Genomic DNA, 111,484 nt, shown 5'->3' with positions numbered 1-111,484 from the left:
GGCAGATGCTCGAACTTGTCCTCGATCGCATATTCCGTATCGACGACGCGCTGGCCTTGTTTGGCCCGGCGCAGCGCCTCCGGCAGGCGGTGGTAGGTCTGCGGGCCGATGACGACGTCGACGGCGGGTGCGCGGCGCAGGATTTCCTCGCCTTCGGCCTGGGCGACACAGCCGGCAACGCCGATCATCATCTCCCGTCCATCAGCTGCCTTCTTCTTTTTCATCTCGCGCAGCCGTCCGAGCGCCGAATAGACTTTTTCGGCTGCCTTCTCGCGGATATGGCAGGTGTTGAGCAGAACGAGGTCCGCCTCTTCCATATCTTCCGTCGGCTCATAACCGTCGCTGGCGAGCGCGTCGCTCATGCGCATGGAATCGTAGACGTTCATCTGGCAACCATAGGTCTTTATGAAGACCTTGCGGTTGTTGCTGCCATCGCGGGGTGTCGATTCCGGGGCCTGGAGAAGGGCGCTGTCCTGTGTCATGGCGCGCTATTTAGTGGTTTTTGCCGCCAGAGAAAATCAAAATCTTGCTTCAGGAGATTTCCCGCCCGCGCAGGCGGCTGTTCAGGAGGTTGCGGATGCGCGAGGCGATCGTCGCGCTCACCTCCTTGCGGCTGGTATCGGCGCGGTAATCCACCGCCTCGCCGAAGGAAACCTCGGCATCGATGGCGCCGCAGCGAACGATGTCGATGAGATGCGGCAGCAGCTCGATATCACCCGGCCAGGCGGCGAGCGGCCGATGATAACGCCCCATGGCGATGCCGTGGACCCTGGTATAGGCAACCGCGACCGGCTGCACCACGACCGTCCCCGTCGGCGAATAAGGCACGGCCATCGCGGCGGCGCCGAACAGCGAGGACTTTACCTCCAGCAGCCGGTTGCCGTCCGAGGTCGTGCCCTCGGGAAAGAGCACGACGATCTCACCGTCGGCCATGCGCCCGGCGATCTCGTTTGCCTGATGACCGGTCTTGCGCCGTTCCTCGCGCACCACGAAGACGCTCTTCTGCAGCTTGGCGAGCGTGCCGAAGATCGGCCAGTCGCGCACCTCGATCTTGGCGATGAAGACGACGTCGGCAACGGCCGACAGCACCATGATGTCAAGCCAGGAGGAATGGTTGGAACAGAGCATCAGCGGCCGGCGGTCTTCCAGCTTGCCGCTCACGCGGACGCGAATGCCGAGACAATAGCAGACGACACGGTGCCAGACGCGCGGAAGCCGGCGCCGCAGCCGCCAGTCGAACCGCAGCGCCAGGATCTGCAGCGGCATGAGCATGAGGCTGACGGCAAGGATGACGACCGCGGCGAAGGCGATGCGCAGCCATGCGATCAAATGCTGGTCTCCCGGGCTGCCATCGCTTCAGAGATCTTCTTTTTTCAGCGGAACGCCGTAGAGCTCCAGCCGGTGGTCGACCAGCCGGAAGCCGTGCTCGCGGGCGATGCGCTCCTGCAGCGCCTCGATCTCCGGCGAGCGGAATTCGATGACCGTGCCGGTCTTCAGGTCGATGAGGTGGTCGTGATGCTCTTCCGGCACCGTTTCGTAGCGCGAGCGCCCGTCGCGGAAGTCATGCCGGGCGATAATGCCGGCATCCTCGAACAGTTTCACGGTGCGATAGACGGTCGAGATCGAGATCTTCGCATCGACCTTCACCGAGCGGCGGTAGAGTTCTTCGACGTCGGGATGGTCTTCCGACTCTTCCAGGATGCGCGCGATCACCCGGCGCTGCTCGGTCATGCGCATGCCGCGTTCGGTGCAAAGCTCCTCAAGGGTCTTGGCTACATCGGTCATCGCCCGCCTATAGAGATATTCATGTTTCGACAACGCCGCACGGCATTTGCGCCGGCCTGCATGTCATCTCGCTGCCAGGGAACTACCGAAGAACGCGCTTCATGACAAGCGCCGTGGAGAGGGCGCCGTTTTCTTGTCTGTAGTAACCCTGGCGTTCGCCGACCTTTTCGAAGCCGAGCTTGCGGTAGAGGCCAAGTGCTGCCGTATTGCCGTTGTCGACCTCGAGAAACATGCTCTCGCCGCCGCGCGCGCGTGCTTCCCGCATCGCCGCCTGCATCAGCCGCCAGCCCAGTCCGGCGCGAGCGACCTTCGCCTGCACGGCAATCGTCAGGATCTCCGCCTCGCCGGCAACATGGCGGGCGAGGATGAACCCCGGAAGCGGCTTTTTCAGGATGGCATTGGTCTGGCGCGCAACGAAGCCGAACACGGTGTCCTGCATCAGCAGGCCGTGAAATTCACCGTCGCCCCAGGGGCGGGCAAACCGCTCGCCGTGCAGGAGGGCGACATCGCGGCAATCCTCACGCTCCATGGCGATGATCTCGAATTCCGGTTTCAGCGTCAGATAGGATTCCAGCATCGTCATACTCGTCGCGCAATCGCATACCCGGCCTGCGGCTTGGCATCGGGTCCGCGCAGATAGAGGGGTTTCGGCTTTCCGGCATCGGGGGAGGCGGCAGCGCCCAGGCGCGCCACCACAGAGATCGGGAACCTGTTGGTGTGATCGCCGAGGGCGTCGGCCTTGAGGAGGGGCGTCGCCGAACCGGTGATCTCGCCGTCGAAGCCGGCGGCAAAAGCCTGCGCTTCAGCAATGCTGACCGCCCTTGGCGCGTCGAGGGACGAACCGTCGGCTGCGAAGGACTGGAGGTAGATTTCGTCCCGCTTGGCATCCATCGCCGCCAGCACGGCGCGATGAGGCGTCTTGTCGCGCTGGGCTGATGCCATGACTTCGAGCGTGGTGATGCCGACGGCGGGAACATTGAGGGAGAGCGCAAAACCGCGGGCTGCGGCAACGCCGACGCGGATGCCGGTAAAGGAGCCGGGACCGATGGTGACGGCAAGGCGGTCGATATGAGAAAGCGCCAGTCCCGCCTGGTTCAGCGCGCGATCGACGATACCAATCAGATGTTCAGCATGCCCCTTGCCGATCATGTCCGATGCCTCCCCCAGCACCGTATCCCTGCCGCTGTCATAGACGGCGGCAGCGCAGTCCACACCCGCCGTGTCGAGCGCCAGAATGATCATGCCATCAATTTCCGAATAAACCAGTGTCGCCTATCGATAAATCCGTTCGGCCGAACCTGAGATGAACGGCCGGACGAATTCAAGATTTTTAAGCGGCAATCACTTCCTGCACTTCCGGAACGAAATGGCGCAGCAGGTTCTGCACGCCGTGCTTCAGCGTTGCCGTCGAAGACGGGCAGCCGGCGCAGGAACCCTTCATGTTGAGATAGACCTTGCCGTCCTTGAAGCCGCGGAAGGTGATGTCGCCGCCGTCCTGGGCAACGGCCGGGCGCACGCGGGTCTCCAGAAGCTCCTTGATGGTCAGCACGATCGATTCATCGCCTTCATCGAAGAATTCGTCGCCGGCATCGGCGTCTTCGGAAAGGATGGAGGCATCGCCCATGACCGGCTTGCCGGACATGAAGTGCTCCATGATCGAGCCTAATATAGCCGGCTTAAGATGCTGCCAGTCGGCATTGTCCTTGGAGACGGAAATGAAATCATAGCCGAAATAGACGCCGGTGACGCCTGATATTTCGAACAGGCGGGCGGCGAGCGGCGAGGCTTGAGCCTCCTCAGTGCTGCGGAATTCGGCCGTGCCGTTTTCCATCACAACCTTGCCCGGCAGGAACTTCTGCGTGGCGGGATTCGGCGTGGCTTCGGTCTGAATGAACATCTGGTTCTCCATGCGGCCGGCCCATGGTCTCGGCCGTCTTTAGAATTCTTCAAAAGAAGATAAGCCGATTGACGGCTCTAATCAAGAGACTTGTACTCAAGAAATGCTGGAACAGGATGATTTCAGGCCCGGTCGGCCTGGAACTAGAATCCTGTTCTAACTTAACGGGTTAGAGCATGGTGTCGTCCGAAAACCGCTCGCATGTTTCGTTAGCAGAGAGCGTCGATTTCCTCGTTGGTCAGCGTATCCGGCAGCACGGTGACCGGGATCGGAAACGCCGCCGCGCGGCCGGCGACCGAGGAGACCAGCGGCCCTGGACCTTCCTTTGCAGAACCGGCAGCCAAAACCAGGATCGCCACATCGCGGTCTTCCTCGATCACGGCGTTGATCTGTTCGGCAGCACCGCCCTCGCGGATGACGACCTCAGGCTCGATGCCGATCGTCTCGCGCACGATCTGGGCGATCTTGGCAACCACCGCCTCGGCCTCTTCACGCGCTTCGGCCCGCATGATCTCTTCGACGCCGAGCCATTGCTGGAAATCCCCATCGGGGATCACGTAGAGCAGCACCAGCCCGCCATTGGAATTCTTCGCGCGCCGGCCGGCATAATGAACGGCGCGCTGGCATTCCGGTGTGCCGTCGATTACCGCCATGAATTTGCGGCGGTGACCTTCGAGCCGTGAGAGTCGCTTCGATACCATGGCGCGGACTCTGACACCCGAAGCGGAAAATTTGCAAGTCCAGTTTTTCCGCTTCCCCCCGCGACAGGGAGAAGGGGGATCACTCTCAATAGAGGAAGCCGATGACGTCGCGGACCTGGCGCATCGTCACCTCGGCGCGCGCCCTTGCACGCTCGCCACCCTTGCGCAGGATCGCGTCGATATGGCTGGTATCGTCCATCAGCCGACGCATCTCGCCGGTGATCGGCGCGAGTACGTTGATCGCCAAATCGACCAGCGCCGGCTTGAAGACGGAGAATTGCTGGCCGCCGAATTCGGCAAGCACGTCCGCCTTCGACTTGTCGGCGAGTGCGGCATAGATCGCCACCAGATTGTCGGCTTCCGGACGGCCCTGCAGCCCGTCGATCTCGCTCGGCAAGCCGTCCGGATCGGTCTTGGCTTTGCGGATCTTCTTCGATATCGCGTCCTCGTCGTCCATCAGGTTGATGCGCGAGAGGTCGGAAGGGTCCGACTTCGACATTTTCTTGGTGCCGTCGCGCAGCGACATGACACGCGGCGCCGGTCCGCCGATCAGCGGCTCGACCATCGGGAAATAGGCATGCACCGGCTCGTTGCCGACGGTGATGTCGACGCCGTACCCGGTCCTGCTGATATGCTCGGCATAGTCGAGGTTGAACTTCATCGCGATGTCGCGGGCGAGCTCCAGATGCTGTTTCTGGTCCTCACCAACAGGCACATGGGTGGCGCGATAGACGAGAATGTCGGCGGCCATCAGGCTCGGATAGGCGTAAAGGCCGAGCGAGGCCTGTTCGCGGTCCTTGCCGGCCTTATCCTTGAACTGCGTCATGCGATTCATCCAGCCCATGCGGGCTACGCAATTGAAGATCCAGGCGAGTTCGGCATGCTGCGGCACGGCCGACTGATTGAAGACGATATGCTTTTCCGGATCGATGCCGGCGGCGATGAAGGCAGCCGCGATCGAGCGCGTCTGGCTCGGCATGTCCTCGTGCACGAGCTGGGCGGTGAGCGCATGCATGTCGACGACGCAATAGATGCAGTCGTTGCCTTCCTGCAGCGCCACGAACCGCCGGATCGCGCCGAGATAATTGCCGAGATGCAGATTGCCGGTCGGCTGTACGCCGGAGAATACGAGTTTCTTGAATTCGTTCATGTCGTCCTCAATAGGCTGGTGGAGGGCCCACGCTGTCATGGTTTAAATTGCTGCAGAATGCAGCAGGGCTTTTCGCCCATATTGCTAACGCCGCGGCTTATGCACGCGCAACCGGTCGCAATCAAGGGGTTCAGGCGGCAGTGTGCTGGATCAGATCGAAAGTGTTGCCGTAGGGATCCGCAAAGACGGCCACCGTGCCGTAAACCTCGTGACGCGGCTCTTCCAGAAAGCGTATGCCGGCCGCCAGCATGGCGGCATGGTCGCGGGCGAAATCGTCGGTCTTCAGAAAGAAGCCGACACGCCCGCCGGTCTGATTGCCGATGGCCGCGCGCTGCGTCTCGTCTGCCGCCTGCGCCAGCAGAAAAGCGGCGCCGTCCCCACCCCTCGGCTTCACCACCACCCAGCGCTTGCCCTCCGGCTGCGGCTCGTCCTGAAGGCAGTCGAAACCGAGGCCGTCGCAATAGAAGGCCTTGGCGCGGTCGTAGTCGTCGACGACGAGAGTGACGAGGAAAAGAGATTGGATCATCATGTGTTGCCTCGCGTTTGAGATGTTTATTCCAATTTTGAGCGGCGATATCCCGGGTTTTAAGCCGAATTGATCAACCGTCTTACTTATATTGGAGTATAAAATTTCACAAAAAAGCTTTTTTTGAACTGAAAATCCGCCGCGTGGCACCGGCGCCGATGGGGTTGCTGCGATAGCCGATCGGAGGGACCATGCAGAACGCAACTTTGCTCGCCATGGCAGGCCTTTTCGCCCTACAATCAGCAACCGGTGCCGTCGGTCAAGACATGAAAAGGCATGCCGTTCATCTTCCAAAACATCAGGCACGCCTCGCCTACACGGTCCAGACCGTCAGCGTTCGTGCCGGCTGCTTTCCCGAGCGCCTGCGAGCGGTCCTGTCGTATATTGCTGCGAAGACCGGCCGCCGCCCGGTGATAACCTCGGGCCACAGGCCGCATCCCCGCCGCCACGGGTCCCTGCACGGGACATGTCTGGCGGCTGATTTCAGGATGCCTGGCCTGTCGGAGCGCACGATCATTGCTGTCGCAAGAAGCGCGCCGGGCATAGGCGGCATCGGCAGCTATTGCAACGGCATCATTCATGTCGACGTCGGACCGCAGCGACGATGGGTGGATTGCTAGAGGATCCATCCGGCCGCCTCTTCCCGTTCCGGTTTATCCTATCCATTGCAGCCATCACGATGTCGGCCAATTGAACAGGTGAGGCTCGTAGCGCGGGCCAACGCAATGGGAGGCGTCGACACAACGAAACTCCCCTCACCAACAAAATCTAAGACTTAGCCTTCGGCTAAGATCTTGATTTTGTATCCTCTCCCACAGGGGGAGAGGTATTTCCAGGCGAGCGCCGCGTTTCCCCTCTCCCCTTGTGGGAGAGGAAGCAATTTCAACATCTTAGCTTCAGCTAAGTGTTAGAAATTGCAGGTGAGGGGGGCATACCCTATCGTCGAGCGCGATGCAGGGAGGGACGCGATGCGCCACATACCGCCGCCGATCAATCGAAGCCGTGCCAAGGCGATGCGGAAGGATTCGACGCCCTCGGAAAATACGTTGTGGCAGGTCATTCGAGATCGGAAACTCGAAGGTTTCAAGTTCAGACGACAGGTGCCTCTGGGGCGCTACATTCTCGACTTTGTTTGCTTCGAAGCTAAGATCATTATCGAAGTCGACGGCTCGCAGCATGCGGAGAACGCAGCCGACACAGTTCGCGACGATCATTTCAAGGCCGAAGGCTTCCGTATCCTTCGCTTTTGGAACGATGAAGTCGAAAACAGCCTCGATTTCGTCTGCGCTTCCATCCTGACGCAACTTCGAAATCGAGGCGAATAAGCTCACCCTTCCGTCTTCGCCGGCTTGCGGTTGAGATTGCGTCGGATCATGCCGAGATTTGCCCCGCCGACCAGGAAAGCGGCGGCGAAATAGATCAGCATGGCGATCGCAATCAGCAGCCCGAGGGTGCCGATCTTGGTGATAAGCGGCGCGCCGGAAGCAAGCCACGGCGCCCAGTGCTGCTTGAGGAAGACAATCGCAGTGCCCATCACGGCCGCAGCGACGATCAGCAGGGCGGTACGCTTTGCCAGCGCCCATTCCCATGTCAGGTGGCCACGGCGCAAAAGCGTGATGAACAGCAGCACGGTGCTGATCCAGCCGGCGGTGGCTTCGGCAACCGCGATGCCGGGCGCGCCCATATAGGGGAAGAGGGTCAGCGCGGTGGCGCAGTTGGTGGCAACCGCGATGGCCGAAAAGCGCATCGGCGTCTTGGTGTCCTCGCGGGCGTAGAAGCCGGGCTGCAGCGCCTTGATCAGCACGAAGGCGGGCAGGCCGATGCCGTAAATCGCCAGGATCGAGCCGACGACGGCGGTGTTTTCCTGATGGAAGGCGCCGCGCTCATAGAGTACGCGGATGATCTCGTCGGACAGGATCCAGAGCGCGAAGGCAGCGGGGATCGTCAGAAACAGCACGAATTCGATCGAGCGGTTCTGCAGGTTTCCGGCCTCGCGCAGGTTGCCACCCTTCAGCGCCCGGGCCAGTTCCGGCAGAAGCACCACGCCGACGGCGACGCCGACGACGCCGAGCGGCAGCTGATAGATGCGGTCGGCATATTGCAGCGCTGCGATCGCGCCGTCGCGGGACGACGCAATCGCCTGGCCGATCAGCTGGTTGATCTGGGTGATGCCGCCCGTCACCGCAGCCGGCACCGCCAGGATCAGCAGCCGCTTGACATTCGGCGTCATCTTCGGGAAACGGAAGCCGATGCTCATGCCGGCCGCAAGCACGCCGAAATAGACGACGGCGAGCTGCAGAACGCCGGCGGCAAGAACGCCCCAGGAGAGATACCAGGCCGTCGCCAGCGGATCGGCGCCGGTATAAAGCGCATAAAACAGCGCCCCGATCATCACCACGTTGAGGAAGACCGGCGCGATGGCGGCGGCAAAGAAATGATGCAGCGAATTCAGCATGCCGCTCATCATTGCCGTCAGCGACATGCACATCAGATAGGGAAACATCACCGCCGCCATGCGGATGGTGATCGAGAGCTTGTCGGGGTCGTCGGCAAAACCCGGCGCGATGACGAAGCGCACCAACAGCGGCATGGCAAGCTCCATCACGATGGTGATGAGGAGCAGCACCGAAAACAACACGCCGAAGACTTCTTCCGAAAAGCGCTTGGCGCCGTCCGTGCCGTTCGCCTCGATCTCCTTGGCAAAGAGCGGCACGAAGGCGGCGTTGAAGGCACCCTCGGCAAACAGCCGGCGGAACAGGTTCGGAAAGCGGAAGGCGGCGTAGAAGACGTCGGCCATCGGCCCGGTGCCGAGCGCGGCGGCCATCAGCGTTTCGCGGGCGAAGCCGAAGATGCGGCTCCCGAGGGTGGCGCCGCCGACGGTCGCGAATTTCTTGACGAGGCTCATGCGTTTGGGCTCATGCGTGTTGGCTCATACGGGGGAACCGGCTTTCTTGTCGGTGGAGGGCGATGTCCGGGCTGTGGCGGCGGGCGCGATGATGCCGGAGGGCATGCGCTCGCGCAACTCGTCCTCCTCCTCGGCCATGACGGCCTTCATCCGGGCGGTGATGTTGGCGCGCTTGCTGTCGCCGGATATTTTCTGGCCGACCAGATCGGTGACGTAGAAGGTGTCGATCACCTTCTCGCCGAAAGTGGTGATGCGGGCCGACTGGATGTCGAGCGACAGATCGGACAGCACGGCGGTGATCTCCGACAGCAGTCCCGGCCGGTCGAGGCATTCGACTTCGATGACGGTGAACTTGTTCGACAGGCTGTTGGTGATGTTGACCGACGGCGGAATGACGAAAGCCTTGCTTTTCTTGCGGTTGCGCGCGCGCGTGGCGATGACCTCGGGCAGCCGCTTGCGGCCGGACAGCACGTCCTCGATCATCCGTCCGATCGTCGCCGCACGCCGCAGCTCGTCGGCATCGTCGGTAAATTCGCGGCTGACATGGATCGTGTCGAGCGCCCGCCCGTCCGATGTGGTGAAGATCTGGGCGTCGACGATGTTGGCGCCGGCCGCGGCACAAGCGCCGGCAATGACGGCGAGCAACCGCGGATGGTCGGGCGACAGCACGGTGATCTCGGTGATCGCGTGGAAACTGTCGGTGCGCACCGTGGTCGCGAGCGCTTGGCCCGCCTTATCGGCTTGGCGGATGAAGTGGGCGTGGCGGATCTGGTCTTCCAGCGGCACCGAGAGCAGATAGGGCTGGTAGTGCAGCTTGGTATAGGTATTACGGTCCTTCTGGCTCCAGTCGGCCAGCGCTGAATGCAGCGCCTCGGCGGCGGCATTGGCCCGCTCCTTGCGGGAGACCTCCGAAAAGCCGCCGGCGAGCAGCAGCTCGGTTTCATAATAGAGCGTGCGCAGCAGCTGGCCCTTCCAGCCGTTCCACACACCCGGGCCGACAGCGCGGATATCGCAGATCGTCAGGATCAAGAGCATCTTCAGCCGGTCGAGCGACTGCACGCGATCGGCGAAATCGGTGATCGTCTTGCGGTCGGTGAGGTCGCGGGTCTGTGCCACCATCGACATGGTCAGATGTTCCTCGATCAGCCAGACGACGATCTCGGTCTGCTTTTGCGACAGGCCGAAGCGGGCGCAGAGCTTGCGGGCGACGCGGGCGCCGGCGATCGAATGATCCTCCTGCCGGCCCTTGGCGATGTCGTGGAGGAGAACGGCGACGTACAACGCTTCGCGATCCTCGATGCCGGGCATCAGCTTGTTGGCGAGCGGATGCAGATCCTCGGCGCGTCCCTTGTCGATCTCGGAGAGAATGTCGACGGTGCGGATCAGATGTTCGTCGACCGTATAGTGATGATACATGTTGAACTGCATCATCGCGACGATTTTGCCGAATTCCGGAATGAAACGGCCGAGCACGCCGGCCTCGTTCATCCGTCGCAGGATGAGCGCCGGATCACGCTTCGACGTCAGGATCGACATGAACAGGCGGTTCGCCTCATCATTTTCCCGCAGGCTGGTGTCGATCAAGGCGAGTGAACGGGTGACGCGTTTCAGCGCGTCCGGATGGAATTCCAGCCCGTTGATGTCGGCGACATGGAAGAGCCGGATGATGTTGACCGGATCGCGCTTGAAGACCTCGGGGTCGGCGAGCGCGATACGGCCGCGGTCTTCGACGAATTCGACGCTGCCGGCGATCTTGCGATTGCGATGGGTGAAGCGGCTGATGACGCCGGTAAGGCCCGGGATCGACTTCGCCTGCTGGTCTTCAAGCGCAGCGCAAAGGATGCGCGTGAGATCGCCGACATCCTTGGCGACAAGGAAATAGTGTTTCATGAAGCGCTCGACGGCCGAAAGGCCCGGGCGCGTATGATAGCCGAAGGCTTCGGCGATCTCGCGCTGAATGTCGAAGGACAGGCGCTCCTCGGCCTTGCCGGTCAGGAAGTGCAAATGGCAGCGCACCGCCCAGAGAAAATCGTCGGCTTTTTCAAGCAGGCGGTATTCGTGCTTGGACAGCACGCCGAGTTTGACCAGCTCCGCCTGGTCGCGCACGTGATAATAATATTTCGAGATCCAGAACAGCGTGTGCAGGTCGCGAAGCCCGCCTTTGCCTTCCTTGACGTTCGGTTCGACGAGATAACGCGTGTCGCCCGCTTTGCGGTGGCGTTCGTCGCGCTCGGCAAGCTTGGCGGCGATGAATTCGGGACCGGTGCCGGTGACGATTTCCTTGTCGAAGCGGGTCTCGAGCTCGGTTCCCAGCCGCTGCAGGCCGCAGATGCAGCGCATCTCCAGGATGGCGGTGCGGATCGTCATGTCGGACTTGGAAAGCGCGATGCACTCCTCCACCGTGCGGGTGGCATGGCCGACCTTGAAGCCCATGTCCCAAAGCACGTAGAGCATGAATTCGACCGCCTTGTGCGTCTCTTCCGCCGGCCTCGGCAAGAAGAGAAAGAGCAGGTCGATATCCGAGCCGGGCGCCAGCGTGTCGCGGCCGTAGCCACCGACGGCGGTCACCGCGAACTTATTTTTCTGATGCGGAAAGATATGGGCGGTGGCGAAATTGTAGAGGACGGTGATGATCTGGTCCTGCAGCCAGGAAATCCGGTAGGCGCAATTCAGCCCGCCGCCGTCGGCCATGAGTGCCTCGCGCGCCTTCTGCCGGCCCTCCGTGCTCGCCTTCTTCAGCACCGCCAGAAGATCGGCGCGCAGGATGTCGGGTCGGTTGCGGTTGGCCTCGGCAACGGCGTCACACTGCTTCTGCAAGAGCTCGATGTCGAGGATGTTGGAGAAATCGAGGTCGCGCATCGCTGTCGCCGGGGCGGTTTCCTGTTCATGCCGGACTGCCGGTTCACGGCCTGCCGCTTGTTTCGTCTGCATGCGCTATAGCCCCTTTGCCCGGCGATTGACACGGGCTTTGATAGTGCAAGAACCTTTAAATTTGGCGAAATGGTGTTGGTTCGCGTCAAGAGGCGAGGTCGCTTTGACGCAAGGCGCCGGTTTTCCTCAGCCGGCAGCCCGCGCATTCAGCAGATGCAGCACCTGCCGTGTCTCGCGCATGATCTCCTCAAGCGCCTGCCTGTCGCATTCGCGATAGCCGGCCTTGGCGATCGACGTTCCGAGCTCCGAGATTACAGCGCAGCAGCGGGTGATTTTCAGCATGCCGATCGGCGACGTCCAGCCGCGCGCGTTGCGGTCCTTATCGGCGCGCCGCATCGTGTCGAGCATGGAGCAGATCAGCGAGAGGCGCTCGGTTTCGCGAACCAGTTTTTCCATGAACATGGCGCGCTCCTATTTCAGCTTCTTCTTGAGATCGTAAAGCGCATCCATTGCCTCGCGCGGCGTCATGTCGTCAAGGCTCATCGTCTTCAACGCCTCCTCTACCTTGGAGGCCCCACGGGCCGTTTCCTCGCGGCGCACCGCCACCTGGAAAAGCGGCAGGTCGTCGATCAGTTGGCTCGCCGGGTTCTTGCGGTCGGCATCTTCCAGACGGGTCAGCACGTCGCGGGCCCGCGCCACGACGGAGGCCGGAAGCCCGGCAAGCCGCGCGACCTGGATGCCGTAGGAGCGGTCCGCCGCACCCGGCCCGACCTCGTGCAGGAAGATGACGTCGCCGTCCCATTCCTTGACGCGCATCGTCGCGTTCGATAGCCGGCCAAGCTTTTCCGAAAGCACGGTCAGCTCATGGAAATGCGTGGCGAACAGCCCGCGGCAGCGGTTGGCCTCATGCAGGTGCTCAACGGCGGCCCAGGCGATCGACAGACCGTCGAACGTGGCGGTGCCGCGGCCGATCTCGTCGAGGATGACGAGGGAACGGTCACTCGCCTGGTTGAGGATCGCCGCCGTTTCCACCATCTCGACCATGAAGGTCGAGCGCCCGCGCGCCAGATCGTCGGAGGCGCCGACGCGCGAGAAAAGCCGGTCGACGATGCCGATATGGGCCGATGTCGCCGGCACGAAGGAGCCCATCTGCGCCAGGATTGATATCAGCGCGTTCTGGCGCAGGAAGGTCGACTTGCCGCCCATATTAGGGCCGGTCAGCAGCCAGATCGCCCCGTCCCGGTCGCCGGTCTTGGGCGAGAGATCGCAATGATTGGCGACGAAGGGGCCGCCCGCCTGCCGCCGTAGCGCCTGCTCGACGACCGGATGGCGCCCGCCCTCGATGGCAAACATCTTCGAGCCGTCGACCTGCGGGCGGCAATAGGCCTGCTCCTCGGCGAGAAGCGCCAAGCCTGCGGCGACGTCGATGACGGCAAGCGCCCGGGCGCCCGATTTGATCGCCTCGGCTTCCGCAACGACGGCCGCCGTCATCCTGTCGAAGGCTTCGAGCTCGATCGTCAGCGCCCGGTCGGCGGCATTGGCGATGCGGCTTTCGAGATCGGCAAGTTCGGTCGTTGTGAAGCGCATCGCGTTCGCCATCGTCTGGCGGTGGATGAAGCGGGCCTTCGCCTCCGCCGTCTCCGTCATCGGCGAGGCATTGCCGGCGGTGACTTCGATGAAATAACCGAGGACGTTGTTGTGCTTGATCTTCAGCGACCGGATGCCGGTCTCCTCGGCATATTGCAATTGCAGGCCGGCAATGACGCGACGCGACTGGTCGCGCAGTGCCCGGACCTCGTCGAGCTCGGCACTGGCGCCGTCGCGAAGAAAACCGCCATCGCGTTTCAACAGCGGCAATTCGTCGGCGAGGGTCTCGGCAAGCAGCTTTTCCAGGGCCGCGGGAAGGGCCTGCAGCTCGGACAGAGCCTGGCCGAGTTCTTCGGGCAGCATCGCCTTGCCGAGCATCGCCGCAACTCCGCCCGCCGCGTCGAGCCCCTGGCGGATCGCCGAGAGATCGCGCGGGCCGCCGCGGTCGAGCGCCAGGCGAGACAGCGCACGCGGCATGTCGGGAACATGTTTCAGCGTGTCGCGCAGATTGCCGCAGAGCAAGGGTTCGTCGATCAGGAAGCCGATCGAATCGAGCCGCGCGTTGATGCGGGCGGGGTCGGTCAGCGGCGACATCAGCCGCTCGGCGAGAAGCCTGGCGCCGCCGCCGGTGACGGTGCGGTCGATCGCCTTCAAGAGCGAACCGTTGCGATCGCCGGACAGCGTGCGGGCAAGCTCGAGATTGGCGCGGGTGGCGGGATCGATGAACAGCGTCGAAGCCGCACTTTCCCGTTCGGGCTTTCCAAGCGGCGGCCGCTCGGCGATCTGCGTCTTCTCGACATAGGCGACGGCGGCAGCGGCGGCCGCCAGCTCGGCGCGCGAGAAGGTGCCGAAGCCGTCGAGCGTCGCGACGCCGAAATACCGCGCGATCCGGCCTTCGGCGCTGGCGCTGTCGAAGAGCACGGAAGGTTGCGGCACCGCTGTGCGGCCGAGCACGTCGAAGACCGGCTTGAGTTCGGGATCGTGGAAGATGGTGTCGGGCAGGATAAGTTCGCGCGGATCGATGCGCAGGATATCGGCAAGCAGGCGCGAGCCTTCGGTCTCGGCAAGCCGGAAGACGCCGGTGGAAATATCGATCCAGGCAAGCGCCAGCAAGGCCTCGCCGCTGGCGCGAATGCGGGTCAGCGCCATCAGATAGTTGGATTCCGAGGGCGAAAGCAGCTTTTCCTCGGTGATCGTGCCGGGAGTGACGAGGCGGACGACGTCGCGCCTGACGACGGATTTCGCGCCGCGTTTCTTCGCTTCCGCGGGATCCTCGATCTGCTCGCAGACGGCGACGCGGAAGCCGAGCGAAATCAGCTTCTGCAGATAGTCGTCGGCCGCATGCACCGGAACGCCGCACATCGGGATATCCTGGCCCATGTGCTGGCCGCGCTTGGTCAGCGTGATGCCGAGCGCGCGTGAGGCTTCCAGCGCATCCTCGAAGAACAGCTCGTAGAAGTCGCCCATCCGATAGAACAGCAGCGAACCGGGATTGTTCGCCTTGATCTCGATAAATTGCTCCATCATCGGCGTCGCCGAGGCACGGCTTTCCGCCGTGGCAAGCTCGGCCGCCGAAAAGGCTTCATTCCCTGTGTCTATTCGTGCGTTCACGGAGGTGGAGTTTTTCCCAAAAAAACAGGTGCCAACCCTATCCGCGCGCCGCTATAGATGACAACAGCATTTGAGGAAGAGCAAAGCGTCGCCCACAGGACGTTGGAGGATTTATGCCCGATATCGATAAGAAGGACCGGCTGGTAACGTCTGTTACCGACCAGGAGGCGCTCGATTTTCACGCAATGGGCCGGCCCGGCAAGCTGGAGATCAACGCGACCAAGCCGATGGCGACGCAGCGCGACCTTTCGCTTGCCTATTCGCCGGGTGTTGCCGTGCCCGTGAAGGCAATCGCCGCCGATCCGCAGACGGCTTACGATTACACGGCGCGCGGAAATATGGTTGCGGTCATTTCCAACGGCACGGCAATCCTCGGTCTCGGCAATCTCGGCGCGCTGGCTTCGAAGCCCGTCATGGAAGGCAAGGCGGTGCTCTTCAAGCGCTTCGCCGACGTCGATTCCATCGACCTCGAGATCGATACGGAAAATGTCGACGAGTTCATCAACTGCGTGCGCTTCCTCGGTCCTTCCTTCGGCGGCATCAACCTCGAGGATATCAAGGCGCCGGATTGTTTCGTCATCGAAAGCCGGCTGCGCGAGCTGATGGACATTCCCGTCTTCCATGACGACCAGCATGGAACGGCGATCATTGCCGCTGCCGGCCTGATCAACGCGCTGGAGCTGACCGGCCGCGACCTGAAGACGACGAAGCTCGTCTGCAACGGTGCCGGTGCTGCGGCGATCGCCTGCGTCGAACTCATCAAGGCAATGGGTTTTGCGCCTGAGAACGTCATCCTCTGCGATACCAAGGGCGTCATCTACCAGGGCCGCACCGAGGGCATGAACCAGTGGAAATCGGCGCATGCGGCAAAGACCGACGCGCGCACGCTGGAAGAGGCGATGAAAGGCGCGGATGTCATTCTCGGCCTGTCGCAGAAAGGTGCGTTTTCGGCCAAGATGATCCGCTCGATGGCGGAGCGGCCGATCATCTTCGCCATGGCCAACCCCGATCCCGAGATCACGCCGGAAGAGGTGGCTCGCATTCGCGACGACGCCATCATGGCGACCGGCCGCTCGGACTATCCGAACCAAGTCAACAACGTCCTCGGCTTTCCCTATATCTTCCGCGGTGCTCTCGATGTCCGCGCCTCGACAATCAACGATGCGATGAAGATCGCCGCCGTCAACGCGCTGGCAAACCTTGCCCGCGAGGATGTGCCGGATGACGTGGTTGCCGCCTATCAGGGCAACCGGCCGCGTTTCGGCTCGCAATACATCATCCCCGTTCCCTTCGATCCGCGCCTGATCTCGGCGATCCCGGTCGCGGTCGCGCAAGCCGCGATCGAAAGCGGCGTCGCCCGCAAGGTCATCACCGACATGGAGGGTTATGCCCGCGAGCTTTCGGCGCGTCGCGATCCGATCGCCTCGACGCTTGCCAGCCTTTACGAGCGCGTCCGCCGCCGCCCGAAGCGAATCGTCTTTGCCGAGGCCGAGGAAGAACAGGTCCTGCGTGCGGCGATGTCCTACGCCAACCAGCAGCTCGGCACCGCCATCCTGCTCGGCCGCGAGGACTTGATCCGGGCGACGGCGGAACGCGCCGGCATCGATCTCAACCGGCCGGGCCTCGAAATCGTCAATGCCCGGCTTTCGACCCGGGTCGAGGCCTATATCGACTATCTCTATGCCCGGCTGCAGCGGCAGGGTTATCTCCACCGCGACGCCCAGCGGCTGATCCATAACGACCGCAACCACTTCGCCGCCACCATGGTGGCGCTCGGCGACGCCGACGGCATGGTGACGGGCATCACCCGAAACTATTCGACGGCGCTCGAAGATGTGCGCCGCTGTATTGACGAGAAGCCAGGCCACCGCGTCATCGGCGTGTCGCTGGCGCTTTGCCGCGGCCGCACGGTCTTCGTTGCCGATACCGCGGTGCACGACATGCCGACGGCCGTAGAGCTTGCCGATATCGCCGAAGAGGCCGCAGGTCTGGCGCGGCGGATGGGCTATCCGCCGCGTGTCGCCATGCTTGCCTATTCCACCTTCGGCCACCCCTCGGGTGAACGCTCCGAGCGGGTGCGCGAGGCGGTGAAGATCCTCGACAAGCGCCGCGTCGATTTCGAATATGACGGCGAGATGGCGGCGGACGTCGCCCTGAACCGCAAGGTGATGGAGCAATATCCCTTCTGCCGCCTCTCCGGGCCGGCCAACGTCCTCGTCATGCCGGCTTTCCACTCGGCCTCGATCTCGACCAAGATGCTGCAGGAGCTCGGCGGTTCCACCGTGATCGGCCCGATCCTCGTCGGCCTCGACAAGCCGGTGCAGATCACCTCGATGGGCGCCAAGGACAGCGACATCGTCAATATGGCGGCGATCGCCGCCTACGGGGGTTCGTAAACTCGCTTGCGCATGTGAGGCGCCTATTGGTGCCCGGCCGACAGCGCGTCGGCTGGGCGCTTATCCGGCTTAAAATGGCGCCGAAGGGTGAGGGCATCATGCTCTAGCCGTTGCCGGCCGATCGTGCCCAGCCTCGAGCGCAGCTCCTGAAGATGAGATCATGTTGAGAAACAAGCTTGTCGTTTTGGCCATCGTGGTCGCCAGCTCTTTCGCTTATACGAAATTGATGGCCAGGGTCGGCTCAGGCTCGCCGCCTCCAGATGCGCCATTTGAACAACGGGCCGACCTCATTCGCGTTTACAAATCCGAACGTCGCATGGTCCTTCTCAGAGGCGATGCTCCCATCTCTACATACCGGATTTCTCTCGGCACGGCTGCCGATGCGGGGCCCAAGCAACGAGAAGGTGACGAGAAAACACCTGAAGGGCGTTATGAAATAGACTGGCGAAATCCAAAGTCGATGGACTATCTGAGCCTGCACATTTCCTATCCAAACACGGATGATCGGCGCAACGCTGAAGCCGGAGGCTTTCCAGCCGGGGGCGATATCATGATCCACGGGCTTCCCAATGGCTGGGGCCTATTCGGAAACGTCCATCACCTTTGGGATTGGACGGATGGGTGTGTTGCCGTAACCAACGCGGAGATGCGCGATATCTGGGCCCGCGTCCCCACTCATACCCCGATAGAGATCGTGCCCTGAAGCATTGCCGGCGCCCGGAAAGGCTCTAGGAAAGGTTCTAGCTCGCGAAGCGGCCGGCGTCGGCGCCGTAATAATTCAGGTAACGGTCCGAAATGCTGGTGATCGGCAGCACGATCAGCACGTCGGTCGTGTTGAAGGCATGATCGACGACCGCGCTGGAGCCCACCATCGCACCGAGGCGCAGATAGCCCTTGATCAGCGGCGGCAGGGCCATCAGCGCTCGCTTCGGGTTGATGGCCTCGACCGGCATCAGGTCCATGTTGCGGGCCAGATGCGGCAGGGCGCCCACGGCCCATTCGTTCTTCGCCAGCACATTGTGATGGAGGAAGGACAGCGCCAGCGCGTGGCTTTCGAGATAGACGCCGGGGAAAGAGGCGCAGCCGAACATGGCGCTGACGCCATGCTTCAGCGCATAGGCCCAGTTCCCCTGCCACAGCAGCTCGACGGTGCGCTTGGTGCGGTATTCCGGCAGCACGCAGGAGCGGCCGAGCTCCATGAAGCGCTTGTCCAGATGTTTGGCGATGAGGCCGTCGATTTCGAATTCGGAAGCCGAGTAAAAACCGCCATTGGCGATGGCGACATCTTGACGCAACAGCCTGTAGGTGCCGACGATCTGGTCTTCCGGGTCGCCCTCGATCGAGCGGTCGAGAACGAGAAGATGATCGCAGACGGCGTCATAGGCATCGACGTCGCGCTGGCGGCGCATGGCATCCAGCGGCAGCTGCGCCTTCATTTCGTCAACGAAGACGCGGTAGCGCACGGCCTGGGCGGCATCGATCTCGCGTGCCGTGCGGGCAAGGCGGGTCTCCAGATTGCCGATGCGGCCGAGGATATCGCCGTCCTTCTGTACAGCCGTCGAGGGCCGTGCGGGCTCCGCGGTGGTGTCACGATTCAGGATGTCGATGGCGGACATGACGATTCTCCCGTTGCCGGCTTATCGACGCCATAAAACACTTCTCTGCGACAGGAAAGTGACATTTTGAATTTCCAGGCGCAAGAAGCGTGCCGGTTTTTGAGGCGCTCACCGCGCCTCTGCCCGGCGGGCGGAAAGGGCGGCAACCGCCTGAACTTCGGTCAGCAGCCGCACCGGATCGACCGGCTTTACCATGACGCGGTTGGCGCCGTTGAGCAAGACCTGGCGGCGCGATTCGTCGCTCTTGTCGGCGGTCAGCACGATCACCGGCACCGAGGCAAGATCGAGCCGCCGTTCATGGCCGCGCAGGCGTCCCAGCATTTCGATGCCGTTACCACCAGGCATCGAGAGGTCGCTGATGATGATATCGGGCCGGGCATTCGCCTCGCAGAGCGCGTAGTCGAGCAGCGCCTCGAAATCTTCGACATGGCGCACCTTATGCCCGCCCTTTTCCAGGACGACGCGCACCAGCATGGCATTGATCGGGTCGTCCTCGCCGAGCAGGATGCTGAGCCCGCTGGCGGCAACAAATGTCTCCGCCACCGAAAGGCCGAAGCCCGGCTGGTTGTCGTTCAGCGCGTCGCGTTTCTCCATGCCGCGCATGCGCCCGCGCAGCACGTCGATCAGCGACTGCTCGCGCAACGGGCGAATGAGCCAGGCGTCGAAAAGGTCGAGCGGATGGGCGCTACGCTCTTCCGGATTGACGAGCAGCACCTTGCGCAGGCCAAGCGCGGCGATTTCGGCGCGATCGGCAAGATGGGCGGAAAATTCCGCCGACATCCGGTGGTCGATGATGATATCGGTCGGCCGCCGTCCGCCCTTTGCCAAGCCGAGCAGCGTTGTCCGCGCCGTCTCGCCGTCGCCGACGAGATGGCAGAGGCCGCCGAGCGTGGTGATCGTCTCGGCAATGGCTGTGCGCGCCGCACCGGCTGGGGCCAGCAGCACGACACTGTTGCCGGCAAGCAGCGTGTTTCGCCGGTCGGGGCGCTCATTGCCGATATCGACAGGGAAGCGGATGGTAAATTCGCTGCCTTTGCCCTTTTCGCTGGCAACCGTCAGCGCGCCGTTAAATTCGCGCATGATGCGGGCCGAGATGGCAAGGCCGAGCCCGGTCCCGCTGCTCTTGTCGGCAACACTCCCGCCCTGCTCGAACTCGCCGAAGACGCGCGCCTGCTCCTCCGTCGTCATGCCGGGACCGCTATCGGTGACGGTGATCAAAATATCGCCGGGGTCGAGCGATACGCGGATGAAGACGCCGCCGACCTGGGTGAATTTCACCGCATTGCCGATGACGTTGAAGAGGACCTGACGCAGCCGCGCCGGGTCGAAGTTCATATTTTCGGGCACGTCGGACGACACTGTGGCGCCGATCTCGATACCCTTTTCATGCGCCCGGTGGGCGAGCATCTCGACGACGCTTTCCAGAAGCTTGCGCAACGATTCCGAGCGCGGGTGCAGCGCGAAACGGCCGACCTCGATGGTGGAGAAGTCGAGCAGGTCCTCGACGAGTTGCGTCAGCGCATGGCCGGACTGGCGGATGTTCGCGAGATAGTTCTGCTGTTCCTGCGTCAGCCGCGTCTCAGCGATCAGATGCGTCATGCCGAGGATGCCGGAAAGCGGCGTGCGCACCTCGTGGCTGACAGTGGCAAGCAACCTCGATTTGGCGGCGCTGTTATATTCGGCTTTTTGCCGGGCCTCTTCGCGACCCTGCGCGATGAGCCGCTCGTCGGTCACGTCGCGTGCAACGCTCTGCAACAGCAGGCGGCCATTTGCCGGGTCGCGGGTGACGACGTCGCGCCAGAGGAAGATGCGCTGGCCCTCCGGTGTCGAGATCTCGACATCGTAGCAGTGCGGTATCGGGCCGGGGCGGAAGGCAAGCCCGATCTCCTCGCAGGTTTTTCCTTCCGGACGCAGCCGCCCGCTCAGGCGGCGAAAAGTATCGTTGGCGGAGATGATGCACCGGTCCATGGTCCGGCTGACCGTGATGTCGCCGAGCACGTCGTGCACGTCGGCAAACAGCTTTGCGCCAGCGTTCCAATCCTGCAGGGATTTGCCGGGGCCCTGCCCGGCCTTGCGCGGCCGAACCATCAGCAGGGCATAACCGGCAATGACGGCAAGGCCAAGAACGACAAGGCCGCCCGAAAGAAGCAACGGATCGCCGGCATGGGCAAGCAGCATTAGGATCGTTGCGGCAAGAAGGCCGGCGCCGCCCAGCCAGTAGAACAGCAGCCGCCTTGTCGGTGCGGTTCCCCTCTGACGATCATCGGCTCCCTGAGGTGTCGATGCGCCGGGTCGTGAGGAAGGGGCCTCCATCCGCTTCTCATGCGGCTTGGCGGCGGGTCCACCGAAGGCGGCGGACAATCTTTCCTGCAACTGTCCCAGGTTCTGCATGCTATCTGGATAACATGAGGCCCGTTCCGAATGCCTTCAGGATTTCGATAAGATTTTAGCGGCCGGCCTTTTTTGGCAGCAGCAGCTCGTCGAGAATGACGCAACCGGCGCCGGTGGTGATGAAACTGTCGGCGAGATTGAAGACCGCGAAGGACCAGCTCTCGGTGTAGAAAAGAATGTAATCGATCACATGTCCATAGGCGAAGCGGTCGACGAGGTTGCCGATCGCGCCTGCGATGATCAGCGCATAACCGAGATGAGCGATCCAGCGGTCCTTCGCCGTGCGGTGCCACAGCCAGATGACGAAGGCGACGATGACGAGCCGCATGCCGACGATGAACCAGCCGTCCATGCCAGACAGCATCGAAAAGGCGACGCCGAGATTGTAGGTGCGGTAGAGCGCCAGCATTGGAATAACCGGCACCGCCTCCTGCAGCGGCAGGTAATGATCAACGGTGATCTTGACGACCTGGTCGATGAGAACGGCGACGACGATGAAGAAGAGGATCGGTGCCGGCCGCGAAAACAGCGCGGGGTGTGCATGCGTCTGTTCGGTCATTTGCCCTCGGCAAGTGAGAGGAGATGGCGGCGCGCCTCGAAAAGCATGACGGCGGTAGCGACGGCGAGGTTCAGCGAATCGGCGCGGCCCTGCTGCGGAATGCGGGCAAGCGCGTCGGCCTCCCTGGCCAGCTGCTCGGGCAGGCCGGATTGTTCGTTGCCCATCAACAGCACGACCGGCTTTTTCCGGTAGTCGATCGTCCGGTAATCGACCGCGCCGGCAAGATGCGTCGCGACGACGGAAACGCCGGCCGATTTCCGCCAGGCGATGAATTCCTCCGGTGTCGCCCGCGCGACCGGAACAGCAAAGACCGAGCCCATGGTGGCCCGCACGGTTTCGAGCGAAAAAGGGTCGGTCGTTTCTCCCAGAAGTATGATGCCGGAAGCGCCGGCCGCATCGGCCGTGCGGATGATGGTGCCGAGATTGCCGGGGTCACGCACCCGGTCGAGCGCCACCCATGTCTCGCCCTCCCTTGGCCGGATACCCTTGAGCGGTGTCCAGCGCTGCTCGAAGATGCCGACGACCATTTGCGGATTGTCGCGGCGGGTGATCGAGGCGATCACTTTTTCGCTGACTTCGAGCACCAGCCCGCCCGAGGCGACGGTCCTTGCCGCCATCTGCTCGACCAGCGGCTTGCCTTTGGCGGCCTTGGCATAGACCAGCGTGCGGATCGCCCAGCCGAGTTCGATCGCATCGATGACGAGCTTCAGCCCTTCGGCGAGGAAAGTGCCGCTTTCCTCGCGCGACTTCTTGTTCGTCAGCGCCTTGATGTCCTTGATGATCGGATTGGCAAGCGAGGTGACTTCCTTCACCTGCCCGACCCTGCGCGGCCCCTGATCGTGGAAGTCCTTGCTCATTTCGGCACCCAGCGGGAAAAGAGGGAGGTGGAAAGCGCGCGGCCCTGCGTCCTCCCGTCGGTGCCGGCTTCGCGAATCACCAGCTCGCCGGATTCGACCACGCCGCCGGCGCCGCGCATCGTCTCGCGCATCAACTCGTGGATCGAATAGAAGCTGGCGCGGATCGAATAGGCCGTCAGCACCAGGCCCACTGCCTTTGGCGACAGGATCTCGCGGCAGACATCGAGCATCAATGGCAGATGCTCGAAGAGGTGCCAGACTTCGCCATTGGGGCCGCGGCCGAATTTCGGCGGGTCGGTGAGAATGATATCGTACTGGCTGCCGCGGCGTTCTTCGCGCAGAATGAATTTCATCGCATCCTCGCAGATCCAGCGGATCGGCAGTTTCTCCATGCGCCCGAGCGCCTGGTTTTCCCTTGCCCAGCCGATCGCCTTCTTCGAGGCGTCGACATGGGTGACCTCGGCGCCGGCTGCGGCGGCGACAAGCGAGGCGACGCCGGTATAACCGAAGAGATTCAGCACCTTCAGCGGCCGGCCGGCCTTTTCGGCCTGCTCCTTCATCCAGCTCCAGTGGACGATCTGCTCGGGAAAGACTCCGACATGACGGAAGGAGGTGAAGCGACCGAGGAAATCGACGCCGAGCAGATTGAGCGGCCAGGTCTCGCCGAGCGCCTCTTTCGGGAAGCGCCAGCGGCCGGTGCCTTCCTCGTCGGTGTCGCCGGTGAAGACGGCATCGACCTTTTCCCAGACTTGGGGCGCCAGCGAAGGCCGCCACAGCGCTTGGGCCTCGGGGCGGATGATGCGGTAGGGGCCGTATTGCTCGAGCTTTTCGCCATTGCCGCTGTCGATCAGGTGGAAGTCGCCGGCCCCGAGCGATTCGAGGATAACGGGCACGCGCTCAGCCGGACGCTCGCCGCTGCGTGTCATCAGCGGACGCACGACGGCGGCGGGCAAGGCAGCCTCGCGCGCCGCCTCGCGGGTTGCCGCGGGCCGCGCGACCGGCTTTGGCGGCCGGCGTGACTGATCGTCCCTGCGGCTTTCACCGGAAGGACCCGATGTTTTCTTCTGGCCCGGCCGGCCTTCTCTTTGTTTCAACGTGCTCTTCCGCATCTCTGTCGGGGTGGCTTATCGGCTTTGCGTCCGCTACGGCGCCGTGCGTCTTTTGAGACGCGCAAAGGACGCTGCAGCACTTGAATTATGCAGTAGCGCAGAAAACCGTGCCGGATCAACTGCGCAGCCGACCTGGCCCGGGCAAACGACAGGGTCACTCGGCGCGGCGCCTATTTCAAGCCCTCGAAGGTCTGTGTGCGAAGCCAGCTTTCCGCCGCATAGAGAGCTGCGACATGCATCGATTGCATGATGATGGCGCCGGACTGCAGGTCGCCCAGGATGGCAGCGAGATCCGCAAACAGCAGGTCGACCTTCTCGCCGGGGTCGAATGCCGGTTCGCCGACCTTGCTCAGGCCGAGCGCCAGCCAGCTCGTCACCACATTGCTGTGGTTGGCGGCATTCGGATAGGAGGTGAGCAGCTTGACGAAGGTGGAGGCTTCATAGCCGGTCTCTTCCCGCAGCTCGCGCCGTGCCGCCGCCATTGCCGCATCGCCGGTCTTGCTATCGCCGGGTTCGACGCCGCCGGCGACGAGACCGGCCACGATCTCGCCGCGGCCGTGCCGGTATTCCCGCGTCAGCAGCACGCGCCCGTCGGGCATCAGCGGAATGACGTTGATCCAGTCAGGATAATCGAGCACATGGAATGGCGCGATGACGGTTCCATCGGCAGTGACGCAATCGTCGCTCCGGACCCGGATCCAGCGATCTTCATAGGTGACGCGGCTTGCCGTCACGCTCCACGGCTTCAGTTCGTCGTTCATCGGCCCATCCCCTATGTGTGTCAAATATGTGCCAGGTCGGAGCCCGGCAGATAACATTCCGTCCCGCCTTGGCAAAGCGCTTTCCCGCTGGGATAAGATGAACCGATCGGAGATGGGGCTATCGAATGGATTTCACCGGCGAAGAACGCATCGCCGCGCCGCGGGACGTCGTCTGGGCAGCGCTCAACGATCCCGAGATCATGCGCGGTTGCATCCCAGGTTGTCAGAGCATCGAGCGGCTGTCGCCGAGCGCTTTCGAGGCGACGATCAAGGTCAAGTTCAGCCTGCTGTCTGCCACCTTTCATGGGCTGCTGACGCTTTCCCATGTGGATGCGCCGAAGAGCTACACGTTGTCGGCCGAAGGCAAAGGCGGTCTTGCCGGCTTCGCCAGGGGCAGCGCCGATGTCGTGCTCGAGGAAAGGGGTGCCGAGACCATACTGCAGTACCGGTCGAAGGCCGAACTCGGTGGCAGGCTCGCCCAGCTCGGTGCCCGCCTGCTCGATTCGACCTCGCAGAAGCTCGCCGAAGGGTTCTTTTCGGATTTCAATGCCGCTGTCGTCGCGAAGATGGCGGCCGGTTAGGCTTGGCGCGGGCTGAGGGTTTGTTTAAATCGACGTCATGACGTGGACCATCAGGCCGCCGCGGGCGGAAGATCAGGAAATGCTCGCGGAGATTTATCTTTCCGTGCGCCGCGAAACATTCGTCTGGGTCGACCCCGGCAAGTTCTACCGCGAGGATTTCGCCGCCCATACGAACGGCGAGACGGTCTTCGTCTGCGCGCATGAAAGCGGCAGCGTCGCCGGCTTCCTGTCGCTCTGGCCGGAGGACGATTTCATCCACATGCTCTATATCAGCCCTGAATTCCAGGGGCAGGGCGCTGGCACGGCGCTGCTGCACGCCCTGCCGGAATGGCCGCAACACCGGTACAGGCTGAAATACCTGGTGAAGAACCGGCGGGCAAAGGCGTTCTACCTTTCCCACGGGTTCCAGGTGACCGGCAACGGCGCCTCGCCGGAGGGTGACTATGAGGAATTGAGTTTTTTTCCGGTTTGAGACGCCGCCAAAACTGGCCGTCGACATGCCATCCGGCTTTACCGCGCCGGCAGCTGCCCGGCGATTTCCTCGGCACGGTTTTTGTGGCGGTCGGCCTCGCCTTGCCAGCGAATGGCTTCCTTGGCCTCGGTGCGGGCGCGTTTGCGGTGTTTGCCCTGGCTGAACCAGGTGGCGGCCGCACCGATCAGCATGCCTGTGATCAGCGCGATGAACAGGAAGACGAAGAAGGGCGCGGAAACTGCAAGCACTTGGTCTTCGGGCCGGAACGGATTGAAGGCGAGCGTGACGCTCTGCCGGTTGGCGACGCAAAAGACGATGAGGATGACGCCGAGCGGCAGCAGAATCAACAGGTTGACGATCTTCTTGGCCATTTGAGGTCTCCACGCGGCAGATTGCGCCGGTCTTTTTGCAGGGCGCGTTTCGTCCTTACAGCGCCGCGCGTCTTTGCGAGAGGCGTAAAATACGATGCGTTGCCAGAATAGGAAAACGGCCCTCGAGTTCAAGTGCGGTTTCGCCGCAGGCGATAAGCGCGTCGCAATCTTTCAGATTTGCTCCGCACGCTTTAGGTCTTTCTGTCGATGCATGTCGTTATCGCAAATCCGCTGCACACTTTTGCGCGACATGCTTGAGCAACTGCTCAATCCTCTTCGTCGGCCTGGCCGGGGTTGAGCCGCTCGCGCAGCTCCTTGCCGGTCTTGAAGAAGGGAACCCACTTCTCCTCGACGAAGACGGTATCGCCGGTCCGCGGGTTGCGGCCGGAGCGGGAAGGGCGGTTCTTGACCGAAAAGGCGCCAAAGCCGCGCAATTCGACACGGTTGCCCGCAGCCAGTGCATCCGTGATCTCGTCGAGAACCGCGTTGACGATATTCTCGACGTCGCGATGATAGAGATGCGGGTTGCGTGCCGCAACAATCTGCACCAATTCGGACTTGATCACATTCGCCCCCTTAAATTATTGATTTCTTATCAATCGTGGCCAACCTGCCAAACTGAAAGCAGCCCGTCAAGAAGCAACTTTGGGGGCAGGATTCCATTGATATCTTGGGTTTTGATGACATCATCATAACCGAAGATCGTAATCAACCGCGAAACAGCCCCAGCGAGCAGAAAGGGCGTATTGCTCTTCTTGTCCCAGTCCACCATCGGCAGTTCGCTGTCGACGCCGCGCGACTTCAGATAGGCGCGGATCTCAGCCTCGCCGCCGATTGCATCGACGAGTTTCACCTTCAGCGCCTGGCGGCCGGTATAGATCGTGCCGTCGGCCAGTTTCAGCACCTCGTCGCGCGGCAGCTTGCGCCGGTCGGCAACCAGGTCTACGAACCAGTTATAGCTGTCGACCACCATGCTGCGGATCATCGCCTTGGCCTCTTCGCTCGCCTCGTGGAAGGGCGAGGGCTCGGCCTTCAGCGGCGAAGACTTGATCTCCTGCAGCGAGACGCCGATCTTGTCGAGCAGCGGCTGGATCTGCGGATACTGGAAGATGACGCCGATCGAGCCGGTGATCGAGCTGTCGCCGGCAATGATCGTATCGCCGGCGGTGGCGATCATGTATCCGGCGGAGGCGGCAAGCGTGCGCACGTCGGAGACGACAGGCTTCTTGGCCGATATCGCACGGATCGCCTTGAAGATTTTTTCGCCGCCATAGGTCGTGCCGCCGGGCGAGGAGATCGAAATCACCGCCGCCTTCACCTGGTCGCTGGTCTCGACCTTCTTCAGCCGCTCCAGAAGCTCGTCGTCATCGACGATCAGCCCGGATATCGTCACATGGGCGATATGCGGGCGCTGCGTCCCGGCATCGCCGAAGGCAAAGTGGTAGAAGGCGAAACCAAGTGCCACGATGAGGGCCACCGCGAAGAGGCGCCAGAAGCCGAGCTTGCGGCGCAGCCGCCGGCGATCCGCGATGATCGAACTGTCCATGGAAACCTCCAGCGCTGGCACCGGCTTCGGCATGCCGCCGATCAATCCGGTGAAATAGGGTGGCAGCGGCCCGTACGAATGCCACTTTTGAATGTTTTTCCGTCGTGTTGCTTGTTGCAGAAAAAATTCCATATTGGCAAGCCAATGTAATAATGCGAAACGAACTGTGATTGGCGGCCCGCTTTGTTATTGAGGCGCGGCGATCACCGCACATGGACGAGGCCTATGCTCGATACCCTGAAGAACAACGGACATGCCGCCTATTCAGGGTCCGGCAGGAGCGCCTATGGCGACGCGTTGTTCCATTCCGCCCGCGTGCGGCGGCTGAAGATATTGCTGCCGGTGGCGGCCCTCACCATCGCGGCGAGCCTCACGGCGGTGGCGTTGGTCAGCATCTATCTGCCCGAGAATGTCAAGATGGAAGGCGCCAAGATCGAGAACGGCAAGGTCGTGATGGAAAAGCCGGCGATATCAGGACGCAATTCCGACGGCATCAACTATTCGATGCTGGCCGAAAGGGCGCTGCAGGATATCCGCAATCCCAATCTCATCACGCTCGAGACGATCAAGGCCGCCGTGCCGATGAATGACGGCCTGATCGCCCGCGTCGTCGCCTCGACTGCCGATTACAACCGCGCCACCGACAACCTGCATATGACGGCCCCCTTCACTCTGGTGCTGAGCAGCGGCCTCAATGCGAATTTCCAGTCCGCGCAACTCGACATCAAGGGCGGCAACATGCGGAGCGACGACCCCGTCACCATCACCAAGGACAATGCCTCCATTGTTGCGAAGACGCTTCAGATAACCGATAAGGGGCGGGTGATCACATTCGAGGGGAATGTTCGAATGAATGTCGATCCATCCACCATCCATAAACAGGGCACTTAACCAGCCGGGTCATCCATGACAAAAGATTGTCGCATTTCCACTTGCAAGACAGGCATGGCATTCATTGCCGGCACATTTGCCCTTATTCTGACGGCCTCGGGCGCGGGTGCGCAGTCGACCACGATGTCGGGCATGAAGCTTTCCAACGACCAGCCGATCCAGATCGAAAGCGACAAGCTTGAGATCCATGACCAGGAACACACCGCCCTCTTCACCGGCAAGGTCAAGGTCGTCCAGGGCACGACGACGATGCAGTCCGGCAAGATGACCGTCTATTACAAGGACAAGGCGGCAAAGCCGGCTGCTGACGGCGCGCAACCCGCCGCCCAGCCGGAGCAGTCGGCCTCGCTTGCATCGGGAAGTGCTGATATCGACAAGATCCTGGTGACGGACAAGGTCCTCTTGACCTCTGGCACGCAGACGGCGACCGCCGATGACGGCAATTTCGACATGGCCTCGCAGACATTCATCCTCACGGCAGATGAGGGGAACAAGGTTATTCTGTCGGACGGGCCGAACGTCTTCACCGGCTGCAAACTGACGGTTCACATGCAGACTGGCCAGGCGGAGCTTGAAAGCTGCGGCGGGCGTGTCCAGATTCAGCTCGATCCGAAATCGAAGCCGAATACACCGCAGCAGAAGCAGAACTGAGAAGCCGGCCTCCCACGTGAAATTATCATCGCTATCCACCATGTTCGGCAAGCCCGGGCCACAAGCTGCGGGTGCTGCCGACAAGAGCCGCTATCAGGGAACGCTGATCGCACGCGGTCTGACGAAGACCTATGCGACGCGGCGCGTCGTCAACGGCGTTTCGCTGGTGGTGCGCCGTGGCGAGGCCGTTGGCCTGCTCGGCCCGAACGGCGCCGGCAAGACCACCTGTTTTTATATGATCACCGGCCTTGTGCCGGTGGATGAAGGCACGATCGAGATCGACGGCAACGACGTCACGACCATGCCGATGTACCGCCGGTCGCGCCTTGGCGTCGGTTACCTGCCGCAGGAAGCCTCGATCTTCCGCGGGCTGACGGTGGAAGAGAATATCCGCGCTGTCCTCGAAGTGCATGTGAAGGACAAGGCCGAGCGCGAGCTGAAGCTGAACGAGCTGCTGGAGGAATTCCATATCCAGAAGCTGCGCAAGAGTGCCGCCGTCGCCCTTTCCGGCGGTGAGCGCCGCCGCCTCGAAATCGCGCGTGCGCTTGCGACCGACCCGACCTTCATGCTGCTCGACGAGCCCTTCGCCGGCGTCGACCCGATCTCGGTGGCCGACATCCAGAACCTCGTTCACCACCTGACGGCGCGCGGCATCGGCGTTCTCATCACCGACCACAATGTGCGCGAGACGCTGGGTCTCATCGACCGCGCCTACATCATCCATGCCGGTGAGGTGCTGACCCATGGCCGGGCGAACGACATCGTCAACAATCCGGAAGTGCGCCGGCTCTACCTCGGTGACAATTTCAGCCTCTGATGCCGGGCCGCGCGCAGAAATTCACCTTGTCGGCATAGTTCCGCTTGACCAAATCCAATAAAAAAGCAATTTTTGGGCCAACTTGGATTTCCGTGGCCTGAAGCCTTGATCGGACGCGGATTCCCGGAGGAATTGAGGGGAGTTTCGCGTCCGTCATGGCACTGTCCGCCAATCTTTTCCTGCGCCAGACCCAGTCCCTGGTGATGACACCGCAACTGATGCAATCCATCCAGTTGCTGCAGATGACGCATTTTGAACTCACCCAGTTCATCGCCCAGGAAGTCGAGAAGAACCCGCTGCTCGAATTTCCGTCGAATGACGGCGAGGGGGGCGGCGAACGAGGTGAGGCCGAAGATAGCGAGTATGCTCATCAGCCGGAGGATGCCGGGTCGGATGACGGTTACGACAACCGGACCGAGGCGCTTTCCAGCGACTGGTATGACAATGGCGGCAGCGCCAGCACAAGCCGGCTGAACGACGAACTCGACGCCAATTACACCAATGTCTTTCCTGATGACGGTGCCCCGCAGCGCCTCGATGCGCCGGAGCTCGTCAGCCAGTGGAAATCGATGCCGGGCAGCGGCGAGGGCGCCGATTACGATCTCGATGATTTCGTCGCCGGCCAGGTGTCGCTGCGTGATCATCTCGCCCAACAGATCCCTTTCGTCCTGCCTGACATGGCCGACCGGCTGATCGCGCAGAATTTCGTCGACCAGCTCGACGACTGCGGTTATCTGCAGGCCGATATCGTCGAGGCGGGCGAGAGGCTGGGCACGAGTCCCACACAGGCCGAGCGCGTGCTCGCCACCCTCCAGAGCCTTGATCCGCCGGGTGTTTTCGCCCGCAGCCTCGCCGAATGCCTGGCGATCCAGCTCAGGCAGAAGGACCGATATGACCCTGCCATGCAGGCTCTGGTCGAAAACCTCGAACTCCTGGCGCGGCGCGATTTCGCCACGTTGAAGCGGCTCTGCGGCGTCGACGAGGAAGATCTTCTCGACATGCTCGGCGAGATCCGCCAGCTCAATCCCAAGCCCGGCAGCGGTTTCGAGGCGGGTGTTTCCGAAGCGATCATGCCGGATGTGGTCGTCAGAGCCTCCTCTGATGGCGGCTGGCTGGTCGAGCTCAATCCGGATACGCTGCCGCGCGTGCTGGTCAACCAATCCTATTTTTCCCGCGTGACCCGCAATGGCGAGGATCATGCCTTCCTCTCCGATTGCCTGCAGAGCGCCAACTGGCTGACGCGCAGCCTCGACCAGCGGGCAAAAACCATCATGAAGGTGGCAAGTGAAATCGTCCGCCAGCAGGATGCCTTCCTGCTGCATGGCGTCGACTACCTGCGCCCGCTGAACCTGAAAACGGTCGCCGAGGCGATCAAGATGCATGAATCCACCGTCAGCCGCGTTACATCGAACAAATATATGCTGACGCCGCGCGGCCTCTTCGAACTCAAATATTTCTTCACCGTCTCGATCAGCGCCGTCGCGGGCGGTGACAGCCATTCGGCCGAGGCCGTGCGTCACAAGATCCGTGCGCTGATCCTGCAGGAGAGCCCGGAGGCGGTGCTTTCCGATGACGATATCGTCGAGATGCTGAAGAAGGGCGGCGTCGATCTTGCCCGCCGCACGGTTGCGAAATACCGGGAAGCGATGAACATCGCCTCTTCGGTGCAACGCCGCCGCGAGAAGCGGGCGCTCGCCAAGGTCGCCGGCTTCTAATGCCGTCATGCTTCGACCTGGATCGAAGCATCCCGCCCGCAAATCCCGTTATTCCTCTCCGGTGCCCTGCGTCTTTTCGGACGCGCAACGGCGCTGTAACCGTTTGAATTTTCTTGAACGAAGATCGAAATGCCGACGATGACGCCGCAAAATCCGAACCTTGCCAGAGAGCTTTTCCTGCTGCTGGTGCTGGCGACCCTCTGGGGTTCCTCCTATAGCTTCATCAAGATCGGCGTCGAGACTATCCCGCCGATAACGCTGATCGCCGCCCGCACGCTGATTGCCGGCGGCATTCTGCTTGCCGTGCTGCGCCGCCGGCGTGTCCGCCTGCCGCGCGATGGTGCGACCTGGCGCCGGTTTTTCGTTCAGGCCTGTCTGAACAGCGTCGTCCCCTTCACGCTGATCGCCTGGGCAGAACAGTCCGTCGATGCCGGATTGGCGGTGATCCTGAATTCGGCAACGCCGATCTTCACCTTCCTGCTGACCGTGCTGATCACCGGCCATGAGCAGGTGACGCTGCGAAGGCTTTTCGGCGTCATCGCCGGGCTTGTCGGCATCTGCCTCGTCATCGGCGTCGAAGCGCTCGACGGTCTCGGCGATAGCCTGATGGCGCAGCTTGCCATCATCCTGGCGACCATCTGTTATGCAGGTGCCGCGATTTTCAGCAAGAACTTCAAGGGGCTCGATCCCGCAGTGCCGGCGGCCGGCTCGTTGATTTCAGGCGCGGTCATTCTCCTGCCTGTGAGCCTCGTCGCCGATCGGCCATGGGAGCTCAATCCGTCGGCGGCATCGATGCTGGCGCTGCTTGCCCTCTCCGCCTTTTCGACGGCCCTTGCCTTCACGATCTATTTCCGTCTCGTCCAGACGCTGGGTTCGGTCGGAACCACCTCGCAAGCCTATCTCAGAGTGCCGATCGGTGTTGCGATCGGCATCGTTTTCCTCGGCGAAAGGCTGAGCCAGACGGCCTGGATCGGACTCGTCTGCGTGATATCAGGTGTCGCAGCCATGACGATCCCCGCGAGGACGAGCGCAACGCAAGCGCGAGGCGCATAAAGTGGATGGGGTGGCAATCGGCGGCATAACTTGCCAAGCAAGGTATCGACTACACGTTACCCGGGCGTCGGCGATGGTGATTCTCCGCCCTATTGACTTTTCGGTAGCCTCTGGCTAGAAGCCCGCCGCAATCGATGCCGCGAACGGCATCTGGAGTTATCCCCAGCATCAGAAGGGTACCAAGGACCCGCGGGCCTAAGCCGATCTTGCTTGAGATTGTGCGAAGTGCTTGGATGAACCTGAGGCTTGGCGTAAACTGATACCCGCAAACGACCATAAGAAGGGAAACTCCATGAGTGTGCGTGTATCCGGGAAACATATGGAAATTGGTGAATCCTTCCGTCAAAAGATCGAGGACCAAATTGGTATGGCCATCACGAAATACTTCGACGGGGGATATTCCGGCCAGGTGACCGTGGAAAAGGCGAGTTCTCGTTATTCGGCGGACTGCAAGCTGCATCTCGACAGCGGGGTGGTACTGCATGCGGCCGGCGAGGCGACCGACCCGCAGCTGGCTTTCGACGCCGCCTCCCAGCGGATCGAAAAACGGCTGCGGCGTTACAAGCGCAAGCTGAAGGACCATCACGCCGGAAACCATCTGAATGGTTTTGCAGAGGTCTCCTACACGGTTATGGATTCCGTTCCTGATCACGATGATGAAATCGCCGACGATTTCGCTCCGGCGATCGTCGCTGAAAGTACCAAGCAGCTGAAGACCATGTCGGTCGCCACCGCCGTGATGGCGCTCGACATGACCGACGAGCCGCTTCTCCTGTTCCGCAGCCCCGGCAAGGAACATCTGAACATCGTTTACCGTCGGCACGACGGAAATATTGGCTGGATCGATTCAGCCAGTATCAAAGGCTGAGATCGGCGTGGTGAGCGGCGGTGTTGCCGCCGCTCCTTGCATTTGATCCCGGCGACAGAAGGAAAAAGAAATGGCATTGGCAGATTTGCTCCATCAGGATGCGATCATTCCCGCCCTCAGAGTAAATTCCAAGAAACAGTTGCTTCAGGAACTGGCCGCAAGAGCCGCCAGGATCACCGGGCTTTCCGAACGGGAGATCTTCGACGTTATCCTGCAGCGCGAACGCCTGGGCTCGACCGGCGTCGGCAACGGCATCGCCATTCCCCACGGCAAGCTGGGAAACATCCATTCGATCGTCGGTATCTTCGCCCGGCTGGAGCAGCCGGTCGATTTCGAGGCGCTGGATGACCAGCCGGTCGATCTCGTGTTCCTGCTGCTTGCGCCGGAGGGCGCGGGTGCCGATCATCTCAAGGCTCTGTCGCGGATCGCCCGCGTGCTGCGCGATCACGATCTGGTCGCCAAGCTGCGCGCCACCGATTCCTCCCAGGCGATCTATGCCTTCCTCAACGAAGAGCAGGCGTCGAACGCTGCCTGACGCACGCCGCGCGATAACGCATCTATTCTCGAATGTAAAAAGCGCCTGATCTCTCAGGCGCTTTTTACATTACGGGGTTGGACGATCAGAACTCTTCCCAGCTGTCTTGCGCCACGGCCGCGGACCCGCGCGACGGAACAACGGAGCGACGGACCGCCGGGGAGCGAGGCGAAGGGGCCGCGGCTGCCGGCGCCCGCATCTTTTGTGCGACCGAGGCAAGCGCTGCGGCGTTCCTCGAACCTGAGACATTGAAGCGGGTGGCGAGCTGCTTCAGCGTCTGTGCCTCGTCGTTGAGTGCGACGCTCGCAGCAGTCGCTTCCTCCACCATCGCCGCGTTCTGCTGCGTTACCTGGTCCATCTGGTTCATGGCCTGGTTGATTTCCTTCAAGCCGACAGCCTGTTCGCTGGCCGATGCCGAGATCTGCCGGATGAGGTCGTTGATGCCCATCACCTGTTCGGCGATCTTGTGCAGCGTGCCGCCGGCGCGCCCGACGAGATCGACGCCTTCCTTGACCTGGACGGCCGAGGTGTTTATCAGCGTCTTGATTTCCTTGGCGGCATTGGCCGAACGCTGCGCGAGTTCACGCACCTCCTGGGCGACGACGGCAAAACCCTTGCCGGCTTCCCCGGCACGCGCCGCCTCGACACCCGCATTCAGAGCGAGCAGGTTGGTCTGGAAGGCGATCTCGTCGATGACGCCGATGATCCGCGAAACCTCCGTCGAAGATTGTTCGATCCCTCGCATCGAGGCAATCGCCTTCTGCACCACTTCGCCGGACTTTTCCGCATCCTGGCAGGCGAGGTTGACGTTGTCGGCTGCCGTACGCGCATTCTCGGCGCTGGAATCGACCTGCGCGGTGAGCTCGTTGAGCGCCGCCGCCGTCTCCTCCAGGCTTGCTGCCTGCTGCTCGGTGCGCTTGGCGAGGTCGGAAGCGCTGTTACTGATTTCGCCGGTGCCGGAGCCGATGTTGGCGACGCTGAGGTTCATCGTGTTGATTGTCTCTTCGAGGCTCGCAAGGGCGGCGTTGAAATCCTGTTTCAGCTTGCCGTATTCGCCGGGGAATTCGTCGGTGATGCGGTGACTGAGATTGCCCTGCGACAGCGCGGAAAGGCCGGCGCCAACGATCGAGACGATATGGCGCTGCAGCGACACCGATTCCTGGCGTTCCGATTCCGAGCGGCTGCGCTCGGTCTCGGCGGCCTGCCGCTGGTCGGCGGCCTCGTCTTCGAGGCGGCGGCTGTCGGCGAGCGTGAAGCGGAAGCCTTCCAGCGCCTTGGCGACCGAACCGACTTCGTCGCTGCGATCTTGGGCGGCGATTGGTTCGCCATATTGGCCGTCGCTCAGTGCCTTGACGCTGGCGACGAGGCCGCCGAGCGGCCGCTGCACGAAAGAGCGGACCGCGAAATAGAGCGCCAGCATGACGGCGCCAAGCACGATCAGCCCGTTGATGATCATGACGTAGGTCTGGTCTCGCACCGGCGCGTTGATTGCCGTGTGCGGCACGTCGACGAGCACGACCCAGGTGGCGTTGACGCCGGGGACCGCGAACGGATAGACGACACGATCGAAGGGATCGAGGCCGTCATAGGTGAGATCCCTGACGAGACCGGGCTGCTTGCTCGACAGCGCCGTCTTGACGATGTCGGCGCCCTCGCCGTCATATTCCTTGGTCATCAGGTCGGGGATCGGCGCGACGATCCAGTTGCCGGCCTGCGACAGCAGCGTGACGCGGCCCGAACCGAAAGGATGCAGCGCCTGCAGCTTGTCGGTCAGCGACTTCAGCGAAATATCGACACCGCCGACGCCGATCATCTTGCCGCCAGACATGACCGGATAGGCAATCGAGGTCAGCAGCGTCGGCACGTCCGTTCCCTCGGCCATATAGGGCGTGGTGATCGCGCCCTTGCCGCTGTCGGCGGCGAGCTTCCACCATGCGGCGGTATAATCATTGTCGAAGGTCGAATATTGGATGCCGCCGTCCTTGGTCTTCGACCAGTAGGGCGTGAAGGCGCCGTTCTTGTTGGTGCCTTCGTCATTATTGTTGGCGATCTCGGTGGTCTTGCCGTCAAGCGCACCGAGCTGCTCGCAGAACCAGCTGCCGAAGGCGAAGGCGTTCTGCTCGAGATTGGCTTTCAGAACGTTGATCATGCCCTTGCGGTCGAGCGATTTGCCTTCATGGCCGCGGCCGATGACGCCCGACATGGTGCGCGCGGCGCTGGCGAGTTCGCCGACATTGGCGGCGATTTCATTGGCGATCGATTTTGCCTCGAGGTTGGCCTGATCCATCGTCAGCGTCTGGACGCGATCCCGGGTCTGGCCGATGAGGAAAAAGTTCGAAACGATGAGAACAAGCGCGATGGCGATACCGGTGATGACGATGAGTTTCGCGGCAAGCGATTTCATGCGAAAAATGAACATGGGGTCCTCGGGCAAGGGTGCGCCGAACGGGCATTCTCCGGCGCAGGAGCGAAGGCTCGCCCGATCATGGGGCAGCCGCCTACAGCGCCGTGCGTCTTTTCGAGACGCGCAAAGGACGCTGTAGCACTTTGAATGGCTGCATAATTTTATCCTTAAATCGATTCCGATTTAAGGAATTATGCAGTCGACAGCTGGATTCCAAAAGCGCAGGGAACCGGCGGCCATGAGGAACATCGCCGGAAATCTCTTAAATTTGAATGAAACTCGATCGATCGAGACAAGGAAAATCGCCGGAACGCCCTGAATTACAGGGAGTTTTGCCGGCGGTTTCGCAAAGAGACGCCCCTATATCCTGTCTGCGACTTCCTCGCTCAAGGGGATCGAAGGTTGCGCCCCGGCCTTGAGGCAGGCGAGCGAACCGGCAACCGCCGCACGGCGCAGCGCCGAGACAAAATCGAGGCCGTCGTCGAGGCTGGCGGCGAAATAGCCGCAGAACGTGTCTCCCGCGCCGACCGTATCGACAGGTTCGATCTTGAGACCCTGCGCTCGTGAAATCGCCCGGTCGCGGATGGCGATGACCCCGTCGGCACCGAGCGTCACGATCAGCGTCTGGCCCGTCTCCGCATGCAGGCGCGCAAGGGCTGCCTCGCGTGCTTCGGCGTCCATGCCCTCCTGTCCGGCAAGCCGCTCGAACTCGGTCTCGTTGGCGATGACGATATCGGCAAGCCGGCCGAGACGCGGCGCATCGGGGATCAGCGGCGCGAGGTTGAGAATGCTGGTGACGCCCCTGGCGCGGGCGGCCGACAGCGCACGTTCGACGGCAGCAGCTGGCACTTCGAGCTGCAGCATCAGGATATCGCCTTCGTTCATGCGGCCGATCGCCGTCTCTGCATCGGCAGGCGTGACCTGGCCATTGGCGCCGGGAACGACGGCAATCATGTTCTCGCCGTCGCCGCCGACAAGGATCAGCGCCGTGCCTGTCGGACCGTCGACATGGTTGATGAGGGAAAGGTCGGTGCCTGCATCATCGAGCAGGGCCAGCGCCTCCGCAGCGAAAGCATCCTTGCCGACGGCGCCGGCCATATGCACGTAGCGGCCGGCGCGCCGCGCTGCCAGCGCCTGGTTGGCGCCCTTGCCGCCGGCGGCCGTCGCAAAGCCGTTGCCGGCCACCGTCTCGCCGGGCTTCGGCAGACGCTCGGTCGTGGCGATGAGATCCATGTTGATGGACCCGAAAACTGTGATCATGAAATGTGTCCCGTCTTCTAGAGCATGATGCCGAAAAGTGTGATCGGTTTTCGGCCGACATCATGCTCCTACTGTTTCATGCGGCCGAGACACTGCCCGAACCGGTCACTCCTCGTCAACCACCCGGAGCTTCAGAAGACCGGTGCGGCTTTCTACCGATTTGGCCGCGGCCTCGCCGTCGCGGGCGGGGGGTGCATCGCCGCCGCCCGCCTCAAATTCCAGCGCTTCGATCCTGGCGCCGCGTTTGGTCAGCTTGTCGGCCGACGTGACCACCATGTCGATATCCTTCTGCGCCATGGCGAAATGGCCCTGCAGCTTGCGCACCCGCTCGTCGAGGCGGCTGAGATCGTCCATCAGGATCGCCACCTCGCCCTGGATCAGATGCGCCTGCGCCCGCATGCGCTGATCCTTGAGCACGGCCTGGATAACCTGGATCGACAGCATCAGCAGCGACGGCGAGACGATGACGATGCGGGCGCGGTGCGCCTTCTGCACCACCGGCTCGAAGTGCTCGTGGATCTCGGCGAAGATCGATTCGGACGGCACGAAGAGAAAGGCCGTATCCTGGGTTTCGCCCTGGATTAGATATTTCTCGGAAATGTCTCGGATATGGATTTCCATATCGCGGCGGAACTGCTGGCCGGCGATCTTGCCGGCCTCGGGGCTGCCGGCATCGCGGATCGCGTTCCAGGCTTCGAGCGGAAATTTCGCGTCGATCACCAGCGGCGGCGCGCCGTTCGGCATACGGATCGTGCAGTCCGGCCGTGAACCGTTGGACAGCGTCTGCTGGAAGGCGTAGGCGCCCATCGGCAGACCGTCGGCAACAATCGTTTCCATCCTGGACTGGCCGAAGGCGCCGCGCGTCTGCTTGTTGGACAGAATGGCCTGCAGTCCGACGACATCCTTGGCGAGCGTCTGGATATTGTTCTGCGCGGCATCGATGACCGCCAGCCGCTCCTGCAGCCGTTGCAGGTTCTCATGCGTCGATTTCGTCTGCTCGGTGATCGTCGAGCTCATGCGCTGCGACATGCCGTCGAGGCGTTGGCTGATCGTCTGGTTGAGTTCGCTCTGCCGCGCGCCGAAGACCTCGGTCATCGCCGCGATGCGGCCCTGCATCTCCGCCTGGATCTTCAAAAGCTCGGCCATCCGCGCTTCGTTTTCCTCGGCACGAAACCTCGCTTCCTCCGCCTGCTCGCGGCGAAGGCTGGCGCCGCGCAGCAGAAGCACGATCACCAGCAGGGCGAGGGCGGCGAGAACGCCGCCGGCAAGCGCCAGCATGGCCGGACTGATTGAGGCAAGGGAAAGGGCGAGCGATTCGGAATGGATGGTCATACGGCAAGCATAACAGAAGAAACGGCGATATATAGATCAAAACGTGAACGGAATGGACGGCGTGCAATATCCTCGCACGCTATCGCTCTTCTCGCTCGGCGAGAAGAAATCGCCGTCCGATTTAACGATTGCTCAACCATATTGGCCAAAACCTGCGGCGCAGAAATTCCGTCCCGCGCCGCGCCAAGTACAGAGACCTCCATGACCGCCCAGCAGACCGACAATGCCCTCAGGCAGCGCCTCGATTTCATCGAACTGGATGAGGCGGCGCGCAAGTCGATGCGGGATCTGCGCCCTGTGATATCAGAGCTGATCGGCGGCGCCCTCGACAAATTCTACGCCAAGATCGCCAAGACCCCTGCTGTCGCCGGCTTCTTCGCCGATAAGAATCACGTCGGCCATGCCAAGAAGCGCCAGCAGGATCATTGGGCCAATCTTGCCGGCGGCGCGTTCGATGAGAGCTATGTCAACGGCGTGACCGCAGTCGGCCGCACCCACGCCCGCATCGGGCTGGAGCCGCGCTGGTATATCGGCGGTTACGCCATCGTCATGTCCGAGCTCGTCAAAGGCATCATGGAGAAGCAGTGGCCGTCGATCTTTGCGCGCCGAGAGGGCAAGGCATTGGCCGAGAAGCTGTCGGCCGTCATCAAATCAGGCATGCTCGACATGGATTATTCCATCTCGGTCTATCTGGAAACGCTCGAAGCCAAGCGTCGCGCCTTGGAAGAAGAGCGCGCCCAGGCCGAATCCGACCAGGCGATCGCGCTGGAGCAGCTGCGCCGCGGTCTGGAAGCGCTGTCGAAAGGCGATCTTGAAGCCACCCTGCCGTCCGACCTGCCGGGCAATTTCAGGCAGATGGCCGAGGATTACAACCGCGCCGTCAGGGCGCTAAGCCAGTCCTTCGCCTCCGTACGCGAGACCTCGGGCCATATCATGAGCGGCGCCGACGTTATATCCAATGCGACCAACGATCTGGCGCTACGAACCGCCCAGCAGGCGGCAGGCGTCGAGGAGAGCTCGGCCGCCCTGCAGCAGCTGTCTGTCAGCGTCGGCCAGACGGCCGCCAATGCCGAGAACGCTTCGGCCGCCGTGCGCGAGACGCAAGAGAAGGCGAAGAACTCCGGCGAACTCGTCACCAGCGCCGTCTCGGCGATGGCCGGCATCGAGAAATCCTCGACCGGGATCTCCAAGATCATCGGCGTCATCGATGAGATCGCCTTCCAGACCAACCTGCTGGCGCTGAACGCTGGTGTCGAGGCGGCTCGCGCCGGCGATGCCGGCAAGGGTTTTGCCGTTGTCGCCCAGGAAGTCCGCCAACTCGCCCAGCGGACCGCGGAAGCCGCCAAGGAGATCAAGAACCTGATCTCGCAGAGCTCGACCCAAGTCAACGAGGGCGTCGGCATCGTCTCCAGCACCGGTGAGGCGCTCAGCGATATGATCAGCCGCATCGATATCATCAACCGTTTCGTCGCCGATATCGCCGCGGCTGCCCGCGATCAGGCGACCGGCGTCAACGAGGTCAGCCTCGCCGTCCGCAACATGGGTGTGATCACCCAGCAGAATTCGGACATGGTCGAGCACTCCTCGGCAGAAACCCGCCGGCTCAAGGATGAGGTGGAGAGCCTGATTGAGCTGCTGCGGCGCTTCCGCGCCCGGCCGGAGGGACGTTCCGCCGGTGCTGCTCGACGGGCTGCCTGAGGCCAATATGGCAAAATTCCAGGCGGGGATGCAAAAAAGCGTATTCCCCGCCTGCCGGATAATTCCATAGTCGGAAAAGATGGGTTATGGGAACGCCATGACCATCAAGCCACTCATCATTCTTCCCGATCCCGTTCTCCGCCAGCTGTCCAAGCCGATCGAGCGGGTGGATGCCGACCTGCAGCGTCTTGCCGACGATATGCTGGAAACCATGTACGACGCACCGGGCATCGGCCTTGCCGCCATCCAGATCGGCGTGCCGCGCCGCATGCTCGTCATCGACATCGCGCGCGAGGGCGAGGAAAAGCAGCCGCAGGTCTTCATCAATCCGGAGATCCTGACATCCTCCGACGAGCGCTCCGTCTATGAGGAAGGCTGCCTTTCGATTCCAGACTATTATGCCGAGGTCGAACGCCCGGCCACCGTCTCGGTCAAGTATCTCGACCGCAACGGCAAGGAACAGACCGTGGAAGCCGACGGCCTGCTCGCCACCTGCCTGCAGCACGAGATCGACCACCTGAACGGTGTGCTCTTCATCGATCACATCTCGCGGCTGAAGCGGGAGATGGTGATCAAGAAATTCACCAAGGCAGCGAAGTCCAAGGCGCTCTGACGCTGCGTTGAAAATTTGCCAGCGAGGCACTATGATATCACTGATATCATGACGGAGGTGCCGAATGGGTGATTTTCTGATCAGAAATATTTCCGAGGCAATGAAGCGAGACATTGCGGAATCGGCGCAGCGGAGCGGAAACAGCCTTTCTGACGAGGCCAAGGAGCTTTTGCGGGAAGCGCTGAAAAGAAAAACCGAAGCAAAGCCAGAGACTTCGTCGGCCTATGAAGCGATACGCGCCGCTTTCGTCGGCGAAAACGCGGTAGACGATGAATTCGCTGCAATCATGGACGAAATCGAGGCGGCGCGGAAAAACGATTTCGGCCGGCCGTTCGAGGATTTCGAATGATCGTTCTCGATACGAATGTGATTTCCGAGTTCGCCAGGCCATTGCCGAATGAAAACGTGAAGGCCTGGATACTGCGGCAGGATGGTTCGAGAATCTGGCTTTGCACGGTTGGCTTGATGGAGCAGATTTACGGAGCCGAAAGGGTTTTCTTGAAGACAGGATCGGACCGCTTCTCTCGCGCGATCGAGAATTTGGTGAAAGGCCAGTTTCGCGATCGTATCGCCGGCTGGGATTTGGAAACGGCCATGGCAACCGGTCGCTTGCGGGAGAAACGCGAGAACATGGGGCGGCCGATTTCGGTCCAGGATGCCATGATTGCCGCCATCTGCCTTGCAAACGGCGCGACGCTTGCGACCCGCAACACCCGAGATTTCGAGGGGCTTGATCTCAAGCTCGTAAATCCGTTTGAAGACGGTTGATCCTCAATTGGCGAGATAAAATGTCTCTTCGCATCATTTTCATGGGAACCCCGGAGTTCTCGGTTCCGACCCTGCGCCTGCTCGTCGATGCCGGCCACAGGATCGTTGCGGTCTATACGCAGCCGCCGCGGCCGGGCGGCCGGCGCGGGCTCGATCTGCAGAAATCGCCGGTGCACCAGGCGGCCGAACTGCTCGGCCTGCCGGTCTTCACCCCGGTCAATTTCAAGGACCCCGAGGAGCGCGAGAGGTTTCGTGCTTTCAATGCCGATGTGGGCGTCGTCGTTGCCTACGGGCTGCTGCTGCCGGAAGCGATTTTGAACGGGACAAGGGATGGCTGTTACAACGGTCATGCCTCGCTGTTGCCGCGCTGGCGCGGTGCGGCACCGATCCAGCGGGCGATCATGGCCGGCGACGCAAAGACCGGCATGATGGTGATGAAGATGGACAAGGGTCTGGATACCGGCGCCGTCGCACTCACCCGCGAGGTCGAGATCGGCCCGAACATGACCGCTGGCGAGCTGCACGACCGGCTGATGCTGGTCGGCGCTAAGGCGATGGCGGAAGCTATGGTGAAACTCGAGATGAACGACCTGCCGCTGACGCCGCAGCCGGATGAGGGCGTGCTTTACGCCGCCAAGATCGACAGGGCCGAGACCCGCATCGATTTCGCCCGCGATGCGCGGGATGTGCACAATCACATCCGCGGCCTCGCGCCGTTTCCGGGGGCCTGGTTCGAGCTGGAGATCGGCGGTAAGTCGGAACGGGTAAAGGTGCTGGGGTCCGAACTGGCTGAAGGTCAGGGTGCAGCCGGGCAACTGCTGACGGACGATCTCGTGGTTGCCTGCGCTTCGGGTGCTGTGCGGCTGACCAGGTTGCAGAAGGCCGGCGGCAAGCCGCTGGCGACGGCCGACTTCCTCAGGGGCACGCCGCTTGCGGCGGGCACGAGGCTTAGCTGATGCCGCGTTTCCGCATGACCGTCGAATATGACGGCGGCCCCTATGTCGGCTGGCAGCGGCAGGAGAACGGCCCCTCGGTGCAGGGCGCGATCGAGGCGGCGGTGCTGTCGCTGACCGGCGAGACGGTCTCGGCGCGCGGCGCGGGACGCACCGATTCCGGCGTCCACGCCATGGGGCAGGTGATCCATGCCGATCTTTCGAAGGACTGGTCGCCCTACCAGCTGCAGAATGCCTTGAACGCGCATCTGAGGATTGCCGGCGAGCGTGTCTCCATTCTCGACGTCGAGGTGGCTCCCGAATTCTTTGATGCGCGCTTTTCGGCGCTACGGCGCCATTACCTCTATCGCATCGTCAGTCGCCGGGCGCCGCTGGCGCTTCAAGCCGGCAAGGCCTGGTGGGTGCCGAAGGTGCTCGATCACGAGGTCATGCACGCCGCCGCCCAGCGGCTGGTCGGTCGGCACGATTTTTCCACCTTCCGCGCCGCCCATTGCCAGGCAAACAGCCCGGTGCGAACGCTCGACCGGCTGGATGTGACGCGTAACGGCGAGCTGATCGAGATCCGCGCCACGGCGCAGAGTTTCCTCCACAATCAGATCCGTTCCTTCGCCGGCACGCTGAAGCTTGCTGGCGAAGGCAAATGGACGCCTGATGATGTCGAGGCAGCGCTTAAGGCGCGCGACCGCAAGGCCTGCGGCCCGGTGGCGCCGCCGGACGGGCTCTATTTCATGCAGGTGGATTATCCCGACGTCATCCCCGACCGCCGGAGGCCGGTCACCGTTAATGATGACGGTGCCGATGAAAGCGATAATCTGTCGGAGGCTTGATCAGGCAGGATAGATGCCGAGGAAGTGCTGCAGATATTCCGAAAGGATCATCGATGGCACGAGCAGCACCAGTGTCATCGCGCCGACCATCAGCGCATGACCGTGACAGATCATCCGGAGAATGCGCGCCAGGACGAAGACCTGCGCCAGCATGAAGGCGAGCAGCAGCAGCGAGACGAGGCCCACGGAGCCGGGCAGGAAGAACACCAGTGCCAGCAGCAGCCCGTTGATATAGGAGAGCGGCACGCCGAGCCAATTGACGCTGACGACGACCGGGGCGAAACGCTCGCCCATGCGAAAAGTAAGCAGCAGCAGCCCGGCAAAGACCAGCGGCACGAACCAGTTGGCGACCTCGACGAGGCCGAGCCTGAAATAGAAGGCAAAATCGACATCGGCTTCCGGCGGCATAGAGCGCAGGAAGGCCTGCCGCCACCAGAGCCAGGAAATGCCCATCGGCGGCAGGCACCAGGCCATCGCCCAGAACGAGCGGTTGACGCCGCGCTCGGACATGTCGAGGTAGCGGAAGCCGCGCGAATCCAGCCGGATCAGCAGCCAGAGGCCGGCCAGGTAATACTGAACCTCTCTAAAGCCCGGCATTGGCGAACCAGTGAGCGATGAAGGTTTCGTAGATCGCCGTCAGCGTCTCCAGATCGGCGACAGCGACGCGCTCGTCGACCATGTGCATCGTCTGGCCGACGAGGCCGAACTCGACGACCGGGCAGTAATCCTTGATGAAGCGCGCATCCGATGTGCCGCCGGTGGTCGAAAGCCGCGGCGATTGGCCGGAAATGCTTTCGACGGCTGAAGACAGCGAGGCGATCAGCGCATTGTTGCGCGTCAGGAAGACATGGCTCGGCCGGTCGGCCCAGACGATATCATAGGCCACGGGTTCGCGGCCCGGCCGCAAGGCGCCATCCCGGGCGGCGGCGTCAAGACGGCGCAGGATTTCGGCACGCAGCGTTTCGACGGTCCAGCTGTCGTTGAAGCGGATGTTGAAGCTCGCCGAGGCCTTGGCCGGAATGACGTTGGTCGCCGGATTGCCGACATCGACCGTGGTCACTTCCAGGTTCGACGGCTGGAAATCGTCGGTGCCGCCGTCGAACGGCGGGTCCATCAGCGCGTGAGTCAGCTGCAGCATGCCGCGCACTGGATTGTCGGCGAGATGCGGATAGGCGGCATGGCCCTGCACGCCGTGAACGGTGATCCTGCCCGACAGCGAGCCGCGCCGGCCGATCTTGATCATGTCGCCGAGCCTGTCCGGATTTGTGGGTTCGCCGACCAGGCAGGCATCCCAGCGCTCGCCGCGTTCGGCCGCCCATTGCAGCAGCTTGATCGTACCGTTGATCGCTGGACCTTCCTCGTCGCCGGTAATCAGGAAGGAAATCGAGCCCTTGGGCGGCCCGTTTTTCTCGACATGGCGGGCGACGGCGGCGACAAAACAGGCGATGCCGCCCTTCATGTCGACGGCGCCGCGGCCGAAAAGCTCGCCCTTGGAAATCTCGGCGGCAAACGGCGGATGCGTCCAGGCGGCTTCGTCGCCGACTGGCACGACATCGGTATGGCCGGCAAACATCAGATGCGGGCCGTCCTTGCCGAGACGGGCGTAGAGGTTTTCGATCTCCGGTGTTCCCTCTTCGCTCGCCTTCACCCTGTCGACCGCAAAGCCGAGCGGCGCAAGCATCGCCTCCAGCGCCGTGAGCGCGCCGCCTTCGGCGGGCGTCACGGAGGGGCAACGAATCAGCGTCTGAAGATTGGCGACGGGGTCGGTAGCGGTCATAGCGGTCGAACTATCCGGCGGGAATGGCAAAGACATGGCAAGGCGGGGCCGCCTCGCGTAAAAAGACGCCGTCTGTTTACCGGATCAATGTCCTGGTGTCATCAATCTCTGAGCAACTCGTTGATGCCGGTCTTCGAGCGGGTTTTTTCATCGACGCGCTTGACGATGACGGCGCAGTAGAGATGCGGCGCTGGCTGGCCGTTGCCCATCGTTGCATTGCCCGACGGCATCGAGCCGGCGACGACGACGGAATAAGGCGGCACTTCGCCGTAGCTCACCTCGCCGGTGGCGCGGTCGACGATCTTGGTCGACTTGCCGATGAAGACGCCCATGCCGAGCACCGAGCCTTCGCGGATGATGCAGCCTTCGACCACCTCGGAACGGGCACCGATGAAGCAATTGTCCTCGATGATCGTCGGGCCGGCCTGCATCGGTTCCAGCACGCCGCCAATGCCGACGCCGCCGGAGAGATGCACGTGCTTGCCGATCTGCGCGCACGAGCCGACCGTTGCCCAGGTATCGACCATCGTGCCTTCGCCGACATAGGCGCCGAGATTGACGAAGGAGGGCATCAGGATGGCGTTCGGGGCGATATAGGCCGAGCGGCGCACGACGCAGTTCGGCACGGCGCGGAAGCCGGCGGCGCGGAAGTGGTTCTCGCCCCAGTTTTCGAATTTCGAAGGAACCTTGTCCCACCAGGTGGAATTGCCCGAGCCGCCCTTGACCACATCCATGTCGTTGAGGCGGAAGGAGAGCAGCACGGCCTTCTTCAGCCACTGATTGACCGTCCAGGCGCCGTCGGAGCTGCGTTCGGCGACACGGGCCTTGCCGGCATCGAGCAGATCGAGGGCTGATTCGACCGCATCGCGAACCTCGCCCTTCGTCGACGTGTTCACATTGTCGCGATTGTCGAAGGCGGCTTCGATGATCTTTTCGAGGGATGCGAGGTCGGTGGCGCTCATGAGAATTCCTTAAACTTCGATCTTTATCGTGGAGACGGGGTGTCTCCGGAATTGCGGTTGGCGGGGTTTACCCTGCTCTACAGCATGAAGCCCTAGAACGGAAAGATTTTTCCGACAAGATGATACCTGGATTCAAGACGTTATAGCGACATATCCGGTTTCGAAGCCGGCAATACTGAAAGGCATTTCGACATGGCGAAGGGACGAAACGGCGGTTCGCGGCGCAAGGATGGCGTATGGGACCCGCTGAAGAGCAGTTCGACCGACAGGCAGCGCGCCGAAGCCGTGCCGAAGACGCCGCAGACGCTGTCGCCTGCCTACCGCCTTGCCTATGTCGACGAGGATTTCCTCTGCCGCGAGGAATTGCGGCCGATCCGCCTGCAGCTGGAGTTGTTGAAGACGGAGATGATGCTGACCGAGCGCGGCATCAAGTCGACCGTCGTCATGTTCGGCGGCGCCCGCATTCCCGCCCCCGGCCAGAGCGCCTGGGCAGCCCGCAACGATATCCAGCGCGTCAACCTGGAGGCGGCCTCCGTCTATTATGACGAGGCGCGCAAATTCGCCCGGCTCTGCTCGAAATATTCGGCCACCTTGAATTTCCAAGAATATGTCATCGTCACCGGCGGCGGCCCCGGGGTAATGGAAGCGGGCAATCGCGGCGCGGCCGACGAGGGCGCACCTTCGATCGGCCTCAACATCGTACTGCCGCACGAGCAGGCGCCGAACGCCTATGTGACGCCGGAACTCAGCTTCAACTTCCACTATTTCGCCATCCGCAAGATGCACTTCATGGTGCGCGCCAAGGCGATCGCGGTCTTTCCCGGCGGCTTCGGCACGCTTGACGAATTCTTCGAATGCCTGACGCTGATCCAGACCGGCCGCATGGAGCGCCTGCCGTTGATCCTGTTCGGGGAGGCGTTCTGGCGGAGCATCATCAATTTCGAAGCATTGGCCGAATTCGGCACGATCGCGCCGGACGACGTAAAGCTGATCAGCTTCGTCGATACGGCAGAAGCGGCATGGAAGATCGTGCAGGATTTCTACGAACACCGCGAGTAAGGGCTCAAGCGCGGTTCGGCCGAACGACACGCATTCACAATTCCCCCCGCTCCTTTCTGCCGGAGCGGGAATGGAGCGGGAGGAACGGTTCGTCCGGCCCTACAGAAGCGGCCGGTCCGGCATGTCGTCGATCGAGATGACGCCGTCCTTGTTGCGGTCCATTCGCGCAAACAGCTTGTCGAAGGCGGCTTCGGCTTCCTGTTTGGAGATCTGGCCGTTCTGGTCGGTGTCGATCCGTTGCATCATCAGCGAGGCGCGCATGAAGTTGCCGCCATGGCGCATCCAGCGATGTCCGTCAGGACCGTCGTGGCCGTCGTGCGGCGGCCGTCCCTGGTCATTGTTGTCGGCGGTTTCAGGTGCCGTGGGTGCGGCGTTCGCATCCTTGTTTTCGCCGGCCTCCTGCTTGCGCTGATCTCTCATCGCTTGCATCTGCGTTTTCCGGTACTCACGGATTTCGCCCGGTGTCAGCGAACCGTCCTTGTTGGTGTCGATCGCAGCGAAGATCTTGTCGACGCCGGCGGTCGCCTCGTCCTTGGAGATCTGTCCGTCCTTGTTCGTGTCGAACTGCTTCAGCATGCGGACATAGGTGATTTCGCGGAAGGCAGCTCCCGGACCGGGCCGGCCCATGCCGGCATGCTGGCGCGGTCCGTCACCCGGTGCGGCAAAGCCTGCCCCGGCGGCGGCGCCGAAGATGAGGGTGGAGGAAAGCGCTGCCAATATCAGCTTGTTGCGGTACATCGTGTTTGCCTTTCGTAAGGTGTCCCCTCACGAAAGAAGATATGGCAGCAGGCTCGCAAGACCCAGTTAAACATCGGTAAGCTAAGTGAAAACTTGGTAATGCTTCAGCCGATAATCCCGCGGAGAAAAGCGGCGAGATCGTCGGTGACGAAATCGATATGATCCTCCTCGCCGCTAGTCTTCTCCCACCATTCGACGACCGTCTCTTCCAGATTGCGCGGCACCAGCAGCACGGTCTGCATGCCGAGCGCCTTCGGCACCGTCAGGTTGCGCGGCAGATCCTCGAACATCGCCGCCTTGGCGGTTTCGACCCGCTTCAGCGCCGTGAACTTGTCGTAGGTCGCCTGCGCCGGCTTCGGCACGTAGTCGGCAGCGACGATATCGAAGATGTCGTCGAAATGCTCGAGGATGCCGAGCGCCTCCGCCGTCATTTCGGCATGCTTGACGCTGCCATTGGTGAAGATGAACTTGCGTCCCGGCAGCGCCTTGATCGCCTCGCCGAGTTCCGGCTGTGGCGTCAGCGCCGTATAGTCGATCGCATGCGCCTTTTCGAGAAAGTCGTTCGGGTCGATGCCGTGATGGATCATCAGGCCCTGCAGGGTCGTACCATGCTCGAGGTAATATTGCTTCTGCAGCTTGCGCGCCTCTTCCCGCTCCATCTGCAAGAGTGCCGCAACATAGGCGGTCATGTTCTTGTCGATCTGCGCGAAGAGATTGACATGATGCGGATAGAGCGTGTTGTCGAGGTCGAAGACCCAGTCTGTGACGTGCTGGAAATCGGTTTTATTAGGCGTGCGGTCGATCTTGGTCATGGCGGTCTTATGGCACGGCTTATCCGGCAAGGAAATCGGCAACAAAGAATAGACGCCCGATTTTCGGCGGACGGCGCAGGCACGGAATGCTAGAAAGCGGTCATGCTTTTCGAACGCCCCGATGACGATACGCTCTATGATGCCCTGATCGCGCGCAGCGCCGATTATGAAGGGCAGGCCTATGTCTGCGTGAAGACGACCGGCATCTTCTGCCGTCTGACCTGCCCGGCGCGCAAGCCGAAGCGGGAAAATACGCTCTTCTTCGACACGATCGCCGCCTGCATGCATTCGGGATTCCGCCCGTGCCAGCGCTGCAGGCCGCTGGAGCAGCCGGGCAGGGAGCCGATCGTCGACGAACTGCTTGCCGCATTCGACCGCGAGCCGCAGCTGCGCTGGACCGAGGATGAGCTCGTGCGCCGGGGCCACGATCCCTCGACCGTGCGCCGCGCCTTCAAACGCGGACTCGGTATGACCTTCCACGATATCGTCCGCTATATCAGGCTGGGCGAAGCGGCCCGGCAACTGGCCGATGGCGCGCGCGTCATCGATGCCCAGCTTGAGGCGGGATATGACTCTCCAAGCGGTTTCCGGACGGCCTTTCAGCGACTCGTCGGCAAGGCGCCGGCGCTGTCGCAGAACCGCGAACTACTCTCTGCCGACTGGTTCGACACCCCGCTCGGGCCGATGGTGGCCGTTGCCGACAAGACGCATCTGCATCTTCTCGAATTCCACGACCGCAAGGCGCTGCCGACCGAGCTCGAGGCGCTGCAGAAGCGCGTCCGCTCCTCGGTCGCGATCGGCCGCACGCCGGCGATCGACCAGATCGAGGCGGAGATCCGGGATTATTTCGAAGGGCGGCTGATAGTCTTCAAGACGCCGTTGGCACTCTGCGGCACGCCCTTCGAAAAACATGTCTGGGCAAAGCTCATGGAGATTCCCGCCGGCCAGACGCGCGCCTATGGCGATCTTGCAAGGGCGATGGAAAGGCCGGAGGTCGTGCGTGCCGTCGGCCGCGCCAACGGCGCCAACCAGCTTGCCATCATCGTGCCCTGCCATCGCATCCTCGGCGCGGATGGTTCGTTGACCGGCTATGGCGGCGGGCTCTGGCGCAAGCAATGGCTGCTGCGGCATGAAGAGAAGATCAGAGCACAAGCACCTAACATGGAGGAGACGGCATGAACCAGATTGAAAAGGCCAAGGCATTCGGCGCATTGCACCGCAAGGGCGACCCGGTTGTTCTCTACAATATCTGGGATGCCGGCACGGCAAAGGCCGTCGCCGATGCCGGCGCCAGGGCGCTTGCCACGGGAAGCTGGTCGGTCGCCGCTGCCCATGGTTATGCCGACGGTGAGAAGCTGCCGATGTCGGTGCTGGTCGAGACGGCGAAATCCATCACCGCTGTCGTCGATCTGCCGCTTTCGGTCGATTTCGAAGGCGCCTATTCGGCCGAGCCTGAGGGAGCGGCGGCCAACGTCGCCAAGCTGGTGGAGGTCGGCGCTGTCGGCATCAATTTCGAGGATCAGGTGATCGGCGGTGGCGGGCTTTATCCGGCCGAGAGGCAGGTGGCCCGCATCCGCGCCATTCGCGCCATGGCCGAAGGCAAGGGCATTCCCTTCTTCATCAACGCTCGCACCGATCTCTTCCTGGCCGAGAGCGATCTTTCCAAACATGCCGGTCTGGTGGACGAGGCGATCGAGCGCGGCAAGGCCTATGCGGCGGCCGGCGGCAGCGGCTTCTTCGTTCCTGGCTTGATCGATCCCGCCTTGATCGAGAAGATCTGCGCGGCATCGCCGCTGCCCGTCAACATCATGATGCGAACAGGCGCCCCCGATGTGAAGGCGCTGGCAAAGCTCGGCGTCGGCCGCGTCAGTTATGGTCCGGGACCTTACCGGTCGATGATGGAAAAGCTGAAGCAGGAGGCGGCGGCGATCTATAGCCTGCTCTGACGTCGAAAGTCCGAGGGCCGCAGATCCAAAGCATGTCGCGCAAAAGTGTGCAGCGGTTTTGCGACAACGGCACGCGAAAAACAAAGAGCTAAAGCGCGACGAGCGAATCCGAAAGATCGCGATGCGCTTTAATGCGAAAGGCTGCGGCCCCGGAATGAAATCCCGCTCCGCTCAGCAACGGAAGCGCAGATTCCGCCGGCTGAGCTGGCTGACCGAGGTGCAGCCCATCAGCTTCATGCCGCGCTCGATCTCGGTGCGCATCGTCTCAAGCGCCCGTTCGACGCCGGGCTGTCCGGCAGCGGCAAGCGGGAAGAGATAGTAGCGCCCGAGCCCGACAGCCTTCGCCCCCAGCGACAGCGCTTTAAGAACATGCGTTCCCCGCTGCACACCGCCATCCATCATCACGTCGATCCGGTCGCCCACGGCGTCGACGATCTCGGCCAGCTGGTCGAATGCGCTGCGCGAGCCGTCGAGCTGGCGCCCGCCATGGTTGGAAAGCACGATGCCGCTGCAGCCGATCTCGGCCGCGCGCTTGGCGTCTTCGACCGACATGATGCCCTTAAGGCAGAATGGCCCACCCCACTCGCGCACCATCTCCGCCACGTCGTCCCACGACATCGAAGGGTCCAGCATCTCGGTGAAGTATCGGCTGATCGACAACGTGCCGCCATCCATCTTGACGTGGTTTTCGAGCTGCGGCAGCCGGAAGCGCTCGTGCGTCAACCAGTCGATTGCCCAGGAAGGCTTGATCGCGAACTGGGTCATGCCGGCAAGATTGAGCTTGAAGGGAATGGCAAAGCCCGTGCGCTTGTCGCGCTCGCGGTTGCCGCCGGTGATGCTGTCGACCGTCAGCATCATCGCCTGCACGCCGGCATTTTTCGCTCGCGCCATCATCTCGCGGTTGAGGCCGCGGTCCTTGTGGAAATAGAACTGATAGACCTGCGGCCCGCTGCTGATCCGTCTCGCTTCCTCCAGGCTGATCGTGCCGAGCGAGGAGACGCCGAACATCGTGCCGTGTTTTGCCGCCGCCGCCGCGACCGCCCGCTCCCCCTGGTGGTGAAAAAGCCGCTGCAACGCCGTCGGCGAGCAATAGACCGGCATTGCGAGCTTCTGCCCCATGACGGTCACCGACATGTCGACCTCGGCCACGCCGCGCAAAACGTTGGGCACCAGATCGCAAGCCTCGAAGGCCGCCGTATTGCGCCGGTACGTCACCTCGTCATCGGCGCCGCCGTCGATATAGTCGAATATCGGCCCGGGAAGACGCCGTTTGGCCATGCGCCGGAAATCGTGAAAATTATAGCAATCTGTCAGGCGCATTTCTTTCCTCGATATCCTGTTCCCGTGTGAGAAAGATCCGCCCTTGGTGGTGAAGGGCGCAGCCTCGATCAGGGAACGATCAGCGTTCCGACGCCGTGCTCGGTGAAGATCTCGAGCAGCACGGAATGGGCAGTCTTGCCGTTCAGGATGACGACACCCTGCACGCCGGCCTTGATCGCATCGATGCAGGTCTCGACCTTGGGGATCATGCCGCCCGAAATCGTGCCGTCGGCGATCAGCGCATGGGCTTCGGCGACGGAAAGCTCCTTGAGGAGCTGGCCGTTCTTGTCGAGCACGCCCGGCACATCGGTCAGGAACAGCAGCCGGGTGGCGTTCAGCGCGCCGGCAATGGCGCCGGCAAAGGTATCGGCATTGATATTGTAGGTGGCGCCGTCGCGGCCAGGCGCCACGGGCGCGATGACCGGGATCATCTCGGAACGGGCGAGCAGATCGAGCAGCGTCCGGTCGACCTCGACCACTTCGCCGACGAAGCCGAGATCGAGCACGCGCTCGATGTTCGAATCCGGATCCTTCACTGTCTTGCGCGCCTTTTCGGCGAAGACCATGTTGCCGTCCTTGCCGCAAAGACCGATCGCCCATTCGCCGGTCTGATTGATGAGGGCGACGATTTCCTTGTTGATCGAGCCGGCGAGCACCATTTCGACGATCTCGACCGTCTTCTGGTCGGTGACGCGAAGCCCGCCCTCGAATTTCGATTCGATGCCCATCTTGCTCAGCATGGCGCCGATCTGCGGGCCGCCGCCATGAACGACGATCGGGTTGACGCCCGATTGCTTCAAGAGCGCGATGTCGCTGGCAAAGGCCTTGCCGAGCTCGGGATTGCCCATGGCGTGGCCGCCATATTTCACGACAATCGTCTTGTTCTCGTAACGCTGCATGAAAGGCAGTGCCTTGGCCAGAAGCCGCGCCTGCATTTCGCTTTCGGTTTCGTTCATGGGAACCCCGCGGAATTGTTCGCGGCCTTTTATCGCAAGTTTCTGACAGAGGGAATAATCCAGCGGGCAATAGTTTTTCGTATCTGTCGCGGAGCCGGACGCCGTTACCGTCTGGCACATGCAAGCTTGAGATGAGGAACGGCATGCAAGGCGATGAGATTGCAGACCTGATCGGCCGCGTCGCACTCGGCGATCGCAGGGCCTTCGTTGCCCTTTACAACCAGAGTGGGCCGAAACTTTTCTCGATCTGCCTGCGTATCTTGAAGGATCGCACGGAAGCCGAAGAGGTCCTGCAGGAAATCTATATCAGCATCTGGCAGCGCGCTCGCGGCTTCTCCGTCGCTTCGGGTTCGTCCTCGGCGTGGCTGGCTGCGATTGCCCGCAACCGGTCGATCGATGCGCTGCGGGCGCGCAAGCCCGTCGCCGACGAATTGGATACGGTCTATGATCTCGCCGATGCCGGACCAGACCCGGAAAGACAGACCATGACAAAGGATGAAGGAAGGCGGATTGACACCTGCATGGAAGAGTTGGAAGCTGATCGTGCGGTCGCGGTGAAACGGGCTTATGTCGAAGGGCTGAGCTATCAGGAACTGGCCGATCAGTTTGGTGTCCCGCTGAACACGATGCGGACCTGGCTCAGGCGCAGCCTCTTGAAACTGAGAGAGTGCATGGAACGATGACATCGCCCGACAAAAGCAAGGGAGACCGCTCCCGCGACGAGGTTCTCGCCGGCGAATATGTGCTTGGCGTCCTGTCGTTGCAGGATCGCCGGGTGGTCGAAGAGCGGATGCGCCACGACCGGCCTTTCGCTGCGATCGTCAGCCGCTGGGAAACCAACCTCTCCGCCTTCAACGACGAGTATGAAGGTGTCGTTCCGAACCGCGAAACCTTCAAGCAGATCGAGGCGCGGCTTTTCGGCGATGGCCAAAAGCCCGCATCCTTTTCGCAAGGGCTTTGGAATTCCGCCGTTTTCTGGCGCTCGCTGAGCTTCGCCTGCGCCGTCGTCGCCCTCAGCGCCGTCATCTTCGCCTCCGGCGTGGTGCCGCAGCCGCAGGGGCCGCCACCGCTGGTGGCCTCGCTTTCGGGCCAGAACAGCACCATCAATCTTCTCGCCTCCTACGAGCTGCAGAGCGGCCGGCTGAAGATCGTGCCGGTCGCGGCCGGCAAGCCGAAGGAGAAGTCGCTGGAACTCTGGCTGGTGCCGGGCAGCGGCCTGCCGAAATCGCTCGGCGTTTTCCAGCCGGGCGAAAGCGGCGAAGTCGTCATTCCCGCCGATCTGCGCAACCAGGTCGCCGATGGCGCAACACTTGCCGTCAGCCTCGAACCCTTCGGCGGCTCGCCGACCGGCCAGGCGACCGGCCCGGTGATCGCAAGCGGGCCCCTGCGCCGACCATAATCTGCGCCGGCCATAAATCATTCTCCTGCCTGAAACTCTTCCGCACAGCCCTCCGTAGTTCGAAATGTCCGGACGACGCTCAGGCATAAAGCCCGCGGATGGTGTCCGGTGAGGAGAAAATCATGATCAAGTCCATATTGCGCGGCTTCGCGCTCGCCGCTGCCATGTCCGCTGTCGCCTTTGCCGCCGCGAAAAACCCGGTGGTTGGCGGTGCTGCCATGTTCGATAGCAAGAACATCATCGAGAACGCCGTGAATTCAAAGGATCACACGACGTTGGTCGCGGCCGTCAAGGCCGCCGGCCTGGTCGGCACGCTCGAGGGCAAGGGTCCTTTCACCGTCTTTGCCCCGACCAACGAAGCTTTCGCCGCGCTGCCGAAAGGCACCGTCGATACGCTGCTGAAGCCGGAAAACAAGGCGACGCTGGCCAAGGTTCTGACCTGCCACGTCGTTGCCGCCGATGCGATGGCCAAGACCGTTGCCAAGATGATCAAGGATGACGGCGGCGAGCACGACATCAAGACCGTCGGCGGCTGTGTGCTGAAAGCCAAGGAAAGCATGGGTAAGATCACGCTGACCGACGAAAACGGCGGTGTCTCCCATGTGACGATCGCCGACGTCAAACAATCGAACGGCGTTATCCACGTCGTCGACAAGGTGCTGCTGCCGAAGATGTAAGCCCGCTGGTATCGGCAGACGCATTGGGGCGCTCCTTGGGGGCGCCCCAAAACAGATTGATGAGGTGGCTAGCGCATAACCCCGAATATCGGAATCGATTTTCGGAAAGGATTCCGCGCGGATACAGCGTCCTTAGCGCATCTGAAAAGAGGCCGCCTCAGCTCTCGGGAAGACGAGGCTGACACTCATGCCGGTGTCAGGGGACGAGGTGACTTCAACCTCGGCGCGGGCATTCTGTTTCAGCGACTGTACGATCATCGCGCTGAGCTTCCCGGGCTGCGGCCAGGTCACATCCTGGGGAAGACCGACCCCGTTATCAGCAACGGTAATCCTGCAGCCGGTATCGCTGACGACACAGCGAAGCGTGATCTCGCCGCCATCGCGCCCCACGAAAGCATGCTTCAGCGTATTGGTGAGGAGTTCATTGATGACGAGGCCGGCCGGCATGGCGACATCGACGGAGACTGGCCAGGTATCGACCTTCATGTCCAGCCGGATCCCTTCCACGGCATGGGCCGCCATCACAGAAGCGGCAATCTGGCTCACATAGGTGCCAAGATCGATCGTGGCGCCCTTCTCTTCGTCCGACAGCGAGCGATAGAGCAGAGCCAAGGCTTCAATCCGCCCGGCAAGCCGCGCAAACCTTTCGCTTTCCTCATTCTGTTGAGCATTGCGCGCCTCCATTCGGATGAGCGCCGTGATCATCTGAAGATTGTTCTTCACGCGATGCTGAAGTTCCCGCAGAAGGACATCTTTCTCCGTCAGCAGTTCGCCGAAGCTCTCAGCGGCCGTCGTCTCATTGCGGGCAGCAAAAGCCACCAAACGGAAAAGTGGGGTGTCATCATCGTCAACGATGGTATTCGACCAGACATCGACAATGACGGTGCTCTCGGGTTCGGCCACCAGCGAGAAGGCACCGATATACTCCTCCGCAGAAGTCACGGCGGCGGTGAGCGGCACCTCTCCGGAGACGGCGGTGGAGCTCAATTCAATTTCCGGCCAGGGTTTTCCCTGGACCTCGGTTGCCTCCAGCGCCGTCAGCCGTTCGAATTCGAGGTTGACGTAAATCAGCGGTTCATTGCCACTGAGTTCGGAGACAGCCACCGCGAATGGGACATGATCGAGAAAGTGCCGAAACCGGCTATCATCAAGGGCTTCGGCAAGGTGAGGCAGGCTGCCCACACCTTCGGGCGAAAGGGGCTGGTCTTTGCTATCGGTCATCAAATATTACTCGTGGACACGGCTGCTCCCGACACGGCAGGAGAATTAAGCGTTGGCTTAAAAACTGCGGGGACGCAAGCGTTGATCGGCGGCGCGTCCATCGACTGCCGGCCAAAGGGTGATTTAAGTCCGGTCGTAGGTAAATGACGTCAGCAGCGTCGTGACGAAATTGCTCGCCCTTTCCTTGACCAGCACTTCCGTCCATTCATCCGTCCCGCGCAGCCGCAAATCCGTGTAAATACTGTCGACGGCCGCTTCTTCGATACGCTTGATATGCGTCTTGAACGAAGCCTCGCCGCCGCCGTGATACATGTCTCTGATCACCATGCGCAGAATTTCCTGAATGGCGATCTGCCAGGCCGTATTGATCGACTGAAGTTCCTGCGGAGTCTCTGCCATTGATGAATTCCTTGATGCGATGCGAGTGAATGTCAGCACGCTTCGGGTCGTCCTTCAGCGCACGATCTGCAAGCCCATCGTTTCAGGCGCGGTCTAAATTTCGAGCCTTGTCAATCGGCTTGTGATCTCAGCAGGCCCTGGCGCGTTTTGCGATGAGGGCAGAGGTGGCCGACACCCGGTTACTCTGTTCCCTCGCAAGCCGGGCCTCCCGAAGCCGCAACGTCTTTGCCTGCTGCGATTGGGCGTCGGATTCGAGCTCCTCGGCCGCCTGGTTCTTCGCGAAAAACTGGGTCTGGACGCTGCCGAAGGCAATCTCCGCCCGCTGGCGAGATTTGCTGTATGTTTCTGTCATGTTGGCTCCGATACTCGTGGGCTCGACGCGCGAGCGAAAACAAAAAGGCCAGGCAAATCGCCTGGCCTTGGATTGATAACGTGCTTCCGGCAGTGCCAGTACATCCGTGGTCAAAGGAAAGCAGATACCGAATTAAGCGTTCTGGAGATTGCAAGCGGACATCTTGCCCGACTTGTTGTCACGCTCGAGGTCGAAGCCGATCTTCTGGCCTTCGACGAGTTCGCGCATTCCGGCGCGCTCGACGGCGGAGATGTGAACGAAGGCGTCAGCGCCGCCGTTGTCAGGCTGAATGAAGCCGAAGCCTTTGGTGGAATTGAACCATTTAACTGTGCCGGTGGTCATGATGATGAACCCTTTCATAGCAAATTGAAGAACCGCAACGCCGAGGCGATGCGGATGGTGATAGCGATTTTTGAAAGGGAGTTCGTTCAGAGCGCGGTGCCAATCGCGCGATAACCAAGCCAGCAAGCAAAATTCGATGACCGCTATCTAGCTCATCAAAGCTGCGTCGTCAACCGTTAGTTTTCAGGCCCTGCTATGTTCAACTGCGGGATGCCGCGGCGACCTTTACACCAAATGACTTCGCGTCCGGGTGCTCAGGCCTTCTATTTCCAGCGGGCGATGCCGACGGTTTCGGCGATCGCCTGGCGCAATTCGTCCAGCCCATCGCCCTTTTCAGACGAAGTGGACAGCACGCCGGGATAGGCGGCCGGGCGCTTGCGGATCTTTTCCGCCGTTTCGGCAATGAGCTTCGGTACACCAGCCGCCTTGATCTTGTCGGTCTTGGTCAGCACGATCTGGTAGGAGACGGCTGCCTTGTCGAGCAGATCAAGCACGTCATCGTCGTTCTTCTTGATACCGTGGCGGCTGTCGATCAGCACATAGACGCGCTTCAGCGTTGCGCGGCCACGCAAATAATCGAAGACGAGCTTGGTCCACTTGTCGACCTGTTCCTTCGGTGCTTGCGCATAACCATAGCCCGGCATGTCGACGATCGCTGTCGGCGGCAGGTCTTGGCCTTCGCCGGAATAACCGTCCGGAACGAAATAGTTCAGTTCCTGCGTACGCCCCGGCGTGTTCGAGGTGCGTGCCAGGCCCTTCTGGCCGACCAGCGCATTGATCAGCGACGACTTTCCGACATTCGAGCGACCGGCGAAGGCCACTTCCAGCGGCCCTTCCGGCGGCAGGAAATTCAGGGACGGTACGCCGCGGATGAAGATCCATGGGTGGCCGAAGAGCGGCTTTTCGATGTCGGACATGCAGGCTCGGCAATCTCTGGGTTGGGTCTTTTACCGGGCTTCATGGTTTTGCGGGCGGATGTCAAGCTTTTCAGGCGCCTACGCGGCATGCCTTGTCTCCTTCGTCCGCCGCCCGGAAATGAAAAGCCCCGCCGGAGCGGGGCTCTGCAAGCATCATTTCGACTGCGCCGTTTTTCGTCGGAACAGACCCTTCAGATTGTCGAAGAGTTCGACCTTGACGCCGTGGCGCTTCATGATCACCGACTGCTGGATCACCGAGAGCGTGTTGTTCCAGGCCCAGTAGATGACGAGACCGGCCGGGAAACTTGCCAGCATGAACATGAACACCAGCGGCATCCAGGTGAAGATCATCGCCTGCGTCGGATCGGGCGGCGTCGGGTTCATGCGCATCTGCAGGAACATCGTGATGCCCATGATCAGCGGCCAGACGCCGAGATGCAGAATGGTCGGCGCTTCGAAGGGCAGCAGGCCGAACAGGTTGACGATCGTCGTCGGATCGGGCGCCGAAAGGTCCTTGATCCAGCCGAAGAAGGGCGCATGCCGCATTTCGATGGTGATGTAGATCACCTTGTAGAGCGAGAAGAAGATCGGGATCTGCAACGCCACCGGCCAGCAGCCGGCGATCGGATTGATCTTCTCTTCCTTGTAGAGCTGCATCGTCGCCTGCTGCAGCCCCATGCGGTCGTCGGCGAATTTTGCCTTCAACTCCTCCATCTTCGGCTGCATGCGCTTCATGTTCGCCATCGAAGCGTATTGCTTGCTGGCGAGCGGGAAGAACAGAGCCTTGACGACGATGGTCGTGCACAGGATCGCCACACCGAAATTGCCGAAGTAGCGGAAGAAGAAGTCCATCAGCTTGAACATCGGCTTGGTGATGAAATAGAACCAGCCCCAGTCGATCAGCCGGTCGAACTTCGGAATCGAGTAGCTGGCCTCATAACCGTCGATGACGGGCACTTCCTTGGCGCCGGCGAAGACGAGATTCTTGAGTTCGATCGATTGGCCCGGCGCAACGGTGAAGGCATCTTCCTTATAGTCGGCCTGATAGCGCGGCTGACCGTCGGCAAAATGCGAGAAGCTTGCCTCATAGGGAGCACTCTGCGGTGGAATGATCGTCGCCGCCCAGTATTTGTCGGTGATGCCGAGCCAGCCGCCGGTGGATTTGGCCGGCTTGACGGCTTCTTTTTCGGCGGCGGTATATTTGGTTTCGACGAGGCCGTCATCGCCGATGACGCCGATGAAGCCTTCATGCAGCACGTAGACGGAGGGCGTCGTCGGCTTGTTGTAACGCGTGACACGGCCGTAGGAATTGAGCGAGGCAGGAGCCTGGCCGGCATTCGCGATCTTGTCGGCGACGGTGAACATGTAGCGTTCGTCGACGGAGATGGTGCGGGTGAACGTCAGGCCCTTGTCATTGGTATAGGAAAGCGTCACCGGCGTCTTTTCGGTGAGCTTGGCGCCTTCCGGTGCGGTCCAGAGCGTCGAGGGACCCGGAACGCTGCCCGTCGCGTCGCTGCCGATATAGCCGAGTTCGGTGAAATAGCCGTCCTTGGTTTCGGCCGGGCTGAACAGCGTGATGATCGGGCTCGAGTCGTCGACGGTCTCGTGGTAGCCCTTGAGCTTCAGGTCGTCGAGGCGGGCGCCGGCAAGGTTGATCGAGCCGGAGAGGGCAGCAGTGTCGATGACCACGCGCGGGGTCTTTGCCAGCGCCTGCTCGAGCGTCGCTGTTGCGGCCGCCTGGTTGGAAGGTGCCGCACCGCTCGGCTGGGCCGGCGTCTGGCCGCCCGCTGCCGGCTGCTGCACCTGCTCGGTCTGTTGCTGCGCCTTCTGGGCTTCCTGCGTCTTGCGCTGGGCCTCGATGCGCGGATTCATATAGAGAAACTGCCAGCCGAGGACGATCAGCACCGAGAGAGCGATCGCAATGAAGTAATTGCGGTTGTTTTCCATCATACGTTCCTGGGGCGTCCGTCTCCGGAGCGCCGGTGTTTCGGCCTGGTTTCCACGCGGGATTTCAGTTCCGCGGCCAATTCCTGGAAGGACGCGTCAAGCACGTCCCTGCGCGCGACAACCACATAGTCGTGTCCGGGCTGCATTGCAAACCCCGCATGAAGCCGCACCGCCTCTTTCAGGCGGCGGCGCATGCGGTTCCGTTCGACCGCGTTGCCATGTTTTTTGGTTACTGTAAAACCGACGCGTGCCTGGCTGTCGGGTTCCTTCCGGTCGAGGACTTCGAGAAGGAAGAGGCCGCCCCGGCGTTTTTCGCCCTCGCGCGCGGCAAGAAACTGCGGGCGGCTCTTCAGCCGCCCGACAGTGTGTTTCGTCTCACTGGTCGTCAATTCGCCCGCCATCTCTTACCGGGCAACCCGGCCTTACGCCGACAGACGGTTGCGGCCCTGCGCGCGGCGGGCTGCGATGACCTTGCGGCCACCCTTCGTGGACATGCGCGCACGGAAACCGTGGCGACGCTTGCGAACAAGCTTGGATGGTTGGTAGGTACGCTTCATTTATTTTAAACACCGCGGAGTGCGGCCCTTCTTGAATTTGCATAATGCAAGGAGCGTTGTTTTTCGAACGGGCTGACCATGAAAGGCTTGAGTGACCGAACGTGCGCGGGCTTATAAGGACGAAGCCCGCAAAAGTCAATTATGCCCGGATCATTTCACTCTGCACTGCCGCCTCCAAAGTAAGTTCGCACTTTGGTGTTAAGAAATTAGGCATGCTCCGAGTGGTTGTAGTTTTCCGCCGCGGCAGGTCGATTGCCCCTGTTTTCAGGCGCTTACGCCTTCCGGCCGCATTCGGCATGGATCATTTCCGAAGCCACAATCGTAAATAATAGAAATCTAACTTTAATTAATTTCGCCGATATTCAATGCATCGACTGGGAATTTGCTTTCCAGGCAGTGGCGTAGCTAGGAGCATTGCATTGAAGATCCGGGGCAAAATTAATCTGCTGGTTTGCGTGATGGGCGCGGTCGCACTTCTGATCGGCGCAACGGCATTGTCCGCCATGCACGAATACAGTCGCAACCTGACGGCTTATGAGCAGGCCGCCGCCCGCGCCTATGCCGGCGAACGGCTCAACCGTTTCGTCACGGCTGTGGTCATGGAGGCGCGCGGCATCTATGCCGCCAAAACGATCAAGGACACGCCGAACTTCGCCAAGGGCCTGATGGCCGACCTCGACGAGATCGACAAGGTCATTTCGGGTTGGGCGCCGCTCGTTCCCGAGAGCGAGAAGGCCGATTTTGCCAAGCTTGTCGCCCGCGCTGCGGAATTCCGCACCTTCCGCACGGAAACCGTCCGCCTCGGCACGGACGTCGGCCCCGAAGCCGCCGGCCTACAAGGCAACAATGACGCCAACCGCGCCAACCGCAAGGCGTTCCAGGCGGAAATCGATGCCGTCGTCGCCACCGACAAGGCAGCACTGGAAACCGTCAATGCCGAGATCGAGAGCTTCCGCTCCTGGGTGCTGATGCTCGTGCTCGCCATCACCGGCATCGGCATCGCGGTCGGCATCGGCATGGGCTTCTATATCGGCACCAGCCATCTCAGCCGCCCGATCAAGCGCGTTACCCATGCGATCAAGGAAGTCGCCGATGGCAATTTCGACGCCGAGGTTCCCTTCGCCGGCCGTCCGGACGAAATCGGCGAGATGGCCGCAGCGGTTGCGGTCTTCAAGGCAAACGGCCTCGCCGTCAAGCGCCTGAACGCCCAGGAGGCGGCGATGCGCGCCAAGAGCGACGACCTGCAGTCGAGCATGTCGGTCGTCGTGGCCGCGGCTGCAGCCGGCGACTTCGGCCACCGCATCAGCAAGGACTACGAGGACGACAACCTCAACCAGTTCGCCGGCAACATCAACACACTGCTGTCGAGCGTCGATGCCGGCATCGGCGAGACCCGCCGCGTCATCGCAAGCCTTGCCGAAGGCGACCTCACCCAGACGATGAGCGGCAACTTCCAGGGCGCCTTCGCCGAGCTGCAGCAGAACGTCAACAATACCTTCGTCACCCTGCAGGCGACGATGCGCGAAGTGCGCCAGACGACGGAGGCGATGAACGGCAACACCGCCGAGCTGCGCAACGCCAGCGACGACCTGTCGAAGCGCACCGAGCAGCAGGCAGCCGCCCTCGAACAGACCTCGGCAGCCCTCGACGAAATCACCGCCGTCGTCCAGAATTCCACCGAGCGGGCGCATGAAGCCACCATCATGGTGTCCGAAGCCAAGGAGAATGCCGGCCGCTCCGGCGTCGTTGTGGGCAATGCCGTCGAGGCGATGGGCCGCATCGAGCAGGCGTCGCGCGAAATCAGCCAGATCATCAACGTCATCGATGAGATCGCCTTCCAGACCAACCTCTTGGCGCTGAATGCCGGCGTCGAGGCGGCCCGCGCCGGCGAGGCCGGAAAGGGTTTTGCGGTGGTCGCCCAGGAAGTGCGCGAACTCGCCCAGCGCTCGGCAAAGGCCGCCAAGGACATCAAGGCGCTGATCACCAAATCGGGCAACGAGGTGCAGGTCGGCGTCAAGCTGGTGCAGGCGACCGGCGAGGCGCTGGCGGAAATCGGCACCCGCGTTATTGCCATCAACGACCATATCCATTCGATCGCGACGGCTGCGACCGAGCAGTCGACCGGCCTCAAGGAAGTCAATACCGCCGTCAATCAGATGGACCAGGTGACACAGCAGAATGCGGCGATGGTGGAAGAAACCTCCGCCGCCACCCACAGGCTTTCAGCCGAAGCCGGTGGACTGGTGCGCCTCATTGCCCGCTTCAAACTGTCGGATGATGCGCCGGCACCAGTGGCGCTAGTCCGCAACGAGCCGCAAAGGCCGGTTGCCTCGCCCGCCCGCCGCGCGATCGCCAAGGTCGCCCGCGCCTTCGGCGGTAATGCGGCCGCAGCCGAGCAGAGCTGGGAAGAGTTCTAAGCTTTACTGATCACGCGCCTTTTAACGCCGCCTCCGGGCGGCGTTAGTTTTTCTGCCCGATCGGCAAAGACCCCGCCCCAAACCCCTCCCCACAAGGGGGAGGGGCTTAACCTGTCGCGCTGGCGCTTCCCACTTCGTCGTTTCATCCGCGGAAAGGCTGACATTTGCTGCGCGGGCGCCGCAATTAGTCCCTCCCCCTTGTGGGGAGGGTTGGGGAGGGCTTTCCTCCTCTCGGGCGGCATTTTCTTGTGACGAGGTGACGCTGCTCGCAAAGATTTGAAAGCGCAGCATCTTGGTCTAATATAGAGCTCAGCGGTAAGGGCGGCTGAAATGCTGCCGATCGGGCGAGACGAGAATGCCGATAAGAGACCAGGGCGACAATCCTTCGGCGGAAAACCCGGCGGCCGGCGAGGCCGCAAGGGCGCGGTGCCCGTCTGCCGGCCTGTTCGGCGGTCTCTCCGGCAAGCTGCTCTGGCTCACCATCGTCTTCATCATGCTCGCCGAAATCCTGATCTTCTTTCCCTCGGTCGCCAGCATGCGGTTGCGCTGGCTGCAGGACAGGCTGAACACGGCCGCTGCCGCCGCCATCGTCATCGATGGGCTGCAGCCGGTCGAGTTGCCGCGCGCGCTGCAGAAGGAGACGCTGGAGGCGACCGGCACCAAGGCGATTGTGCTGCGCAAGGACGGCACCTCGCGGCTGCTGGCGACGACCGATATGCCGACCTCAGTCGACGAAGCCTACGATCTGACCGACGTGCCGGCGCTAACGGCGATACGCGATGCGCTCGACACGCTGGTCTTCGGCGGCAACAGGATGATCCGCGTCTATGGCCCCGTCGGCGACACCAACACCGGCGTCGAGGTGGTGATGAAGGACCGGCCGCTGCGCAGGGCGATGTTCGTCTATTCCCGCAATGTCCTGTTGTTGTCGGTGCTGATCTCGCTGTTCACGGCAACACTGATCTTCTTTGCGATCAACCGCATCCTCATCGGCCCGATCCGCCGGCTGACCGGCAGCATGCAGCAATTCTCCTCCGATCCGGACAACCCGGCCCATATCTATATCGGTGACGGCGGCCGTGACGAACTGGCCGTCGCCGGCCGCAACCTCACCTCGATGCAGATGGAGCTGCAAAAGACGCTGAAGCAGCAGAAGAACCTTGCCGCTCTCGGCCTCGCCGTCTCCAAGATCAATCACGACATGCGCAATATCCTGGCCTCCGCGCAGCTGATGTCGGACCGGCTGGTCGATGTCGATGATCCGATGGTCAAGAGCTTCGCTCCGAAGCTGCTGCGCACCATCGACCGCGCCGTCGGTTATACCACCGAGGTGCTGTCCTACGGCAAGGCGAGCGAATCCGCGCCGCGCCGTCGCCATATCCTGCTTCTGGAGCTCACCCAGGAGGTCAAGGATATACTGGCGATCGATCCGCAGAGCGGCATCGAATTCGTCGAGCAGATCAGCGCCGACCTCAAGGTCGATGCCGATGGCGAACAGCTGTTCCGCGTCATCCACAATCTCTGCCGCAACGCGCTGCAGGCGCTGACCGCGCCGAGCGAGGGTGCGCCTGGCGCCTTGAAGCGCATCACCGTCGCCGCCCAGCGCGTCGGCAGCGTCGTCAGCATCACGGTCGATGATACCGGTCCGGGCATGCCGCTGAAAGCGCGCCAAAACCTCTTTGCCGCCTTCCGCGGCTCCGCCCGTTCCGGCGGCACCGGCCTCGGCCTCACCATCGCCCGCGAGCTGGTGCTCGCCCATGGCGGCACGATCGCCCTGGTGGAAAAACCGACGGTTGGGACGCAGTTCCGCATCGAGATCCCCGATCGTCCGGTTTCGCTGGAGGATTATCGCAGCCGGACGCATATCGAGAAGTGACGTGATTTCTGAAGGCGCCGCTGCTGGCAGACAAAGACGCGATTTTTTCAGAAATGCTCTTGCATTGTCCCGAAGGACGTTTTAGAGGATCGCCACGCAAGCGGCACCGCCGCATTTTGCACGCACCCGTAGCTCAGCTGGATAGAGCACCAGACTACGAATCTGGGGGTCAGGAGTTCGAATCTCTTCGGGTGCGCCATTTCTCTTTTGTCACGACAAATCTGCGTTAACGCCTCGAACGGCAAGGTCAAAGCCGTCGTCCAGCCGAACGTCAACTTGAATTAGCTTGGCAGGCGGTTGCAGGGTATGGCAGAATAAACCCATGAAAAATACCGTTGAGATTGCAGAAGACCTCAGCCGCCGGATCGATATGTTGGCCGAGCGTTCGACGTTGACGCGCGGGCAAATCATCGAGGATGCTCTGGCCCATGGCCGTTCTCTGGCTTGGCAGGAAAAGTGGATTGCGGGCGTTCAGGCCGGGATCGAGGACGCCGACACAGACGGATTTGCAACCGATGAGGAAATCGCGGCCGTTCTCAATAAATACAATCCGGCGTGACAAAACGTGCGCATCGTCTGGACGAGACGTTATCTTCGAGAACTTGCTGCTATAGGCGATTACATCGGGGAGCGTAATCCGCGCGTGGCTTCCCGTGTGGTGAATGACATTCACACAAAGACTGGCAAACTCCTGTCTGCAAATCCGTTTATTGGCCGTTTGGGGGAGATCAAAGGCACCCGCGAACTCGTCATTCCGCAAACGCCCTTCATCGTGGCTTACCGTGTTCGCGAAGAACATGTCGAAATCCTCTTTGTTCAACATGGCGCGCGCGAATGGCCGGATGACGTCTGATTTTTAAAGCGCCGTCCTAGCCCCGCACATAAAGGCGACGAAAAACACATGAGCAAAGCTCATATTGGCGATCTTTTCCTTTTTAGCTATGCAGGTGATCTCGTATTGAGCAGAAGCGATCCGCCTTCGCAGGCGGTACCGTTCGTGCGCGAAGGGGTCAAATACACTCTGCTTGTTCCGCAAAGGACAAGGCCTATCGGTTGGCGATCTTCCCCCTCGATTACAAAGACCGCCGCCGCGCAGTTAATCCCGCCGATAGCGGGCCTCGAAAATTTTCCTCCCTCTAGCGCAATACTTGCTGGAATAAATGAGCAGAACCAGCTCACCTTGTACTTCGATCAGCCGGGCAATGCAGACATGTTTGGACGGCATTGGGTCGATACCTTTGCCATTGAGGTGATCGGCCTCGACAGTTCGGATGGCCGTACGGCGGTTGCTACCACAATGATGTCGGAGCTTTTCCGATGGTTGAGAGTGGCAACAGATCAATGGTGGGCTGGCCGCGCATCAATGATATCGGCACCCAATTCTCTAACCCGGTTGGATGCGTCGGCTCCAGGACGGATATCTGGAACCGTGACAAGTTCATCGGCCCGTGATCACTCCTCCACTCTCTCACGCATGCATATTAGGCCTGTCTCACCTCAGCGCATCTAGCTTCATTCCTTCATCGGGATTCCGGCTTCGATCGCAGCGTCGATGAACGCCTGTCGCGCCTCTTCCCGGTTCCGTTTTCCCGCCATGACGTCGGCGCAAACCGCACAAGCCTTATCCAAGGCAGGCCCCTCTTCGGTCGGCCAGTCTTCGACCAGCGCCCATGTCGCGGCCTGGGTCGTCTGGATCACCACCCACTGATCCGGCCCTTCAAGGGCGAGCGTTACCGGCTTCTTCCAAATGGTTTGCATGATCTCAGGACCTCCGCTGCGTACTCTCTGCCGCTGCAGCCTGCACACATAGGGCGATTCATCCGGCGTGGCGAGGTGCAGCATGAACGAGATGCCTTTCTCGATCAGCGAGCTGCTGGGATGTGCTTTTCGAAAATAGCTTCGTGCCGCTGTTTCGCGCGCTTATGCTGCGCCTCTCAGAATTCCTGAACGAATTCACGTGCCAGCAAGGTTTTGCCGGGCAAGGTGTCTCCCTGGCGGGCAACGATTGAGACCTTTCCGGGTCCGGCCATACCGGGTTCTGGCTGCAGATCTGCCGGGAGCTCGCACGAATAGCCCTTGCTACCCCAAGCTTAGTCTCTCAGCTCCACTCTTCTCTTCCGTCTGGCCGTGCTGGTGAGCAGGATGAGCGGCATCGGGCGCGGAGACGGAGATATCGCAGCGCCGCTTCGAAGGCAGGAACGTCATGATCGCAGTCTATATCGATGAAATCATCATGTTTTGCGCCGGCCTGTGGATGACATCCGTCGGCTTTGGTTATCTGCCATATCCAGGCAAGCCGGCCAGCCGGCCGCCCCTGCTTCGCCACTTCAAGTGGATGGGTCCCATGCTGCTCGCGATCGCCATTATTCTGGCGGCCGCCTCCTAGAGCCGCGTGCCCATGCTGGGGTGAAGCAATGACCAATATCTTGGCCTGCCCCTCGTGCGGATTGGACAAAACGGAATCGATCGTTCATCGCGGTTCCTACATTCTCCGCTGCGCCGCCTGCGGCGAAACGATTGTCGCCACACCATTGATGGCGATGCTGGATTCGGATCACCAGTGTTCGGCCTTTATCGATCCGGGTCCCGGTAAAAGCCCTCCGCCAGAGGCGCTCGTCGCGCGTGGACCGTTCCGGCGATTGCAACGGCGATCAGCGATGCGGCGAGAGACGGAACTATGATACATCTGATCCCTGAAGCGAAGGGTTGAAGTCCCGCGTCGTTCACCCAAGGCCTCTGAAATTGAAGGGTTGTAGGGCGCCTTCCGGCTGCCGGGCCGCGGGCTTATTGGCTGATGAAGAGAATGGCTAGTGCCGCCGCTGCGATAATCGTTTTGCGCGAAGCTGCTCCAGGTTTTCAAGATTGAGATCGGGAGATCAAGGTTAAGCACTTCTCGTCGGCCGCTCCAGTCTCTGCCCCACGGCAACGAAGCGAAAAGCTATTGCGCGTCCGGATAGTCTCTCAAATAGTCTTCCCGTTCTTCCTTCCCGAACAGGGCTGAGTAATAGCCGCTGCAAACCAGATATGAGCACTCATCCGGGTTGCCCGTTTGCCATCCCGGCTGGCAGAGTACGACGTTGTGGAATTTGGCGTTGCAAAGTCCGTGGTTTGCTAAGAGCCGCGGATCGTTTCCGAAATAGGCGCTTATGGCTTTCTCGCGAGTCCATGCAGGCACGACTTTCCAATCAGCGTCGCCGCCCTCATCGGTCACGTTGGCGATCGCACAGAACGACCAGTTAGATATCACGATGGTCTGATCGCAGGAAAAAGCCTGAACGGCGCTTCCCAGCAAAATCGAAATCAATGCCAACAATCGCCTGATGCAAACGACCACGTTCTTCTCACCCATACCGCTTATTCGCATCGCGCTTCTACCCCCGAGATTCATTGCAGCGATCCTAGCAGAAGGGACTGGATAATAGAAGATCATAACTAAGAATATTTTCCTAGTTCATGGATCGTTCTTGCGCTAGGTTTGCCGCAATTGCAACCACGGACTGTTAGATGTTGAGCAAATTTTTTCTCAGAGATGAGGTGATGGTGTGGACGAGCTTTGGCCGTGCGCTGCATGAACGGAGTTCCCGCAACAGGCTCGGGAAGGCGGGCGGATACCGACCGACAGCACGGGCCAGGGGCTGATGGCGGAATTCAACCCTCGCGACAAAAGCCGAACCAGTCAGGGAAAGACGCGGGCGATGGTGCGCAAGCATACCGCTCCCCCGAGCGCGGCAGATGACGGCAGTCTTCGCTGGCAATGGTTCACCATTCAGTTGCTGGAATCTGCGGCCTTCACGACATTGAGCGCGAACGCCTGCCGCGCCTTCTTCCGCATCGTCATCGAGCACACGTCGCACGCCGCCTTGGAAAACGGCAAGCTGATCGTGACCCATCCTCAGTTCGTGTCCTACGGCGTGACCGGCGAATATGTGGCCGATGCGATCGATGAGCTCGAATATAAGGGGCTGATAAAAGTTCGCCGCGGCCGGGCAGGCAGCGGTGTCGCGCATCCCAACCGGTTCACGCTGACCTTTGTCGGTGACCATGAGGGTGCGCCACCGACCGACGAGTGGAAATGGTGCACGGCGGAAAGGTGCCGCAAATGGTCCGAGACCGACCGCAAGCTTGCCGCCGACAAACGCGGGCGCGTCGGCAGGAAGAAAAAAACCCCACTTCGGAATCCCGAAATCCCCCCGCTTCGGGATTCCGAAATCCGCCGGGTTTCGTGACCTGTGCAGGTGAGGAAACGTTGAATGAATTCAACGCCCCAACCAATTTCGGGATTCCGAAGTGCTATATAGATCTTGGTGGGGTGTTCCTAACGAAGACATTTCGCCACGATCAGGAACTCCGTCTCCCAACCCCCGGTTCGAAATTGGCGGGCAAGCCGTCTGCCTAGTTTCGCGCAACCTTCCTGATGTATCCGCAGGTCTGATGATCTTTGAGGCGCTTCAGCCGGAGGAATGCATGACGGTGCGAATTTTTCGGGCTCTGGCTGCCCTGGCGATGATGACAGCGCTTGCCGGCTGCATCGACCATGCCAATGATCCCGTGCTCCTCGCGGTCGGCGTGCCGGTCAATCCGCCCGCTGTAGCGCACGGTCTTTGCATGACCGACGGCAACGCCATGTATGACGAGGCGAGAAAGCAGTATCAGCTGCGCGCCCAGCTGACCGGATATGCCGGGGCCGATGAGCTGGAGGCCGAAACGATAGCGCGCGCCGCCGCCCATCGCCAATATGTCGCCTGCCTCTCCGGCCAGGGTTACCGGACGTTATACGCGAATTGAGAACAGAGAATTCAAGTTTCCTCACAAGCGCCGTTTGAGCCCTCTTCCTGATCGCGGCTTTTCACGTTTTTGGCCGATTCAGTCACGCCGGATCGCCTGCAATCACGACTGTTGGAAGTTGCGTGCGGCAAGGGAACTCTGCGCGCCAAGAAAGCATTTTCCTGACGTAGATCCAGTAAGGAGGGTTTATCATGAAAATGCTCAGTCTTGCTCCATCCACCGTCGCGCTTGGTCTCCTTCTTGGCCTCGCGCCGATCGTTTCCGTGCGGGCGGCGACCGTGCAGACCGTTCCGACACCGATCGTCTCGGACGTGAAAATGGTGCAAAATAAAGAACATGCCGGTACATGGCGTGGCTATCAAGGTTTTCGCACGGAGCGTCCCGGCACCCGCCGCCATTCCGATGGCTACTGGTATCCGCTTGCCGCCTTCGGCGCCGAGGCCGGCACCACGGGCTCCGTCCGCCAGCCGGTGAACAGGCCCGCACGCCCGGGAATGTGCAACCCCAAGTTTTCCGGATCGATCGGTCCTGGCAGCATGCCGTGTGATAACGGCTATTGAGCCGGCAAATGAAGGAGGCGGCGTCGAGCCGCCTCTTTCTCGATCGGGCCGCCGCTCACATGTCCGTGACCTCTGCTTTGGCACCGTAGTATGTGACAGATCGCCTTCCTAACTCCGGGGCGTAAATTCCCTGAATCCTCCCAAGGAGACGATGATGACCACGACTTTCAAGAACGGCCTGGTGGCTGCTGCCTTCGGCGCAATCCTCGGCCTCTCGGCCTTCCAGGCCACGGCAGCTCCCCTCCAGTCGAGCGCGACGGAGCAGGGTGCAGCCAAGCGCCCGGTCGTGCGCCAAGAAACCAAGGTTGAACACGACAGGCGCACGACCGGTTCGATCGGCGAGCGCGCCTCGGAAACCACGGGCTCGACACACTATATGATGAACCCGAAGAAGCCGCTCAACATGGATTGCAAGCTCGGCTTCAACCCGACCAGCAGCTCCAGCTGCAATTACTGACGAGGCGCTCGGCCGTTCGCCATCGAGCGGCCCCGTCTGAGCTGAAGGGCGGCCTCCGAGCCGCCCTCAGTTTGTTGGCAGACATCGCTCTCCCCTCGGCACCATCCTCGGCCTTGCCAGCCGGATACGGCATGTCCTTCCCCAGTTGTCGTTCTTACGATGTTGCACCAAATGCAAAAATGCAATAAGTACAGAATCGCGCAAACAGTTGACGGTGGTGTTGCGAAAAGCCGCAGCCAGGAGCGATTGACGCGTCTGCCTTGGAATTGCCATGCTCGCCGCGATGGTCGCATTTCGTAATCAATCGAATTTCAGACGGGTGGGATAATCATGACTGCAAAGTCCGCGCGCGCCGATTTCCTGCATTTTTTCCGCTGCTGGATCAGCAATCCGCTTCGGGTCGCGGCGATCGCACCGTCAGGGGATTCGCTTGCCAGGATCATGACCGGTGAAATTGCCGTACTCGACGGTCCGATCATCGAGCTCGGCCCGGGAACCGGCGTCTTCACCCGGGCGCTGCTGGCGCGCGGGGTGAGCGAAGCGGATCTGACCCTGATCGAGTATGGCCCGGAGTTCATCACCTCGCTGCAGGCGCGGTTCCCAACGGCGCGCATATTGCAGATGGATGCCGCCCATCTCGCCCATGCCGATATTTTCGAAGGCGAACCGGTCGGCGCGGTTGTCAGCGGCCTGCCGCTGCTCTCCATGTCGCCCGACAAGATCGCCTCGATCATGGCCGGCGCCTTCGCCTATATGCGGCCGGGCGGGGCCGTCTATCAGTTTACCTATGGTCCGCGCTGCCCGGTGCCGCGGCCGATCCTCGAGCGTCTCGGCCTGAAGGCGGTGCGCATCGGCGGGACGGTGCGCAACCTGCCGCCGGCGTCTGTCTACAGGATTTCGCGCAGCAAACCGCTGGAACTGTCGCGCGAGCGCATCGGCTATCGCGAGAGCGAGACTGATATCGACGACGTCGCCGCCTTTTCCAATGAACCCGGCGGCTGAACGATGATGCCGGGCCGGAATGGCTGAGAACAAGCGGACGGAGACGACCGAAGGCAGGCGGGAACGCAAGCGGCGGCAGACGCGCGCGCGCATCGAGCAGGCGGCCATGAACCTCTTTCTGCAGCGCGGCTTCGAGGCCACGACGATCGAGGACATCACCGAGGCGGCCGATGTCTCCAAACGCAGTTTCTTCGATTATTTCCCCTCCAAGGAAGAGGTGGTTTTCGCCTGGCAGGATGCCTTCGCCGATCGCCTGATAGCGGCAATCGCCGCAAGGCCGGTGGGCGAGTCCTCCGTCGCCGCGGTCGAGGCGGCGATCACCGCAACCGTCATCGCCTCCGTCGACGAGCCTGGCTTGGCGAGTGGGGACCTCATCCATCGCACGCCGGCGCTGAAGGCCCGCGACCAGCTGAAATACGCCAGGCTCGAACAGAAGCTCGCCGAGGCGCTGCTGCTGCGCAAGGGAGGTGATCCGCTCGAGCGGCCGCGCATGCGCGTCCTTGCGGCCATCGTCATCGGTGCGCTGCGCGTCGGGGCTGAGCTCTGGCAGCAGCGCCCGCCAAGTGCTTCGCCGCAGGATTTCGCCCGGGAGATTTTCACCGACCTTTGGAAGATGCTGGCGGAATTCGGCGACGAGGCAAAGACCAGGCGTTGACGCGGGGCCGGCTGAGGCGGCGCAGCCCAGCTTCGGGTTCCAACCGCCGTCGATCTGACGATTTCAGTCGTCCGCCTTTGATCGGTGCATAAGCCCGCAAGCAAAAGATCAGGCAAAAATGGTTTCATGGAGAGCGACGGCAACGAGGATCGCGCCGGCCGCCGCCTCGATGGATTTCGAAACCACCGCCAGAAGCCTCGGCCGCGTGCTCATCAGGCGGGCGAGCTGCTCGCGGAACATCACGGCGAGGATTGCGACCGCCGAAAGCGTGACGCAGACCCCGAACATCATCGACAGGGCAAAGAGCAGTCCGGTGATGACCACCTGATGGATCATCGCGAAAGTCATGACGAACAAGGTCAGAGGGCAGGGGATCAAGCCGGCCATGAAACCGACGGCGACGCCTTCGCCGCTTGAATGGGTGTGTGCATGTCGGAAGAGGGCGCTCGATACCATCCACAGCCCGATGAGGCCGAGCAGGCCACGGCTTACGGCCTGAAGTACGGGTGCCGACCCGGCATCGACGAAGGAATGCGAGACCAGAGGCAGCGCGAGCAGTGCGATCAGCACGGCCATGCTCACATGGGTGAACGACAGAGCCATCGACACCAACAGCGCCTTGTGGGCCTTTATCGAGGATCCCGTGAGGTAAGTGGCGAGCACGGACTTGCTGTGCCCCGGCGTCAGGGCATGGGCTGCGCCGAAGGCGACGCCCATTGGAAGAAAGGCAAGGAAAGCAAACCAGCCGCCGCCAGCGGCGAACGACTTGATATGCTCTGCGAATGACAGGTAGATGTCGCGCTGGAATTCGATGATCTGCTGCCAGGGCATCAGGCCAGTCCCGTCGTCAAAACTGTAAGCAGGATATAGCGCCCCAATTTCGCGATGGCCACTGGCAGACCGCTGGGATCGAAGCGGCCGCCATTACCCACGAAGAATAGGCCGCCAGGTAACCTCGGTCATTTCCTCAAAGATATTTCGTAATCGTCTTGAACTCGTCGATCGACTGCCGCTTGTCGCGCGGCAGGGCGCCGACCGTCTCTTCGAGGCAGTGGTCGAGATGATCCTGGATCAGCGTCCGTTTGGCGTTGATGATCGCCTTCTCCACCGCAGAGAGCTGCTGCGCGATGTCGAGACACGGCTTGCCGGCCTCGATCATCGTGATGACGCTCTTCAGATGACCCTCGGCCCGCTTCAGGCGCTTGACGATCTCCGGATGGGTGGCGTGGGTGTGAGGTTCGGTCATCGTGTCCATGTTCTCGATCCTTCCGAGCAGAAGGGCGCTCGACCTTACGCCGGGGATCGCCTCCGGGACAAGTCAGTGATGATGGCCTTCCGGCGCTTCCATTCGAAACGGAAGGTCGTCGACGTCGACGCCTGCCATCAGCTTCAGCACCGCATCGAACGCGTGAGGCTCGGCCGGAGCGACGTTGCTGATCAAGGCGTGATGATCGGCCGGCGAAGGGAGCAGAGGCAGCCGCTCGACGAAACCATCGCGGGCGATCTCCACGACGGCCTCGAGCCCCTTTGCGTGTTTCGAAATGGAGAGCCGCATGCGTTCACCCTCCGGCGTGTCGACAATCTCCAGCAATCCGGTCGCCAATCGGGAACTCACCGTGAACGCAGCGGGAGCATGGTGATGCCCGTGGCCGCGATGGTTGGAGGGCGCTTCGGCGGCTGCCTCGTCGATCTGGATGCTCGCCGTACCCAGCGCCGGAAGATGGGCGTGAAGCTCATTGCGAAGCGTGGCCACGATGACGTTGGCATCCGCGACGGGCTTGTCGCCGCTGACCGAAATCGTAACGTCGGCATGGAGCCGGTGACCGATCCAGCGAGCCTTGACGTCCGTCAGGCGTTCGATGCCTGCGACATGCTCTGCTGCATGGTGGATCTCGTCCGTAATCCCCGGCTCGATGCCGTCGAGGCTGCGGGTGATGATGGCTCGCGCCGATTGCCAGACGATGCCGAAGATCGCGATGGTGATCAGCAGGCCGATGATGGGATCGGCGAGCGGAAAGCCGAGCCAGGCCCCGACCGCACCGAGCACGACGGCCAGGCTCGTCAAACCATCGGTGCGGGCGTGGTAGCCGTCGGCGATCAGCGCGGCGCTGTTCATCTGCCTGCCGACACGGATGCGGAACACCGCCACGGCCTCGTTGCCGATGAAGCCGACGACGCCGGCGACGGCGACCGCCAGAAGCTGGGTGATCGGCTGCGGGTTCAGCAGGCGGTCGATTGCCTCATAGCCGGCGACGATGGCGCTGAAGAGAATGATCAGAACGATCAGCATGCCGGCAAGGTCCTCGACCCGGCCGAGGCCATAGTTGAAGGTTTTCGTCGGCTTCCGTCGGACCAGTGTGAAGGCGATCCACAAAGGAATTGCGGTGGCGGCATCGCCGATATTGTGGATGGTGTCGGCCAGCAGCGCCACGCTTCCCGAAGAGAAGACGACGACGAGCTGCAGGGCTGCGGTGATGGCCAGAATGACGAACGACCACTTGATCGCCCAGATGCCGCGCTCGGACGAGGCGATGCTCGGATCGACGACGCCGTGCGTATGCCCGTGGCCTCCGGCATCTCCATGCGAATGGCCGTGCGAGCCGTGACTGTGGCCATGGGATTGACCGCCTTGACCGAAACCGAACCATTCCCTGATGCTGACCAACATTGCAGATCTCTATCCAAACTGGATTTAGACCTATCCCCCTGGAGAGGATAGGTCAAGTTGGCTTCTTGTCTGCAGATGCGATCCAATTCCATGCGAGGCTCGAACGCTCCTTGCGAGTCTATCCGGCGCCGCTGTTCCAGCACCATTTCTTTCGTCGGCCCCGTTTGTCGAGCCCTGTTATCGGGTCTGTCCTGTCCTATATCTGCAAGCGTCGCAGCGGCCACATTCTGATGATCCCCGCGATAGGCGGATCTTCACCATGCCGGGCATCGCTTTCGATCAGGGCAGACATTCGCGCTCGAAGGCATCTCCGAAAGCCTCGGCATCCGTGCCGCGGCTGTGCAATCCGCCTCCGAGCGTTCCACAGATTTCAATGATTGATTGATAAGAGAGGAAAGACCATGTCCAGTCACAACGCAGCCCAATACAACGCAGCAAAGTCAGGCACCTTCAGGATCGGCGGCGATATCGAGATCAATCGTCTCGGTTTCGGCGCCATGCGCGTCACCGGCAAGGGCATCTGGGGCGAGCCTTCCGATCATGCCGAATCCATCCGCACGCTGAAGCGCCTGCCGGAACTCGGCGTCAACTTCATCGATACGGCCGATTCCTACGGCCCCGATGTCTCCGAATGGCTGATCAAGGAAGCGCTGCATCCCTATGGCGGCAAGTCTGTCATCGCCACCAAGGGCGGCCTGACCCGCCACGGTCCCGATATCTGGCTGCCCGTCGGACGTCCGGAATATCTGATCCAGCAAGTGCATAAAAGCCTGCGCAATCTCGGCGTCGAGCAGATCGATCTCTGGCAGCTGCATAGGATCGATCCGAAAGTGCCGGCCAGGGAGCAATTCGATGCGATCAAATCGCTGCTCGATAGCGGCCTCATCCGCCATGCGGGTCTGAGCGAAGTGTCCGTTGCCGACATCGAGGCCGCCTCGAAGCACTTCAAGGTCGCGACCGTCCAGAACCGCTACAATCTCGTCGACCGCACCAGCGAGGACGTGCTCGATTATTGCGCCAAGCACAATATCGGCTTCATCCCGTGGTATCCGCTGGCCGCCGGCGACCTCGCCAAGCCAGGCTCACTGCTCGATACGATCGCCAGGAAGCACAATGCAGCACCCAGCCAGATCGCGCTCGCCTGGGTGCTGAAGCGCAGCCCGGTGATGCTGCCGATCCCCGGCACCTCCAAGGTCAAGCATCTCGAGGAAAATGTCGCAGCCGTCGACATCACCCTCTCGAACGAGGAATTCTCCGCCCTCGACGGCGAAGGCAGGAAGGTCTTCAAGGCTGCTTGACGAGGCGGGAAACGGAGAGGTCGCGGTGTGTTCCCTTCTCCCCAGCGGGGAGAAGGTGCCGGCAGGCGGATGAGGGGGCCACACGGCGTGCCCTTCCATTCCTATCCCGCACCCGTTGTAGGAAAGACCGGCTTCGCCGGCCCCCTCATCCGCCCTACGGGCACCTTCTCCCCGCTGGGGAGAAGAGGGAGTCGAGACGCCGCGGCATGTCCCTTCGCTCCGTTTACGTGACCGTGGACGGGTCGAGAGCTGTGGTTCGACCCGGCAGAGGTGGCGGCCTCCAGATGAGGGCAATGCCGGCGATCCCCGAGGCCGCAATTTTCGGCATAATTTTGACCATCCGGTCAAACATGCTGCAAAATGAGGCGGTGACCTGTTGTTTTGGGGGCAAGCCTTGCATACAGTGCATTGCTGCATTGCGGTATTTTCGCTATGCCGAATCAAAAGAATTGGCTATACCTATCTTCGTAAGCAGCGCACTCCTCCTCCCAGCGCTCTTACATCGGACTGACAACACTCCTCCTCCCAGTTGTCAGTCAGGATCAAGAGCCCGGCGCACCTCCTCCCGCGTCGGGCTTTTTTCTTTTCCCCCAAGTCTCATTTCTCTCATGCCCAAAAGGCTTCGACCGCCCGCGGTTTGACTCGGCAAGCGTCGTCGGACTATTTGGACGGGCGCCGCCTGTCCGGTGCGTGAACCGATTGGAGTTGGTCATGATCGGCAAGAGACGCGCCCCGCACGCGGCCGTGACAGGTCTTTTGGTGGCAATGATGGCGCTTTCCGGCTGCGGCGGCAGGCCGGTCGGTGTCATGCAGGCGACCGGCACCGTGCCGCCCGGCACGTCGAAGGTCGATCTGCTCGTTGCCACGACACGCGCTGCCGACGACAATCCCGCCGTGCTTTTCTCCGGTGAGCGCGGCACCGGGCTCACCGTCAATGCCGTCGATGTCTCCATCCCGCCGGAAGCCAATCGCAAGGTCGGCCAGGTGCAATGGCCAAGCCGCCTGCCGGCCGATCCGCTGCGCGATTTCGTCACCGTTTCCGTCGATCCGCTGGAAGGCGAGCGGGCCGGCGAGACCTGGCTGAAGTCGCATATGCCGAAGAGCCGCCGCGTACTGGTCTTCGTCCACGGCTTCAACAATCGTTATGAGGATGCCGTCTACCGCTTCGCGCAGATCGTCCACGATTCGCATGCCGACGTCGCGCCCGTCGTCTTCACCTGGCCGTCGCGCGGCAGCATCTTCGATTATAATTACGACAAGGAAAGCACCAACTATTCCCGCGATGCGCTGGAGGAGTTGCTGACCCGCACCGCCGCCAATCCAGCCGTCAGCGACGTCACCATCATGGCGCATTCGATGGGCACGTGGCTCACCGTCGAATCGCTCAGGCAGATGGCGATCCGCAACGGCCACGTCGCACCGAAGATCAACAATGTCATCCTTGCCTCGCCGGATCTCGATGTCGATGTCTTCGGCCGCCAGTTCGCCAGCCTCGGCAAGGACAGGCCGCACTTCACCATCTTCGTCTCTAGGGATGACCGGGCTCTGGCGCTTTCACGGCGCATCTCCGGCAATGTCGACCGGCTCGGCCAGATCGATCCCTCCGTCGAGCCCTATCGCAGCAAGCTCGAGGCCGCCGGCATCACCGTGCTCGATCTCACCAAGCTCAAGGGCGGCGACCGCCTGAACCACGGCAAATTCGCCGAAAGCCCCGAGGTGGTGAAGCTGATCGGCGACCGGCTGATTGCCGGCCAAGCGATCACCGATTCCAATGTCGGCCTCGGCGAGGCCGTCGGCGCCGTGGCGATGGGCGCTGCCCAGACCGCCGGAAGTGCTGTCAGCGTTGCCGTCAGCACGCCGATTGCGATCTTCGATCCGCGCACCCGGCGCAACTACGACGCCCAGCTGAAGCGTCTCGGCCAGTCGATGAACAATACCGTCGGTTCGGTCGGCGACAGCGTCGGTGCGGGCCTGCCGGAAAGCCAGTAAAAATTCCAGCAATTCCAGCAAAAGTGCAGATCGGTTTTGCGTTTCGGGTTTGCGAAAAAACAAAGAGATAGAGAATTTTCGTGATCCGGGAAAAACGGAAATTCTCTAGGCATCGCATCTTGTTGTGATATATCAGATTCACGACGGCACTTCTGTCTGCCGTGCGATGGGTTGATGGCATGGCGGATGAGACGAAGAGAAACGTGGCGGTCGTCGGCGCAGGCGTGATCGGCGCCTCGATCGCCTTTGAGCTGCAGCGGCGCGGGTTTGAGGTGACGCTGATCGACAAGGGCGAGCCGGGCCGCGGCACCTCCTTCGGCAATATGGCAAGCATCGCGCTCGATTTTGCCGCCGGTTCCGGCCCTTCGACCTGGAAGAAGATCCCCGGCTGGCTGCTCGATCCGGAAGGCCCGGTCTGGCTGCGTCCCTCTTATGCCGTAAGGATGCTGCCCTGGTTCCTGCGCTTCCTCGCTGCCGGCCGGCCCTCGCGTCTCCGAGAAATCGAGGATGCCGGCATGCGCCTGTCGAACCGGGCGCTCGGCGATTTCAAAGAGCTGCTCGAGGCGATCGGCGCACCCGAGTTGATGACCGAGGAGGGGTGCCTGGCGATCTACGAGACCGAGGCGGAATTTGCCGCCGATCGCAGCCATCTCGCCATGATGCAGCGCTACGGCCTCGAATTCGAGGTCTTGAGCAACGGCGCCATCCAACATTACGAACCCAGCCTTTCGCCGGCGATCGCCAAAGCCGTGCTGCTCCCCGACAACAAATCGATCCGCGACCCCTACAAGCTGGTGGTGAAACTCGCAGACGCCGCAAAGGCTGCCGGCGCAAGCTTCGTCTCCGGCACTGTCAGGAATATCGAGAGCCGGGGCGATGGCACCGTCGTCGTTCTCCTCGAGGATGGCAGGCGTATCGAGGCGGGTTCGGTCGTGCTTGCCGCCGGCGTCCACACCCGTTTCCTCGCCGAAAAGCTCGGCGAGCCGATCCCGCTCGAAACCGAGCGCGGCTATCACACGCAGATCATGAAGCCGGGCATCGCGATGCGCTATTCGGTGATCTGGCCGCATCGCGCCTTCATGGTGACGCCGACGGCGGGCGGCATCCGGGTCGGCGGCAATGTCGAGCTCGCCGGCCTCGATGCCGCGCCCGATTTCCGCCGTCCGCGTGTGCTGGTGCGCCATGCCCAGCGTGCGCTGCCCGGTCTCAAGGTCGAGGAGACGACGGAATGGATGGGGCATCGCCCGGCGCTGCCCGATACGATCCCGATCATTTCGCCCTCGTCGAAACTGCCCGGCGTTTTTTATGCGACCGGCCACGGCCATCTCGGCCTGACCTTTTCGGCAACGACAGCGCTGGTGATCGCCGATATGGTGACCGGGCTCAAACCATCCCTCGACATGACGCCGTTCCGCATAGACCGCTATTAGGAGGCCCCGATGTCCGAAACCACCAAACCCGTCGCGCTGATCACCGGTGGCGGCCGCGGCATGGGCGAGGCGATCGCCCGCGAGCTCTCGGCGCAGGGCTATCGGCTGGCGCTGATGTCGCCGTCGGAAAGCTGCGAGAAGCTGGCGGCCGAACTTGGCGGCGTCGCCTCGCGCGGCGTGGCCGAAAAGGCCGAGGATCTCAAGGCGATCTTCGACCTGACGATGAAGACCTATGGCCGCATCGATGCCGTCGTCAACCTGAGCGGCCATCCGCCGAAGGGCGACCTGCTCGATATATCGGACGAGAACTGGACGCTCGGCTCGGACATGATGATCCTGTCGCTGGTGCGCATGGCCCGCCTGGTGACGCCGGTCATGCTGAAACAGGGCAAGGGCGCCTTCGTCAACATCACCACATTCGCCGCCTACGAGCCGACGCTGGTCTTCCCGGTTTCCTGCACCTACCGCGCCGCTGCCGGCGCCTTCACCAAGCTTTATTCCGATCGTTATGCGGCCGACAATATCCGCATGAACTGCATCCTGCCGGGCTATATCGACAGCCTGAACCACAAGCCCGAGACCGCCGAGAAGGTCCCGATGAAGCGCATCGGCCATGTGGAGGAGATCGCCAAGACCGCGGCCTTCCTGCTCTCCGAAGGCGCAGGTTACATCACCGGCCAGAATATCCGCGTCGATGGCGGCGTCACCCGTCACGTCTGATCTGGAGTTTTCGATATGAGATGGAAGCGCACGATCCAACTGCTGGATGTCCACGCCGAAGGCGAGATCGGCCGCGTCGCGATCGGCGGCGTGCCGAAGATCCCCGGCGATACCATCGCCGCCCAGCTGCACTGGCTGAACACCGATCCGAAGGGCGACGAGCTTCGCCGCTTCCTTTGCCTGGAGCCGCGCGGCGCGCCGATCGGCTCGGTCAACCTGCTGCTGCCGGCACGGCACCCGGAGGCGGACGCCGCCTTCATCATCCTGCAGCCCGACCAGGCGCATGCGAGTTCCGGCTCGAACTCGATCTGCGTCACCACGGCCTTGCTCGAATCCGGCATCGTCGAGATGAAGGAGCCGGAGACGATCGTCACGCTCGAAACGGCCGCCGGCCTTGTCAAGGCGACGGCAACCTGCCGCGACGGGCGCTGCGAGAAGGTCAGGCTGACCATGGTGCCCTCCTTCGTCCACGAGCTCGATGTTGCAATCGACACGCCGCATTGGGGAAGGATCAAGGCCGACATCTGCTATGGCGGCATCTTCTATGCGCTTGTTGATGTCGGCCAGATCGGTCTGACGATCGAGAAGGCCAATGCCGCCGGCCTCGTCCAGGCCGGCATGATCCTCAAGGAACTGATCAACCGCGACATCAAGGTCGTCCATCCCGAGATCCCGGCAATCTCGGGCGTCGCCTATGTCATGTTCCGCGATACCGAAGCCGATGGCACGGTGCGCACCTGCACCACCATGTGGCCGGGCCGGGCCGACCGCTCGCCTTGCGGCACCGGCAACTCCGCCAATCTCGCGACGCTCTATGCCCGCGGCAAGGCCAAGGTCGGCGACACCTTCACCTCGAAATCGATCATCGGCTCCGAATTCGAGGTCGGACTGCAGGCAGTGACCGAAGTGGCCGGCCGCCCCGCCGTCATCCCCACCATCACCGGCCGCGGCTTCACCTTCGGCCTGACCCAGGTAGCGTTAGATCCCTTTGACCCGCATCCGGGTGGTTTTGCGCTGACGGATGTCTGGGGGCCGGCCGCCGGCGAGATTTGAACGGTTATCGGAAACATATTGGATCTCAATGAGCTATCCCGGCCGGAGACTTCCTTTCACCGTTGAAGTTGGAAAACACGGGGAGCCTCCGCCGCTCAATGTTTCTCATCTGTCGGAGGGCCGCATCGTTCTGATTGGGGGTAGCCGGATAACGGGCACGTATGAACTTCGGCAAGAAATTACCTTTGTTGACGAAGGCAACCGTTGGGAGAACGAGGACCTCTACGCCAAGCTAGTCCATCTTAATTCGAATGGGGTTCCCTTTCAATTTCAGCCAAGAGAAATGAGATCACCTGATATGCTAATGGCCTGGTGGCAAGAGATCGGGAAGATCAAAGTGAGCTTCAAGGAGATATTCTGGCGTAGTCCAGATGATTGGCTGCTCACGACGATTGAGCCTCCTGTCATCGGAACGCGTGGTTGGGCCGGACCCAAACCTTTCGGATGTTGAGTTTTGATCAAAGAATCTCGCCAGCGCGGCAATCTCCGCAATAAGCTCTGGTTCTATCTTAATCACTATAAGTCGACTCTTGACGAGCACCGCATCGGTTTGCCTTTCTCTGAAGCGCCCGTTTGAATGACTTCCAAGTCCTCGCGCGCCGCGAGACTGTCGGATTGCCGCAGAGACGAAGATGAGCGAAGATATCGAAATTATTACGCTGTGGCGTCCGGTCGGGCCCGAGGAACTGGCGCTTATTCGCGATCTCGACATGCGCGGATTTCCGCCGCGCTTGCCCGATCAGCCGATCTTCTATCCCGTGCTGTCGGAAGATTATGCGGTCAAGATCGCGCGCGACTGGAATGTGCCGAGGAGCGGATCGGGCTTCGTCACGAAGTTTGACGTGAGAAAAGATTACCTCGACGGCCATACGGTCCAGGAAGCGGGCGGCCGGGCGCATCTCGAATATTGGATACCTGCAGAGGAGATGGACCGCTTCAACGCTGCGATCGTCGGAACCATTGAGGTCACGAAGACCTTCCCGTAACCGCGTCCCGCCGGTGTCGTCCTGACGAATGGCTGCCCCTCACCCTAACCTACCAGGGTCGAGCCACTCGTCTCGACCCGTCCTTCGGACCCCCGTAAAAACGGGGAGAGGGGACGTGCCATACGAGACGCGAGAGAGGGACGGAGAGGTTGCCGCATATCCCCCCTTCTCCCCTCGGGGAGAAGGTGCCGGCAGGCGGATGAGGGGCAACGGCACGCGCCAGCGATGCTACCAAGCTTCCATGACCGACTGATCAAAGCTGACGCAGGAGCATCCACGTAACGATTTCGAGAACGCGCTCAACCTCGCCTGAGCTCAGCACCACCGGTTCGAGTGTCCCAACCCAGCATGGCCAGTTCGGCGACTGCCTCCAGTTCGCCGCGGGTCGCTCCGTCGCGGGCCAGGATCGACATGCCGTTCTGAACGGTCTGGACGAAGCGGGAGCGCGCATGGACGTCGGTCGAGGCTGGAATTTCGCCTGCTGATATCGCCTGGTTCAGGCGCGCCTTCAGGCGGTCGAGCGTGACGGCGCGGGCGGCGCGCACGAGTTCGCCGAGTTCCACGTGACCCTCGCTGCCTCGGTCATCCCAAGTGCGTGAGCATCCGTCGCTTAAGGTTTAGGATGAACGTTTTGGAGGGTGTGGAACGGCTGGTCGGCCAGATGGACAGCGCTTATTTGCCGATGGCGTCAGGTCCTATGCGTTCGATGCCGACAAAGCCAAGCAGCTTTGACCGAAAAGTGAGGCATTGATAAGCGTAACTTGAAGTCGGTAAGCTCGTGTCGGCTCTGATTCAGAGCCGATATACCGCGGCCCATCAACCGCGTTGCAAAATTCTGGCGCTGGCCTGGCCTGTGGCAAGCTTCTCGGCCGGCGCTGGCCTGCCAAGCAGATATCCTTGGCCGATGTCGCAACCCAGGTCCTGAAGCCGCTGAAGCTGGCTCTCCTCTTCGATACCCTCGGCCGTTATCGTCACGCCAAGTCCCACGCCGAGAGCGATGATCGCCCTGATCACCTTGTCTTGCTTATCGTCGGTTTCGAATGAAGAGACGAAACTCCTGTCGATTTTGATCTTGTCGAACCGGTAGTTGGATAGTTGCGAGAGGCTGGAATAACCTGTTCCAAAGTCGTCGAGAGCAATCCCGACCCCGGCATTCACCAGATCATCGAGGACGATTCGTGCCGTAACGGCGTCCTGGATGATGGCGCTCTCCGTCACTTCCAGCTCGACCCGGTGCGCGGGCAGACCGACATCGCCCAATATCTTGAGAATTCTGAGCCCGAGTAACCGATCGCTCAGCTGGATCGGAGAAAGGTTGAATGACAGGACGAGCTCGCTTGGCCAGGAAAGCGCATCGGTGCAGGCGTGGCGAAGCAGTTGGTCGGTCAATTCGACGATCAGACCGGCTTCCTCCGCCACCGGAATGAATTCGTTCGGTGGGATGAATTCGCCGGAGGCCGTCTTCCAGCGTGCCAGCGCCTCGAAGCCGATAATCCTATTCGTTTTCAGGTCCACGAGCGGTTGATAGTAGGGAACGATCTCGGCCTTCCTGATGGCTGCTCTCAGATTAGCTTCCATCCGAATGCGCTTCGCCAACTCGTCCTGCATCGAAGGCACGAAGGGCTTCACCAGATTGCGCCCCTGCTTTTTGGCGACATACATCGCACAGTCGGAATGTCGAATGACTTGACTGAGATCATCGCCGTTCTCCGGAAAAAGCGCGAAGCCGACACTGGCGCCGAGGTCAACGGCGACACCATTGAATGTGAACGGCTTGCCGATCACGGTCACTATGCGGTTCGCCAACGCGGCAAGATCGGGATTTCCGATTCGCCGCGCCAGGACAACGAATTCGTCTCCACCAAGGCGGAAAACGTGTTCGCGGGGAAAGAGGGAAGAGAGCCGCTGAGCAACAGTCTTCAGCACCGCATCACCGTGATCATGCCCCAGGAGGTCGTTGACCTTCTTGAAGCCGTCGAGATCGATGCTGAACACGGCGTAGGCTTCTTCCCTTTGATCGGTCATCGCCTGCGCGCATACGGAATCCAGAAACCTGCGGTTAGGCAGTTCGGTCAGCGTGTCGTGACAGGCAATCCAGTCTACGTTCTTTTCGGCCTGCAGCCGGCGATTGACCTCCCTCGAAAGATCCCGGATTCTCAGTGCGGAATAAATGAGCCCGAGAAACCCGGAGATATTGAGGGCGAGGAGCGCATGGTCCAGCGGATAGTCATGGTGCTTCTCGATGAACCGATCCAGCCCTTCATGCCATTGGAGGAACCAAGACAGGCAGAAGAGAAGCAGGAAGACCGCGAGCCAGGCAACGATCTCCACCTGCGGTCTGGTTGGTTGGATGCGAGGCATATGAACAGGCTCCTGTTGTGTGAAGAGCCATCATGGCCAGCTCGAAGGACCGCATCGTCCCCAAGATGCTTTCAATCAACAGCCGACATGGCTGATGCTCGTATCATCGAATGCCGCGTCGGGCATTGCAGTCGTTGATCAAGCTGCGCAGCACCGACAAGTCCGTAAGATCGTCCACCTTCGAAGGTTAATGTCGCGTTTGCATTGACGAAGGTGCGGGCGTTTCGCTGCGTGAATTGGATATCTTTCCCGTAAATCGGATGAGGCTTCGATTCGATGGTGTCTGCCGGTCGCCGCCATCTGCCATTTTCAAATGGTTGAAGAACCCGCCGGAGGATCAGCAGTCCTTGAAAAGGAATGGGCGTGACAGATTTACAGCGCCCGCGCGTCTTTTCAGCATCCGCGCGTCGCCGGCGACCGCGGGCCGGCTCCGCAGTCTCGCCAGGGTAGGGCATCCCAGGGCCGATCAACCCGCCAGCATGGTATCCCCCAGGCTGTAGCAGTGGCTTGCCTGATAGGCGTTCCGACCGCGGTTCATGTGCGTCAGATTGAAAGTCCGAATGGCGCGCAACATGCGGCGTTCCGCCAGGAATTTGCGGATCGAGGCGGAGCCTCGCACAGTGATGCCGAAAATGTCCTCGCCGCGCGGGAAAAAATAACCGACGTCTTCGGGCGTCGTGACGCAGTCCTCGAGAAAAGCCTCGTCCACATTGCCCTGCGCGGGGGAATGGTCGGTGGTGAAATGCGAAAGATGCACCAGGAATCGTGCACGCAGGCCCTCGCCGTCGGCGTAGAGCGTGAAAAGCTCCATCCAACTCGCATTGACGCGGACGAGCGGCTTGTCGGACGTCGAGGGCAGGCACGAAACCGACCAGTAGTGACGCTCGGTCTTGCGCGGGATGGGAATGCAGGCTTGCCCATAGACCCTGAGAATTTCCAGCAGGTCTTGCGCCTGCGGGCGACGAAGCAGCTTCTCGAACCGCGCGACGTACCTGAACCGCTGTTCCAGGGACTCCTCGCGTTCTTCGGCGTCGATCAACTCCGCCTCGCCTTCTATCCAATCGCGCTGCTGCTCAGGATCCAGAAACTTGCGCAGACCGGTGGTGCTGCGACGGGGAGTCGTGCTCATGTCAGATCCGTGTCTTCATCGCTTCACCGGCCTGATCCCGCACGTGTCCATGCGGCCGCGCGACGTCGGCTCCTGGTGGTAAGGCGTCGTTCGCAGCGGGCGGTTTGCCGGCGCGGTGCACCAACGCACCGGCCGCACCATAACATCTATCGAACGAATGGCGGAAGACCGACCTTCATCTGGCCCGAAAGCCAAAGCTTACCGACGGCCAAACCGCTGCGCACTTTCCGGCATCATGCTCTAGTAGACGAACGGATCGACCTCGGCCGCAGCATGGGTTCCCGGCTCTTTCGGATAGATCACGCCCTTGCGCAGGATGATGTTGGCGTAGAGCCTGGGCTCGCCGGTCTGGATCACCGCATGGGCGGATTTCACCCTGCCGTAGAAATCCTGGCCGATCAGCGGCACCACCTGGCGATGCGGCTCGTGGCGGGCGCAGCAGTCGATCATCTCCTCGTGCACGGGGTCGAGCTTGTCGCGCTCGGCCTTGACGGTCGAGCGGAAGATCGCCTCCGCCACAAAGTCGTCGATCGGCAGCACGCTGAGCACGGCGTTGAGGACCGGGATGAGGTGGTGGCCGTCGAGCCGGATCAGCCGGCGGGCATGTTCGACGCCGGGATAATTGCCGTCGACGATGGCGATCTCATCGCCGTGGCCCATGGCGCGAAGCGTAAAAAGCAGCTCCGGGCTCAACAGCGGATCAAGTCCTTTCAGCATGGTCTATCTCCTTGAAAAGTACGTTCTGGTCGGTGAGGTAACGCGCGAAGATCGGCAGGCTGGCGCCACCGATGGCGCGCGCCTGGGCGCCGACCGCGCCCTCGATGATTTCAGGCATGACGACGCCCTGCAGGTCGAGTTTGGCAGCTTCGTCGATGGTGGCCTGCACCAAGCGGCTGCGCACCCAATCGGGAAAGCCGCCGTCGATGACGGCCGCACTGAAATCGAGGATCGAGGCGGCCGCCACGATCGCCTGCGCCAACGCCTTGGCGCTATCCCGGATCCAGGCTTCCATCGGCGCGCCGAAATCCACCCAGTCGTCGGCGGAATACCAGAGCGGCTCGGGGTCGATGCCGCGTTCGCGCAGCATGTTCTCGAGCACGAAGATCGAGGCGATTTCGAGCAGCTGCTTCGTCTCGCCGTTCTTGCCCCGCACCGGCAGCGGCCCGATCGCGCCTGCCGTGCCGGTGCGGCCGGAAAAGATCGCCGAATTGAGCACGATGCCGCCGCCGATGAAGGAGCCGATGAAGAAATAGACGAAATCCGGGTAGGACGGCCCGACGCCGAAGACGAGTTCGGCGCCGCAGGCGCTGGTCGCATCGTTCTGCATGAAGACCGGATGGGAGACGCGAGAGGCGACGTCGGCCTGCAGGTCGATGTCGCGCCAGACCTCCATGGCGCCCGGCGGCGCACCCACCTCTTCGGCCCAGTTCCAGAGCTCGAAGGGGGCGGCGATGCCGAGGCCGGCGATGCGGCCGCGCTGTTTGTCGTCGAGCCGGTCCTCCAGCTCGCGGATGCCCGAGGTGACGAAGGCGAGGATTTCATCCGGCAGCGGATAGGCATAGGTCCGGTGCAACTGCATGCGGATGCGACCGACGAAATCCATCAGCACCAGATCGGCGCTGCGCCGACCCATCTTCAGGCCGAAGGAATAGACGGCATCGGGATTGATATGCATCGGGATCGACGGCTGGCCGACGCGGCCGCGCACCGGTTCCCCGCGCGACAGCAGCCCTTCCTTTTCCAGCACCCGCATGATCACGGAGACCGTCTGCGCCGACAGCCCGCTGCGGCGCGCGATATCGGCCTTCGACAGCGCGCCGTAGAGACGCACCAGCGACAGCACGAGCCGTTCGTTATAGGCTCGCACCCTGACCTGGTTTGCACCTCCGGCCGGATTGAGAATTGGTGGCGGGACCGGCGTGTGTTCCGGTCCATCCAAGGACGACATGGCCGCTCCTCCCGATTGTTGGCCTATTGCCCTAATTCGTTCGAGCATGCCACATCGAATTAATAATTCAATTGGATTTATTTATTGACAAGCCAATTTCTTTTCGCTCTTAATTGCCGTCGTCAAGGGCACGGGACCGCTGGGAGGCATTAGCGATCCACGGCGAAGTGTCATATCTTAAGCTTCCGGCCCCGCAGGGGCGGCGCCGGCAAACTCTGGGAGGAGTTCCATGAAGAAATCCGTTCTCGCTTTCGGCGCGCTCGCGCTTGGTGTCACCTTTTCCGCTCCTGTCATGGCGGCTGACGTGGCTGCCTGCCTGATCACCAAGACCGACACCAACCCCTTCTTCGTCAAGATGAAGGAAGGTGCGACGGCCAAGGCCAAGGAACTCGGCGTCTCGCTGAAGTCCTATGCCGGCAAGGTCGACGGTGACAGCGAAAGCCAGGTGGCCGCGATCGAAAGCTGCATTGCCGACGGCGCAAAGGGCATCCTGATTGCTGCTTCCGACACCAAGGGCATCGTGTCTTCGGTCAAGAAGGCCCGTGATGCCGGCCTGCTGGTCATCGCTCTCGACACGCCGCTCGAGCCGGCCGATGCCGCCGACGCCACCTTCGCCACCGACAACCTGCTCGCCGGCAAGCTGATCGGCCAGTGGGCCAAGGAAACGCTGGGCGACAAGGTGAAGGACGCTAAGGTCGGCTTCCTCGACCTGACCCCGTCGCAGCCGACGGTCGACGTTCTGCGCGACCAGGGCTTCATGATGGGCTTCGGCATCGATCCGAAGGACCCGAACAAGATCGGCGACGAGGACGATGCTCGTATCGTCGGTCATGACGTGACCAACGGCAATGAAGAAGGCGGCCGCAAGGCCATGGAAAACCTTCTGCAGAAGGATCCGAGCATCAACGTCATCCACACGATCAACGAGCCGGCCGCTGTCGGCGCCTATCAGGCGCTGAAGGCTGTCGGCATGGAAAAGAACGTGCTGATCGTCTCGGTCGACGGTGGCTGCCCGGGCGTGAAGTCGGTCAAGGAAGGCGTCATCGGCGCCACCTCGCAGCAATATCCGCTGATGATGGCAGCCCTTGGCGTCGAAGCGATCAAGAAGTTCGCTGACAGTGGTGAAAAGCCGAAGCCGACCGAAGGCAAGTCCTTCTACGACACCGGCGTCTCGCTCGTCACCGACAAGCCGGTTTCCGGCGTCAAGTCGATCGACACCAAGGAAGGCACCGACAAGTGCTGGGGCTGAGCCCTGATTGTTGAAAGCAGACCGGCCGGGGCTTGATCCCCGGCCGTTTTCGACGGACGATGTGCCGTCGCCTCACGAACCGGCTAATCAAAGACCGGATGGATATCGGTGACGGCCCCCGCGCGAGTTCGGCGCGCGGATGCGGAGGAGGAACCATGACCGGAACACAGGAATTCGAACGTGTCCTCGACGGCAGCGACAAGAGCGTTGCCTCCTTCGAGCACGAGAATGTCTCGCTGATCAAGCGCGCGCAGCATTTTCTCCACTCGACGCCGGCCGCCGTGCCGCTGATCGTGCTGGTGCTGGCGATCATCATTTTCGGGATCACCATCGGCGGACGGTTCTTCTCGTCCTATACGCTGACCCTGATCCTGCAGCAGATCGCCATCGTCGGTATTCTCGGCGCCGCCCAGACGCTGGTCATCCTGACTGCCGGCATCGATCTTTCGATCGGCGTCATCATGGTGATCTCGGCGGTGATCATGGGCAATGTCGCCATCACCTACGGCATACCGACGCCGATCGCGGTCGCAGCCGGCATGCTTGTCGGCGGCCTTTGCGGATTGCTGAACGGCTTCCTCGTCGCCTACATGAAGCTGCCGCCCTTCATCGTCACGCTCGGCACCTGGAACATCGTCATGGCGACGAATTTCATCTATTCCGCCAATGAGACGATCCGCGACACCGACGTCGACGAAAAGGCGCCGCTGCTGCATCTTTTCGCCGTGAGCTTCAAGCTCGGCAGCGCCGTGCTGACCGTCGGCGTCATCGCCATGGTGCTGCTCGTCGTGGTCCTCTGGTATGTCCTCAATCACACCGCCTGGGGCCGGCATGTCTATGCCGTCGGCGACGATCCGGAGGCAGCCAAGCTCTCCGGCATTCAGACCAAGAAGGTGCTGCTGACCGTTTACGCCATCTCGGGCGTCATTGCCGGCTTGGCCGCCTGGGTCTCGATCGGCCGCAACGGCTCGATCTCGCCGTCCTCGGCCGTCACCGATTTTAACCTCCAGGCGATCACTGCGACTGTGATCGGCGGCATCTCGCTGTTCGGCGGCCGCGGCTCCATCCTCGGCACGCTCTTCGGTGCCATGATCGTCGGCGTCGTCTCGATGGGCCTCAACATGCTCGGCGCCGACCCGCAATGGAAAGTCCTTTTGACAGGCGTGCTGATCATCGCCGCCGTCGCTATCGATCAGTGGATCAGAAAGGTTTCGGTGTAATCATGGATCGCGAACCCCTTCTCACCGCCCGCGGTCTCGTCAAGCGCTATGGCCGCGTGACCGCGCTCGACAATGCCGATTTCGATCTCTATCCGGGTGAAATCCTCGCCGTCATCGGCGACAACGGCGCCGGCAAGTCCTCGCTGATCAAGGCGATATCCGGCGCCGTCACCCCCGACGAGGGGGTGATCACCCTCGAAGGCCGGCAGGTGCAGTTCCGCTCGCCGATGGAAGCGCGCGAGGCCGGCATCGAGACCGTCTACCAGAACCTCGCGCTGTCGCCGGCGCTGTCGATCGCCGACAACATGTTCCTCGGCCGCGAGATCCGCAAATCCGGCGTGCTCGGTTCGATGTTCCGCATGCTCGACCGGCCGGCCATGGAAAAGCTGGCGCGCAACAAGCTGTCCGAACTCGGCCTGATGACAATCCAGAACATCAATCAGGCGGTGGAAACGCTCTCCGGCGGTCAGCGCCAGGGTGTCGCGGTCGCCCGCGCCGCCGCCTTCGGCTCGAAGGTCATCATCATGGACGAACCGACGGCAGCGCTTGGCGTCAAGGAAAGCCGCCGCGTGCTGGAACTGATCCTCGACGTGCGCGCCCGTGGCCTGCCGATCGTGCTGATCTCCCACAACATGCCGCATGTCTTCGAAGTGGCCGACCGGATCCATATCCACCGCCTCGGCCGGCGGCTGACGGTGATCGATCCGAAGGAATACACCATGTCCGACGCCGTCGCCTTCATGACCGGCGCCAAGGCGGTGCCGACGGAGCCGGTCGCCGCATGAACGCACGCATCGATGAAATCGCCGGCGCAGTTCTTGACCGCGCCGGCCATTCCAAGCGTTTCCTGGTCGCCATCGCCGGACCTCCGGGCGCCGGCAAATCGACCTTGGCCGACAATTTGGCTGAAGCGCTGAAGGCCAGGGGTGAAAGTGCCGAAGTCCTGCCGATGGATGGTTTTCACATGGACAACGCCATCCTGATCGAACGCGGCCTGCTGGCGCGCAAGGGCATCCCGGAGACCTTCGATGTCCGCGGTTTCCTCGATATCATCCGCGCCGTCAGGCTGGCCGATCAGGAAGTTCTGGTGCCGGTATTCGATCGCTCGCGTGAACTCGCGATAGCGTCCGCCCGACCTGTTTCCCCCGATCACCGCTTCATTATCGTCGAGGGCAATTATCTGCTCCTTTCGCTCGGCAAATGGGCCGAACTCGAAGGCGTCTTCGATTTTTCGATCATGCTGGCGCCGCCGATCGAAGTGCTCGAGGAACGGCTCTGGGCGCGCTGGCGCGGTTATAACCTCACCGAGGAGGCCGCCAGCGCCAAGGTCTACGGCAACGACCTGCCGAACGGCCGGCTGATCCTCGAAAACCGCCGCCCGGCGGATGTGACGCTGGAGATCGCGCTGGCGTGATGCCGCGGATTGTTCTCACATGGGAACAATCCATGCCGCCCGGCCCGCGTAGCGGTTCCGGATGCCGATAGGCATAACAAGGTGCTGGCAGCGCCTCTTGTGAATCAAGGTTTCGCAGCAAGTCGGCCGAAATCGGGCAAAAGAGGCTTGCGCTTGAGTATGGTCGCGAAGGATAACATCCACACACCCTGCCGTTTGGTCGGTGCCCTCCTTTGGCGGGATGCCGGCATGTCCGTCATGTAAGAAGTCACGCGATGCGTCGGGCTCGCCTCGCCGGATTTTCGATGAAGTCTGTGCGTTCATGCCTCTTCCTCATCCCGTTGGAGATGACACATGACGTTCAGCTTTCCCATCACGCGCGCGATCTTCGCCCTTTTTCGCGTTCCATTCTTCCCTGCCGCACTGACTGCAATCCTCTTCGCTATGCTCGCCGAGGCAATGGCCTTCAGTTACATCGCCCTGCTCGCCGTTGATAAGATCGGCATGTCGCCTCTGCAGTTGGGAGCTTTTCTAAGCCTGTCGGCGATCTCAGGCATCGTCGTCACGACGATCTTTGGCCACTTTCACGACCGCAAGCCGATGATGTGGCCGTTGCTGATATCCTTGCTGGCCAAGATGGCTGGGTTCGGTCTCTGCGCGGTGGCGAGCGAACCGTGGATGCTGTTTCTCAACGCGGCCGTCCTCTTCGGTATCAGTTCTGCCTCGTTCTCCCTGCTGTTTGCGACGGCGAAAGGCTATCTCGATCGCACAGGCGAGCAGACGAGCGCCAAGGGCACGGCGGCGCTGCGCACGTGCAATTCGCTGAGTTGGGCCGTCGGGCCAGCCCTGGGCGCCATTCTTGTTCGCTACTGGGACCTCGATGGCATCTATGTCGGCGCAGCTTTGCTCGCCGCCTTGGCGCTGGCGGTCGTGCTGGTGAGCCGCATCAAGGTCGTGGCGGATACAGCTAGCCGGCAGCGCCTGACGCTGGACGTTTTGATGTCCACAGCGCCTGCCGTGTTGGCGCTTACCGCCTTTCACACGGCCATGTTCACCGGTGCCAATGCCGTGTCGATCGTCGTTGCCCAGCAGTTGGGATCCGAGGCGGACGTCGGCCTGCTGTTCAGCCTCTGCGCGCTTCTTGAGGTGATTGTGATGAGCCTGTTCGTGTTTCGGCCGGCACGCGGGGCGAACAGGCTGCTCCTGCTGGCCGGCTTCGGGGTCTTCGCCGTCTATTACCTGTTGCCGATCCCCTGGCCTTCACTGACGACGCTCTACCTTGCGCAGTTGCTGCGGGCGACAGGCATCGCGATCATCAGTATCGTCGGCATGGCTCATTTGCAGGATCTGTTGCCTGGCAGGGCTGGAATCGCAGCGGCCCTCTTTGGCAATAGCGCGAATGCCGGCCTTCTTTTCTCGGGGCTCGGGACCGGCCTTTGGGCGCAATCCTTTGGCTACTGGTCGTTGTTCGAGCTTTGCGCCGGTCTCTGTCTGCTCGGAGCGGCATTGTGCCTGATAAGATCGGTTCGGAGATAGAGCAGCGGGCATGAAAAGAGCGAAAGCCCGCCGCATGAATCAATTTCAATGCGATGCGCTTTAGTGTTATCGAGACCGCAGACGCATCGCTTCGGAGGCCTGCCATGCAATCGATCACCATCCGCCGTCCTGATGACTGGCACCTGCATCTGCGCGACGGCGCCATGCTGGAGGGCGTGATCGCTGATACGAGCCGCACCTTCGCCCGCGCCATCATCATGCCCAATCTCGTGCCGCCGGTCGTCACGTCAGCTGACGCCAGGGCCTATCGCGAGCGCATCCTCAAGGCCTTGCCGGACGGCCATCGCTTCCAGCCGCTGATGACACTTTATCTCACCGAACATACCAGCCCGGATGACGTGGAGGAGGGGAAGAACAGCGGCCTCATCACCGCCGTCAAGCTTTATCCCGCCGGCGCCACGACCAATTCGCATGGCGGCGTCCGCGACATGGAAAAGGCGATGCCGGTGCTGGAGCGCATGGCAAAGATCGGCCTGCCGCTCTGCGTCCATGGCGAGGTGACGACGCCGGAGGTCGATATTTTCGACCGCGAGGCCGTCTTCATCGACACCGTGCTCGATCCGCTTCGCCAGCGCCTGCCGGAACTGAAGGTGACGATGGAGCATGTGACGACATGGGATGGCGTCGACTACATCAAGGCAGCCAAGGGCAACCTCGCCGGCTCGATCACTACCCACCATCTGATCATCAACCGCAACGCCATCCTCGTCGGCGGCATCCGCCCGCATTATTACTGCCTGCCCGTCGCCAAGCGCGAAAACCACCGGCTGGCCTTGCGTGCGGCGGCCGTCAGCGGCGACCCGCGCTTCTTCCTCGGCACGGATTCCGCCCCGCATGTCGATCCGCTGAAGGAATGCGCCTGCGGCTGCGCCGGCATCTATACCTCGGTCAATACGATGAGCTGCCTCGCCCATGTCTTCGAACAGGAGGGCGCCCTGGAACGGCTCGAAGCCTTCGTGTCGCTGAACGGGCCGGCCTGGTACGGGCTGCAGCCGAACGAGGAGCGCATCACCCTGTCACGGCAGGCCGAGCCGGTCGTCTTTCCCGCGAGGATTGAAACCGGCGCCGGTCCGGTGACGGTGTTCGATCCGATGTTTCCCCTGCACTGGCAGGTGATGCACCAGGAGTAAGCTTTCGGATTTCAATTTTAAATAGAATATTCATTTTAAACTTCGACGCGACGTTAAACGCGTAACATTTGCATTGTGCAGTGCATCATTTGTTAACGGATGCATAAGACATTTCTCCTCGCAGACCGGTAAGCCGCCATTCGATGCGACGACAGCTGCCGAGACTGAAAAGCATGATGCTTGACTATAACTCCCTGTTGTTGGCGCTCGGCGTCTCCGCGGCCTGCCTTGCGGTGACGCTGATGGGCAGCTGGCTTGTCCGTCGCGCGGAAACCGTGCTGCTCACCGCCACCGTCGGCCTTGTCCTCGTCGTCAGCGGCATTTTCGTCTATAGCGGCTATGTCAATACGCCCAAGACATGGCTCGGCGTTGCCAATTTCATGTTGTTTCATGCCGGTTTTGCAACCATCTGGGGAGCAGGCAAACAATTCCTCACCGGCCGGATGTCTCTCCTTTCCATCGCGATCCGCGCGCTTGCGGCGATGGTCTTCTCCGTCGTGCCGATGCTATCGGGCTATGATGGCCTGGCTTTCATCGCCGACAATCTCGCCATCGCCCTTTTGCTCTTTGCCACCGCCCGGCAATATTGGCTCGCCCGCGCGGAAGCACCCGCGCCGCTCCTCGGCATTGCCACGCTCTATACGCTGACGGCGATCTCCTTCGTTCTGTGCGCCGCTGTGCTGATCTCCGACGGCAAGCTGGTGCTCGGCAAAGCCCCCAGCAACTGGGCCGAAGATCTGAGCCTTGCCGTCTGCATTGCCGGCATGACCGGTATCGGCGCGCTGTCGCTGGCGCTGCATCAATGGCGGCTCGCTGCCCGCCATCGTCTCGATGCGATCACCGATCCGCTGACCGGCCTGCTCAACCGTCGTGCCCTCCTCGACCAATACGGCACGCGTCCGATGGGAACGACCACGGCCGTCATCGTCTTCGATATCGACCATTTCAAATCCGTCAACGATCGCTTCGGCCATGCCGCCGGCGACCGCGTGCTCAATGTCTTCGCCGGCGAGCTTTCGGCCCATTGCCGAACCTGCGACACCGCTGCTCGTCTCGGCGGCGAGGAATTCGTGCTGGTGCTGAAGGAGATCATGCCCGGCCGGGCGGAACTGACGGCCGAGCGCATCCGCAGGGCGTTCGAAGCGCGCGAGATCCATATCGACGACGAAGTGCTGACATGCACGGTCAGCGTCGGCGTCGCCCCCGGCCGTTCGAAGAGCTTGGATTTCGACGCCATGCTGAATGCTGCCGACAAGGCGCTCTACGTCGCCAAGCGCGCCGGCCGCAACCGGGTCGAACTTGCCAGCTACCTCAAGGCGGTTCCCGTCGAAGCAACGCGCACCGCGTCTTGATTCCCGGCTGACCTCCCATAACATCGCCCTCGCCCGGATGCGGCCAGCCGCCCCGCGACGCTTCTGCGTTAAGGTGAATGCATCCAGACAACCTCAGCGAACATTCCGGCGACGCCAGCCCCGGCGCCAAGGCCTTCGTCCGCGTCGCGAATGTGCGGGCCTGTCACGCCGAACTCTCAGGCAAGGACTACCGCTACATGGTCACGGCTTGGCTCCCTCTTCTCCCCAGCGGGGAGAAGGTGGCCCGAAGGGTCGGATGAGGGGGCCACACGGCATTCCATTCATTGCCCTTCGCTTGCGCTCCGGACACTCGCGGCTTTGCCGCTCACCCCCTCAACCGCCTGCCGGCACCTTCTCCCCGCTGGGGAGAAGAGACGTGTAGCAGCGCCGTACGGTTTCTTCTTAGTCAGAGCAAGATATATCGGGGGAAAAGTTGCTAGCTGCTTCCTCCAGCTGTCCGGTCTAAAAGGGCGCAATGCCGGAGCCATGGGGTCGCGGACATGCTTGCCAGAGGAACATTTTCGGATGGTTATTCTATGAAAGGTACTGGAAGTTCCGAGATTGCATATCACAGGCCCTACCCATCTGCCTCACTCCCGAGGGTGACAACCTGACGCAAGGCGGTTTTTGTGGGTCATTTTCGCAGGCTTGTTCTTGTTGCTCGCTGTGAGCTCCGCCTGGTGCGCGTTCCGCACCCGGATGCTGGCAAATAGCCGGAACGGCTGGCCCCGGCGCAATCGCCAAGCTCCCGGTCGGGCCACGAGGCGGATTTTGTCTTAGCCGGCCGAATGCGGGTCCATACTATAGGGATAGACCGGATAATCTGCCCCGATGGCACCTCGAAGCCGGTCGGACCAGGCGGCGAAGGCGGGATAGCCTGCGAGAGTAAAGCCGCAATCCTCGGCCCGGTGGCTATAGGCGTAAACGGCGATATCGGCGATCGTCAGCTGCTGGTCGACAAGAAACAGGCTGTCGGTCAGGCTGCGATCGATGGCGGCAAGCGCGCGGGCTGCGGCTTCGCGCTTGCCCGCAATCATGCTCTGGTTACGCTCCAGCCGTCCGGTCAACGTCCAGAATCGCAGCGAGCCGATGACCGGCTCGACATGATACTGTTCGAAGAACAGCCATTGCATGACCTTGGCGCGCAGATAGTGGTCTGACGGCAGGAAGGGTGTGCCTTCGGCGAGAAAAGTGAGGATCGCATTAGATTCGGCGATCGGACGTCCATCGTCGAGTTCGAGAACCGGGATGGCGCCCACCGGATTGAGTTTGAGAAACGCCTCGGTGCGGCTCTCGCCCTCGAAGATCGAGACGATACGGCTGCGGTAGGGTTTGTCGAGCAGGCCGAGCAGAACCCGGACCTTCCAGCCATTTTGCGAGGGCAGATAATCGTGAAGCGTAAACATGACGGTCCTTTCGCGGCGATTGCCCAACATCGCATGCCCGCCCGGAACCGGCCACCCGATTCCTGAAAGGCGCGGCGGATTGCCGAGAAGCAATCGTTCAGACGATCATCAGCGCCCGCACGAAGGCGACCGAGGCGAGTAGCGAGGCGATGGTCCGCACATGGTTCCACCACGTCCAGTCCCTGACATAGATGGTCCAGAGCTGAACCGCTTCCGTCCCGTTGCCGCCGACTTTTGCCAGCGCATCGTTCATCGGCACGTTGAAGATGATGGTCGAGAGGAAGGAGGCGAAGATGTAGAGGGCTGCACCCGCCAGCATCAGAAAGGATGCCCCGCCGCGCCAGTCGATCAGGGCGAGCACGGCGATGACGAGGCAGAGGATCGCCGTCGGCACGAAGAGGCCCATGAAGGGCGAGCGGACGATCGTCACGTTGATCGAGTTCATCGCCGCGATGCCTTGCTCTGCCGGGATCCGCGAGAAGGCGGTCATGATGAAGGTCGAGAAGGCGAAGAAGATGCCGGCGACAAGACCGCTGCCGATCGCCGCCGCCACGAGGGATAGGATCAGGATGATCTGCATGTCAAAACTCCTCCCAAACTTTGAAAACAAGAGAAACTCTCTCATTTGCAAAATGAGATAATCTCTCTTATTTTGTTTGTCAACGTGGAAAAGGAGAGAGCATGTCGGAACAGCCGGTCGCAGCGCGCAGGCGCCAGCAGGAGTCTACCGGCCAGCTGCGCCGCATCCCCAGCCAGCAGCGCGGCCGCGAGCGCTTCGAAAAGATCCTGACGGTGGCCGCCGAGCTGATCGAAAGCCACGGCAGCGACGGCCTGAAGATGAGCGAGATCGTCGAAAAGGCCGGTCTCTCCTTCGGCGCCCTCTACCAATATTTCCCTGACAAGACCTCGATCATCCGCACATTGGCCGAGCGCTTCAACGAAGAGGGCAGGCGCTGCGTTGAAAAGGAACTGGCGAAAGTCACCGACGCTGCGGCGCTGCAGGGCGCGCTCGCCGCTATCGCCGATGAATATTACGCCTTTTTCCGCCGCGAGCCTGTCATGCGCGATATCTGGCATGCGACCCATACCGATAAGCTGCTGCAACAGGTCGATGCCGAGGACATGGAATTCCATGCCCAGGCATTTCTCGCCGTGCTTATCCGCCTATGGCCGGATCGGGACCGAAGGGAGCTGCTCGCGATCGCCCGGCTGACGATGCAGCTTCTTGCCGCCGCCGTGCGTTATGCCGTGTCGCTGGATGCGGAGGAGGGCGAGAGGGCGCTTGCCTTGTTCAAGAAAATGCAGATCGTTGATATCGGCCGCCTGCTGCAGCAATAGCCCGCCTTTCGTCTGGAAACGGCGGGCTCTTGCTGCTATTCCCGCAAGGATCCAAGCCGAAGGAGAGCCGCATGATCCAGACCACATTTCCCGACCGCGCCGTGATGGCCGAATTGTTGGCCAAGATGCTCTGGGAAATCAGGGCGGTGCATTTCAACGCCACCCAGCCTTACAAACTCGCCTCCGGCATGGCGAGCCCGGTCTATATCGATTGCCGCAAGCTGCTCTCCTTCCCGCGCATCCGCTCGACGGTGATGGATTTCGCCGCCAGTACCCTGCTGCGCGATGCCGGCTTCGAGCAGTTCGATTGCATCGCCGGCGGCGAGACCGCAGGCATCCCCTTCGCCGCCCTGCTGGCCGATCGCCTCGGCCTGCCGATGATCTATGTGCGCAAGCAGCCGAAGGGCCATGGCCGCAATGCCCAGATCGAAGGCAATATGCCGGAAGGGTCGCGCGTGCTTGTTATCGAAGACCTGACGACGGCTGGCGGCAGCATGTTCAAGTTCATCGATGCCGTCCGTGCCGCCGGCGGCATCGTCGATCATGGCATCGCGCTGTTCTTCTACGGCATCTTCGGCGAACAGCGCTTTGCCGACGGCAAGGTCAGGCTGCATCACATCGCCACCTGGCGTAATGTTCTGGCCGTTGCCAAAGAACAGAAGCTCTTCGACGACAAGACGCTGTCGGAAGTCGAGGCCTTCCTCGACGCGCCGCTGGCCTGGTCGGGAAAGAATGGTGGCGTGAGTGAGCTTTCGCTCTAGCCAGTTGACAAAAGCTCGCCTAACCGGTTGATGAACGTATAAGTGCTGTTGGGAGGAATACGATGATTTTGTGCTGCGGCGAAGCCCTGATCGACATGCTGCCGAGGGACACCACCCTCGGTGAAAAGGGCTTTGCGCCCTATGCCGGCGGCGCGATCTTCAATACCGCAATCGCGCTCGGCCGCCTCGGCATCCCCACCGCCTTCTTCACTGGCGTTGCCGATGACATGATGGGCGAAATCCTGCTCGAGACGCTGAAGGCGAGCAATGTCGATTACAGCCCATGCGCCATCACGCCGCGTCCCTCGACCATCGCCTTCGTCAAGTTGGTGAACGGCCAGGCGACCTATGCCTTCTACGACGAGGGTACGGCCGGCCGGATGATCACCACGGCCGACCTGCCGGATCTCGGCGATGATTGCGAGGCGCTGCATTTCGGCGCAATCAGCCTGATCCCCAGCCCCTGCGGCGAAACCTACGAAGCCCTGCTCGACCGCGAAGCCGCACGCCGCGTCATCTCGCTCGATCCGAATATCCGTCCCGGTTTCATCAAGGACAAGCCGTCGCATATGGCCCGCATCAAGCGGATGGCTGCGAAATCCGACATCGTCAAGTTTTCCGACGAAGATCTCGAATGGTTCGGCCTGCAGGGCGACCATGATGCGCTCGCCGCCCATTGGCTGAACCACGGCGCCAAGCTCGTCGTCATCACCAAGGGCGCGGAAGGCGCCTCCGGTTATACCAGGGAACGCAAGGTGACGGTGCCGAGTGAGCGCGTCACCGTCGTCGACACGGTCGGCGCCGGCGATACATTCGATGCCGGCATCCTGGCGTCGCTGAAGATGGACAATCTGTTGACCAAGGCACAGGTCGCCAATCTCGATGAGCAGGCCCTGCGCAACGCCCTGGCGCTTGGCGCCAAGGCCGCCGCAGTCACCGTCTCCCGCGCCGGCGCAAATCCGCCCTGGGCGCGCGAAATAGGCCTCTGAGGCGCATTGGATCCGGTCGAGAAAGGCGCGGACCTCGCGATTGAAGAGGTCCGGCTGCTGCAGTGGCGCAAAATGGCTGACGCCGGGCAGCAGCACGAACTCCGCATCTGGGATCGTCCTTGCCAGATAATCGGCATGCTCAGGCTTGATGAATTCGTCGTGCTCGCCGAGCACGATCGAAACCGGCACCTTGATGCCTGCGAGCTGCTCCGTCGAATAATTCGGCTCCGTCGACATCATCTTCGAGACATCGGCGACAAAGGCTTCGAACTGGTCGGGTGTTGCCGATAGCGCCTGATAATCCTTCCTGTGGCGGCTGAAGCAGTGCTCGATGACAGGCGTCGCCTTGAATTCCTTGGTGCCGCTGGGATCCATGTTGCAAGCGAAGAAGAATACGCCGCAGACGCGCTCCGGCTGCTGGTCGGCGAGGATCAGCGCCGTACAAGCGCCGTCACTCCAGCCGACAAGGACCGCTTCCTCAAGTCCGATATGATCCATGATGGCCAGCACGTCTGAGGCCATCAGGTGATAGGTGTAGGGGCGCTTATCGCGCGTGCTGCGGCCATGCCCGCGGCTGTCGATTACCAAGACCCGATGACCGGCGTCGATGAGCGCGGGAACCTGATAACCCCAATTGCCGCTATTGCCGAGCCCGCCATGCAGCAGAATGGCGGCCGGGCCGGCACCGTAGCTCGCGTACCAGATACGGGCACCCTCGTTTTCGACGAAACCCTGCTCATTCGTGGGGGGCAATGGCAGCGCGCCGTTTGCCTCAAAGTTCACCAGTTCGTTATCCGTCGCGGTCATCGGCTTCTCCTCTGTCGGACCTACTATAGACGACGACATGCCCTGCGATTCGACAGGGTCAAATAAAAAACCCGCCCGCGTGACGGATGGGCTTCGCTAGCAGCGTAAATGCCGAATTACTTGGCGAGCTTTGCAAGTGCCGCGACCAGGTCCCCCGAGGGGAGAAGGGGATATGCGACAACGTCTCGATTCCCTCTTCTCCCCTCGGGGAGAAGGTGCCCGTAGGGCGGATGAGGGGGCCGGCGAAGCCGGTCTTTCCAACAATACCCATGCGAGCTTCGATCACGCCGGCATCGTCTTGACACCATGTTTCTGACGCCACGCCAGCCCGGGATTTGCCTTGCTCAAGCCTACTCTTTTGCGCGGGTGCGCGCCTGGCTTTCCTTCTTGATCGGGCGACCGACCGGGCAGACCTCCTGCACGAAGCCGTTGAGCGTGTTGACGAGGTTGTTCTCGATCAGGGAATAGTGGACGAACTGGCCCTGTTTCTCTCGTCTGATCAGACCCGCAGCCTCGAGGATGGAAAGATGCTGCGAAACGGCTGGCTTGGACATGCTGAAGCGGTCAGCGATCTCGCCAGCGGTCAGACCCGATGCCGAGAGATAGGCGAGGATCTTCCGACGCGACGCACTGGAAAGCGCGTGGAATACCCGTTGGGCGGCGCTGACGGACCGGCCTTCTACGGCGTCATCGAAAGTCTCTTCGTCCAAATCCGGTCTCCGTGCCTGCGGCATCATCGCATCAATCCGTCAAACAATTAAGCAATTAATTTATTGCCTAATTGTTTCCGTTCATGCAAAGTAATTAGGTAATTGCTTAATTAATGAATTGATGGGTGATGTTCAAGAGGAGAATGCACCCGCCGGGAGGGAGTTCGCGATGAGCAGTATTTCCACTGGACGAATGATTGACAATGGGAGCGATCCGGTGAAGGGCACAGTGGTCTGGATGCTCGCAAAGTCGATCTGGATCACCGCCATGACCTTGATTGCCATCATTGGTGGCCCGCTGACCTTCACCTGGAGCGCCTTTGCCGGGTTTATCCTCTTGACCGCCATCACGATCTGCCTTGGTCATTCGGTCGGCATGCACCGGCTGCTGATCCATCGCTCGTTCAGCACTCACATCTGGATCGAGCACTTTCTCGTCTACCTCGGTACGCTGGTCGGCATGGCCGGCCCCTTCGGCATGATCTACGCGCACGACATTCGCGACTGGGCGCAACGGCAGCGAGACTGCCATGACCTCTATGCCCATCGGCGGTCTTTCTTCGTCGATGCCTTCTGGCAGATGCATTGCATTGTGGCGCTGGACCATCCGCCGCGTTTCGTCCTCGATGAGCGCGAGCGGCGCGACCGGTTCTATCGTTTCCTGGAGGCGACATGGATGGCGCAGCAAATTCCCCTGGGACTCGGGCTCCTTGCGCTCGGCGGACTGCCGTTTGTGGTTTGGGGTATCGCCGTGCGGATATCGGTGTCGCTGACCGGACACTGGCTGGTCGGTCATTTCGCGCATCGGAGCGGCCATCAGGGCTGGAGTGTCGATGATGTCGCGGTACAGGGCTATAACCTGCCGCGTTTCGGGCTGGTGACCTTTGGCGAGAGCTTCCATGGCAACCATCACGCCTTTCCGGATTCGGCGCGGCTCGGCATCGAGCCGGGGCAGCTGGATCTCGGTTGGTATTTCATCCGGCTGCTGGCAAGGCTCGGCCTGGCTTCGGCGATCAAGCTTCCACACACGATCGTGCCAAGGCGAGGGTTGAGACGCGTCAACGCAACCGAAACGGCGAGTGACAGTCATCCGCCGCATCACGCATCAGGTCACGCGGAATCTCGCCCGTGAATGCCTCCTCCTTGTCGCAACGTCCCGATTCCCTCTTCTTCCCTCGGGTCCGAAGGACGGATCGGTGCCGACCGATCAAGAGACGATCCGGGAGTCACGCTCCGGTTGACGCTCGGGAGCAAGTACCAAGTCTCCCAAGAAGTTTTCGCACCAGAGTGAGACGTCGTGGGTTAGCAGATGCTCCATCATCATGCTCCAGCGGTCGCGGCGCTCCTCCAGCGACATGGCAAGGCCACGGGCGAGGGCATTGGCAGTGCCTTCGACATCGTAAGGATTGACTAGCAGCGCACCCTTCAACTCGCGAGCCGCACCGGCGAAGCGCGATAGCACCAATACCCCCGGGCGATCGGGATCCTGGGCGGCGACATATTCCTTGGCGACGAGGTTCATGCCGTCGCGCAACGGCGTAACCAGCCCGATCGTCGCCAGGCGGTAGAGGCCGGCAAGCACGTTGCGGCTGATCGATCGGTTGACATAGCGGATCGGCACCCAGTCGACCGTTCCAATGGCGCCGTTCACCCGGCCTGCCTGTTCGGCGACCATTTTTTGCATATGCTCGTATTCGGGAACCTCCGATCGCGATTTCGGCGTGACCTGAAGATAGGTGACCTTGTTCTGGTAGCCAGGATTGCTGGTGAGGAAGCGTTCGAACGCTTCCAGCCGCTGAATGATACCCTTCGAATAATCGAGGCGGTCGACCCCGATGATCATATCCCGGCCTTCGATGCTGCGCCGGGTCTTCTGCACCATGATATTGCTTGCGGCTCTCTCGGCGAATTCGGCGAAACCAGCGGTTTCGATCCCGATCGGATAGGCGCCGGCCTTGAATATCCGCCCATGGGAATCGAACAATCCATTTCCGAGGTCGTCGCCAATTCCCTCCCGGCGCAGATATCCGGCAAAGTTCTGGAGGTCGTAGTCGGTCTGGAAGCCGACGAGATCGTAATGCGAGAGCCCGCGCATGATTTCCTCGTGGACGGGCATCGTGACGAGAATGTCGGCCGGCGGCCAGGGAATGTGCAGGAAGAAGCCGATCCGGTTCTTCAGCCCCATTTGGCGGAGTTCCGCCGCCAGCGGAATGAGGTGGTAATCATGAACCCAGATGATGTCGTCCGGCTCGATCATCGGCGCTAGCCTGTGCGCGAAGAAGCGGTTGACGCGGAAATAGCCGGCCATTTCCTTGCGGCCATATTCGGCGAGGTCCAGTCGATAATGGCAGATGGGCCAGAGAACGCGGTTTGCGAAGCCGCGATAATACTCCTCGACATCGGTGTCGGTGAGATCGGTCAGCGCATAGGTGATGTTGCCCTGTTGCAGTTGCGACAGCGGTCCAGGTTCCCTCTCCCCGCTCGATTCTCCCGACCATCCCATCCAAATGCCGCCACGCTCCTGCAGCGCTGCCTGCAGCGCGACGGCCAGGCCGCCGGCAGCGGCGCTCCCATCTTTGGCCGGCATGGGAACACGATTGGAAACGACGACAAGACGGCTCATGAGCTTCCTTTAATGAAGATGGGACATGAAACGCTGCGTGACGAGCGTGTTGAGACTTCTCCCGAACTTGGGCAGGGACCATGCAGCAAAGGCGCCGACTTCGACGCAGCCGACCCGGACGCGGGCGGCCCAAGGCGAACAACGAACGGAGCATTTTCTGCACAGATTTTGCTTGAATCTAGGGCGATTCCCCCGAATTGAAAGAATTCATTCTACAATTTTTGATTAGAAGAACATTCAATCCGGTTTCGTACTGCACGCCTTTCTTCATCGATGCCTTCTGGCAGATGCGGCCAGCACTTGACCGAGCCACTGGTCTCGACCCATCCTCCAGACCCCAAAGGGGTGAAGGGATATCCCGCAGCCTCTCGATTCCCCCTTCTCCCCAGCGGGGAGAAGGTGCCCGTAGGGCGGATGAGGGGGCCGGCGAAGCCGGTCTTTACAACGCCTATACGGGCTTCGACCGCGCTGGCATCGTCTCGACCGTGCTTAGGGCGGCTGCAGGATAGGATATGAGGTGAAGGATGTGCCGTGCGGCCCCCTCATCCGCCTGCCGGCACCTTCTCCCCGAGGGGAGAAGAGCACATGCCGTGACCTCTCCGTTCCTCACTCGCCTCTCGCAGGGCACGTCCCCTCTCCCCGTCAGAACGGGGAGAGGGTTAATCTCGAATGCTTACTTCGCCAGCTTCGCCAGCGCCGCAACCAGACCCTGCGTCGAGGAGTCGTGCGATGCGGCGCTCTCCTTGCCCTCGACGACCGGCAGCAGGCCCGTCGCCAGTTCCTTGCCGAGCTCGACACCCCACTGGTCGAAGGAGTTGATGCGGAAGAGCACGCCTTCGACGAAGACGCGGTGTTCGTAAAGCGCAATCAGCCGGCCGAGCGCATAAGGGGTCAGCTTGTCGTAGACGAAGGTGATCGACGGGCGGTTGCCGGTAAAGACCCGGTGCGGCGCGATGAAATCGGCTTTCTTGTCGTCCATGCCCTTGTCGGTCAGCTGCTTCTTGGCTTCTGCGAAGGTGCGCCCCTTCATCAGCGCTTCCGACTGGGCGAGAACGTTGGAGATCAGCAGCTGGTGCTGGTGGCGCAGCTCGGGCTCGAAGGCGTTGGCGGCGATCATGAATTCGGCCGGGATGATGCTCGTGCCTTGATGGATGAGCTGGTAGAAGGCGTGCTGGCCGTTGGTACCGGGCTCGCCCCAGACGACCGGGCCGGAATTGCCTTCAACCGGCGTGCCGTCGATGGTGACGCCCTTGCCGTTCGATTCCATGTCGAGCTGCTGCAGATAGGCCGGGAAGCGCGACAGGCGCTGGTCGTAGGGCAGGATGGCGCGGGTGGGATAGCCCAGCACGTTGCGATGGTAGAAGCCGATCAGGCCAAGCAGCATCGGCAGGTTTTCGGTAACCGGCGCCTGACGGAAATGATTGTCGACGGCATGGGCGCCGTCGAGGAACTTGCCGAAATTGTCAGGGCCGACGGCGATCATCAGCGGCAGGCCGATCGCCGACCAGATCGAGTAGCGGCCGCCGACCCAGTCCCAGAAGCCGAAGACGCGGGCGCTGTCGATGCCGAAGGCGGCAACCTTGTCGAGCGCCGTCGAGACGGCGGCGAAGTGGTGCTGCACGGCAGCTTCGCCGAGCGCCTTGGCGATGAAATTGCGCGCCGTCTGCGCATTGGTCATCGTCTCGACGGTGGTAAAGGTCTTCGAGGCGACGATGAACAGCGTCGTTTCCGGCTGCACCAGCTTCAGGATGTCGGCGATATGGGCGCCGTCGATGTTGGAGACGAAATGGGCGCGCGGGCCGTCATGGAAGGGAGCAAGCGCCAGTGTTGCCATCACCGGGCCGAGATCCGAGCCGCCGATGCCGATATTGATGACATCGGTGATCGCCTTGCCGGTGGCGCCCTTCAGCGTGCCGGAGCGGACGTCGTCGGCAAACTTGCCCATGGCGGCAAGCACGGCATTGACGTCGGGCATGACGTCCTTGCCGTCGACCAGCACCGGCGTGTTGGAGCGGTTGCGCAGCGCGGTGTGCAGAACGGCGCGATCCTCGGTGAAGTTGATCGCCTTGCCGGAGAACATTTCCTCGCGCTTCGTCTCGACGCCGCCGTCTTCGGCAAGCTTCACCAAGAGCTTGAGGATCTCGTCATTCACCGCCGTCTTGGAAAAATCCATCAGCAGGTCGTCGAGCGAAACGGAAAAGCGCGAAAAGCGCTGCGAATCGGCGGCGAAGGCGGCACGGATATCGGTCGCCTTGGTGGCATCAGCGGTGCTTTTCAGCTGTTCGACGATGGCGTTCATGGGAGGCTCCTTTGGAGGCGGAAGGGTTGCGGAAACTATTCGCTTTATCACCCGCAAATCAAGTTCAGCCATGACTCGAAATAGAAAAAAGCCACCCGCGGCAGAAGTCCGCCACTTGCTTAAATGTGGAATATTTTCTGTCGCAAATAACTGTCGCGAAACTTTTGCGAGTGGGTTTTGCGAAGCGGATCCACAGGAAGTTCAGCGCTGGCGGCTTGTCGCGGAAGTTAGAGAAATTGTGCGACAAGCAAAGTGCGAACAAGCTTCATGTCCCCTGCTCAAAGCGTGTCAATAAAAAAAGATAGCCGCAGGGATATCTATCTTGACCAATCCATTAGCTCCCCGTAAAGGTAGCCATATGGATACCTATGAAGTGAACTTCCCAAAGATTTTCGGGGCTTTGTCCGACCCGACCCGACTCGCAGTCGTCGATAAGCTCTTGGATGGACCTGCCTCGGTGACCGATCTGTCGCGGCCGTTTGATATGGCGGGCCCCTCGTTCCTGAAACACCTCCGTGTCCTCGAAGACGCAGGCATCGTTGCGTCAAACAAGTCCGGGCGGGTCAGAACGGTCAGCCTCGTTCCAGACTCGCTGATGCCGGTGGAGCATTGGGTCCGTCAACACCGCGCCCGACTTGGGGAACGTTTCGACAGGCTTGGCAACTTCCTAAATCAGGAGCAGTAAAGTGACAAAAGCGGAACAAGAGCACAGATCGATTACCATCGAGCGCGTTTTTTTCAATTGCGTGGATCATGTATGGGCGGCGTGGGCTATTCCCGAAAAGAAGAAAGCATGGTTCGGTGAAGGACTGGCGGAATTCGACTTTCGCGAGGGAGGAGCTGAGCACAGCAGCTTCGTCACGGACATGGGAACCCACACCAACCAGACGCACTATTTCGAGATCAAGGAACGCAAGAGGATCGTGTTCGCCTATTCGATGACGGTCAATAGCCGTATCCATACGGTGTCGCTGGCGACCGTCCTGTTTTCCGAACACGGCGGCGGGACGAAGCTGACTTATGTGGAGCAGCTATGCGTTATCCCGCCGAGCGACGGGGCTGAAGGGCGGGAACACGGCTGGAAAGCGCTGCTGGATGGGCTGGAGAACTATTTAGCCGGTGATATTCAAGACAAGGCGTAGCAAAACTCCCAATTAAAGCGAACAGTTCGCGACTGCTGGGCGGCAAGCGGATGGCTGTCAATTTCATGACAGCGCCGCGCGTCTGAAAAGACGTGCAAAGGACACTGTAACACTTTGAATTCGTCAAATTCAGCCGCGCAGGTCCTTGCGCAGGATCTTGCCGACCGGCGACTTCGGTAGCTCGGTGCGGAATTCGATGAAGCGCGGGCGTTTGTAGTTGGTGAGGTTGGCGATGCAATGGGCTTTCACCTCGGCCTCCGTCAGGTTCGGATCCTTCCTGACCACGAAGAGTTTTACGGCCTCGCCCGAATGTCCGTCCGGCACGCCGATGGCCGCGGCCTCCAGGATGCCGGCATGCATGGCGGCGACTTCCTCGATCTCGTTCGGATAGACATTGAAGCCCGAGACCAGGATCATGTCCTTCTTACGGTCGACGATCTTGGTGTAGCCGCGTTCGTCCATGAAACCCATGTCGCCCGTGCGGAAGTAGCCGTCTTCGGTCATCGCCCGCGCCGTCTCTTCCGGCTTCTGCCAGTAGCCGGCCATCACCTGCGGCCCGCGGATGCAGATCTCGCCGACCTGGCCGAGCGGCAGCGAATTGCCCTCCTCGTCGCGGATATCGAGCTCGGTGGAGGGAAGCGGCAGGCCGATCGTGCCGGTGAATTCGGGCGAATCGAAGCGGTTGGCGGTGGCAACAGGCGACGTCTCGGAAAGGCCGTAGCCTTCCGTCACCGCCGTGCCCGTCATCTTCAGCCAGCGTTCGGCGACCGGGCGCTGGACGGCCATGCCGCCGCCGAGCGACATGATCAGCGAGGAAAAATCGAGCTTGGCGAAATCGGCATTGTTCATCAGCGCATTGAACAGCGTGTTGAGGCCGGGAAAGATATGCACTTTCGACTTTTCGAATTCCTTGACGAGACCGGGAATGTCGCGCGGATTGGCGATCAGGATATTGTGGGCGCCAAGCGACATGCCCATCAGCGAATTCACGGTCAGCGCAAAGATGTGGTAGAGCGGCAGGGCGCAGAGGAAATTCAGCACCTCCGGCTCCTTCTTGCGCTCGAAGGCCGATCGAAGCCAGAGCGACAGCTGCGCCTTGTTGGCAAGCAGGTTCTGATGCGTCAGCACCGCGCCCTTGGCAACGCCCGTCGTGCCGCCGGTATATTGCAGGAAGGCGATATCGCTGCCAACAAGCGTAACCGGCTGAAGCCCCTTTGCCGCCCCTTCGCGCAGCACCTGGCCGAAGCTTTTGTGCTGAGGGATCGACCAGGAGGGAACGAGCTTCTTCACCTTGCGCACGGCGAAATTGACGATCAGCCCCTTCGGCCCCAGCATTTCCCCGAGCGAGGTGACGACAACATGGCGCAGATCCGTCTTGTTGAGGACCTGCTCCACCGTGCGGGCGAAATTCTCCAGCACGAAGATCGCCTTGGCGCCGGAATCCCGCAACTGGTGTTCGAGCTCGCGCGGCGTATAGAGCGGGTTGACATTCACCACCACGAGGCCGGCGCGCAGTATGGCGTAGGTCGCGATCGGATTCTGCAGCACATTCGGCATCATCACGGCGACGCGGTCGCCCTTTTGAAGGCCGGTGCTCTGCAGCCAAGCGGCGAGTTTGCGCGTATGGCTCTCCAGCTCGCGATAGCTCATCGCCTTGCCCATGCTGGAAAAGGCAGTCCGGTCGGCGTAACGGGCGCAGGATTTTTCCAGCAGTTCGGCAAGCGAGGCATATTCCAGCGGCGGAATCTCTGCCGGAACGACATCGGGATAGGCGGCAAGCCAGGGTTTGTCGGGCTTGGCTCCGTTCGGATGGACGGAAATTCTGTTCATCTGTCTCTCTCCCTTGCCGCCGCCGCCGTCGCCGAGCCGGCAATCGACTGGCCCGCAATTGACTGGAAGAGTCCTCCATCTTCCAGTCCGGCAGCTTATGCCATTGCCTGAACGGTTCAAGCCGAATGAAGCTATACTAACCTTGACGTAAACGTCAACATTTGGGCGCCGCGCCATCGTCGGCAGGTGGGGAACTTTGAATCCGCCATGACGTTGATCTTGCATACTCACCATGAGCAATACCAAAAGGAGGTGCACAATGTTGAACCAGGATACTGACGCCACCCGCCGTGACCCGAATGTCAAGGACACGCATTCGCTGATTGCCAGCGACCGCGTCGAAGGCACCCGCGTTTATGGCGCCGATGGTAAGCATATCGGCTCGATCGAACGCCTGATTATCGGAAAGCTCGATGGCCGTGTCGCCTATGCCGTGCTGAGCTTCGGCGGCTTCCTGGGCATTGGTCACGATCACTACCCGCTTCCCTGGGAAAAGCTGAACTACGACACCCAGTTGGATGGCTATCGCATCGACCTGACCAAGGAGCAGATCGAAGGCGCCCCGAGCTATTCGGACGATGACGACAGCTGGTACAACGACAATGGCCGCCGGGTCTATGACTACTACGGCGTGCCGCCCTACTGGAGGTAACGTCGTCCGATAGGCCGAGTTGGAAGGGCTCCGCGGATGCGGGGCCTTTTTGGTGTTTGGTGACGATAGTTACCTCTTGTCGTCTGCGCCGACGACTGCCCCTCACCCTAGAGCGTATCCGGATTTAGTTGAATCGGAAGGGATTCCGTTTTTGTGTGTTTTGTGATTCAAGATGCTGGCTGGAGTGGAGGCCAGCATCGAATGACGCGACCTCTTTCCAATGATCTTCGTGAG

Annotated in this window: 112 protein-coding genes, 1 tRNA gene and 4 pseudogenes (1 of these 117 cut by a window edge); 60 read left to right on the top strand and 57 right to left on the bottom strand. The window is 61.5% G+C overall.

Annotated features, from left to right (window positions below; genetic code table 11):
• The 9 genes from miaB to ACIPSK_RS22775 all read right to left on the bottom strand — a co-directional run.
• Positions 1–482: the 5' portion of a tRNA (N6-isopentenyl adenosine(37)-C2)-methylthiotransferase MiaB gene (miaB, locus tag ACIPSK_RS22815; RefSeq protein ID WP_162115409.1), read on the bottom strand. It extends 928 nt beyond the left edge of the window; 482 of the gene's 1,410 nt are visible here — the first part of the coding sequence; it begins with the start codon at positions 480–482; its stop codon lies off the left edge, out of view.
• 49 nt (positions 483–531) lie between these two features.
• The gene (locus tag ACIPSK_RS22810) at positions 532–1,329 is read right to left on the bottom strand and encodes a lysophospholipid acyltransferase family protein (RefSeq protein ID WP_162115408.1); all 798 of its coding nucleotides are present in this window, start codon (positions 1,327–1,329) and stop codon (positions 532–534) included.
• A 27-nt stretch (positions 1,330–1,356) separates the two neighbouring features.
• A complete protein-coding gene (locus tag ACIPSK_RS22805; protein WP_017966732.1) occupies positions 1,357–1,785 on the bottom strand; it encodes a Fur family transcriptional regulator in 429 nt (142 codons plus the stop codon).
• 82 nt (positions 1,786–1,867) lie between these two features.
• Complete coding sequence (locus tag ACIPSK_RS22800) at positions 1,868–2,368, bottom strand: GNAT family N-acetyltransferase (protein ID WP_017966733.1); 501 nt, start codon at positions 2,366–2,368, stop codon at positions 1,868–1,870.
• Entirely contained in the window at positions 2,365–3,027 is a 663-nt protein-coding gene (gene tsaB / locus ACIPSK_RS22795; protein ID WP_017966734.1) for a tRNA (adenosine(37)-N6)-threonylcarbamoyltransferase complex dimerization subunit type 1 TsaB, read from the bottom strand. Before tsaB ends, ACIPSK_RS22800 begins: the two co-directional genes overlap by 4 nt.
• Before the next feature lie 88 nt (positions 3,028–3,115).
• Entirely contained in the window at positions 3,116–3,682 is a 567-nt protein-coding gene (locus ACIPSK_RS22790) for a NifU family protein (RefSeq protein WP_012755783.1), read from the bottom strand.
• A gap of 209 nt (positions 3,683–3,891) precedes the next feature.
• Positions 3,892–4,383 (bottom strand): universal stress protein, encoded by a 492-nt coding sequence (locus ACIPSK_RS22785; protein WP_003544884.1) that lies wholly within the window; start codon positions 4,381–4,383, stop codon positions 3,892–3,894.
• An 85-nt stretch (positions 4,384–4,468) separates the two neighbouring features.
• The gene (trpS, locus tag ACIPSK_RS22780; protein WP_017966736.1) at positions 4,469–5,533 is read right to left on the bottom strand and encodes a tryptophan--tRNA ligase; all 1,065 of its coding nucleotides are present in this window, start codon (positions 5,531–5,533) and stop codon (positions 4,469–4,471) included.
• 130 nt (positions 5,534–5,663) lie between these two features.
• Positions 5,664–6,062: a VOC family protein gene (locus ACIPSK_RS22775; protein WP_026154399.1), complete on the bottom strand. Its 399-nt coding sequence runs from the start codon at positions 6,060–6,062 to the stop codon at positions 5,664–5,666.
• A gap of 188 nt (positions 6,063–6,250) precedes the next feature.
• Between ACIPSK_RS22775 and ACIPSK_RS22770 the strand changes: the two genes are divergently transcribed.
• Both ACIPSK_RS22770 and ACIPSK_RS22765 read left to right on the top strand, forming a co-directional pair.
• The gene (locus ACIPSK_RS22770) at positions 6,251–6,679 is read left to right on the top strand and encodes a YcbK family protein (RefSeq protein WP_017966738.1); all 429 of its coding nucleotides are present in this window, start codon (positions 6,251–6,253) and stop codon (positions 6,677–6,679) included.
• Positions 6,680–7,027: 348 nt separating this feature from the next.
• Positions 7,028–7,384: an endonuclease domain-containing protein gene (locus ACIPSK_RS22765; protein ID WP_162115407.1), complete on the top strand. Its 357-nt coding sequence runs from the start codon at positions 7,028–7,030 to the stop codon at positions 7,382–7,384.
• Between the two features lie 2 nt (positions 7,385–7,386).
• Here the strand turns inward: ACIPSK_RS22765 and murJ are convergent, their stop codons facing one another.
• From murJ to mutS, 4 genes are all read right to left on the bottom strand, one after another.
• A complete protein-coding gene (gene murJ, locus ACIPSK_RS22760) occupies positions 7,387–8,964 on the bottom strand; it encodes a murein biosynthesis integral membrane protein MurJ (RefSeq protein ID WP_162115406.1) in 1,578 nt (525 codons plus the stop codon).
• Positions 8,965–8,988: 24 nt separating this feature from the next.
• Positions 8,989–11,895 carry a [protein-PII] uridylyltransferase gene (locus tag ACIPSK_RS22755; protein WP_162115405.1) on the bottom strand — a complete coding sequence of 969 codons (2,907 nt, stop codon included), beginning with the start codon at positions 11,893–11,895 and terminating at the stop codon, positions 8,989–8,991.
• Positions 11,896–12,021: 126 nt separating this feature from the next.
• Positions 12,022–12,297, bottom strand: coding sequence for a hypothetical protein (locus ACIPSK_RS22750; protein ID WP_003544896.1), 276 nt, complete (start codon positions 12,295–12,297; stop codon positions 12,022–12,024).
• A 9-nt stretch (positions 12,298–12,306) separates the two neighbouring features.
• Positions 12,307–15,033 carry a DNA mismatch repair protein MutS gene (mutS, locus tag ACIPSK_RS22745; RefSeq protein ID WP_162115404.1) on the bottom strand — a complete coding sequence of 909 codons (2,727 nt, stop codon included), beginning with the start codon at positions 15,031–15,033 and terminating at the stop codon, positions 12,307–12,309.
• A gap of 113 nt (positions 15,034–15,146) precedes the next feature.
• Between mutS and ACIPSK_RS22740 the strand changes: the two genes are divergently transcribed.
• Both ACIPSK_RS22740 and ACIPSK_RS22735 read left to right on the top strand, forming a co-directional pair.
• The gene (locus ACIPSK_RS22740) at positions 15,147–17,429 is read left to right on the top strand and encodes an NADP-dependent malic enzyme (RefSeq protein WP_162115403.1); all 2,283 of its coding nucleotides are present in this window, start codon (positions 15,147–15,149) and stop codon (positions 17,427–17,429) included.
• A gap of 163 nt (positions 17,430–17,592) precedes the next feature.
• Complete coding sequence (locus tag ACIPSK_RS22735) at positions 17,593–18,132, top strand: L,D-transpeptidase family protein (RefSeq protein ID WP_162115618.1); 540 nt, start codon at positions 17,593–17,595, stop codon at positions 18,130–18,132.
• A gap of 37 nt (positions 18,133–18,169) precedes the next feature.
• Here ACIPSK_RS22735 and ACIPSK_RS22730 read toward each other — a convergent pair whose 3' ends face one another.
• The 6 genes from ACIPSK_RS22730 to ACIPSK_RS22705 all read right to left on the bottom strand — a co-directional run bounded on the left by ACIPSK_RS22730 (position 18,170) and on the right by ACIPSK_RS22705 (position 24,779).
• Positions 18,170–19,045, bottom strand: coding sequence for a GNAT family N-acetyltransferase (locus tag ACIPSK_RS22730; RefSeq protein ID WP_162115402.1), 876 nt, complete (start codon positions 19,043–19,045; stop codon positions 18,170–18,172).
• A gap of 108 nt (positions 19,046–19,153) precedes the next feature.
• A complete protein-coding gene (locus ACIPSK_RS22725; RefSeq protein ID WP_162115401.1) occupies positions 19,154–21,436 on the bottom strand; it encodes a hybrid sensor histidine kinase/response regulator in 2,283 nt (760 codons plus the stop codon).
• A 55-nt stretch (positions 21,437–21,491) separates the two neighbouring features.
• Complete coding sequence (gene lspA / locus ACIPSK_RS22720) at positions 21,492–21,995, bottom strand: signal peptidase II (protein ID WP_162115400.1); 504 nt, start codon at positions 21,993–21,995, stop codon at positions 21,492–21,494.
• On the bottom strand, positions 21,992–22,852 hold the full coding sequence (locus tag ACIPSK_RS22715) for a TrmH family RNA methyltransferase (RefSeq protein ID WP_017966748.1): 861 nt from the start codon (positions 22,850–22,852) through the stop codon (positions 21,992–21,994). Before ACIPSK_RS22715 ends, lspA begins: the two co-directional genes overlap by 4 nt.
• On the bottom strand, positions 22,849–23,946 hold the full coding sequence (locus ACIPSK_RS22710) for a class I SAM-dependent methyltransferase (RefSeq protein WP_162115399.1): 1,098 nt from the start codon (positions 23,944–23,946) through the stop codon (positions 22,849–22,851). The genes ACIPSK_RS22715 and ACIPSK_RS22710 overlap by 4 nt, the downstream gene beginning before the upstream one ends.
• A gap of 185 nt (positions 23,947–24,131) precedes the next feature.
• A complete protein-coding gene (locus ACIPSK_RS22705) occupies positions 24,132–24,779 on the bottom strand; it encodes an NUDIX hydrolase (protein ID WP_162115398.1) in 648 nt (215 codons plus the stop codon).
• 68 nt (positions 24,780–24,847) lie between these two features.
• Here ACIPSK_RS22705 and ACIPSK_RS22700 point away from each other — a divergent pair, with 68 nt between their 5' ends.
• Both ACIPSK_RS22700 and ACIPSK_RS22695 read left to right on the top strand, forming a co-directional pair.
• Positions 24,848–25,303 (top strand): SRPBCC family protein, encoded by a 456-nt coding sequence (locus ACIPSK_RS22700; protein ID WP_162115397.1) that lies wholly within the window; start codon positions 24,848–24,850, stop codon positions 25,301–25,303.
• 37 nt (positions 25,304–25,340) lie between these two features.
• On the top strand, positions 25,341–25,775 hold the full coding sequence (locus ACIPSK_RS22695) for an N-acetyltransferase family protein (protein WP_446532970.1): 435 nt from the start codon (positions 25,341–25,343) through the stop codon (positions 25,773–25,775).
• Between the two features lie 38 nt (positions 25,776–25,813).
• On the opposite strand, the gene ACIPSK_RS22690 is transcribed toward ACIPSK_RS22695, so the two are convergent.
• The 3 genes from ACIPSK_RS22690 to sppA form a co-directional block, all read right to left on the bottom strand.
• Positions 25,814–26,146 carry a LapA family protein gene (locus tag ACIPSK_RS22690; RefSeq protein ID WP_017966752.1) on the bottom strand — a complete coding sequence of 111 codons (333 nt, stop codon included), beginning with the start codon at positions 26,144–26,146 and terminating at the stop codon, positions 25,814–25,816.
• A gap of 266 nt (positions 26,147–26,412) precedes the next feature.
• Positions 26,413–26,712: an integration host factor subunit beta gene (locus ACIPSK_RS22685; protein ID WP_003544934.1), complete on the bottom strand. Its 300-nt coding sequence runs from the start codon at positions 26,710–26,712 to the stop codon at positions 26,413–26,415.
• Between the two features lie 29 nt (positions 26,713–26,741).
• Positions 26,742–27,692 (bottom strand): signal peptide peptidase SppA, encoded by a 951-nt coding sequence (sppA, locus tag ACIPSK_RS22680; protein WP_162115396.1) that lies wholly within the window; start codon positions 27,690–27,692, stop codon positions 26,742–26,744.
• Positions 27,693–27,917: 225 nt separating this feature from the next.
• On the opposite strand from sppA, the gene lptC reads away from it, so the two are divergent.
• The 7 genes from lptC to ptsN all read left to right on the top strand — a co-directional run bounded on the left by lptC (position 27,918) and on the right by ptsN (position 34,222).
• Complete coding sequence (gene lptC / locus ACIPSK_RS22675) at positions 27,918–28,583, top strand: LPS export ABC transporter periplasmic protein LptC (protein WP_162115395.1); 666 nt, start codon at positions 27,918–27,920, stop codon at positions 28,581–28,583.
• A gap of 15 nt (positions 28,584–28,598) precedes the next feature.
• Positions 28,599–29,234: an LptA/OstA family protein gene (locus ACIPSK_RS22670; RefSeq protein WP_162115394.1), complete on the top strand. Its 636-nt coding sequence runs from the start codon at positions 28,599–28,601 to the stop codon at positions 29,232–29,234.
• 40 nt (positions 29,235–29,274) lie between these two features.
• Positions 29,275–30,051 carry an LPS export ABC transporter ATP-binding protein gene (gene lptB / locus ACIPSK_RS22665; RefSeq protein WP_130711100.1) on the top strand — a complete coding sequence of 259 codons (777 nt, stop codon included), beginning with the start codon at positions 29,275–29,277 and terminating at the stop codon, positions 30,049–30,051.
• 155 nt (positions 30,052–30,206) lie between these two features.
• A complete protein-coding gene (gene rpoN, locus ACIPSK_RS22660) occupies positions 30,207–31,766 on the top strand; it encodes an RNA polymerase factor sigma-54 (RefSeq protein ID WP_162115393.1) in 1,560 nt (519 codons plus the stop codon).
• Between the two features lie 129 nt (positions 31,767–31,895).
• Positions 31,896–32,819, top strand: a complete 924-nt coding sequence (locus ACIPSK_RS22655; protein WP_210254151.1) for a DMT family transporter — start codon at positions 31,896–31,898, stop codon at positions 32,817–32,819.
• A gap of 292 nt (positions 32,820–33,111) precedes the next feature.
• Positions 33,112–33,687, top strand: a complete 576-nt coding sequence (gene hpf, locus ACIPSK_RS22650) for a ribosome hibernation-promoting factor, HPF/YfiA family (RefSeq protein WP_017958734.1) — start codon at positions 33,112–33,114, stop codon at positions 33,685–33,687.
• Positions 33,688–33,757: 70 nt separating this feature from the next.
• Complete coding sequence (ptsN, locus tag ACIPSK_RS22645) at positions 33,758–34,222, top strand: PTS IIA-like nitrogen regulatory protein PtsN (RefSeq protein ID WP_017966761.1); 465 nt, start codon at positions 33,758–33,760, stop codon at positions 34,220–34,222.
• Positions 34,223–34,307: 85 nt separating this feature from the next.
• Here the strand turns inward: ptsN and ACIPSK_RS22640 are convergent, their stop codons facing one another.
• The 3 genes from ACIPSK_RS22640 to ACIPSK_RS22630 all read right to left on the bottom strand — a co-directional run bounded on the left by ACIPSK_RS22640 (position 34,308) and on the right by ACIPSK_RS22630 (position 39,218).
• On the bottom strand, positions 34,308–36,641 hold the full coding sequence (locus tag ACIPSK_RS22640) for a methyl-accepting chemotaxis protein (RefSeq protein WP_162115392.1): 2,334 nt from the start codon (positions 36,639–36,641) through the stop codon (positions 34,308–34,310).
• A gap of 345 nt (positions 36,642–36,986) precedes the next feature.
• On the bottom strand, positions 36,987–37,886 hold the full coding sequence (locus ACIPSK_RS22635) for a ribokinase (protein WP_162115391.1): 900 nt from the start codon (positions 37,884–37,886) through the stop codon (positions 36,987–36,989).
• A 105-nt stretch (positions 37,887–37,991) separates the two neighbouring features.
• Positions 37,992–39,218, bottom strand: coding sequence for a DNA recombination protein RmuC (locus tag ACIPSK_RS22630; protein ID WP_162115390.1), 1,227 nt, complete (start codon positions 39,216–39,218; stop codon positions 37,992–37,994).
• 201 nt (positions 39,219–39,419) lie between these two features.
• Between ACIPSK_RS22630 and ACIPSK_RS22625 the strand changes: the two genes are divergently transcribed.
• The 6 genes from ACIPSK_RS22625 (at position 39,420) to truA (ending at position 44,077) form a co-directional block, all read left to right on the top strand.
• Positions 39,420–40,916, top strand: a complete 1,497-nt coding sequence (locus ACIPSK_RS22625) for a globin-coupled sensor protein (RefSeq protein ID WP_162115389.1) — start codon at positions 39,420–39,422, stop codon at positions 40,914–40,916.
• Between the two features lie 97 nt (positions 40,917–41,013).
• The gene (gene def / locus ACIPSK_RS22620; RefSeq protein WP_162115388.1) at positions 41,014–41,529 is read left to right on the top strand and encodes a peptide deformylase; all 516 of its coding nucleotides are present in this window, start codon (positions 41,014–41,016) and stop codon (positions 41,527–41,529) included.
• 64 nt (positions 41,530–41,593) lie between these two features.
• Positions 41,594–41,878, top strand: coding sequence for a FitA-like ribbon-helix-helix domain-containing protein (locus ACIPSK_RS22615; protein ID WP_162115387.1), 285 nt, complete (start codon positions 41,594–41,596; stop codon positions 41,876–41,878).
• Positions 41,875–42,297 carry a type II toxin-antitoxin system VapC family toxin gene (locus ACIPSK_RS22610; RefSeq protein ID WP_162115386.1) on the top strand — a complete coding sequence of 141 codons (423 nt, stop codon included), beginning with the start codon at positions 41,875–41,877 and terminating at the stop codon, positions 42,295–42,297. Before ACIPSK_RS22615 ends, ACIPSK_RS22610 begins: the two co-directional genes overlap by 4 nt.
• Positions 42,298–42,317: 20 nt before the next feature.
• Positions 42,318–43,253 (top strand): methionyl-tRNA formyltransferase, encoded by a 936-nt coding sequence (fmt, locus tag ACIPSK_RS22605; protein ID WP_446532969.1) that lies wholly within the window; start codon positions 42,318–42,320, stop codon positions 43,251–43,253.
• Positions 43,253–44,077: a tRNA pseudouridine(38-40) synthase TruA gene (gene truA, locus ACIPSK_RS22600; protein WP_162115384.1), complete on the top strand. Its 825-nt coding sequence runs from the start codon at positions 43,253–43,255 to the stop codon at positions 44,075–44,077. Before fmt ends, truA begins: the two co-directional genes overlap by 1 nt.
• Here truA and ACIPSK_RS22595 read toward each other — a convergent pair whose 3' ends face one another.
• The 3 genes from ACIPSK_RS22595 to dapD all read right to left on the bottom strand — a co-directional run bounded on the left by ACIPSK_RS22595 (position 44,078) and on the right by dapD (position 46,816).
• Positions 44,078–44,674, bottom strand: coding sequence for a hypothetical protein (locus tag ACIPSK_RS22595; RefSeq protein ID WP_162115383.1), 597 nt, complete (start codon positions 44,672–44,674; stop codon positions 44,078–44,080). It lies immediately after the preceding gene.
• Entirely contained in the window at positions 44,661–45,854 is a 1,194-nt protein-coding gene (dapE, locus tag ACIPSK_RS22590; RefSeq protein WP_162115382.1) for a succinyl-diaminopimelate desuccinylase, read from the bottom strand. Before dapE ends, ACIPSK_RS22595 begins: the two co-directional genes overlap by 14 nt.
• A 101-nt stretch (positions 45,855–45,955) precedes the next feature.
• Complete coding sequence (dapD, locus tag ACIPSK_RS22585) at positions 45,956–46,816, bottom strand: 2,3,4,5-tetrahydropyridine-2,6-dicarboxylate N-succinyltransferase (RefSeq protein WP_162115381.1); 861 nt, start codon at positions 46,814–46,816, stop codon at positions 45,956–45,958.
• Between the two features lie 192 nt (positions 46,817–47,008).
• Between dapD and ACIPSK_RS22580 the strand changes: the two genes are divergently transcribed.
• Positions 47,009–47,875 carry an LOG family protein gene (locus ACIPSK_RS22580; RefSeq protein WP_017966774.1) on the top strand — a complete coding sequence of 289 codons (867 nt, stop codon included), beginning with the start codon at positions 47,009–47,011 and terminating at the stop codon, positions 47,873–47,875.
• A gap of 99 nt (positions 47,876–47,974) precedes the next feature.
• Here the strand turns inward: ACIPSK_RS22580 and ACIPSK_RS22575 are convergent, their stop codons facing one another.
• Together ACIPSK_RS22575 and ACIPSK_RS22570 are read right to left on the bottom strand one after the other, a co-directional pair.
• Positions 47,975–48,613 carry an EF-hand domain-containing protein gene (locus ACIPSK_RS22575; RefSeq protein WP_162115380.1) on the bottom strand — a complete coding sequence of 213 codons (639 nt, stop codon included), beginning with the start codon at positions 48,611–48,613 and terminating at the stop codon, positions 47,975–47,977.
• A 104-nt stretch (positions 48,614–48,717) separates the two neighbouring features.
• Positions 48,718–49,425, bottom strand: a complete 708-nt coding sequence (locus ACIPSK_RS22570) for a pyrimidine 5'-nucleotidase (protein WP_162115379.1) — start codon at positions 49,423–49,425, stop codon at positions 48,718–48,720.
• A 102-nt stretch (positions 49,426–49,527) separates the two neighbouring features.
• Between ACIPSK_RS22570 and ACIPSK_RS22565 the strand changes: the two genes are divergently transcribed.
• Together ACIPSK_RS22565 and ACIPSK_RS22560 are read left to right on the top strand one after the other, a co-directional pair.
• Positions 49,528–50,604, top strand: coding sequence for a bifunctional transcriptional activator/DNA repair enzyme AdaA (locus tag ACIPSK_RS22565; protein ID WP_162115378.1), 1,077 nt, complete (start codon positions 49,528–49,530; stop codon positions 50,602–50,604).
• Positions 50,601–51,371, top strand: a complete 771-nt coding sequence (locus ACIPSK_RS22560) for an isocitrate lyase/PEP mutase family protein (protein WP_162115377.1) — start codon at positions 50,601–50,603, stop codon at positions 51,369–51,371. The genes ACIPSK_RS22565 and ACIPSK_RS22560 overlap by 4 nt, the downstream gene beginning before the upstream one ends.
• 171 nt (positions 51,372–51,542) lie before the next feature.
• On the opposite strand, the gene ACIPSK_RS22555 is transcribed toward ACIPSK_RS22560, so the two are convergent.
• On the bottom strand, positions 51,543–52,691 hold the full coding sequence (locus tag ACIPSK_RS22555; RefSeq protein ID WP_162115376.1) for an alpha-hydroxy acid oxidase: 1,149 nt from the start codon (positions 52,689–52,691) through the stop codon (positions 51,543–51,545).
• A gap of 68 nt (positions 52,692–52,759) precedes the next feature.
• Positions 52,760–53,647, bottom strand: a complete 888-nt coding sequence (gene argB / locus ACIPSK_RS22550) for an acetylglutamate kinase (RefSeq protein WP_018068726.1) — start codon at positions 53,645–53,647, stop codon at positions 52,760–52,762.
• A gap of 143 nt (positions 53,648–53,790) precedes the next feature.
• On the opposite strand from argB, the gene ACIPSK_RS22545 reads away from it, so the two are divergent.
• The 3 genes from ACIPSK_RS22545 to ACIPSK_RS22535 all read left to right on the top strand — a co-directional run bounded on the left by ACIPSK_RS22545 (position 53,791) and on the right by ACIPSK_RS22535 (position 55,723).
• Complete coding sequence (locus ACIPSK_RS22545) at positions 53,791–54,330, top strand: sigma-70 family RNA polymerase sigma factor (protein ID WP_162115375.1); 540 nt, start codon at positions 53,791–53,793, stop codon at positions 54,328–54,330.
• Positions 54,327–55,046 carry an anti-sigma factor gene (locus ACIPSK_RS22540; RefSeq protein WP_162115374.1) on the top strand — a complete coding sequence of 240 codons (720 nt, stop codon included), beginning with the start codon at positions 54,327–54,329 and terminating at the stop codon, positions 55,044–55,046. Before ACIPSK_RS22545 ends, ACIPSK_RS22540 begins: the two co-directional genes overlap by 4 nt.
• 122 nt (positions 55,047–55,168) lie before the next feature.
• Complete coding sequence (locus ACIPSK_RS22535) at positions 55,169–55,723, top strand: fasciclin domain-containing protein (RefSeq protein ID WP_162115373.1); 555 nt, start codon at positions 55,169–55,171, stop codon at positions 55,721–55,723.
• A 132-nt stretch (positions 55,724–55,855) separates the two neighbouring features.
• Here the strand turns inward: ACIPSK_RS22535 and ACIPSK_RS22530 are convergent, their stop codons facing one another.
• From ACIPSK_RS22530 to rpmH, 8 genes are all read right to left on the bottom strand, one after another.
• The gene (locus ACIPSK_RS22530) at positions 55,856–56,944 is read right to left on the bottom strand and encodes a sensor histidine kinase (protein WP_162115372.1); all 1,089 of its coding nucleotides are present in this window, start codon (positions 56,942–56,944) and stop codon (positions 55,856–55,858) included.
• A 123-nt stretch (positions 56,945–57,067) separates the two neighbouring features.
• The gene (locus ACIPSK_RS22525; protein ID WP_003544996.1) at positions 57,068–57,343 is read right to left on the bottom strand and encodes a hypothetical protein; all 276 of its coding nucleotides are present in this window, start codon (positions 57,341–57,343) and stop codon (positions 57,068–57,070) included.
• Between the two features lie 127 nt (positions 57,344–57,470).
• Entirely contained in the window at positions 57,471–57,695 is a 225-nt protein-coding gene (locus tag ACIPSK_RS22520) for a hypothetical protein (protein ID WP_017966786.1), read from the bottom strand.
• 132 nt (positions 57,696–57,827) lie between these two features.
• Complete coding sequence (locus ACIPSK_RS22515; RefSeq protein ID WP_003588915.1) at positions 57,828–58,037, bottom strand: cold-shock protein; 210 nt, start codon at positions 58,035–58,037, stop codon at positions 57,828–57,830.
• A gap of 263 nt (positions 58,038–58,300) precedes the next feature.
• Positions 58,301–58,954 (bottom strand): ribosome biogenesis GTP-binding protein YihA/YsxC, encoded by a 654-nt coding sequence (gene yihA / locus ACIPSK_RS22510; RefSeq protein WP_017966788.1) that lies wholly within the window; start codon positions 58,952–58,954, stop codon positions 58,301–58,303.
• A gap of 153 nt (positions 58,955–59,107) precedes the next feature.
• Complete coding sequence (gene yidC, locus ACIPSK_RS22505) at positions 59,108–60,901, bottom strand: membrane protein insertase YidC (protein WP_026154407.1); 1,794 nt, start codon at positions 60,899–60,901, stop codon at positions 59,108–59,110.
• A complete protein-coding gene (gene rnpA, locus ACIPSK_RS22500; RefSeq protein ID WP_162115371.1) occupies positions 60,901–61,302 on the bottom strand; it encodes a ribonuclease P protein component in 402 nt (133 codons plus the stop codon). Before rnpA ends, yidC begins: the two co-directional genes overlap by 1 nt.
• A 21-nt stretch (positions 61,303–61,323) precedes the next feature.
• Positions 61,324–61,458 (bottom strand): 50S ribosomal protein L34, encoded by a 135-nt coding sequence (rpmH, locus tag ACIPSK_RS22495; protein ID WP_003545006.1) that lies wholly within the window; start codon positions 61,456–61,458, stop codon positions 61,324–61,326.
• A gap of 419 nt (positions 61,459–61,877) precedes the next feature.
• On the opposite strand from rpmH, the gene ACIPSK_RS22490 reads away from it, so the two are divergent.
• From ACIPSK_RS22490 to ACIPSK_RS22465, 6 genes are all read left to right on the top strand, one after another.
• A complete protein-coding gene (locus tag ACIPSK_RS22490) occupies positions 61,878–63,875 on the top strand; it encodes a methyl-accepting chemotaxis protein (RefSeq protein WP_162115370.1) in 1,998 nt (665 codons plus the stop codon).
• A gap of 355 nt (positions 63,876–64,230) precedes the next feature.
• Complete coding sequence (locus ACIPSK_RS22485) at positions 64,231–65,751, top strand: ATP-binding protein (protein WP_162119277.1); 1,521 nt, start codon at positions 64,231–64,233, stop codon at positions 65,749–65,751.
• A 122-nt stretch (positions 65,752–65,873) separates the two neighbouring features.
• Positions 65,874–65,950: transfer RNA gene (locus ACIPSK_RS22480), tRNA-Arg, on the top strand.
• 123 nt (positions 65,951–66,073) lie between these two features.
• Complete coding sequence (locus ACIPSK_RS22475; RefSeq protein WP_017966793.1) at positions 66,074–66,310, top strand: CopG family ribbon-helix-helix protein; 237 nt, start codon at positions 66,074–66,076, stop codon at positions 66,308–66,310.
• A 6-nt stretch (positions 66,311–66,316) separates the two neighbouring features.
• Positions 66,317–66,604, top strand: a complete 288-nt coding sequence (locus ACIPSK_RS22470) for a type II toxin-antitoxin system RelE/ParE family toxin (protein WP_162119278.1) — start codon at positions 66,317–66,319, stop codon at positions 66,602–66,604.
• Between the two features lie 48 nt (positions 66,605–66,652).
• Complete coding sequence (locus tag ACIPSK_RS22465; RefSeq protein WP_162119279.1) at positions 66,653–67,261, top strand: hypothetical protein; 609 nt, start codon at positions 66,653–66,655, stop codon at positions 67,259–67,261.
• 2 nt (positions 67,262–67,263) lie between these two features.
• Here ACIPSK_RS22465 and ACIPSK_RS22460 read toward each other — a convergent pair whose 3' ends face one another.
• The gene (locus tag ACIPSK_RS22460) at positions 67,264–67,509 is read right to left on the bottom strand and encodes a DUF982 domain-containing protein (protein WP_162119280.1); all 246 of its coding nucleotides are present in this window, start codon (positions 67,507–67,509) and stop codon (positions 67,264–67,266) included.
• Positions 67,510–67,954: 445 nt separating this feature from the next.
• Here ACIPSK_RS22460 and ACIPSK_RS22455 point away from each other — a divergent pair, with 445 nt between their 5' ends.
• Together ACIPSK_RS22455 and ACIPSK_RS22450 are read left to right on the top strand one after the other, a co-directional pair.
• On the top strand, positions 67,955–68,137 hold the full coding sequence (locus ACIPSK_RS22455) for a hypothetical protein (protein ID WP_162119281.1): 183 nt from the start codon (positions 67,955–67,957) through the stop codon (positions 68,135–68,137).
• A 28-nt stretch (positions 68,138–68,165) separates the two neighbouring features.
• A pseudogene (locus ACIPSK_RS22450) lies at positions 68,166–68,461 on the top strand (hypothetical protein).
• A gap of 228 nt (positions 68,462–68,689) precedes the next feature.
• Here ACIPSK_RS22450 and ACIPSK_RS22445 read toward each other — a convergent pair.
• Complete coding sequence (locus ACIPSK_RS22445; RefSeq protein WP_162119282.1) at positions 68,690–69,181, bottom strand: hypothetical protein; 492 nt, start codon at positions 69,179–69,181, stop codon at positions 68,690–68,692.
• 208 nt (positions 69,182–69,389) lie between these two features.
• Between ACIPSK_RS22445 and ACIPSK_RS22440 the strand changes: the two genes are divergently transcribed.
• The 6 genes from ACIPSK_RS22440 (at position 69,390) to ACIPSK_RS22415 (ending at position 73,210) form a co-directional block, all read left to right on the top strand.
• Complete coding sequence (locus ACIPSK_RS22440) at positions 69,390–69,977, top strand: hypothetical protein (RefSeq protein WP_162119283.1); 588 nt, start codon at positions 69,390–69,392, stop codon at positions 69,975–69,977.
• A gap of 238 nt (positions 69,978–70,215) precedes the next feature.
• The gene (locus ACIPSK_RS22435; RefSeq protein WP_162119284.1) at positions 70,216–70,536 is read left to right on the top strand and encodes a hypothetical protein; all 321 of its coding nucleotides are present in this window, start codon (positions 70,216–70,218) and stop codon (positions 70,534–70,536) included.
• A 191-nt stretch (positions 70,537–70,727) separates the two neighbouring features.
• Positions 70,728–71,096: a cell surface protein gene (locus tag ACIPSK_RS22430; RefSeq protein WP_162119285.1), complete on the top strand. Its 369-nt coding sequence runs from the start codon at positions 70,728–70,730 to the stop codon at positions 71,094–71,096.
• Between the two features lie 154 nt (positions 71,097–71,250).
• Positions 71,251–71,553, top strand: coding sequence for a hypothetical protein (locus tag ACIPSK_RS22425; protein ID WP_017966800.1), 303 nt, complete (start codon positions 71,251–71,253; stop codon positions 71,551–71,553).
• A gap of 330 nt (positions 71,554–71,883) precedes the next feature.
• Positions 71,884–72,555: a class I SAM-dependent methyltransferase gene (locus tag ACIPSK_RS22420; RefSeq protein ID WP_162119286.1), complete on the top strand. Its 672-nt coding sequence runs from the start codon at positions 71,884–71,886 to the stop codon at positions 72,553–72,555.
• Between the two features lie 19 nt (positions 72,556–72,574).
• Positions 72,575–73,210 carry a TetR family transcriptional regulator gene (locus ACIPSK_RS22415; protein ID WP_162119287.1) on the top strand — a complete coding sequence of 212 codons (636 nt, stop codon included), beginning with the start codon at positions 72,575–72,577 and terminating at the stop codon, positions 73,208–73,210.
• A gap of 108 nt (positions 73,211–73,318) precedes the next feature.
• Here ACIPSK_RS22415 and ACIPSK_RS22410 read toward each other — a convergent pair whose 3' ends face one another.
• The 3 genes from ACIPSK_RS22410 to ACIPSK_RS22400 all read right to left on the bottom strand — a co-directional run bounded on the left by ACIPSK_RS22410 (position 73,319) and on the right by ACIPSK_RS22400 (position 75,878).
• Entirely contained in the window at positions 73,319–74,041 is a 723-nt protein-coding gene (locus tag ACIPSK_RS22410) for an ABC transporter permease (protein WP_162119288.1), read from the bottom strand.
• Between the two features lie 136 nt (positions 74,042–74,177).
• Positions 74,178–74,456 (bottom strand): metal-sensing transcriptional repressor, encoded by a 279-nt coding sequence (locus tag ACIPSK_RS22405; protein WP_024323399.1) that lies wholly within the window; start codon positions 74,454–74,456, stop codon positions 74,178–74,180.
• Between the two features lie 72 nt (positions 74,457–74,528).
• Entirely contained in the window at positions 74,529–75,878 is a 1,350-nt protein-coding gene (locus ACIPSK_RS22400; RefSeq protein ID WP_162119289.1) for a cation diffusion facilitator family transporter, read from the bottom strand.
• A 401-nt stretch (positions 75,879–76,279) separates the two neighbouring features.
• On the opposite strand from ACIPSK_RS22400, the gene ACIPSK_RS22395 reads away from it, so the two are divergent.
• The 6 genes from ACIPSK_RS22395 to ACIPSK_RS22370 all read left to right on the top strand — a co-directional run bounded on the left by ACIPSK_RS22395 (position 76,280) and on the right by ACIPSK_RS22370 (position 83,354).
• Positions 76,280–77,176 (top strand): aldo/keto reductase, encoded by an 897-nt coding sequence (locus ACIPSK_RS22395; protein WP_162119290.1) that lies wholly within the window; start codon positions 76,280–76,282, stop codon positions 77,174–77,176.
• Between the two features lie 711 nt (positions 77,177–77,887).
• Positions 77,888–79,165, top strand: coding sequence for an alpha/beta hydrolase (locus ACIPSK_RS22390; RefSeq protein ID WP_162119291.1), 1,278 nt, complete (start codon positions 77,888–77,890; stop codon positions 79,163–79,165).
• A 179-nt stretch (positions 79,166–79,344) separates the two neighbouring features.
• Entirely contained in the window at positions 79,345–80,595 is a 1,251-nt protein-coding gene (locus ACIPSK_RS22385) for an NAD(P)/FAD-dependent oxidoreductase (protein ID WP_162119292.1), read from the top strand.
• A gap of 9 nt (positions 80,596–80,604) precedes the next feature.
• Positions 80,605–81,315, top strand: a complete 711-nt coding sequence (locus tag ACIPSK_RS22380; protein ID WP_162119293.1) for an SDR family oxidoreductase — start codon at positions 80,605–80,607, stop codon at positions 81,313–81,315.
• A 15-nt stretch (positions 81,316–81,330) separates the two neighbouring features.
• A complete protein-coding gene (locus ACIPSK_RS22375) occupies positions 81,331–82,368 on the top strand; it encodes a 4-hydroxyproline epimerase (protein WP_162119294.1) in 1,038 nt (345 codons plus the stop codon).
• A gap of 632 nt (positions 82,369–83,000) precedes the next feature.
• On the top strand, positions 83,001–83,354 hold the full coding sequence (locus ACIPSK_RS22370) for an ADP-ribosylation/crystallin J1 (RefSeq protein WP_162119295.1): 354 nt from the start codon (positions 83,001–83,003) through the stop codon (positions 83,352–83,354).
• Between the two features lie 299 nt (positions 83,355–83,653).
• Here ACIPSK_RS22370 and ACIPSK_RS22365 read toward each other — a convergent pair.
• The 5 genes and pseudogenes from ACIPSK_RS22365 to ACIPSK_RS22345 form a co-directional block, all read right to left on the bottom strand.
• A pseudogene (locus ACIPSK_RS22365) lies at positions 83,654–83,935 on the bottom strand (TetR/AcrR family transcriptional regulator); the annotation flags it as partial.
• Between the two features lie 235 nt (positions 83,936–84,170).
• A complete protein-coding gene (locus tag ACIPSK_RS22360; protein ID WP_162119296.1) occupies positions 84,171–85,715 on the bottom strand; it encodes a putative bifunctional diguanylate cyclase/phosphodiesterase in 1,545 nt (514 codons plus the stop codon).
• A gap of 466 nt (positions 85,716–86,181) precedes the next feature.
• Complete coding sequence (locus ACIPSK_RS22355) at positions 86,182–86,844, bottom strand: hypothetical protein (RefSeq protein ID WP_162119297.1); 663 nt, start codon at positions 86,842–86,844, stop codon at positions 86,182–86,184.
• Between the two features lie 240 nt (positions 86,845–87,084).
• Entirely contained in the window at positions 87,085–87,561 is a 477-nt protein-coding gene (locus tag ACIPSK_RS22350) for an RbsD/FucU family protein (RefSeq protein ID WP_162119298.1), read from the bottom strand.
• Positions 87,545–88,792 carry an ROK family transcriptional regulator gene (locus ACIPSK_RS22345; protein WP_162119299.1) on the bottom strand — a complete coding sequence of 416 codons (1,248 nt, stop codon included), beginning with the start codon at positions 88,790–88,792 and terminating at the stop codon, positions 87,545–87,547. Before ACIPSK_RS22345 ends, ACIPSK_RS22350 begins: the two co-directional genes overlap by 17 nt.
• A 229-nt stretch (positions 88,793–89,021) precedes the next feature.
• Between ACIPSK_RS22345 and ACIPSK_RS22340 the strand changes: the two genes are divergently transcribed.
• The 8 genes and pseudogenes from ACIPSK_RS22340 to ACIPSK_RS22305 form a co-directional block, all read left to right on the top strand.
• Positions 89,022–90,041, top strand: coding sequence for a sugar ABC transporter substrate-binding protein (locus tag ACIPSK_RS22340; RefSeq protein WP_017966815.1), 1,020 nt, complete (start codon positions 89,022–89,024; stop codon positions 90,039–90,041).
• Positions 90,042–90,196: 155 nt separating this feature from the next.
• Entirely contained in the window at positions 90,197–91,261 is a 1,065-nt protein-coding gene (locus ACIPSK_RS22335) for an ABC transporter permease (protein WP_026154411.1), read from the top strand.
• Between the two features lie 2 nt (positions 91,262–91,263).
• Positions 91,264–92,046, top strand: a complete 783-nt coding sequence (locus tag ACIPSK_RS22330; protein ID WP_017966817.1) for an ATP-binding cassette domain-containing protein — start codon at positions 91,264–91,266, stop codon at positions 92,044–92,046.
• A complete protein-coding gene (locus tag ACIPSK_RS22325) occupies positions 92,043–92,675 on the top strand; it encodes a nucleoside triphosphate hydrolase (RefSeq protein ID WP_162119300.1) in 633 nt (210 codons plus the stop codon). The genes ACIPSK_RS22330 and ACIPSK_RS22325 overlap by 4 nt, the downstream gene beginning before the upstream one ends.
• 333 nt (positions 92,676–93,008) lie before the next feature.
• The gene (locus ACIPSK_RS22320; RefSeq protein WP_162119301.1) at positions 93,009–94,190 is read left to right on the top strand and encodes an MFS transporter; all 1,182 of its coding nucleotides are present in this window, start codon (positions 93,009–93,011) and stop codon (positions 94,188–94,190) included.
• A gap of 104 nt (positions 94,191–94,294) precedes the next feature.
• Complete coding sequence (pyrC, locus tag ACIPSK_RS22315) at positions 94,295–95,341, top strand: dihydroorotase (protein WP_162119302.1); 1,047 nt, start codon at positions 94,295–94,297, stop codon at positions 95,339–95,341.
• Positions 95,342–95,514: 173 nt separating this feature from the next.
• Positions 95,515–96,693, top strand: coding sequence for a GGDEF domain-containing protein (locus ACIPSK_RS22310; RefSeq protein ID WP_162119303.1), 1,179 nt, complete (start codon positions 95,515–95,517; stop codon positions 96,691–96,693).
• 89 nt (positions 96,694–96,782) lie between these two features.
• A pseudogene (locus tag ACIPSK_RS22305) lies at positions 96,783–96,893 on the top strand (glyoxalase superfamily protein); the annotation flags it as partial.
• Positions 96,894–97,469: 576 nt separating this feature from the next.
• On the opposite strand, the gene ACIPSK_RS22300 reads toward ACIPSK_RS22305, so the two are convergent.
• On the bottom strand, positions 97,470–98,099 hold the full coding sequence (locus ACIPSK_RS22300; protein ID WP_162119304.1) for a glutathione S-transferase family protein: 630 nt from the start codon (positions 98,097–98,099) through the stop codon (positions 97,470–97,472).
• 97 nt (positions 98,100–98,196) lie between these two features.
• Positions 98,197–98,679 (bottom strand): anthrone oxygenase family protein, encoded by a 483-nt coding sequence (locus ACIPSK_RS22295; protein ID WP_162119305.1) that lies wholly within the window; start codon positions 98,677–98,679, stop codon positions 98,197–98,199.
• A 101-nt stretch (positions 98,680–98,780) separates the two neighbouring features.
• Between ACIPSK_RS22295 and ACIPSK_RS22290 the strand changes: the two genes are divergently transcribed.
• The 3 genes from ACIPSK_RS22290 (at position 98,781) to ACIPSK_RS22280 (ending at position 101,187) form a co-directional block, all read left to right on the top strand.
• A complete protein-coding gene (locus tag ACIPSK_RS22290) occupies positions 98,781–99,437 on the top strand; it encodes a TetR family transcriptional regulator (protein ID WP_162119306.1) in 657 nt (218 codons plus the stop codon).
• A 71-nt stretch (positions 99,438–99,508) separates the two neighbouring features.
• A complete protein-coding gene (locus tag ACIPSK_RS22285; protein WP_162119307.1) occupies positions 99,509–100,198 on the top strand; it encodes an orotate phosphoribosyltransferase in 690 nt (229 codons plus the stop codon).
• A gap of 62 nt (positions 100,199–100,260) precedes the next feature.
• Complete coding sequence (locus ACIPSK_RS22280) at positions 100,261–101,187, top strand: carbohydrate kinase family protein (protein WP_162119308.1); 927 nt, start codon at positions 100,261–100,263, stop codon at positions 101,185–101,187.
• A gap of 9 nt (positions 101,188–101,196) precedes the next feature.
• Here ACIPSK_RS22280 and ACIPSK_RS22275 read toward each other — a convergent pair.
• Both ACIPSK_RS22275 and ACIPSK_RS22270 read right to left on the bottom strand, forming a co-directional pair.
• A pseudogene (locus ACIPSK_RS22275) lies at positions 101,197–101,994 on the bottom strand (alpha/beta fold hydrolase); the annotation flags it as partial.
• Between the two features lie 350 nt (positions 101,995–102,344).
• Positions 102,345–102,704, bottom strand: a complete 360-nt coding sequence (locus ACIPSK_RS22270; protein WP_162119309.1) for a metalloregulator ArsR/SmtB family transcription factor — start codon at positions 102,702–102,704, stop codon at positions 102,345–102,347.
• A gap of 169 nt (positions 102,705–102,873) precedes the next feature.
• Here ACIPSK_RS22270 and ACIPSK_RS22265 point away from each other — a divergent pair, with 169 nt between their 5' ends.
• Positions 102,874–103,836 (top strand): acyl-CoA desaturase, encoded by a 963-nt coding sequence (locus tag ACIPSK_RS22265; protein ID WP_162119310.1) that lies wholly within the window; start codon positions 102,874–102,876, stop codon positions 103,834–103,836.
• A 75-nt stretch (positions 103,837–103,911) separates the two neighbouring features.
• Here the strand turns inward: ACIPSK_RS22265 and otsA are convergent, their stop codons facing one another.
• Positions 103,912–105,327, bottom strand: coding sequence for an alpha,alpha-trehalose-phosphate synthase (UDP-forming) (gene otsA / locus ACIPSK_RS22260; protein WP_162119311.1), 1,416 nt, complete (start codon positions 105,325–105,327; stop codon positions 103,912–103,914).
• A 673-nt stretch (positions 105,328–106,000) separates the two neighbouring features.
• Positions 106,001–107,626, bottom strand: a complete 1,626-nt coding sequence (gene pgi / locus ACIPSK_RS22255) for a glucose-6-phosphate isomerase (protein WP_162119669.1) — start codon at positions 107,624–107,626, stop codon at positions 106,001–106,003.
• Between the two features lie 358 nt (positions 107,627–107,984).
• On the opposite strand from pgi, the gene ACIPSK_RS22250 reads away from it, so the two are divergent.
• Together ACIPSK_RS22250 and ACIPSK_RS22245 are read left to right on the top strand one after the other, a co-directional pair.
• Complete coding sequence (locus ACIPSK_RS22250; protein ID WP_168724998.1) at positions 107,985–108,311, top strand: ArsR/SmtB family transcription factor; 327 nt, start codon at positions 107,985–107,987, stop codon at positions 108,309–108,311.
• Between the two features lies 1 nt (position 108,312).
• Complete coding sequence (locus tag ACIPSK_RS22245) at positions 108,313–108,768, top strand: SRPBCC domain-containing protein (protein ID WP_162119670.1); 456 nt, start codon at positions 108,313–108,315, stop codon at positions 108,766–108,768.
• Between the two features lie 129 nt (positions 108,769–108,897).
• Here ACIPSK_RS22245 and ACIPSK_RS22240 read toward each other — a convergent pair whose 3' ends face one another.
• Complete coding sequence (locus tag ACIPSK_RS22240; RefSeq protein WP_162119671.1) at positions 108,898–110,598, bottom strand: long-chain fatty acid--CoA ligase; 1,701 nt, start codon at positions 110,596–110,598, stop codon at positions 108,898–108,900.
• Between the two features lie 259 nt (positions 110,599–110,857).
• Here ACIPSK_RS22240 and ACIPSK_RS22235 point away from each other — a divergent pair, with 259 nt between their 5' ends.
• The gene (locus ACIPSK_RS22235; RefSeq protein ID WP_162119672.1) at positions 110,858–111,250 is read left to right on the top strand and encodes a PRC-barrel domain-containing protein; all 393 of its coding nucleotides are present in this window, start codon (positions 110,858–110,860) and stop codon (positions 111,248–111,250) included.
• Positions 111,251–111,484: the final 234 nt, after the last annotated feature.

The sequence above is a fragment of the Rhizobium sp. LARHSG275 genome (genome assembly GCF_052871115.1).
Note: the sequence above shows the minus strand (reverse complement) of the source record. Positions and strands in the feature narration are given on the sequence as shown.

Coding starts and splice junctions, on each gene's coding strand:
- ACIPSK_RS22805 (WP_017966732.1), bottom strand. CDS start 1,785: ATGACCGATGTAGCCAAGACCCTTGAGGAGCTTTGCACCGAACGCGGC.
- ACIPSK_RS22800 (WP_017966733.1), bottom strand. CDS start 2,368: ATGACGATGCTGGAATCCTATCTGACGCTGAAACCGGAATTCGAGATC.
- tsaB (WP_017966734.1), bottom strand. CDS start 3,027: ATGATCATTCTGGCGCTCGACACGGCGGGTGTGGACTGCGCTGCCGCC.
- ACIPSK_RS22790 (WP_012755783.1), bottom strand. CDS start 3,682: ATGTTCATTCAGACCGAAGCCACGCCGAATCCCGCCACGCAGAAGTTC.
- ACIPSK_RS22785 (WP_003544884.1), bottom strand. CDS start 4,383: ATGGTATCGAAGCGACTCTCACGGCTCGAAGGTCACCGCCGCAAATTC.
- trpS (WP_017966736.1), bottom strand. CDS start 5,533: ATGAACGAATTCAAGAAACTCGTATTCTCCGGCGTACAGCCGACCGGC.
- ACIPSK_RS22775 (WP_026154399.1), bottom strand. CDS start 6,062: ATGATGATCCAATCTCTTTTCCTCGTCACTCTCGTCGTCGACGACTAC.
- ACIPSK_RS22770 (WP_017966738.1), top strand. CDS start 6,251: ATGCAGAACGCAACTTTGCTCGCCATGGCAGGCCTTTTCGCCCTACAA.
- ACIPSK_RS22765 (WP_162115407.1), top strand. CDS start 7,028: ATGCGCCACATACCGCCGCCGATCAATCGAAGCCGTGCCAAGGCGATG.
- murJ (WP_162115406.1), bottom strand. CDS start 8,964: ATGAGCCTCGTCAAGAAATTCGCGACCGTCGGCGGCGCCACCCTCGGG.
- ACIPSK_RS22755 (WP_162115405.1), bottom strand. CDS start 11,895: ATGCAGACGAAACAAGCGGCAGGCCGTGAACCGGCAGTCCGGCATGAA.
- ACIPSK_RS22750 (WP_003544896.1), bottom strand. CDS start 12,297: ATGTTCATGGAAAAACTGGTTCGCGAAACCGAGCGCCTCTCGCTGATC.
- ACIPSK_RS22740 (WP_162115403.1), top strand. CDS start 15,147: ATGCCCGATATCGATAAGAAGGACCGGCTGGTAACGTCTGTTACCGAC.
- ACIPSK_RS22730 (WP_162115402.1), bottom strand. CDS start 19,045: ATGTCCGCCATCGACATCCTGAATCGTGACACCACCGCGGAGCCCGCA.
- ACIPSK_RS22725 (WP_162115401.1), bottom strand. CDS start 21,436: ATGCAGAACCTGGGACAGTTGCAGGAAAGATTGTCCGCCGCCTTCGGT.
- lspA (WP_162115400.1), bottom strand. CDS start 21,995: ATGACCGAACAGACGCATGCACACCCCGCGCTGTTTTCGCGGCCGGCA.
- ACIPSK_RS22715 (WP_017966748.1), bottom strand. CDS start 22,852: ATGAGCAAGGACTTCCACGATCAGGGGCCGCGCAGGGTCGGGCAGGTG.
- ACIPSK_RS22705 (WP_162115398.1), bottom strand. CDS start 24,779: ATGTTATCTGCCGGGCTCCGACCTGGCACATATTTGACACACATAGGG.
- ACIPSK_RS22700 (WP_162115397.1), top strand. CDS start 24,848: ATGGATTTCACCGGCGAAGAACGCATCGCCGCGCCGCGGGACGTCGTC.
- ACIPSK_RS22695 (WP_446532970.1), top strand. CDS start 25,341: ATGACGTGGACCATCAGGCCGCCGCGGGCGGAAGATCAGGAAATGCTC.
- ACIPSK_RS22690 (WP_017966752.1), bottom strand. CDS start 26,146: ATGGCCAAGAAGATCGTCAACCTGTTGATTCTGCTGCCGCTCGGCGTC.
- sppA (WP_162115396.1), bottom strand. CDS start 27,692: ATGGACAGTTCGATCATCGCGGATCGCCGGCGGCTGCGCCGCAAGCTC.
- lptC (WP_162115395.1), top strand. CDS start 27,918: ATGCTCGATACCCTGAAGAACAACGGACATGCCGCCTATTCAGGGTCC.
- ACIPSK_RS22670 (WP_162115394.1), top strand. CDS start 28,599: ATGACAAAAGATTGTCGCATTTCCACTTGCAAGACAGGCATGGCATTC.
- lptB (WP_130711100.1), top strand. CDS start 29,275: ATGTTCGGCAAGCCCGGGCCACAAGCTGCGGGTGCTGCCGACAAGAGC.
- rpoN (WP_162115393.1), top strand. CDS start 30,207: ATGGCACTGTCCGCCAATCTTTTCCTGCGCCAGACCCAGTCCCTGGTG.
- ACIPSK_RS22655 (WP_210254151.1), top strand. CDS start 31,896: ATGCCGACGATGACGCCGCAAAATCCGAACCTTGCCAGAGAGCTTTTC.
- hpf (WP_017958734.1), top strand. CDS start 33,112: ATGAGTGTGCGTGTATCCGGGAAACATATGGAAATTGGTGAATCCTTC.
- ptsN (WP_017966761.1), top strand. CDS start 33,758: ATGGCATTGGCAGATTTGCTCCATCAGGATGCGATCATTCCCGCCCTC.
- ACIPSK_RS22640 (WP_162115392.1), bottom strand. CDS start 36,641: ATGTTCATTTTTCGCATGAAATCGCTTGCCGCGAAACTCATCGTCATC.
- ACIPSK_RS22635 (WP_162115391.1), bottom strand. CDS start 37,886: ATGATCACAGTTTTCGGGTCCATCAACATGGATCTCATCGCCACGACC.
- ACIPSK_RS22630 (WP_162115390.1), bottom strand. CDS start 39,218: ATGACCATCCATTCCGAATCGCTCGCCCTTTCCCTTGCCTCAATCAGT.
- ACIPSK_RS22625 (WP_162115389.1), top strand. CDS start 39,420: ATGACCGCCCAGCAGACCGACAATGCCCTCAGGCAGCGCCTCGATTTC.
- def (WP_162115388.1), top strand. CDS start 41,014: ATGACCATCAAGCCACTCATCATTCTTCCCGATCCCGTTCTCCGCCAG.
- ACIPSK_RS22615 (WP_162115387.1), top strand. CDS start 41,594: ATGGGTGATTTTCTGATCAGAAATATTTCCGAGGCAATGAAGCGAGAC.
- ACIPSK_RS22610 (WP_162115386.1), top strand. CDS start 41,875: ATGATCGTTCTCGATACGAATGTGATTTCCGAGTTCGCCAGGCCATTG.
- fmt (WP_446532969.1), top strand. CDS start 42,318: ATGTCTCTTCGCATCATTTTCATGGGAACCCCGGAGTTCTCGGTTCCG.
- truA (WP_162115384.1), top strand. CDS start 43,253: ATGCCGCGTTTCCGCATGACCGTCGAATATGACGGCGGCCCCTATGTC.
- ACIPSK_RS22595 (WP_162115383.1), bottom strand. CDS start 44,674: ATGCCGGGCTTTAGAGAGGTTCAGTATTACCTGGCCGGCCTCTGGCTG.
- dapE (WP_162115382.1), bottom strand. CDS start 45,854: ATGACCGCTACCGACCCCGTCGCCAATCTTCAGACGCTGATTCGTTGC.
- dapD (WP_162115381.1), bottom strand. CDS start 46,816: ATGAGCGCCACCGACCTCGCATCCCTCGAAAAGATCATCGAAGCCGCC.
- ACIPSK_RS22580 (WP_017966774.1), top strand. CDS start 47,009: ATGGCGAAGGGACGAAACGGCGGTTCGCGGCGCAAGGATGGCGTATGG.
- ACIPSK_RS22575 (WP_162115380.1), bottom strand. CDS start 48,613: ATGTACCGCAACAAGCTGATATTGGCAGCGCTTTCCTCCACCCTCATC.
- ACIPSK_RS22570 (WP_162115379.1), bottom strand. CDS start 49,425: ATGACCAAGATCGACCGCACGCCTAATAAAACCGATTTCCAGCACGTC.
- ACIPSK_RS22565 (WP_162115378.1), top strand. CDS start 49,528: ATGCTTTTCGAACGCCCCGATGACGATACGCTCTATGATGCCCTGATC.
- ACIPSK_RS22560 (WP_162115377.1), top strand. CDS start 50,601: ATGAACCAGATTGAAAAGGCCAAGGCATTCGGCGCATTGCACCGCAAG.
- ACIPSK_RS22555 (WP_162115376.1), bottom strand. CDS start 52,691: ATGCGCCTGACAGATTGCTATAATTTTCACGATTTCCGGCGCATGGCC.
- argB (WP_018068726.1), bottom strand. CDS start 53,647: ATGAACGAAACCGAAAGCGAAATGCAGGCGCGGCTTCTGGCCAAGGCA.
- ACIPSK_RS22545 (WP_162115375.1), top strand. CDS start 53,791: ATGCAAGGCGATGAGATTGCAGACCTGATCGGCCGCGTCGCACTCGGC.
- ACIPSK_RS22540 (WP_162115374.1), top strand. CDS start 54,327: ATGACATCGCCCGACAAAAGCAAGGGAGACCGCTCCCGCGACGAGGTT.
- ACIPSK_RS22535 (WP_162115373.1), top strand. CDS start 55,169: ATGATCAAGTCCATATTGCGCGGCTTCGCGCTCGCCGCTGCCATGTCC.
- ACIPSK_RS22530 (WP_162115372.1), bottom strand. CDS start 56,944: ATGACCGATAGCAAAGACCAGCCCCTTTCGCCCGAAGGTGTGGGCAGC.
- ACIPSK_RS22525 (WP_003544996.1), bottom strand. CDS start 57,343: ATGGCAGAGACTCCGCAGGAACTTCAGTCGATCAATACGGCCTGGCAG.
- ACIPSK_RS22520 (WP_017966786.1), bottom strand. CDS start 57,695: ATGACAGAAACATACAGCAAATCTCGCCAGCGGGCGGAGATTGCCTTC.
- ACIPSK_RS22515 (WP_003588915.1), bottom strand. CDS start 58,037: ATGACCACCGGCACAGTTAAATGGTTCAATTCCACCAAAGGCTTCGGC.
- yihA (WP_017966788.1), bottom strand. CDS start 58,954: ATGTCCGACATCGAAAAGCCGCTCTTCGGCCACCCATGGATCTTCATC.
- yidC (WP_026154407.1), bottom strand. CDS start 60,901: ATGGAAAACAACCGCAATTACTTCATTGCGATCGCTCTCTCGGTGCTG.
- rnpA (WP_162115371.1), bottom strand. CDS start 61,302: ATGGCGGGCGAATTGACGACCAGTGAGACGAAACACACTGTCGGGCGG.
- rpmH (WP_003545006.1), bottom strand. CDS start 61,458: ATGAAGCGTACCTACCAACCATCCAAGCTTGTTCGCAAGCGTCGCCAC.
- ACIPSK_RS22485 (WP_162119277.1), top strand. CDS start 64,231: ATGCCGATAAGAGACCAGGGCGACAATCCTTCGGCGGAAAACCCGGCG.
- ACIPSK_RS22475 (WP_017966793.1), top strand. CDS start 66,074: ATGAAAAATACCGTTGAGATTGCAGAAGACCTCAGCCGCCGGATCGAT.
- ACIPSK_RS22465 (WP_162119279.1), top strand. CDS start 66,653: ATGAGCAAAGCTCATATTGGCGATCTTTTCCTTTTTAGCTATGCAGGT.
- ACIPSK_RS22460 (WP_162119280.1), bottom strand. CDS start 67,509: ATGCAAACCATTTGGAAGAAGCCGGTAACGCTCGCCCTTGAAGGGCCG.
- ACIPSK_RS22455 (WP_162119281.1), top strand. CDS start 67,955: ATGATCGCAGTCTATATCGATGAAATCATCATGTTTTGCGCCGGCCTG.
- ACIPSK_RS22445 (WP_162119282.1), bottom strand. CDS start 69,181: ATGATCTTCTATTATCCAGTCCCTTCTGCTAGGATCGCTGCAATGAAT.
- ACIPSK_RS22440 (WP_162119283.1), top strand. CDS start 69,390: ATGGCGGAATTCAACCCTCGCGACAAAAGCCGAACCAGTCAGGGAAAG.
- ACIPSK_RS22435 (WP_162119284.1), top strand. CDS start 70,216: ATGACGGTGCGAATTTTTCGGGCTCTGGCTGCCCTGGCGATGATGACA.
- ACIPSK_RS22430 (WP_162119285.1), top strand. CDS start 70,728: ATGAAAATGCTCAGTCTTGCTCCATCCACCGTCGCGCTTGGTCTCCTT.
- ACIPSK_RS22425 (WP_017966800.1), top strand. CDS start 71,251: ATGACCACGACTTTCAAGAACGGCCTGGTGGCTGCTGCCTTCGGCGCA.
- ACIPSK_RS22420 (WP_162119286.1), top strand. CDS start 71,884: ATGACTGCAAAGTCCGCGCGCGCCGATTTCCTGCATTTTTTCCGCTGC.
- ACIPSK_RS22415 (WP_162119287.1), top strand. CDS start 72,575: ATGGCTGAGAACAAGCGGACGGAGACGACCGAAGGCAGGCGGGAACGC.
- ACIPSK_RS22410 (WP_162119288.1), bottom strand. CDS start 74,041: ATGCCCTGGCAGCAGATCATCGAATTCCAGCGCGACATCTACCTGTCA.
- ACIPSK_RS22405 (WP_024323399.1), bottom strand. CDS start 74,456: ATGACCGAACCTCACACCCACGCCACCCATCCGGAGATCGTCAAGCGC.
- ACIPSK_RS22400 (WP_162119289.1), bottom strand. CDS start 75,878: ATGTTGGTCAGCATCAGGGAATGGTTCGGTTTCGGTCAAGGCGGTCAA.
- ACIPSK_RS22395 (WP_162119290.1), top strand. CDS start 76,280: ATGTCCAGTCACAACGCAGCCCAATACAACGCAGCAAAGTCAGGCACC.
- ACIPSK_RS22390 (WP_162119291.1), top strand. CDS start 77,888: ATGATCGGCAAGAGACGCGCCCCGCACGCGGCCGTGACAGGTCTTTTG.
- ACIPSK_RS22385 (WP_162119292.1), top strand. CDS start 79,345: ATGGCGGATGAGACGAAGAGAAACGTGGCGGTCGTCGGCGCAGGCGTG.
- ACIPSK_RS22380 (WP_162119293.1), top strand. CDS start 80,605: ATGTCCGAAACCACCAAACCCGTCGCGCTGATCACCGGTGGCGGCCGC.
- ACIPSK_RS22375 (WP_162119294.1), top strand. CDS start 81,331: ATGAGATGGAAGCGCACGATCCAACTGCTGGATGTCCACGCCGAAGGC.
- ACIPSK_RS22370 (WP_162119295.1), top strand. CDS start 83,001: ATGAGCGAAGATATCGAAATTATTACGCTGTGGCGTCCGGTCGGGCCC.
- ACIPSK_RS22360 (WP_162119296.1), bottom strand. CDS start 85,715: ATGCCTCGCATCCAACCAACCAGACCGCAGGTGGAGATCGTTGCCTGG.
- ACIPSK_RS22355 (WP_162119297.1), bottom strand. CDS start 86,844: ATGAGCACGACTCCCCGTCGCAGCACCACCGGTCTGCGCAAGTTTCTG.
- ACIPSK_RS22350 (WP_162119298.1), bottom strand. CDS start 87,561: ATGCTGAAAGGACTTGATCCGCTGTTGAGCCCGGAGCTGCTTTTTACG.
- ACIPSK_RS22345 (WP_162119299.1), bottom strand. CDS start 88,792: ATGTCGTCCTTGGATGGACCGGAACACACGCCGGTCCCGCCACCAATT.
- ACIPSK_RS22340 (WP_017966815.1), top strand. CDS start 89,022: ATGAAGAAATCCGTTCTCGCTTTCGGCGCGCTCGCGCTTGGTGTCACC.
- ACIPSK_RS22335 (WP_026154411.1), top strand. CDS start 90,197: ATGACCGGAACACAGGAATTCGAACGTGTCCTCGACGGCAGCGACAAG.
- ACIPSK_RS22330 (WP_017966817.1), top strand. CDS start 91,264: ATGGATCGCGAACCCCTTCTCACCGCCCGCGGTCTCGTCAAGCGCTAT.
- ACIPSK_RS22325 (WP_162119300.1), top strand. CDS start 92,043: ATGAACGCACGCATCGATGAAATCGCCGGCGCAGTTCTTGACCGCGCC.
- ACIPSK_RS22320 (WP_162119301.1), top strand. CDS start 93,009: ATGACGTTCAGCTTTCCCATCACGCGCGCGATCTTCGCCCTTTTTCGC.
- pyrC (WP_162119302.1), top strand. CDS start 94,295: ATGCAATCGATCACCATCCGCCGTCCTGATGACTGGCACCTGCATCTG.
- ACIPSK_RS22310 (WP_162119303.1), top strand. CDS start 95,515: ATGATGCTTGACTATAACTCCCTGTTGTTGGCGCTCGGCGTCTCCGCG.
- ACIPSK_RS22300 (WP_162119304.1), bottom strand. CDS start 98,099: ATGTTTACGCTTCACGATTATCTGCCCTCGCAAAATGGCTGGAAGGTC.
- ACIPSK_RS22295 (WP_162119305.1), bottom strand. CDS start 98,679: ATGCAGATCATCCTGATCCTATCCCTCGTGGCGGCGGCGATCGGCAGC.
- ACIPSK_RS22290 (WP_162119306.1), top strand. CDS start 98,781: ATGTCGGAACAGCCGGTCGCAGCGCGCAGGCGCCAGCAGGAGTCTACC.
- ACIPSK_RS22285 (WP_162119307.1), top strand. CDS start 99,509: ATGATCCAGACCACATTTCCCGACCGCGCCGTGATGGCCGAATTGTTG.
- ACIPSK_RS22280 (WP_162119308.1), top strand. CDS start 100,261: ATGATTTTGTGCTGCGGCGAAGCCCTGATCGACATGCTGCCGAGGGAC.
- ACIPSK_RS22265 (WP_162119310.1), top strand. CDS start 102,874: ATGAGCAGTATTTCCACTGGACGAATGATTGACAATGGGAGCGATCCG.
- otsA (WP_162119311.1), bottom strand. CDS start 105,327: ATGAGCCGTCTTGTCGTCGTTTCCAATCGTGTTCCCATGCCGGCCAAA.
- pgi (WP_162119669.1), bottom strand. CDS start 107,626: ATGAACGCCATCGTCGAACAGCTGAAAAGCACCGCTGATGCCACCAAG.
- ACIPSK_RS22250 (WP_168724998.1), top strand. CDS start 107,985: ATGGATACCTATGAAGTGAACTTCCCAAAGATTTTCGGGGCTTTGTCC.
- ACIPSK_RS22240 (WP_162119671.1), bottom strand. CDS start 110,598: ATGAACAGAATTTCCGTCCATCCGAACGGAGCCAAGCCCGACAAACCC.
- ACIPSK_RS22235 (WP_162119672.1), top strand. CDS start 110,858: ATGTTGAACCAGGATACTGACGCCACCCGCCGTGACCCGAATGTCAAG.